Raw genomic sequence first — 115,343 nt, forward strand, 5'->3', positions numbered from 1 at the left:
CATCCCGCAGATCGCCGCGGTGCTCGGGTCGTCGACCGCCGGCGGGGCCTACGTCCCGGCGATGAGCGACGAGACGGTGATCGTGCGCAATCAGGGCACCATCTTCCTCGCGGGCCCGCCACTGGTGAAGGCGGCGACCGGAGAAGATGTCTCCGCCGAGGACCTGGGCGGTGGTGCGATGCACTCATCGGTCTCCGGTGTCACCGACCACCTCGTCGACAACGACCAGCAGGCGCTCGCCAAGGTCCGCGAGATCGTCGCGACCCTCGGGCCCCGCGAGGCGCCACAGTGGGAGACGATCCCGGTCCGCGAGCCGGTGCGGCCGCAGACCGACATCTACGACGTGGTGCCCACCGACCCGCGAACTCCGTACGACGTCCGGTCGGTCATCGAAATACTGTGCGACGGAGGGGAATACAACGAGTTCAAGGCGAACTACGGCACCAGTCTGGTGACGGCGTTCGCGCACCTGCACGGTCACCCGGTGGGGATCGTCGCCAACAACGGTGTCCTGTTCAGCGAATCCGCGCTGAAGGGAGCCCATTTCATCGAACTGTGCGACCAGCGTCGCATCCCGTTGCTGTTCCTGCAGAACATCACGGGCTTCATGGTCGGCAAGGCCTACGAGCAGGGCGGCATCGCCAAGAACGGGGCCAAGATGGTCAACGCCGTGGCGTGCGCACGCGTGCCAAAGTTCACCGTCATGGTCGGCGGCTCCTTCGGCGCGGGCAACTACTCGATGTGCGGACGCGCCTACTCGCCCAGATTCCTCTGGATGTGGCCCAACGCCCGCATCTCGGTCATGGGCGGACCGCAGGCCGCCGACACCCTCGGAACGGTGCGACGCAACCAGATCGAGCGATCCGGCGCGGAATGGTCCACCGAGGACGAGGAAGCGTTCAAGGCCCCGATCCGCGAACAGTTCGAACAACAGTCGGATGCCTACTACTCGACGGCCCGGCTGTGGGACGACGGGATCGTCGACCCCGCGCAGACCCGGACACTGCTCGGCCTCGCTCTCGAGACCGCCCGCTACGCACCGCTCGCCGATCCGCGCTACGGCGTCTTCCGGATGTGACCGCCGATGCCGACGTCGCCGAGTCCGAACCCGATCTCCACCGCCCCGTCCCGCCGAGCCCGAGGACCCCGACCGTGAGTACCAGACCCATCCGCAGCGTCCTGGTGGCCAACCGTGGTGAGATCGCCTGCCGGGTGATAGACACCCTGCGCCACATGGGAATCCGCAGTATCGCCGTCTATTCCGACGCCGACGCGCAAGCGCGCCACGTCCGGGAGGCCGACGTCGCCGTGCACATCGGCCCGGCCGCCGCCACCCAGAGCTACCTCGACATCGCAAAAGTGGTCGACGCGGCACGCAAGACCGGTGCCGACGCCGTCCACCCGGGCTACGGATTCCTCTCGGAGAACCAGAAATTCGCGGCCGCTCTGGCGGAGGCGGGCATCGTCTTCATCGGGCCGCCCGCGGAGGCGATCGCGACGATGGGAGACAAGATCACGGCCCGGCGCCGTCACCGCTCGCGACGTGCCGGTGGTGCCGGGTCTGTCGCGCCCCGGCCTGACCGACGACGACCTCATCGCCGCGGCCCCCGACATCGGGTTCCCGGTTCTCATCAAGCCCAGTGCGGGTGGCGGTGGGAAGGGGATGCACCGCGTGGCCGAGGCGTCGGAGCTGCCGGCCGCGCTGGAGCGGGCCCGCCGCGAGGCCGCCGCCGCGTTCGGCGACGACGCGCTGTTCCTCGAGCATTTCGTCGACACCCCGCGCCACATCGAGGTGCAGGTCCTCGCGGATCAGCACGGGAACGTCATCCACCTCGGCGAGCGCGAGTGCTCATTGCAGCGGCGGCACCAGAAGGTGATCGAGGAGGCGCCGTCGGCGCTGCTCGACGCCGAGACCCGTGCTCGCATCGGTGAGGCCGCGTGCGATGCCGCGCGCAGTGTCGGCTACACCGGGGCGGGCACGGTCGAGTTCATCGTGTCGGCGCACCGGCCCGACGAGTTCTTCTTCATGGAGATGAACACCCGCCTGCAGGTCGAGCACCCGGTGACCGAGCTCGTCACCGGAGTCGACCTCGTGGAACAACAGATCCGCGTCGCCCGCGGAGAAGTCCTGGGTCTGACGCAGTACACGATCACCCTCAGCGGCCACGCGATCGAGGCACGCGTGTACGCCGAGGACCCGGCCCGCGGTTTCCTGCCGACCGGCGGCACGATCGAGCATCTCGTCCATCCCGACACCTCGGCCGGCGGCGGCATCCGCGTCGACTCGGCCATGCTCGACGGATTGCGCGTCGGCAGTGACTACGACCCGATGCTCGCGAAGATCATCGCCTACGGTGCCGACCGGGAGGAGGCGCTCGAACGTCTCGATCAGGCACTGGCCCACACACGCGTGCTGGGCGTGGTCACCAACATCGACTTCTGCCGCTTCGTCCTGCGTCAGCAGGCGGTCGTGGACGCCGACCTCGACACCGAGCTGTTGGACCGCCTCGTCACCGATTACGCTGCGCCGGAGCCCATTCCCGAGGCACAGGTGCTCGTGGGTCTGGCGCGGATCGGCGCTCGCGATGCCGACGACGTCTGGTCCTCGGCGGTCGGATGGCGGGTCGGCCGATCCGCTCCGGTCCGCACCCGCCTCGTCGCGGGCGGACGGCATTCGACGGTGGCCATCCAGGTCGACGCCGCCGACGAATGGTCCGTCTCGGGAACCGCCACCGTCACCTTCGACGACGACGCCGAGGCGTCGTGGACCGGGCACGTGGTCTACCGGCCGGCGCAACCCGGCGACGGTCGCGGCCCGGACCGCCTGGTCGTCGACGGGGTGACGCAGTCGTGGTCGAGTGTTCGCGTCGGGGAGAGCTGGTGGGTGGGAGGGCCGTCGGGCACCTGGGTCCTCGAACTCGCGAAGCCCCTGCTCGACGAGGCCGCCGACGAGCACGCCGGCGAGATCACCAGCCCGATGCCGGGCACCGTGGTCGCCGTCGCCGCCGAGATCGGGGACGACGTCTCCGCCGGCCAGTCGATCGTCGTCGTCGAGGCGATGAAGATGGAACATGCACTCACCGCGCCGGTGGACGGCACCGTCGACATCTCCGTGAAGGTGGGGGACAAGGTCGACGCGGGACAGATCCTCGCCGTCGTCACCGCCGGCGATCCCCTTGATCTCTGAGGTGCGAGGAGCGAAAGCGACGAGCCTTTACTGATCCCTGAGGTGCGAGGAGCGAAAGCGACGAGCCACGAAGGGCCCTGAACCACCCGTCGACAACCTTCCCAGGAGAACACTCACATGGAACTCACCCAGGAGTACACCGACCTCATCGCGACGGTCCGCGACTTCGCGCAGACCGTGGTGGCGCCGGTGGCCGCGAAACACGATGCCGAGCAGAGCTTTCCATACGACGTCGTCGCCCAGATGGGCAAGATGGGACTGTTCGGTCTCCCCTTCGACGAGAAATACGGCGGCATGGGCGGCGACTACTTCGCCCTGTCGCTCGCGCTGGAAGAACTCGGCAAGGTGGACCAGTCCGTCGCCATCACCCTCGAAGCCGGGGTGAGTCTGGGCGCCATGCCGATCTACCGCTTCGGCAGCGAGGAGCAGAAAGAGCAGTACCTCCCCGAACTCACCGCGGGCACGGCGCTCGCGGGCTTCGGGTTGACCGAACCCGGGGCTGGATCGGATGCCGGGGCCACCGCGACCACGGCCCGCGACGACGGTGACTCCTGGATCATCAACGGCGGCAAGCAGTTCATCACCAACTCGGGAACCGACATCACCTCACTGGTCACCGTGACCGCGGTGACCGGGGTGAAGGAGAACGGCAAGAAGGAGATCTCCACCATCATCGTGCCGTCCGGCACGCCGGGTTTCACCGCCGAGCCGGCGTACAACAAGGTCGGGTGGAACGCCTCGGACACCCATCCGCTGACCTTCACCGACGTACGCGTTCCCAAGGAGAACCTGCTCGGTGTCCGCGGGCGCGGATACGCCAACTTCCTGTCCATCCTCGACGAGGGGCGGATCGCCATCGCAGCCCTCGCGACCGGCGTCGCCCAGGGCTGCGTCGACGAGAGCGTGAAGTACGCCAAGGAGCGACAGTCCTTCGGCAAGGCGATCGGTGAGTACCAGTCGGTGTCCTTCGCGATCGCCCGGATGGAGGCGCGCGCGCACGTCGCGCGGACCGCCTACTACGACGCGGCGGCGAAGATGTTGGCGGGCAAGCCCTTCAAGAAGGAGGCATCGATCGCCAAGATGATCGCCAGTGAGGCGGCGATGGACAATGCCCGGATGGCCACCCAGATCCACGGCGGGTACGGCTTCATGAACGAATATCCCGTCGCCCGGCACTACCGCGATTCGAAGATCCTCGAGATCGGTGAGGGCACGACCGAGGTGCAGCTCATGCTCATCGCGCGCGAGCTGGGGTTCGCATGAGCGACACCACCGGCGGGCGTCGAATCGTACAGCGCGGGTTGTGGTTCGAGGAGTTCGAGGCGGGCACGATCTACGAACACCGGCCCGGACGCACTGTCACCGAGGCCGACAACGTGCTGTTCACGACGCTGACCATGAACACGCAGGCGCTCCACCTCGACGCCGCCTGGTCGGCCGAACAGCCGGGTTTCGGCGGGCAACGCCTGATCAACTCCATGTTCACCCTGTCGACGATCGTGGGATTGTCGGTCTCCCAACTCACCCAGGGCACCCTCGTGGCGAACCTGGGCTTCAGCGAGGTCGCCTTCCCGGCGCCCTTGTTCGCCGGCGACACCCTGTACGCGGAGACCGAGTGCACCGGTAAACGCGAATCGCGGTCGCGTCCGGGTGAGGGCGTGGTGAACTTGACCCACATCGGACGCAACCAGCACGGCGAGGTCGTCGCCCGCGCCGCACGAGCAACGCTGGTGCGCCGGCAACGGACGGAGTGACGACGATGTTCTTCGAGGACCCACCCGGCGGCCCGGTTGCGGGTTCCGGACTGTCGGGGCAGCTCACCAACGCGTGGCTGCCGCCCGGGCCGGCGATGTTGTTTTGCCCGGCGGACCGTCCCGAGCGATACCAGAAGGCCCTCGACCGGGCCGACGTCGTCATCCTCGACCTCGAGGACGCGGTGTCGTCGACGAACCGCGCCGCAGCCCGGGAAGCCCTCGTCGCCAATCCGGTCGATCCGGACCGCACCATCGTGCGGATCAACCCGGCCGGTACCGGCGACTACCGGCGCGACCTCGCCGCCGTCTCGGAGACGAACTACCGGGTGGTGATGCAGGCCAAGGCCGAGGACGTGTCCTCGATCCTGGACACCGCGTTCCAGACGATCGCACTGATCGAGACGCCGCTCGGCGCGACCCGCGCCCGCGACATCGCCGCCACCTCCAACTGCATCGGACTGATGTGGGGGGCAGAGGATCTCGTCGCGGGCCTCGGCGGCACGTCGAGCCGGTTCGGTCCGGGTGAACCCCGTCCGGGTGAGTACCGGGACGTCGCGAGCTGGGTCCGGTCGATGGTCCGCATCGCGGCCGCCGCGTACGGGAAGTTCGCCGTCGACTCGGTGCACCTCGACATCGAGGACGTCGACGGACTCGTCGCCGAGGTCCGCGACGCGGTGGCCCTGGGTTACACCGCGACCGCATGCATCCATCCGTCCCAGGTCGATCACATCCGGAACGGTTACCGGCCGTCGGACGAGGCGGTCGAATGGGCGCGCAAGGTCCTCGACGGTGCGGCCGAACACGCGGGCGGGGTGTTCAGCCTCGACGGCCAGATGATCGACGGGCCGGTCCTGCGCCAGGCCGAGGTCGTCCTGTCCCGTGTGAGCGGTACGCGTACCGATCCCGCCCCCGAGAACTGACGAGCCCCCCGACCATCCGGGCATCCACCCCCCGAGAACAGACCGGAGCAGAACATGAGCACCGAGGCTCACCCGAAGCCTGCACACACGCGCGGTGAGGAGACACCGGCACTGCTCACCGAGACCATCGGCGCCACCCTGGCCCGCACCGTCGCGGACCACGGCGAGCAAACCGCGTTGATCGACGCCGCCGCACGGCGGGAATGGCGATACACCGAGTTCCACCGTGACGTGCGCGCGCTCGCGGCCGGACTGCTACGACTCGGCGTGTCGGTCGGCGACCGCGTCGGGCTGTGGTCGCCGAACCGGTTCGAATGGGTGTTGACCCAGTACGCCGCGGCCGAGATCGGCGCCGTGCTGGTCAATCTCAATCCCGCGTACCGGCAGAACGAGATCGAATACGCGCTGCAGCAGTCCGGGACGAGCGTCGTCCTGGCCGCCGAGAGCTTCAAGGACTCGGCGTATTCGGCGATGCTCGAACAGGCCCGGCCGCAGTGCCCGGAGCTGCGCGAAGTGGTCCTGTTCGAATCCCCCGGCTGGGATGCGCTGTGCGTCGAGCCGAGTGCCGACGAGCTCGCACGCGTCGACGAGATCGCTGTGTCGCTCTCACCCGACGACCCGATCAACATCCAGTACACCTCGGGCACAACAGGTTTCCCGAAGGGTGCGACGCTGTCGCACCGGAACATCGGTAACAACGGGTATCTCGTCGGCGAACTGCTGAACTACACCGCCGACGACCGGATCTGCCTACCCGTGCCCTTTTACCACTGCTTCGGCATGGTGATGGGTAACCTCGCGGCGACGAGTCACGGTGCGGCGATGGTGATCCCGGCGCCGGCCTTCGACCCGCGGGCCACCCTCGAGGCGGTCGCGGAGTACCGCTGCACCAGCCTCTACGGCGTGCCCACCATGTTCATCGCCGAACTCGGCCTGCTCGACGACGGGCTCGACATCGACCTGTCGAGCCTGCGCACCGGGATCATGGCGGGGTCGCCGTGCCCCGAGTACGTCATGCGGCAGGTCGTCGACCGCATGCACATGCGTGAGGTGTCGATCTGTTACGGCATGACCGAGACGTCGCCGGTGTCGACGCAGACGCGGGTCGACGATCCCCTCGAGTTGCGTGTGACCACCGTCGGGCGGGTCGGCCCGCACCTGGAGATCAAGGTCGTCGATCCCGGAACCGGGGAGACCTCGGCGCGCGGCGAGACGGGCGAATTGTGTACGCGCGGTTATTCGGTGATGACCGGGTACTGGAACGACCCGGAGAAGACGGCCGAGGCCATCGACGCCGACGGCTGGATGCACACCGGCGACCTCGCCGACATGGACGAGAACGGTTATGTCCGGATCACCGGGCGCATCAAGGACATGGTGATCCGCGGCGGGGAGAACATCTACCCGCGCGAGATCGAGGAGTTCCTCTACACCCATCCCGACATCCTCGACGCCCAGGTGATCGGGGTGCCCGACGTGAAATACGGCGAGGAGCTGATGGCCTGGGTCCGGTTGCGCGACACCGCAACCGAGTTCACCGCCGACGACCTGCGCGAGTTCGCGACCGGCAAGATCGCGCGACACAAGATCCCGCGGTACGTCCATGTGGTCGAAGAGTTCCCGATGACCGTCACCGGGAAGGTCCGCAAGGTGGCGATGCGCGACGAGGCGGTCTCGATCCTCGAGCAGTTGCGATGAGCACGTCGAGGACTGCGGAGCGGGTCACGAGCACCCAGATGGACCGGTTCGGTCGCTTAGTCGCCGAGCGATTCTGGTCCGGCACAGGCGATTACGACGATCTGTGGTCGTGGTCGGTGGAACATCCGGCCCGGTTCTGGCGTGCCGTCTGGGAATTCTTTGACCTCGACGCCCTCGCCGCGGAGCCGCTCGGGCCCGGGGACGAGGCGGTGCTCGCCGACGACCGGATGCCCGGTGCGGTCTGGTTCCCCGGGATGCGGTTGAACTACGTCGATCAGATCCTCCGGCACGCCGCCCTGCCCGGTGCCGCGATCGTGGGCATCGACGAGGCCGGTGACCGTTCCGAGATCGCGTGGGCGGAACTGCCGGCGCAGGTCGCGGGCCTGGCCGCGGCCCTGCGTGCGCGCGGAGTGGGGTCGGGGGACGTGGTGGCCGCCTACCTCCCCGACATCCCGGAGGCCGTCATCGGCTTCCTGGCCACCGCATCCCTGGGCGCGATCTGGTCCGGATGTGGACAGGACTATGCCCCGCAGGGGGCAGCCGGCCGACTCGGCCAACTCGCACCCAAGGTCCTGTTCACCGCCGCCGGATATCGCTACAACGGTAAGATCGTCGACAAGCGCGCCGACAGCGCCGAACTCGCCGGGCTACTGCCGGAACTGGTTGCGCACATCACGATCGGCGCGACCGAGGAGTCCTCGTCGGCCCTCGACTATGCCGACGCCGTCAACAGCGACCCCGGCGACTTCCACCCGGTCAAGGTGCCCTTCGACCATCCGCTCTGGGTGCTGTTCAGTTCCGGCACCACCGGACGCCCCAAGGGCATCGTGCACGGACACGGGGGAGTCCTGCTCGAGCACCTGAAAGCCGGTGCCCTGCACGGCGATCTGTCCGCAGACGACGTGTTCTTCTGGCAGACGGCCCTCAGCTGGATGATGTGGAACTATCAGGTCGCCGGGCTGCTGTGCGGTTCGCGGATCGTCTGTTACAGCGGTTCGCCCCTGTACCCGGACGCCGACCGCCTGTGGCAGGTCGTCGACGACGAGCACGTCACCTACTTCGGCACGAGTCCCGGTCAGCTGCAGGCCTCGCGGAAGGCGGGTCTGGACCCTGGTCGCCGGCACGACCTCGGTCGGTTGCGCACTCTCGGAAGTACCGGGTCATCGCTCGCCGCAGATCTTTTCACCTGGGTCGACGACCACGTCGGGTCCGGACTGCCCATCTCCTCGATCAGTGGCGGCACCGATATCGTGTCCGCATTCGCCGGCGGCTCCACCGGTGTACCGGTCGTCCCGGGGGAGCTGTCGGTGCGCTACCTCGGTGTGGCACTGGAGAGTTGGTCGCCCGACGCCCGCCCGCTTGTGGGGGAGGTGGGTGAACTCGTCGTCACCGCGCCGATGCCGTCGATGCCCGTGAGCTTCTGGGACGATCCCGACGGTGCGCGCTACCGCGCGGCATATTTCGCCCACGAATGGGAGGGCGGTGCGTCGAGTCCGGAGAAGCCGGTCTGGCGGCACGGTGACTGGGTGACCGTGACCGAACGCGGGTCGCTCGTGATCCACGGCCGCAGCGACGCAACGTTGAACCGCCACGGGATCCGGATGGGATCGGCCGACATCTACGAGGTCGTCGAAGCGCTCGACGAGATCGCCGAGGCCTTCGTGCTCGGTGTCGACGGACCGGACGGCGCCTATTGGATGCCGCTGTTCGTCACCCTGGTCCCCGGCGCGACGCTCGACGACGCGCTGATCGGCCGGATCGCGGGCGCGGTCCGCGACCGCCTCTCCAAACGCCATGTGCCCGACGAGGTCATCGAGGCCCCCGGGATTCCGCACACCCGGACCGGAAAGAAGCTCGAGGTTCCGGTCACCGCGATTCTGGCGGGCCGTTCCGAGGTCAACATCGACCCCAAGGCGGTCGACGATTACGCGCTGATCAACTGGTACGCCGAGCAAGGGCGCGCGCATCGCTGGTGAGCGGGATTCGTGGCCCGGCGGGGCGACCCTGATGTGCAAGGGTCATGGGACCCGGCGGGTATGTGTACTAGCGTGGTCGATAGTTCTGCGCTCGTGGGGGGCGACGGCCGGACGCCGTCACCTCGACGCGACCCGCTGATCCTGACCGACCGACCCGACCAGGAGATCGTCATGACCTACCCACCCGGCGGCTACGGGCAGCAGCAGCCCGAGTCCGGCCAGTCCTACGGCCAGTACGGCAATCAATCCGGATTCCCCAGTCCGGCGCGCACAACACGGGTCCGCAGGCGAGCCCCGCTCCCGGTTCCGATCAGTACGGACAGGCCCCGCAGTACGGGGGTCAGCAGTACGGGGGCCAGCAGTACGGGCAGAGCGGACAGTCCTACGGCCAGGGGCAGCCGGGCTACGGCCAGAGCCCCGCGCAGGGGTACGGCCAGCAGGGATATGGCCAGCAGGGATACGGCCAACCCGGGTACGGCCAGGACCAGCAGGGCCAGCAGGGCTACGGCCAGTACGGATATTCCCCGCAGCCGACCAAGGCGCCGAGTCAGGGACTGCCGGCCATCACCCCGGTTCTTCTCGCCGCCGCGATCGGCGCCTTCGGCCTCATCGCCCTGTTCAGTGGGTTCCTGTCCGCCGCCGAGACCTATGACTTCGCGCTCAAGCTGTTCCAGACCCAGTACAACGCGCCGTACACGCTGATCAGCGTTGCCGGCATCCTGGCGCTCATCTCGCTGATCCCGGGCATCAAGGTGCCTGCGGCGCCGATCGTGGCGTCGCTGGCGATCACCTCGTTCCTGATCACGCTGTTCCAGTTCCTCAACATCGACGACAACGGTGCCGGGGCGATCGTGCTGCTGATCTTCACCCTTCTGTCCGCGGTCCTCGCAGTCGTGTGGTTGCTCGTCGACGCCGGCGTCATCAAGGTGGCGCCCGCGGTGGGCTCGGCGACCGCAGCGGTGGCCCCCGGCTCGTCGGCCGCGCAGTCCGACACCGGCGCTCACCAGCAGACCGGTGGCTACGGCGACGCGCAGACCACCGCCTACGGCACCGGCAGCGCGCAGGCTCAGTACGGCCAGCAGTCGTCGGCGAACTACGACCCGTCGGCCTACTCGCAGTCGTCGGGCGCGTCGACCGCCGGTCAGAGCGGTTACTCCGGCGGTGCGAGCGAATCGTCGGCATCGGCCTCCGGTCACGGCGAGTCGGGCTACGGGGACTACCGTCCCGGCCAGTACGCGGCCGGCGCCTCGGGCGCATCCCCGGCCGCGCCCGGTGGATCCGCTAGCCCCTCGGGCACCGACACCCCGGCCGGAGACCACTCGACCACGGTCTTCCAGAAGCCGGAGCCGCCCACCGGCAGCGGCAACTGACAGAACCCCCACAGTGCCCCGTCGACCATCGGTCGACGGGGCACTGTCGTCGTGCGGACGGTCCAGCGGTGAGCTGACTCCCTTTCGCAGGCCGCTCGGCGCGTCTACGACGGCGTCGGCCGGGACCGTGTCAGGCTCATGACGATGCCCTCCCTCAAGTCGGACCCGACCACGGACAATCTGGCGTCGCAGCTGCGTAACCTGCGGCGATCACGTCGTGCGCAGCGCACGGCGGCCGAGGGCTCGGCCCGGCAGCTCGCGGTTGTCGCGTTCACCGTTCCAGCGATAGCGCTGGTGACGCTGATCGTCGTGATGCTCTCGGTGCTGCTGCTGGCCGGCAGCGGCCTGACCGGACTGCCGAGTGCGATCGCCTCGGGCTGGCTGGCCGTCCACCAGGTGCCGGTCACGATCAGCGGGGTCACCGTAGGCGTGCTGCCGCTGCTGCCGACGCTGGCGGTCGCCGCCGGCACTGCCTGGCTGACGGCCCGGGCCGTCGCCGGTGGCACGAACTCGAACGAACGCGATAGGCACGAGCTGTTCGACCTCGGCGCCGTCGTGTTCTCGGCGGTGATTGGTCCCGTTCTCATCACCGCGATGTCCCTGGCGGTCGTCATGGACGGCGGGTCGGTCCTGCCGTTGCAGACGCCCAACGCGCTGCTCGCGTTCCTCTGCACCCTCGGCGTACACGGCGGTGCGGCGGTCGCCGGTGTCGTGTGGAGCCGACGACGCGACTTCGCCGTCCGCGGGGGCGTGACCCACGCCGATCGTCGCGGTTTCCGGTACGGGCTGGTGGCGGCCCTGCTGCTACTGGTGGCCGGAGCCGTGCTGGTGTGTCTGCGCATGTTGATGAGGCACGGGCAGATCGGTGAACTGATCGAGACCGGTTACGACTTCGACGGGTTCCTGGGACTCACCCTGCTGTCGATGCTCTACCTCCCGAACGTGATGGTCGCCGCGATGGCGGTGCTCGTGGGTTCCGACGTCCAGATCGGTGCGACGACCGTCGACCTGTTCACGGTCCGCGGTGACGCCGTCCCGCCCGTCCCGGTTCTCGCGGTCCTTCCCGACGGGCCGGGTGCCGGGGCGTGGGGGTTCGTCGGACTGCTCGTGCCGGCCGGTGTCGCCGCGTTCGTCGGCTGGCGATGCCGCGACCTCGATCCCATGGCCCACGTGCGTTCGGTGGGTGTGGCCGCGGCGGTCGCGGCCTCGGTGGTCGCCGTTCTCACCGTCTCGGCGGGTGGAACGCTGGGGGAGTTCGGCGAGGTCGTCGTGACTGTGTCGGCGGCCGGGGTCTTCACGCTGGGTTGGATCGCGGTCGTCGGCCTGCTCATCGTGCTCGTCTACGCCTTCCTGCCGTCGACCCGAGCGGCACGTCTCGCTGTCGGCGATGAGTATTTCGAGGATCCATTCGACCTCGGTTACGAGGACGAATACGTCATCGTCACCGATCTGGACGAGGACGACGAGTACGCCGAGTACTCCGAGGTCGAGGACGGCGAATTCGAGGATTCGGAGTACGAGGGTTCGGACTACGACGACGGCGAGTTCGACGACGGTGAATTCGGGGACGCTGACCTCGCGGACGACGACGCGGAGTACGTCGCCGAGTCGGACCCGGGCGACTCTGATCTCGACACCGCATCCGGGCGCGCGCCGGTGAAGAACCGCGTGTACGACGACGATCTCGACGTGGCGGATCTCGCCGTCGACGTGGATCACGACCTCCATCCCGGTTCACACGGGGCCTCACGTCAACGCTGACAGCGCGCTTCCCGGGCGTGCCCCGGCGGCGCCACCCGGCGCGGGCGGCCCATTGTGCGGCGATTAGTCTCGACGACGTGACATCCCCGACGGCACCTGGTCGCACCCCGCTGGTGGTGATGGCGTCGGGCACCGGTTCGCTGCTGGAATCGCTGATCGCGCGCGCCGGTGACGAGGATGCCCCGTTTCGTGTCGCGGCGATCGTGGTCGACCGCTCGTGCCGGGCGCAAGAGGTCGCGCAGCGCCACGACATCCCGCTCATCACCTGCCGTGTCGCCGACCACGCCGACCGCGCGACGTGGGATCGTGAGCTGACCGACGAGGTCGCCGCGATCGAGCCGGAGTGGGTGGTGACCGCCGGTTTCATGAAGATCCTCGGCCCGGCTTTTCTCGGCCGGTTCGGCGGTCGCGTCGTCAACAGTCATCCAGCGCTGCTGCCCGCGTTCCCGGGCGCCCACGGGGTCGCCGAGGCGCTCGACTACGGCGTCAAGGTCACCGGCGCGACGGTCCATCTTGTCGACGAGGGCGTGGACACCGGCCCGATTCTGGCGCAACAGGTGGTCAGCGTCGTCGACGACGACACCGCCGACACCCTGCACGAGCGAATCAAGACGGTCGAGCGCGTGTTGCTCGCCGACGTGGTGACCGCACTGGTCACCAGAGGAGTAGTCATCGATGGACGAAAGGCCCGCATCCCGTGAACGCACCCAGCTCTGACAGCTCTCGCCGACCGATTCGGCGCGCGCTGGTGAGTGTCTACGACAAGAGCGGTCTCGCCGACCTCGCGACGGCACTGCACGCGGCCGGAGTGGAGATCGTGTCCACCGGGTCCACCGCGAAGACCATCGCTGGCGCGGGCGTGCCGGTCGTGGAGGTGTCCACGCTGACGGGCTTCCCCGAGTGCCTCGACGGCCGCGTCAAGACCCTGCACCCCAAGGTGCACGCGGGCATCCTCGCCGATACCCGCAAGTCCGATCATGTGGCTCAGCTCGACGAACTGGGCGTCGCCGCATTCGATCTCGTCGTCGTCAATCTCTATCCGTTCACCGAAACGGTGGCGTCCGGTGCGACTCCGGACGAGTGCATCGAGCAGATCGACATCGGCGGCCCGTCGATGGTGCGTGGGGCCGCGAAGAACCACCCGTCGGTCGCTGTCGTGGTCGATCCTGATGACTACTCGCTGGTGACCGAGGCCCTCGCGGCCGACGGGTTCTCGCTCGTCGACCGGAAGAAGCTCGCGGCCAAGGCTTTCCGGCACACCGCTGACTACGACGTCGCGGTCGCGTCGTGGATGTCGAGTGTGGTTGCGCCCGAGGACGAGTCGCAGTTCCCGGCGTGGGCCGGTGCGACGTGGACCCGCTCCGCGGTGCTGCGTTACGGCGAGAACCCGCACCAGCCGGCCGCACTGTATGTCGGCAACGCCGGGGCCGGCGGGGTTGCGACCGCCGAGCAGCTCCACGGCAAGGAGATGAGCTACAACAACTACACCGACGCCGACGCCGCGTGGCGCGCCGCCTACGACTTCGATGCCCCGGCGGTCGCGATCATCAAGCACGCCAACCCGTGTGGCATCGCCATCGGCGCCGACATCGCGGAGGCGCATCGCAAGGCGCACGCGTGCGATCCCGTCAGCGCCTACGGCGGCGTCATCGCCGCCAATCGTGAGATCACCGTGGCGATGGCCGAGCAGGTCGCCGAGATCTTCACCGAGGTCATCGTCGCGCCCGGCTTCGCCGACGGTGCGCTCTCGGTGCTGACCCGCAAGAAGAACATCCGCGTCCTGGTGGCCACCCCGCCGGCGGCGACCGGGATCGAGACGAAGCCGGTGTCGGGTGGACTGCTGATGCAGCAGCGCGACGTCCTCGACGCCGACGGCGACAATCCGGCCAACTGGAGCCTCGTGGCGGGTCCGCCGGCCGACAACCAGACCCTTGCCGACCTCGAGTTCGCCTGGCGTGCGTGCCGTTCGGTCAAGTCCAACGCCATTCTGCTGGCGTCCGACGGTGCGTCGGTCGGCGTCGGCATGGGCCAGGTCAATCGCGTCGACTCGGCGCACCTGGCCGTGCAACGCGCCGGCGACCGGGCAGCGGGGAGCGTCGGGGCGTCGGACGCGTTCTTCCCCTTCCCGGACGGACTGCAGGTGCTGCTGTCGGCCGGGGTCAAAGCCGTTGCGCAGCCGGGCGGTTCGATCCGCGACAACGAGGTGATCGAGGCGGCCGACGAGGCGGGCGTGACGCTCTACCTCACCGGGGCACGTCATTTCGCTCACTGAGCTGGCTCTACTGGTCGTCGCCGGGTTCGGCGCCGGCCTGATCGGTTACATCACCGGGCTGGCGTCGATCGTCAGCTATCCCGCACTGCTCGCCGTCGGACTCAGTCCGATCGCGGCCAATGTCACGAACACGGTCGCGCTGGTCGCCGTCGGGGTGGGCAGTACCGCACAGTCGGGACGCTCCCTCCTCAACGGTGACCGCAGGCGGCTGATGATCGGCGCGATCGCCTCGCTCGTCGGCGGAACGGCCGGGGCGGTGCTGTTGTTGTCGACCCCGGCCGAGGCCTTCGAGGCCGTCGTGCCGTTCCTGGTGGCGATCGCCGCGATCGCCCTGCTGGCGCAACCGGTTCTGCGGCGGTGGGCCACCTCGCACGTCGAGCGTCCCTGGGTGTTCATCCTCGGCCTGACGCTGATCTCGGTGTACGGCGGGTACTTCGGGGCGGGCGCCGGCATCATGATCCTTGCGCTGATGCTCGTGGTGACCAGCGAACCACTGTGGCGCGCAGCGTTGTCCAAGTCGTTGTTCCTCGGCATCGCCAACACGATCGCCGCCATCGGCTTCATGATCTGGGGTCCCGTCGACTGGTGGGCGGCGCTCGCCATGGCCGTCGGCTGCCTTGCCGGCGGATGGTGCGGTCCGCCGGTCGTGAAACGGCTGCCGCCCGGGCCGCTCCGGATCGTGGTCGGGGTCTGCGGGCTCGGCCTCGCGGCGTGGCTCGCGGTCAGCTGACGTCGGCGTGATGAGCAGGCGGTTGTCGTCGGTGTGCCCGCGTCAGCCCCTGCTCCCTGAGGTGCGTCCGGAGCTTGCGGAGGGCGCGTCAGCCCCTGCTCCTTGAGGAGCGTCCGGAGCTTGCGGAGGGCGCGTCACGAAGGGTCCGGCGACCGGCAGACTTCAACTCGACCGGCAGACTTCGATCGAGGTCTGGGAGTCGAGATGAAGTCTGCCGGTCACAAATCCGGGGCAGGTATGCGAGACAGTCCCGCCGGCCGAGGTCGAGTGCGCTCCTCGGTAGGGCCTTGCGGCCGGGGGTGAGGCAGTCGCGCTTCCTCGGATCGGTTGCGCATGTAGTCAGTAGCGCACGTTCGGCCGAAGGAGCGCTTCAATGTGGGGGGCACGGGCATACAGCGATGCCGGTCTTTGTTGGCCCATTGGGCGCAGTTGTCTGAGAGGAACTTCGGCCTGGAGGTGAAGCTGCCCAACAGGGTGCGCTACCTGAGATCGATTTGCCGCAGTCGGAAGTATCGCGGCCCACTGACGGGGCGGCAGCCCATGTGGCAGTTCACGGCGGGCGTCAGCCCGCAGGTGGTCCAGGTGCAAGGGTGGAGTAGCGGCAAGGGTTTCGCAGTACGGCCCCGTTCCCGGTCCACGATCCGACCGGGAACGGAGCCGACTGCTGTGTCTCTGTGGAGTTGTCAAGGGACGGATGCGATCCCGGGTGATGGCCGGGTGCGAAAAGGTGCTACGCGAAAGTGTGTGTCGGAGGGTCGGTCAGGCGGCGTCGTCGAGTCGCATGGTGCGGCGGTTGTAGGCGGGTAGTGGTCGGCGTTGCGGGTCAATACTGGCGGGTGGGACGAGCCAGGGATGGCGGTCGAAACCCATCACGATGTCCCAGCCGTGGTGGTGGACCTGCGTATGGCAGCGCTGACACAGCAAACAGCCGTTGTCGAGGTCGGTGGGTCCACCGTCGGCCCACGACTTGATGTGGTGGACCTGGGTATGTGACGGTGGTGCACCGCATTTGATGCAGCAGGCGTCGCGCACGATGATTGCTTTGCGGAGGTGTGCCGGATACAACCGACGGGTGTGACCCATCTGCAGCGGTACGCCCTCACTGTCGAGGACGATCTCGGTCAGGGATCCGTCGCAGGAGACCTGTTTCGCGGTGGCATGGCTGACCGTCCCGGTCCACGGCAGCGTTGCGAGTTCTCCGGTGGCGGGGATGGTCAGCATCAGTTGCGTGCGTGGGCTTCCGACGGTGTCGATGGTCGCGCCGATCGCTGCTTGGTCGAGGATCAACTCGAAGGCGTCGGCACGGCGCTGCTCGGCGGTTCGTCGATCTTCGGCTCCGTCGGGTTCGGGCCGTGGACACGATCGTTCGTCGATCATGGCCTGGAACTTCTCGCCGACGATCTGGGTGAGGTCGGCCCGGATTTCGACGCGGCCGTCGTCGGTGGTGTGGGCGTTGACCGCGTTCAGCGATGGGTCGTCGGCGGCCGGTACGCTGGTGTCGGAGGCGTCCGCCAGAGTGTTGACGATGGCTCGGGCATGCTTGAGTACTTGCGGCGGCGTCGCACCGGACAGTGCTTGGGCGATGAGTTCGAGCTCATACCGTGAGCGCTTGTCGTCGGAAAGCGCCTCACCACAACGCTTGTCGATCTGGTGCATGCCTCGGACGATGGCGTCGACGATCTCGCTGGACAGCCGCCCGTCGGCCGCGTGACGCGCCAAAGCGGGCAGGTTGGGCAGGGCGTCGACACTGCGCATGGTGCGAAAAGCGGCGGCAGGTGCGTGGCCTGACTCGATCAGCAGTTTCTTGGTGGTGCTGCCCGATTTCTGGGCGACACGGAGGTCGTCGAGTTGCGCTGTGTGGGTGACGATCTGGTGGTCGACGGTGTTGCGGATCAAGCGCAGTGTCTCGAGGGCGTCGAATGTTGCTCTGCTGGTTGGGTCGTCGGCGGGTGGGGTGGTTTCGATGAGCTGATCGAGGAGGGTGGCGAGCTCGGGCATGACTCCAAGGTACCGGAACATTCGTTCGATTTCGAGGGAATTCCACAGGCCGAGAACCACGAATTCATCGACTGTGCAGCATATTTCGTCGTCTGTGCGTCGATTCGCGTTGGGTGGGCGTGGATTGTTGACAAGGTGTACTCCAGTCACACTCGTCCCGCATTTCGGTTCACGTTCGATCGGCCTGATTGCGAGCGGTTTTGAGTTCGGCCTGGGGTGTAGACCCCTTCGAGGCTCGTCGCTTGCGCTCGTCGCGCCTCGGGGGACGGAGGGGGTCGGTGCTTGCGCTTCTCCCGTCTCGGGGAGCGGGGGAGGGTTCGTTTCTTGCACCTCAGTAAGTACGGCCTGGCGGCCGTTGTGGACTACGAAAAACACTCGTGAGCGTCCAGACTTCTGCTTGCTGAGGTGCGAGCGAAGCGAGCCACGAAGGGCTCGCAAGGTGCCTCATCAGGGCCCTTCGTGGCTCGTCGACCTCGACGCGCTCCTTCGTCGCTTGCTCGGCCCGGCGGCTTGCGCTCCTCGCACCTCAGGGACCAGGGGTTTGCGGTTCTTTCGGATCAGGAAGCATGCGTACGCTTCCCGCACCTCGGACGCGCAGGCGTCTTGTCGTGCACCTCGGTCGCAAGGGTTTGTCGCTTAGGGCGGCTGGATGTGTGTGAGATCCTGACCGATCGGGGGTTTGAAGAGATGACGAACAGCAACACGGTGCGGTCGGGTGGCGATGACGCCGGTGGCGAGACACGTTCGAGACTCTTCGGTTTCGAGTACGACGGGGCCGGTTACCGCGCGGAGGTCCTCGACTACTCCGGATGTGATGTGACGACGGTGATCTCGGACGCGGATTACTTCTTCACCGATCAGGGCAAGTTGTGGTCGCTCGCTGTCGTCGTCGACGATGGAGCCGACCATGAGCGACTGATGTGGCTGTCGGGGTACGACTATCGGGAGCCCGCTCGTACACGGGTCGAGCGGGCAGGGCGAGCCGAGATGCAGCTGCGATATCTCGCCTCCCGCTCCGCACAATCCCGACCTGTGGTGCTTCCCGACGGCCTGCGGCTCATCCGCATGTTCCCCGAGTGGAGCGCCGGACCACTCTGGGAGAGCTTCACCGAGAACTACCCCGCCGACCCATTGCGCCTGGGCCTCGACCCCGAGCTGGCAGCGGAGCTCACCGAGTGGAACGACGTGTGGAACGCGCGTCCACACGACGCCGACCTCGACGACGAACCCGGATGGACAGCCGCCGGAGTCGCGCTACACGCTCGCGTCCAGTCCGCGCTGGCCGGTGTCGCCGAGGTGGCCGCGCAGTTCGTGTTCTAGGCAACTTCCCACGGACGCGACCAGCGAAACCCCACGCCACAAGCACATCGCGCCGGATCCGTATGCATCCGGCGGGAGTTTTCCTCTCGGAGAGGAAAACTCTGGTCGCCGGGGTTCGCGATGTCTAGACATGCACGGTGACCTTGTTTGTGGACATCACCCCGGACGAAGCGGGTGGTGGGGCGGAGCGCACGTCGCCCGGCGGTTCGTCTCGCGCGCGATCGCTGTTGACCCGGGTGGGACTCCCGTTGCTCTCGGTGGTGCTGTTCGCCGCCGTGTGGCAGGTCGTCGCCGTCAGCGGGATCTGGAGTGAGACCTTCGTGCCGCGCCTGGGCACCGTGTGGCAGGCCTTTGTCGACATGTCCACGACGCACGACGGAGTCCGCGGCTATGCCGACTATTACTGGTGGGAACACCTGTACATGACGCTGCGCCGGGTCTTCGCAGGTGTGGCGATCGGCGTGATCCTCGGCGTGCTGCTCGGTCTGGCGATGGGAACGGTGGGGTGGTTCCGACGCCTGCTGGAACCGTGGCTCACGTTCCTGCGCGCTCTACCGCCGCTGGCCTACTTCTTCCTGTTGGTCATCTGGCTCGGCATCGACGAGGCGCCGAAGATCACGCTGCTGGCATTGGCCGCGCTACCGCCCGCGGCGGTGGCGACCACCGCCGCCGTCAGTGCCGCGCCGGTGAGTCTCATCGAGGCGGCGCGCGCGCTCGGGGCCTCGCGGTCCGAGGTGATCCGCGACGTCGTCGTACCGTCGGCGCTGCCCGAGACCTTCACCGGCGTGCGGCTTTCGGTCGGCATCGCGTATTCCTCCGTGGTCGCTGCCGAGCTCTTCAACGGCATTCCCGGAATCGGTGGCGTGGTCAAGGACGCCAGCAACTACAACAACACCCCCGTCGTCCTGGTCGGCATCATCGCCATCGGTCTGTCCGGACTGATCATCGACGGGCTCCTACGAACAATCGAGCACCGAGTGGTGCCGTGGCGCGGAAAGGCCTGAAAGACATGACAATCACACGCAAGAGGGCCGGTTCGTACCGGCTGCGCCGGTCGCGCTTCGGTGCGGTGCTCGGGATGATCGCCGCAGTGGCGCTGGTGCTCGCCGGTTGCTCGGTCGACAACTCCGGGGACGACAGCAAGCCGACGATCCGGCTCGCCTACCAGTCGTTCCCGAGCGGCGACCTGATCGTCAAGAACAACGGGTGGCTCGAAGAAGCGCTGCCGGACTACAACATCAAGTGGACCAAGTTCGACTCCGGTGCCGACATCAACACCGCGTTCGTCGCCAAAGAGGTCGACTTCGCCGCCATCGGCTCCAGCCCCGTGGCCCGTGGACTGTCCGCGCCGCTGAACATCCCGTACCAGGTGGCTTTCGTGCTCGACGTCGCCGGCGACAACGAGGCCCTTGTCGCGCGCAACGGAACCGGCATCGAGACCGTCGCCGATCTCAAGGGCAAGCGGGTGGCGACAGCGTTCGCCTCGACCGCCCACTACAGCCTGCTGGCCGCGCTGAACCAGGCCGGCGTGAACCCGAAGGACGTGAACCTGATCGATCTGCAGCCGCAGGCCTCGCTGGCGGCCTGGCAGCGCGGCGACGTCGACGCGGTCTACACCTGGCTGCCCACGCTCGACGAATTGCGCCAGGACGGAACGACTCTCATCGCCAGCCGGCAATTGGCCACCGCTGGCAAGCCCACGCTCGACCTCGGTGTGGTCTCCAGTGAATTCGCGACGGCGAACCCTGAGGTCGTGAACACCTGGCGGCAGGTCCAGGCCCGCGCGCTCACCCTCATCAAGGACGACCCGCAGGCCGCTGCCGACGCCGTCGCCGCACAGCTGGGCACGACCCCGGAGGATGCGGCCAACCAGTTGAAGCAGGGCACCTTCCTCACCGTCGCGGAGCTGACCAGTCCGACGTGGCTCGGTACCCAGGGCAACCCGGGCAATCTCTCCGAGAACCTACACAGCGCGGCGGTGTTCCTCGCCGAGCAGCAGCAGATCCCGGCCGCACCGCCGATCGAGACCTTCCGCGAGGCCATCTACACAGAGGGATTGCCGGGTGTCCTCGAACAGCAGTAGTCCGCCGGACCGACCCGAGGGGCGACGCGTCTCGATCCGTCTGCACAACGTGTCCCAGAGGTACGGGACAGGTGCGGACGCCGTGACCGCGGTCGGCCCGGTCGACCTGGACGTCCCGCCGGGCGAGTTCCTGGTGCTGGTGGGTGCGTCCGGATGCGGCAAGTCCACCCTCCTGCGACTCATCGCCGGGTTCGAACCCGCGACGGTGGGGAGGGTGGAGGTGTCGGGAGGCGCCCCGGTACCCGGGGTGACCTCCGGAGTCGTCTTCCAGCAACCGCGCCTGTTCCCGTGGAAGACGGTGGGCGGCAACGTCGATCTCGCGCTCAAGTACGCGAAGGTCCCCAAATCCGAACGGGTGGCACGCCGCGCCGAACTCCTCGAACGCGTCGGTCTGGACGACACCGCCGGCCGGCGCATCTGGGAGATCTCCGGCGGGCAACAGCAGCGGGTGGCCATCGCCCGTGCGCTGGCGGCCGATACGCCGTTGCTGCTGCTCGACGAGCCGTTCGCGGCGCTGGACGCCCTCACGCGGGAACGGTTGCAGGAGGATGTGCGGGCGGTGAGCGCGGACAGCGGACGCACCAACGTCTTCGTCACCCACAGCGCCGACGAGGCAGCGTTCCTGGGAAGTCGGATCATCGTGCTCACCAAACGACCGGGACAGGTCGCACTGGACCTCACCTCGACGTTGCCGCGCACCGGCGTCGAACCCGACGAACTACGCGGTTCACCCGAATACGCCGCCCTGCGCGCCGAGATCGGTGCCGCGGTGAAGGAGGCCGCCGTGAAAGATGCTGAGGTGAAGGATGCCGCGGTCGCATGAGCGGCCGGGCCTTTTCCTCAGCGTGGGCTCAACCCTGTGCGGTGGCGCGGCGTCCGGTTAGGAAGTGGGGGTGTCCTCCGTTCCAGCGTCGTCCGCCACCGCAGTGGCTTCGACTCGGCTCGTCGACCTCGACGCGCTCCTTCGTCGCTTGCTCGGCCCGGCGGCTCCGCTCCTCGCCGGCTCAACCAGCGGAAATACGCGAGGCGCGTTCGGCTCGATCAGCGCACACCAGGGCACCCTCCACTCGATGAACTGGGCGGACGGATCGCACCACGGTTCGCCGCCGGCGCACCCCGCTCCGACCCCCGCCTTCATCGACCTGGAGAACAATCCTCATGACCACCACCTCTCACCCCGTCGCCACCACGCACCGTCCTGACGCCGGAACCATCTCCGGCGGAGTCGAATTCGACATCGACGAGTTCGGCCCGAGTTTCGGTGCCGAGATCCGCGGCGTCGATGTCGCATCCGCCACCGACGCACAGGTGTCCGCGTTGCGCCGGGCGCTGATCGACTACAAGGTCATCGTCCTGCGCGATCAGCACCTCGACGACGAGGCGCACATCCGGTTCGGAAACCGGCTGGGAGACCTGACCTTCGGGCATCCGGTGTGGAACAGCGGCGACGTACCCGGCGAGGTCTACTCGCTCGACAGCGCCGACAACGGCTTCGCCGACGTGTGGCACACCGATGTCACCTTCATGCCGCGTCCGCCGATGGGCTCGATCCTGCGTCCGGTTGTGTTGCCGCGCAACGGCGGTGACACCAACTGGGCGGACGCCGAGCTCGCGTACCAGTCGCTGTCGGAACCGGTTCGGCGGATGATCGACGGACTCAGCGCGGTACACGACGGCAACCGCGAATTCGGTTACTACCTCAAGCAACGACGCAACGGCCGCGGCAACACCTGGGACGGTGAGGAGGTCACCGAGCTGGTGCCGGTCACCCATCCGGTGGTGCGCATCCATCCCGAGACGGGCCGGAAGTCGTTGTTCGTCAATCCCGGTTTCACGTCGCACATCGACGGCGTCTCCGAGTCGGAGAGCCGCGGCATCCTGGACCTGCTCTACGCACACCTCACCAAGCCCGAACACATCGTCCGGCACCGTTGGCGTCTCGGCGATCTCGTCCTCTGGGACAACCGGAACACGCTGCACTACGCGAACCGCGACTACGGTGACGCCCGCCGGGTGATGCACCGGATCACCCTGCGCGGCGAGGCGCCCATCGGACCTGCCTGACCGCGACGTCCCGACGATCCCGAACTCCCACCATCGGCCACCCGGCCGGCGGTGGGAGTTCTCGTATGCCGCTCAGTGCGTCGTACACGAGCCGGGACCAGCTTATTCAACCGAGGGGTTGACAAGGTCGACGATCCGGCGCACCATCGTATTCAACCAAACGGTTGAGGAGGTCGGATGGCAGACGAGTTGTCCAAGGTGTTTGCCGCACTCGCGGACCCGACGCGGCGCGACATGGTTGCGCGGCTGGCGGTCTCGGATGCGACGGTCAGCCAACTCGCCGAACCGTACGACGTCAGCATCCAGGCCGTCTCGAAGCACCTGAAGGTGCTGCAGGACGCCGGCCTGGTGACCCGAACCCGGGAGGCCCAAACCCGTCCGGTTCATCTGGAAGCAGAGGTGTTCGACCTCATGACCAAATGGATCGAGCGGTACCGGAAGCGGGCGGAGGAGCGCTACCAGCGCCTCGACGCGTTGCTCGCCGAGATGAACGACGGCCCCGAGGCCCAGCATCCGACGGTGTCGGACCCCGAGGTCGAACAACCACTCCACAAGGAAGGAAAGGTGTCATGACCGCAACGCAGACCCGCTATTCCGAGGCCGCCATCGAGGCCGACAAAGAGGTCCCCCTCATCCGGATCACCCGCGACTTCCGCGGAACTCCCGCCCAGCTGATGAAGGCCCACACCGACCCCGAACTCTTCGTCCGGTGGGTCGGGCCGGAGGCGATCAGCAGCCGGGTCATCGAGTGGGACGTCCGCGACGGCGGCAGCTGGAGCTATGTCTCCACCCACGAGGGGCAGGAGTTCGGATTCCGCGGGTGCTTCCACACCGTGGGCGAAGACAAGATCGTGCAGACGTTCACCTTCCTCGGCATGCCCGATGCGGTGTCGCTGGAGACCCTGTGGTTCGAGGATCTGGGCGACGGCACGACGCGGCTCCACGCCCAATCGCTGTGCGACAGCTTCGAAGCGCGCGACGGTTGGCTCGCCTCGGGCATGGAGGTCGGCGTGAACGAGGGATACGCCGCACTCGACCGCATGCTCACCGAGGGCGAGATCTGATCGTGTCCGGCGTGACCCTGCCGGAACTGGATGCATCGTCGCGTCACCGAGAGGTGGCCTCCGACTTCGCGGAGGCCATCGCCGACGTCCGCGACTGGGAGGTGCCGACGCCGGTCGACGGGTGGGTGGCACGCGACGTCGTGGCCCACCTCGTCGACTGGTTCACCGGCTTCCTCGCCGCCGGTGGGGTGGCCCTGCCCGCGGGACCCGCTGTCGCCGACGACCCGGCCGGGGCGTGGTCACAGCACGCCGCCTCGGTGCAGGCACTCCTCGACGGACCGACCGCCGAGGACACGTTCACCCACCCGATGGCGGGCGAGCATCGACTCGTCGAGGCAATCGACCGGTTCTACACCGCCGACGTGTACATGCACACGTGGGATCTCGCCCGATCCCAGGGCGTCACCCCCGACCTCGACCCCGGATTCGCCGGACAACTGCTCGAGGGCATGGCGTCCATCGACGACATCCTCCGCAGTTCGGGTCAGTACGGTCCGAAGGTCGAGGTGGACGCCGATGCCGACCCGGTGAGTCGCCTCATGGGATTCATCGGCCGGGACCCGCGGTGGACGCCGGCGACGAGGAGTGATGACGAGCACGCGCTCGACAACGCGGAGTAGCCTCGATGAGGTGCCAGACGACAACTTCACCACGCATGGCTCCCAGTCGACCGAAACCCGGCATCCGTCACCCCGAACCCTGGGTGAACTGCGTGCCAGTGGTCACGTGCAGCGCAGTGTGCGCGACGAGATCCGCAACAACCTCCTGTCCGCACTCCGCGAGGGGCGCGACCCCTGGCCGGGCATCGTGGGCTTCGAGGCGACGGTCATCCCGCAGTTGGAACGGGCGCTGATCGCCGGCCACGACGTCGTCATGCTCGGCGAGCGCGGCCAGGGCAAGACCCGCATCCTGCGCACCCTCGTCGGGCTCCTCGACGAGTGGACGCCGGTCATCGCGGGTTCCGAGCTGGCCGAGCATCCCTACGAACCCATCACCCCCGGGTCGATCCGGAAGGCCGCCAACCTGCTCGACGATCTGCCGATCGAGTGGCGTCACCGATCGCAGCGCTACAGCGAGAAGCTGGCCACGCCGGACACCTCCGTGGCCGACCTCGTCGGTGACATCGACCCGATGAAGGTCGCCGAGGGACGCAGCCTCGGCGACCCGGAGACGATCCACTTCGGGCTCATCCCGCGCTCGCACCGCGGCATCGTGGCCATCAACGAGCTGCCCGACCTCGCCGAGCGCATCCAGGTGTCGATGCTGAACGTGATGGAGGAGCGCGACATCCAGGTCCGCGGGTACACCCTGCGACTGCCGCTCGACGTCCTGGTGATGGCCAGTGCCAACCCGGAGGACTACACCAACCGCGGCCGGATCATCACCCCGCTCAAGGATCGCTTCGGAGCCGAGATCCGGACGCACTACCCGCTCGAGCTCGACGACGAGGTGTCGGTGATCGAGCAGGAGGCGGATCTGACCGCCAGTGTCCCGACCTTCATCACCGAGATCCTGGCGCGGTTCGCCCGCTACGCCCGTGACCACCCGTCGATCGACCAGCGATCGGGAGTCTCCGCCCGCTTCTCCATCGCCGGTGCCGAAACCGTTGCGGCCGCGGCGCTTCACCGGGCGACGGTGACGGGCGAGGACCAGGCGGTGGCACGCGTGGTCGATCTCGAGTCGGTGATCGAGGTGCTGCGCGGCAAGATCGAGTTCGAGTCCGGCGAAGAGGGCCGGGAACTCGAGATCCTCGAGCACCTGATGCGCAAGTCCATCGCCGACGCGGTGCGTGCCCACCTCGGCGGCGTCGACATGGCGCCGCTCGTCGCCGCCCTCGAGAACGGCGAGCCGGTGGTCACCGGCGACCGGGTGCGTGCCGACGACCTGCTGGGTTCCATCCCGTCGCCGGACACCACGTCCGGCGTTCTCGACCAGATCGCCGAGCGCCTCGAAGCGGACTCGGACGGGGAGCGTGCCAGTGCGGTCGAGCTCGCGCTCGAGGGACTCTTCCTCGCCCGTCGGATCGGCAAGGAGGCCGACGAGACCGGGCAGACCATCTACGGCTAAGCCCTCCGTGGCTCGCTCCGCTTGCACCTCAGGGGGCAGGGGCTCGCTGCGAGAGCGAGAGTGCAGGAACCGCCTTTGCTCCCTGAGGTGCGAGGAGCGTTAGCGACGAGCCACGAAGGGTTCGCGACAAACGAGGAGAACACATGGCGCGCAAGAGCTTCCACCGTTCGCGCTACCAGCGGTACAGCGGCGGACCCGATCCGCTCGCGCCGCCGGTCGATCTGCGCGAGGCGTTGGAGACGATCGGCGACGATGTCATGGCCGGCGCGTCGCCGCAGCGGGCGCTCCGAGAACTGTTGCGTCGCGGGACACCGAACATGCGCGGACTCGACAAGTTGCGCGAGCAGATCAACCGTCGCCGGCAGGAACTGCTGAAGAAGCGCAACCTCGACGGCACCTTCGCCGAGATCCGCGAACTCCTCGACCGTGCGGTACTCGAGGAGCGCAAGCAACTCGCGCGTGATCTCGACGACGACGCCCGCTTCGCCGAGATGCAGATCGGGAGTCTGCCGCCGTCGACCGCCCAGGCCGTCGAAGAACTGTCGGAGTACAACTGGCGCAGTCCGCAGGCGCGTGAGGACTACGACAAGATCAAGGACCTGCTCGGCCGGGAATTGCTCGACCAGCGCTTCGCCGGCATGAAGGAAGCGCTCGAGGGGGCGAACGAGCAGGACCGGCAACGAATCTCGGAGATGCTCGGCGACCTCAACGAGCTCCTCGCCGCGCACAACCGGGGCGAGGACACCACCGAGGCATTCGACGAGTTCATGGCCAAGCACGGTGAGTTCTTCCCGGAGAACCCGCGCAACACCGAGGAACTCATCGATTCCCTCGCCCAGCGCGCGGCCGCGGCCCAACAGTTCTACAACTCGCTGACCCCCGAGCAGCGCGCCGAGCTCGACCAGCTGGCGCAGCAGGCGTTCGGGTCGCCGGACCTCATGAACCAACTGGCGCAGATGGATTCGCAGCTCCGGGCGGCTCGACCGGGTCTGGACTGGGACGACGCGCAGTCGTTCTCCGGCGACCAGCCGATGGGACTGGGCGAGGGGGCCGCGGCACTACGCGACATCTCCGAACTCGAGGCGCTCTCCGAGCAGCTGTCACAGCAGTATGCCGGCGCGCAGATGGACGACATCGATCTCGACGCGCTCGCCCGGCAGCTCGGCGACGACGCGGCGGTCGACGCGAGAATGCTGGCCGAGCTCGAGAAGGCGCTGTCCGAGCAGGGCTTTTTCGACCGCACCGCAGACGGTCAGCTCCGGCTGAGTCCGAAGGCGATGCGCCAGCTGGGTCAGTCGATCTTCCGCGACATCGCCGAGCAGCTGTCGGGCCGCCGGGGCGATCGCCAGACCCGCCAGACCGGACTGCTCGGCGAGCCGACCGGCGCTTCCCGGGAGTGGGAATTCGGCGACACCGACCCCTGGGACGTCACCCGGACCGTGTCGAATGCGGTGCTGCGCACCGTGTCCGAGACCCACGAACCGTCGCTCGCGACGTCGGAGATGGCGCGATCGGGAGTGCGTATCGACGTCCGCGACGTCGAGGTCTCGGAGACCGAGAGCCGTACGCAGGCTGCGGTGGTCCTGCTCGTGGACACGTCCTTCTCGATGGAGATGGAGGGCCGGTGGACGCCGATGAAGCGCACCGCGATCGCCCTGAATCATCTGATCTCCACGCGCTTCCGCAGCGACGAACTCCACCTCATCGCATTCGGAAGGTATGCGCGGTCGATCGACATCGCCGAGCTCACCGGTCTGCAACCGCGGATGGAGCAGGGGACCAACCTGCACCACGCACTGTTGCTCGCCCAGCGGCACCTCCGGCGGTTCCCGAATGCGCAGCCGGTGGTCCTGGTGGTCACGGACGGGGAGCCGACCGCGCATCTCGATCCGAGCGGGGAACCGTTCTTCTTCTATCCGCCGCACCCGCAGACCATCGCGCTGACGGTTCGGGAACTCGACCATGTCGCGCGAATCGGCGCCCAGGTCACGTTCTTCCGTCTCGGCGAGGATCCCGGGCTGGCCCACTTCATGGATCAGATCGCCCGCCGGATCGGCGGACGCGTGGTGGCGCCGGACGTCGACGGTCTCGGTGCCGCGGTGGTCGGCGACTATCTGCGGGCCCGGAAGGGACGTCGGCGCGGCTGATCGAGGCCCCGTCGATGAGCGCCGCGGCGACGTCCGTGCGAATGTGTCGGCGCGAGAATGTCAGACGGTCTTCGGCTTTCGGCCGGCGATGATCCAGAGCACGATGCCCACCAGTGCGAGCAGGCCGCCGAATCCACCGCCGACGACTGCGAGCAGCACGCCGCCGACACCGCTGAGGATGCCGGACGCGTCGATGGATGCGACGACGGCCGGCGAATCGCACTGGAACGAGTAGGTGCCGGATTCCACGACCTCGAACGAATCGAACGATTCGACCCCGGAACCGTCGAAGGTGAACTCGGTCGTCGAGTTCGTACCCGACGCCAGCGCAGCGGGACCGGTGATCTCGCAGGCGGGTACGCCGTTCGTGCTGCTGCTGAACAACTGGAACTCGTCACCGACGTCGTAGTACTGCTCGGCGGTGGGGTTGACCTCGAACGCCTTGTCGGCCACGTTCCCGATGCCGGCGATCGCCATGACCACCCCGACGGTGACCGACAGGACCAGGATCAGCACACCGAGCAGGGTCAGGATCTTGCCCCACCGTCGCATCCCGGCCCGGTCCTTGCGCGGGGCGGGCGGCGGCGGGTACCCCGGGTACGCGGGTTGTCCATAGCCGCCCGATAGCGGGTGACCGCTGCCGGGGAAGGGCGACTGCGGATGGTTCGGCTGGCCGTACGGGGACTGGCCCGAATCGTAGGGCTGACTCATGTTCGCCTCCGATGTACGCCGGTCGGCCGTCCCGCCCGGACGTGTTGGATTATGCCGCTCGGCCGGGTCTTTCGTCGGGCAGTTGTCCAGAGGGGTCGTCGATGCGAGGTACCGGCCCGACGACTCCTCGGGGTCGTCTCCGGGGAAAGATCAGGGTGGTCGTGCCGGACTCGGGCCACTAGGGTTTCCAGACGTGACCCAACCCGGCGATTCACCGATGCCCGACGACCGGCGTGCCCGACTCCGCGCCGCGGATGCGGACCGCGAACTGGTCCACGAGATCCTCTCCGCCGCCATGGCGCACGGCAGCCTGTCTCCGGTCGAGTACGAGGAGCGAGCCGGAAAAGCGGTCCTCGCGAAGACCTTTGGTGACCTCGACGCCCTGACCGACGACCTCCCGGTGGCACAACTCGGCGTCGCGATGCCTGCGGCCAGCCTGTCTCCGGGCCCGCGGGTGACGGGCGGCAGCGCGGACACGGCCGTCCGCCACCGGTTGGCCATCATGTCCGGGAGCGAGCTGTCCGGGACGGCGGTGGTCGCTGATCAACTCACCGCCACCGCCATCATGGGCGGCGTCGAACTGGACCTTCGCGAGGTGGAGTTCACCGCGCCGGTGCTGACGGTCCAGTGCGTGGCGATCATGGGCGGGGTCGAGATCAAGATGCCCGACGGAGTGACCGTCGAGATCGGGGGACTGGGCATCATGGGCGGATTCAGCGGGCGGTCGCAGAAGGCGTCCCGGCCCGGCGCGCCGGTGGTACGGGTGACCGGACTGGCGCTGATGGGCGGCGTCGACGTCAAGTACGTGCCCCGGGAGGAGCCCGACGCCTGAGGAAGTTCAGGCGAGCAGCAGGGCGATGATCATGATGATGGGTATCGACGTGAGCGTCGTGATCAGTGCCGTGTCCCGGGCGAGGATCTGGCCGCGCCGGTAACGGGTCGCGTACACCAGGACATTCTGTGCGGTCGGCAACGCCGCGATGACCACCTGCGCGAACAACGCCTCGCCGGTCTGCCCGAATCCCCAACGGGCGATGGCATAGACGGCCAGCGGCATGACGATCATCTTCAACACGCTTGCCAGTGCGATGTCGCGGCGGGGGCTCGCACCCTTCTTGAACACCGCGACGCCGGTGAGCGACAAGCCGAATGCCAGCAGCGCCGCCGGCACGGAGGCGTCACCGAGCATCTTCAGCGGGGACATCACGGCCGCGGGCGGGCTCCAGCCGATCAGCGAGACCGACAGACCCGCGAGTCCGCCGACGACGATCGGATTGGTGATCGGCGCGACGAGCGAGTCCCGCAGCAGCGATCGCCCCGAATCCCGGTCCAACGCAGTGAGATCCAGCGCGAGCAACGCGATCGGTGAGTAGATCAGGATCTGGAACAGCAGCAGCGGCGCGATGAACGACGCATCGTCGAGAACAAAGATCGCAATCGGAAGACCCAGATTGACGCTGTTGACATACGACGACGACAGGCCGCCGATCACGAGTTCGGGAACCGCGCGTCGAAACCACAGTTTGGCGACGACGACGTACACCGCTCCGATCAGAAAGGCGCTGCCGCCCGCGATCACCAGCGTCGAGGAGAAGACGACCGACAGATCGGAGGTGACCATGGAATGGAACAGCAGCGCCGGTGTGAAGACGAAGAACACCAGGCGGGAAAGGACTTCGTGGGCGTGGTCGCCGATGACACGCGTGCGCCCGAGGAGATATCCCACCCCGACTACAATGAAGATCACCGTGAAGCCGGAGATGACGCCAGACACCGGTTGAGTCTAATCGTTAGGCTGGTGAACACATCGTGTCGGATCTACATGGGGGTTGTGCGTGAGTTATCCACCGGGACAGGGCTCGGGCCAGGGCCAGGACGACTGGGGTACGGTTCCGAGCTCGGGGTCCTCGGGCAACTCGGGTCCCAACCTCTCCAAGGGTGACCAGGGCCAGGGTGCCGCACCCGAGTACGCGCCGACCGAATACGGCCAGACCTACCAGCCGGGTCCGTCGTCGGACCCCTACGGGCAAAACGCCTACGGTCAGAACCCTTACGGTCAGGAGCAGTACGGGCAGAGTCCGTACGGATCGCCGGCCGGCAACCAGGGCTACGGGACGCCGAGCCAGGATCCCTACGCACAGCCGCCGGGTGGGTCCTACGGTCAGGTCAACGATCCCTACCAGGCGCCGGCGTACGGCGGCGCGTACGGGTCGCAGAACCCCTACGGCGCGGCACCTTACGGCGGCGGTTACGGATACGCGCCGCCGCAGAAGACCAACGGCAAGGCGATCGCGGCCCTCATCTGTGGCATCGTCGGCGTCGTCTCGCTGATCGCCTGCTTGTTCTTCTCGTTCTTCCTGTCGATACCGGTCGGCATCGCGGCCGTCGTGCTGGGGTTCATGGCGCGACGGGACATCGAACAGTCCGGTGGCACGCAGAGTGGTTCGGGGATGGGCCTGGCCGGGATCATCACCGGCGCGCTCGCCATCGTCGGTGGCGTGGTGTGGACCGTTCTGTTCATCGTCCTGATCGTCGCCGGCGACACGAGCTCCTCCACCTACTACTACTGAACGAATTTCGGGCCGATCGAGGGTCGTGTTCATCGACTCCGGCCCAGTTCGGAGCCCTTTCTCACTAAGCTGTGCGTGATGCACGGCCAGTTGGTCGTGCACGCATCTCCCCGCGTTGTCCCGCTGCGGCACAGCTTGTGAAAGGCATCCGATGACCACTCCGACCGGGGGTAGCGATCCGACGGATCCGGCCCAGGCACCGCAATCCCCACCGTCCGGCCCACCTTCGGACACCTCGGCAACCGACCCGTCGCCGTGGGAACCGACCCAGAAGGCAGCGGTCCCCGACGAGGTGCCGGACTCGGTGCCGGTGACCTCGACCCCCGGGGCCGGACCGGATGACACGGAGATTCCCGAGTCGCACAGTCCGGCCGACGGTGTCACCCGGGTCATCCGCACCGGTGGACCGTCGGATCCGTCCGCTGCACAGCCGGTTCCGCCGCCACCCGCGCCCAGTGGCCCCGGGGGCCCGGGTTCGGGTGGCCCGGCCCCGTCCGGTTACGACGCCACGCGCGTGATCTCGACGCGGTCCCCGGCGGGACCGCCACCGGGACAAGCCCCACCACCTCCCCGGCCGGGATTCGGTCAGCAGCAGGGATACGGACAGCAGGGCTACGGCCAGCCGCAGGGTTACGGACCGCCGGGTCAGGGGCAACCCGGCCCCGGCCGGCCGGGATACGGCCCCCCGCCGGGGTACGGTCAGCCCCCGCAGGGTCCGCCCCCGGGTCGGTCCGGGCAACCGTTCGCCGCGCCCGGTGATGCCCGATCCGCGGAATCGGCCTCCGCCGACTCCCGCCCCGAAGGCGGCCGGCCCGTCGACGCCGACGGCCCGTCGACCAACAAGCTGGCCGTGGCCGCCCTGGTGGCCTCCCTGCTGGGTCTCCTGTGCGTCGGGGTCGGCGGCCTCGTCGGGCTGGTGCTCGGCATCGTCGCGCGGAGACAGATCGCGGCGTCGGGTGGCAGGCAGACCGGTGATGGGGTGGCGCTCACCGCGGTCATCATCGGGGCGTTCATCATCGTCGTGTGGGTTGCATACTGGGTGGCCATCGCGTTGACCGACCTCCGATCGCCGTGGGGCTACCTCTGAAGTAGGCGACCCCGGGCGCGTGCGGATCGGCCATTTTGGAATCGGGCGTCCTCGCCAGGTAGTCTGGTCGGGTTGTGTGCCGCGGCCGCGCCGGGTCGAGGGGTGCACTGATGGGGCCGATCCAGTGATGCCAGGCGTCACCACCGGCCACGCAGACCACAGTAGGAGAAGGGCTCAACCATGGCTGTACCGAAGCGCCGGATGTCGCGGGCGAACACCCGTAGCCGTCGTTCGCAGTGGAAGGCGGAAAACCCCGCACTGCAAGAAGAGAAGGTGAACGGCGTCCCCGTGCGGATTCCGCGTCGCCTGGTCAAGGCGGCTCGCGCCGGTCTCATCGACCTGGATCGTCGCTAGCCTCGTTCGGTCGCCGTACCGGCGCCGCACTGTCATACCGATGACCGCCCCTGGTTCGCCCGGGGCGGTCATTCGCGTGCTGACCGACCGGCCTTTCCCTGGATAGCGAGGTGATCTCGTGGTGCTCGACGTGCTCAACTTCGCGGGTATCGCGGTGTTCGCTGCGTCGGGGGCGATGCTCGGGGTCCGCAAGGACTTCGACATGTGGGGGATCATCACCGTCGGCGTGCTCACCGGGGTCGGCGGCGGCGTACTACGCGACGTCCTGCTGGGGATCACCCCGCCCGCGTCGATCAGCGGGTGGGGTCCCATCGTCACCGCGACGGTCGCCGGCCTCGTCGTCTTCTTCTTCCATCCCGCCTTCACGGCACTGCACCGGTCGATACTCGTGCTCGACGCATTCGGGATGGGGCTCTTCGCGGCCACGGGTGCGAGCATCGCCCTCGACGTCGGGGCGAGCCCGTTCGCCGCGACGACCGTCGGGCTCCTCACCGCGGTGGGTGGCGGCGTGCTCCGCGACATGATCTCGAACGAGATCCCGCTCCTCCTTACACCCGCCGACCTCTACGCCGTACCCGCGGTACTCGGTGCCGCCATCGTCGCGGTCGGCGCGACATACACCTCGGCGGCGCACTGGATCTGGCTCGTCGTCGGATCTGTCCTCGCGACCGCGCTGCGCCTGGTGAGCCTCCGGTTCGCGCTGCGGCTCCCGACCGCACGACGCTGACCTTGCCGCAAACCCACCCTTTCTCCGTGAACCCACCCGGTCCGAGCGCGGTGGATCTACGGAAAAGGGGTGGGTTTGCGAGTCACTCGACGCCGCCGAGTCGAAGCGCCTTCTTGATCTGCGCGTAGAAGCGCGCCTTGTCGGCGAGGTCCGGCCATGTCCACCGCACGACGGTGTACCCCTGCGCGCGCAGCCTGTCCTCACGCGCCTTCTCTTCGACCACCGTCTGCCACGCGGGCTCGTCGCCGAGGCCGCCGCTGTACTTGATCATGCCGTCGAATTCGCCTATCACCCTGTTCGCCAGCAGGAAGTCGACGCGAGCGATGAACACGCCGTGGTCGTCGGAGATCTTGACCTGCTGTCGTGGTATCGGCAGGTCGGGGAACTCGAGCATGACTGCGCGACTGAGGGATTCGCCGATGCTCTCCGACGATGCGTTCGCGTGTGCCAGCGCGCGGCGGAGCATCTCGACACCCTTGAATCCTCGGCACGAGTCGAGGATCTGTCTCATCCGGTCCGGATCGGCGTCACGTCGAAGCGCGGCGTCGAGCACCGCAAGGGCCTGCCGGTTGGTTCCCAGTCGGGCGACATCACATGCCGTGCGCTCGATGGATGTCACCGTGACCCCGTCGATGACGTCGATGTCCTGCGGCTTGACGGTGGCCTGATGTCTGACGATGTGCTTGGCCCGTTTTCCAACTTTCGGCGACGTCACATGGACCTGCGACAGGTCGGGCCACAGCATCGGCAACCTGTGCATGGCAGCTGACGAAGTGTGACTGAAGATCCGACCGGGTCGTCCGGCCCTTGCCGCAGCGATGACGGTCAAGCGGTGCTTCTCGACTGCCTGGAGTTCGCTGACCGCGGTGAAGTCAGCCAACGCGCCTGGCCAGAGCCGCACGAGGGTCTTGTTGCCGACCATGTGCTGCAACTGTTCATCACTGATGTGGGTGCCGGCGGTTTCTTTGCGGAGAATCAGGCCATGCGGGTCGGTGGGTAGGTCCATACGAATCAGACGCATGAATGCGCCGTCCGGACCCACGTTCCGACAAACCCACCCCTTTTCCGTAAACCCACCCGGTTAGAGCGTGGTGGGTTTATGGAAAAGAGGTGGGTTTGCGAGGGGGTGGGGTTGGGGGGGGGGGGGGGGGGGGGTTACTGCGCGATGTACTTGTTGACCGCGCGGTTCAGGAAGTTCGGGATGAACTTGGCGGCGTTCTGCAGGAACAGGGTCTGCGCACCGACGGAGTAGCTGGTGCGGTGCAGCAGTTTGTCCTGCCGGGTCGGGTGCACCGACTCCCAGATCTTGTCGGCGACCTGTTCGGGGGTGATCCGGATGCCCAGGGTCTTCGTCGACTTGGCGCCGCCGGTGGCGAGGGCGGTCTTCGCCCACAGGGGCCAGATGCTGACGACGCGGATGTCGTCGTGCTCCCACTCCAGTTCGAGCGCCTCGGTCAGGCCCGCGACGAAGAACTTGGTGGCCGAGTAGACCGCGATGCCGGGCTGGCCGTAGATCGCCGACGCCGATCCGATGTTCACCAGGTGCGCGCCCGGCGTCTTCTTCAGGTACGGGTATGCGGCCTGGGCACCGAGCGCGACGCCGAGGGCGTCGATGTCGATCTGCCGCTTGATCTGGTCCGGCGTGATGTGGTCGATCTGGCCCTCGTGGAGGATGCCGGCATTGTTGTCGAGGACGTCGAGTGTGCCGCCGGTGTGCGAGGTGAACTCGGCGAGAGCATCGGCCCACTGCTCCGGCTCGCGGACGTCGAGGGTGCCGGTGATGAAGTCGGGATGGTCGGCCTTCACCTTCGCCAGCGCGTCCGCATCGACGTCGTAGACGCCGACTGTCCACCCGTCGCGGCCGAAACGCTCCGCGGTGGCGAGACCGATTCCGGCAGCGCCGCCGGTGATGAAGATGGAGGGCATGGAGAACTCCTTGCAACTGAACGGACGGCTTCAACGCCGCTGACCTGCGAGGACGATCCTCGGCGCTGAACTTACCGGTGAGTATATTCGTCGATTCGTTTACTCGGTCGCACGGCGGTGCTATCTTGACAACACGCATTGTCATTACATCGATCATTGTCACGATCGACGACGACCGGGAAGCGAGTTCTTAATGACCGCCGCGATGGAACGATCCGAGAATGTCATCAGTCTCCGGGACCAGGGCACCGAAGAGGTCTCGGCACGGCTGTTGGCGTCGGCCGCCCGGCTGTCGCGCAACGCGATGACCGAGATCGACTGGTCGAAGCCGATGGACCCCACCAAGTACGGGTGCAGTCCGGAATGGTCGTCGCTGTACGGGACAGCGTACTGGGACGAGCTCACCGAGGAACAGCGGATCTCGGTGACGCGCCACGAGTTCGCCTCGATCATGAACATCGGGATCTGGTTCGAGATGATCCTGCAGGAGATGGTCATCCGCGACCAGTACCTCGGCGACTACCACGGTTCGGAATTCCAGTTCGCGCTCACCGAGGTCGCCGACGAGTGCCGACACTCGCTGATGTTCGCCAAGGCGTCGGAGAAGATGGTCGGCACTTCCTACCACCCGTCGAAGAAGGTCTCGCGCCTCGGCAAGATCTTCATGCAGACCGCGAAGAACGAGGTCGCCTACGCCGGCATCCTGGTCGCCGAAGAGGTCCTGGACGTCTTCCAGCGCGGCTGCATGCGCGACGACCGCGTGCTCGACTTCATCCGCACGGTCAACGAGATCCATGTGCTCGAGGAATCGCGCCACATGAAGTTCGCGCGCGAAGAGGTGCGTGACTCGCTGGAGGGCGTCAGCTGGGCGCGCCGACAGTTCAGTGCGTTCGCGGTCGCCGTCGGCGCCTACTTCATCGTGACGAGTCTGGTGCAGCCCAAGGCCTTTGCCGACGCCGGGCTCGACGTCGACCGCGCGGTCCGGGAGATGCGCAGCAACTCGCACTTCCACTCGATGATCCGCAGCAGCTGCACGCACCTCATGGAGTTCCTCGACGAGGTCGGACTCCTGACCAAGCCCGCCATGCGGTACTACCGGAAAGCGCACATGCTCTGATGTTCGTCATCACCCAATCGTGTTGCAGTGACGCAGCATGCGTGGCCGTGTGCCCGGTCAACTGCATCCACCCGACACCGGAGGAGCGCGGCTTCGGCAGCTCCGACATCCTGCACATCGACCCCGAGGCGTGTATCGACTGCGGCGCATGCGCCGACGCCTGCCCCGTCGACGCCATCTACCCGGCGGACAAACTCGGCACCCGGGACAAGGTCTTCATCGACATCAACGCGGACTACTACAAGACCAACCCGGAGGTCCGCTCGGGATGGGCGCCCATCGGTGACGACTCCGCGTCGTCGATCACTTATCCGGACGTGCCGAAACTGCCTGCGGGACTTCGGGTCGCGCTGGTCGGAACGGGTCCCTCCGGTGGGTACGCCCTGCGCACGCTGCTCGACCGCACCGAGGCGCAGGTTACCGTCATCGACAAACTCCCCACTCCCGGTGGGCTCGTGCGCGCCGGTGTCGCCCCGGATCATCCGGGCACCAAGGGCGTGCTGCGCGGATTCGACCTGCTCTACCGCGATCCGCGCGTCACGATGCTGACCAACGTGACCATCGGCGACGGTCCCGACCAGATCACGCCGGCCGAACTGGCCGAGCACTTCGACGCGGTGTTCTACGCGGTCGGAGCGAGTGAGTCGCGGCGCCTGGGTATTCCGGGTGAGGACCTCCCGGGGTCGACGTCGGCCACCGATCTCGTCGCCTGGTACAACGGCGTGCCCGGTGTCGATGCCGGGCCACCGCTGCGCCGCGGAACCGCCGACGACCCGGCGACGGGTCGTGCGGTCGTGGTCGGTACGGGCAACGTCGCCCTCGATGTCGCGCGAATCCTCGTGTCCCCGCCGGATTTGTTGGCCACCACCGACATCGCCGACCGTGCGCTCGAACTGCTCGCCGAGCAGAATGTCCACGAAGTGGTGCTGCTGGGCCGTCGCGACCAAGCGTCCGCGGCCTACACCGCGGCCGAATACCGCGCGCTGTCGGAGATCCCGGGTGTCGAGGTCGAGGTGATCGAGGACGCCGAATGTGCCGATCTCGCCCGGTTCCGTCATCCCGCCGACCCGAAGCGCCGGCGGATCGTGTTCCTGTTCCACAGCAGTCCCGAAGAGATCACCGGTGATTCGCAGGTCGAGTCGATCACGGTGCGCACGGGGGAGGGGCGTCACCACGTCGCCACCGATCTCGTGGTGCGCTCGATCGGCTATCGCTCCACCCCGATCCCGGGTCTCACCTTCGACGACGCGCGCGGCGTCTTCAGCAACGTCGACGGCCGCCTCGTCGACGAGACAGGTGCGATCGTGCCGGGCGGATATGTGCTCGGCTGGGCCAAGCGCGGACCCAGCGGCGGCATCGGCGCCAACAAGATGTGCGCGACGCGGACCGTCGAGGACTTCATCGCCGACGCCGCGGCGGGCCGGCTGCCGCGGACCGAACGCGAGCCCGGAGCCTTCGGTGCGTTGGTGCGCACACGCGTCCGGACGGTGATCGGCTACCGCGGGATGCGGGCCATCGACCGTCGCGAACGGCGTCGCGGCCTCGAACAGGGCCGGCCCCGTGTGAAGTTCACCCAGGTCGCCGAGATGGTGGGCGCCGCGGGATGGCGTCGGACCTGACGGCCACCGCTCCGGTTTCGGGCCGGGGTGCCGCTCTGCCGTGCCACCATCGAGGTTCCGACGCGTCGAGGAGGGCCTGATGACGACCGATTCCGACCAGAAGTGGCGAGAGCGATCATTGTTCCTCGTCTTCCTGTCCGCGCTGGTCACGCAGAACGCCATCGCGATCCCCTACGTACGACAGAACGGGCCGGGGTCGGTCAAGGACTTCTTCGTGGGGGACATCCTGAAGACGACGCCCGGACGGTTCGCGATGGTCGACCTGACGTTCGTCGTCATCGGCTTCCACGTGTGGGCGCTCGCGGAGGCCCGCCGCCTGCGCATCCTGCCGTGGTGGCTGGCGTCGGTCGTGCTGACCTTCGGCGTCGGCATCGCCACCGCGATCCCGTTCTTCTTCCTCGCCCGGGAGCGTGCGCTGGGGTCGCGGTAGCGGCGTCGCGCGCGCCCGCTGGCGCTCTCGCGGGCGGGCCGGGCCGGTGAGAACCAGACAACGTCGCCGTAACACCGAGGCAAGTCGCATTTCATGCGCCTCGCGGATAGTGGCGGCATGTCGAGCACTCCACAATTCCTGCAGGGTGTCTACGCGTTCTCCGGGTCGGGCCTGTCGAAGCCGGGACCGATCGATGCGTCGCTGACCTTCGTCGTCCCGCCCGGGATGACGGCTCAGCCGTTGTACTTTCGCGGCGGCAACAGCTGCGACGAACTCATCTGTGTGACCCTGGTTCGCGACGGCACGCCGATGCGGATGTTCCCGATGGGCGCGAGGTCGTCGGTCAACGTGCCGTTGCGGGTCGTCGAAGACGTGGAACCCGACACCACGCTGGAGCTCCTCCTCGCCGCGCCGGAGGGCGCGAGCGGTGAGGTCGTCGTCGACTTCGGGATGGTCATCTTCTGATGGGGGACGAGCACGTGACGCCGCCGGTTCCCACGCGTCGGTTGGTCGTGGTCGGCAACGGCATGGCCGGCGCGCGCACCGTGGAGGAGATCATCTCCCGCGGCGGCCGGGAACAGTTCGCCATCACCATGATCGGCGACGAGCCGTACGGGAACTACAACCGGATCATGCTCAGCCACGTGCTGGCCGGGGAGACCGCGGTCGACGACGACGACCTCATGCTCAACCCGATGGCGTGGTACCGTGAGAACGACGTCACGCTCCACTCCGGTGATCGCGCCGAGTCGATCGATCGGTTCGCCAAGACGGTGACCTGCGCGAGCGGACGGGTCATCGAATTCGACGTGCTGATCATCGCGACCGGGTCCCACACGTTCTTCCCCAACATGGACGGACTCCGCGAGTCCGACGGCCGGCTCGCACGCGGCGTGTTCGGCTTCCGCACCATCGAGGACACGAACGGCATGCTGCAGATGGCCGAGTCTCGCGACAACGTGCGCGCGGTGGTGATCGGCGGCGGGTTGCTCGGACTCGAAGCCGCCTACGGACTGCAAACCCAGGGTGTGGCCGTCGACGTCGTGCACTCGCCCGGGCACCTGATGAACCAGCAACTCGACGAGCGCGGCGGCAAGGTGCTGCGCAACCAGATCGAGGCGCTGGGGGTCGGTGTCCACACCGGCAAGCGGACGACGGCGGTGTTGCGCAACGACGACGGGACCGTCGCGGGAGTCGGTTTCACCGACGGCGATTCGCTGCCCGCCGACATGATCGTGGTGACGGCCGGCATTCGTCCCAACGTCGAGATCGCCCGCGGCGCAGGTCTGGTCGTCGAGCGCGGCATCGTCGTCGACGACCAGATGCGTTGCGAGGACGAGGCCTTCATCTACGCGGTCGGGGAGTGCGCGCAGCACCGCAGTGAGGTGTACGGTCTCGTCGCACCGCTGTGGGAGCAGGCAGTCGTGCTCGCCGACGTCCTCACCGGCGCGAATCCGGCTGCCGAATACCATGGTTCGCGACTGACCACCAAGTTGAAGGTCGCCGGTGTCGACGTCGCGGCCATGGGGGTCAAGGGACCGGAACGCGAGGACGACGAATTCGTCCAGTTCTACGAACCACGCAACGGCGTCTACAAGAGCGTCGTGGTCCGTGACAACAAGCTAATCGGAGCGATGCTGCTGGGCGACATCTCGAAGGTCAACTTCCTCACGCAGGCCTTCGACGACAAGGTACCGCTTCCCGACGAACGAATCTCGATGCTGTTCGACCTGGGCACCCCCAGCGCCGAGACCGGGGCGGCCGAGCTCGCCGACGACGTGCAGGTGTGCAACTGCAACGGGGTCACCAAGGGCGACATCGTGGCCTGCGTGGCATCGGGATGCACGAGCGTCGGCGAGGTGTGCGCGAAGACCCGCGCCGGCAAGGGATGTGGTTCCTGCAAGGGGCTTGTCGCCGACATCGTCGAACTCGCAGCGGGGGACCAGCTCACCGCCGACGCGTCCGCCGATTGGTACGTCCCGGCCATCCCGCTGACGAAACCCGAACTGATAGATGCCATCCGACGGCAGGACCTGCGGTCGGTCAGCGAGGTGTTCGACAAACTCGCACCCGGCGGCGAGGACGCGACGGCGAAGATGCCGCTCGCCTCGCTGTTGCGGATCATCTGGGGCTCGGAGTGGAAACGCGAACCCGGTGCATTGTTCGTCAACGACCGGGTGCACGCGAACATCCAGCGTGACGGCACCTTCTCGGTGGTGCCCCAGATGAAGGGCGGGGTGACGTCACCCGAGCAGTTGCGCAAGATCGCCGACGTCGCGGAGAAGTACTCGATCCCGATGATCAAGGCGACCGGTGGGCAGCGACTCGATCTGCTCGGCGTGAAGAAGGAAGACCTGCCGAAGGTCTGGGAAGATCTCGGCATGCCGTCGGGGTACGCGTACGGCAAGAGCTTCCGGACGGTCAAAACCTGTGTCGGCACCGACTATTGCCGATTCGGTCTCGGCGACTCGACGCAGCTCGGCATCGACATCGAGACGCGCTACCAGGGTCTGGAGTCGCCGGCGAAGCTCAAGCTCGCGGTGACCGGGTGTCCGCGCAACTGCGCCGAGGCGCTGTGCAAGGACTTCGGCGTGGTCGCGATCGGTGACGGCAAGTGGGAGATCTACGTCGGTGGCGCCGCCGGCGCGCACATCCGCAAGGGCGACCTACTGGCCACCGTGGATTCGGCCGACGAGGTGATCCGGTTGTGCGGCATCTTCATCCAGTACTACCGGGAGCAGGGCAAGTGGCTCGAGCGGACGTACGCATTCGTACCGCGCATCGGCATCGAGGAACTCCGCGCGATCATCGTCGACGACCGTGACGGACTGGTCGCCGGGTTGCAGGAGGGGATCGACGCCGCGGTCGAGGCCTACGTCGATCCCTGGCTGGACCGCGCCGAACCCAAATCGCCCGCGCAGTTCACCTCGGCGCTTCCGCTGCTGCCGCTGCCCCGGGTGCCGGTCCGATGACCAGCGTGTCGGCGGACGCCGGCGTCGTCGTGGGACAAATGGACGACCTGCAGATCGGCGAGAGCCGAGCATATGCGTTGCAAGACAGGCAGATCGCGGTGTTCCGCCTGACCGACGGGACCCTGCGCGCCACCGACGCCGTCTGCCCGCATCGCGGGGGACCGCTCGCCGACGGCCAGTTCGATCTGGGCAAGGTCGTGTGTCCGTTGCACCAGTACGCCTTCGAACTGGCCGATGGCCGATGCACCTCGGACGGTATCGACTCCATCGGCGTCTACCGCGTCGAGGACCGGGACGGGGACATCGTCGTCTGGTTGGGTGCTCCTGCGGGCGTTGGTGACAAACGAATGCTCCCTGAGGTGTGAGGAGCGATAGCGACGAGCCACGAAGGGCCTGGTGAGACACGTTGCGGAGCCCTTCGTGGCTCGCTTCGCTCGCACCTCAGGGAGCATGAGTTCAGTCGCCCAGGAGTGGTCTTTCGTGGCCCACGACGGCCGTCAGGCCGGAGACCCTGATCTGTGAGGAGCGATAGCTACGAGCCACGGGGGGCTGGTGACGGCACTGAAAGTCCTCCTGCACGTTTGTTCACAAAGCCTCGTGTCAATGTCAGCGTGGGCGACCGCCCCTGCGCCCTGCCCGGGCGCGAAGTAGATCGATATCCCCGTCGATCAGTGCCTTCTTCTTCGCACGAGACCAGCCGTGAATTCGTCGCTCGATCGCGTAGGCGTCGTCCAGTGACAGTTCAACCGACCACGCCAGCCTCACCGGCTGGCGGTGAGCAGTGAAACCAACCTGCGCCGAGCTGTGTTGGCGTAACCGATTGTCGAGGTCTCGCGTGCTTCCGACGTAGTACTTCCCGTCCGCGCACTCGAGGATGTATACCCATGCCATCGCAGTATCGTGGAAGATTCTGGCAGCCCGTGGAACGTATGTACCCCTGCCTGTGGAGAGTTCGCGGCAGCTCGCGTCGCCTGGGTACTCCGACTTGCGTTGCCCTTCGTGGCTCGTCGCTTGCGCTCCTCGCACCTCAGGGAGCATGGGGAATCAGTACACGTCCCGCACATAGCGTTTGTCGGCTGCGAGTGCCTTGACGTACGACTCCGCGCTCGCGGGGGAGCGGCGACCGTACTGCGCGACAATGCCTTTCAGTGTCGCGTCGACGTCCTTGGCCATCCGTGTCGCGTCGCCGCAGACGTAGACGTGAGCGCCGTCGTGCAGCCACTGGTAGAGCTCTTCACCGTGTTCGCGCATCCGGTCCTGGACGTAGATCTTGTGATCCTGATCGCGCGAGAACGCGACGTCGAGGCGGGTGAGCAGTCCGTCGCCGAGCATGGTCGTCAACTCGTCGCGATAGTAGAAATCGGTCGCCGAGTACTGCTCGCCGAAGAACAGCCAGTTCTTCCCGGTGTGCCCCAGGGCCTCGCGTTCGCGAAGGAAACCGCGGAACGGGGCGATGCCGGTGCCGGGGCCGATCATGATCATCGGGGTGTCGGGATCGGCCGGCGGCCGGAAGTGGCTCGTGGAGGTGACGAACACGCCGATCTCGTCGTCGGCGCGGTCGGCCAGGAAGGTCGAGCAGACACCACCGCGCGGCGTGCCGAACAGGTTGTAGCGCACGGCCGACACCGTCAGTTGGATCTCGTCAGGACTCTCCAGGGGACTCGATGAGATCGAATACGACCGGGGGACCATCGGTTTGAGGACCTGCATCCACTCCGAGGCGTCGGCGGTGACGGGATGATCGGCCAGGAGATCGACCGACTGTCGCCCCCACGCCCAGTCGTTGAACTGCTGTCTGTTCCCGGATGCGATGAGCGTCTTGAGATCGGCGGAACCGGTACGGTCGGCGACGAAACGGACGAGATCCGGTGTCACACGGGCGAATTCGATGCGGTCGCGCAGGGCGATGTGCAACGCGACCTCATCGCCGCCCACGGTCACCGACGCGTCGGCGTCGAGGCCGGTGCGGTCGAGGAACTCCTCGACGAGCGTCGGGTCGTTGCGCGGCCAGACCCCCAGCGCGTCCCCGGCCTGGTACGACATCGTGCCGGCGGGCAGGTGGAACCCGAAGTTGCGCACGTCCTTACCGGACCCCTCGGAGTTGAGCTTGACGTTCCGCACGAGCGAGGTGAGCAGCGGCTTCTTCCGCGAATAGGCCGGCGCGGAACGTACCGAGGGTGCCGCCGCGGAGTCGGCCGGTTCACTGACCACGGTCACCCGGTCCCCGGTCACCCCCGAGGTGGGTGCCCGGTTCGACATGCTGATCGCCCGGATGACCTCGGTCAGCCAGCCGCCCGCCGTCTCCTCGAAGTCGGGTTCGCAGTCGACGCGCTCGAGCAGGCGACGGCCACCCAGTTCACCGATGCGGGTGTCGAGTTTGCGTCCGTGGCCGCAGAAGTCGTCGTAGTTGGAGTCGCCGAGCGCCAGCACCGCGTAGTCGACACCGGACAGGTCGGGTGCGTCCTCGGAGTTCAGCGCGTCCCAGAACGACGTGCCGTTGTCCGGCGGATCGCCATCCCCGGTGGTCGAGGTGACGAACAGGGCCGTGCCCTTCAATTCGCCGACCTCGACATCGTCCATCGACCGGGCGTCGACCCGGAGGCCGCTGGCCTTGACGCGCTCGGCGGCCTCTGCGGCGAGCTCCTCGGCGTTGCCCATCTGCGAGGCCCAGAGCACCGTCACCGTGTCGGTGTCCGGTTCCGACGACGATGAGTCGGACCGGGGGACAGCGGGATCGGGTGCGGCGGCCGCGCGGGAGTACAGACCGGCGAGAACACCCGACACCCAGACGCGGAGCTCGGCACCCAGCGGCGCATCGGCCGGGAGCACCGGACTGCCCGCGGGCGAGTCGCCCACGCCGGCCACCAGACCGGCCAGGTAGAGGCGCTCGGCGGGGGTCATCGCAGGCGCCTCGACACCCGAGACCCCCAGTGCGACCCCGAGTTCCGTCGAACCCGCGGCGACGACCGGCGCATCGTCGACGTCACCGCGCGAACCGGGCACCCGGATCAGGGTCACCGCACACACTTTCAGCTCCGGTTGCTGCGACAACGGATCCACCGCGTCGGAGGTGACGGCATTGATCGCCAGGTGTTCGCCGAAGACGTCGTTCCAGTGGAACGGCACGAAGCAGTTGCCGGGTCGCACGCGGTCGGAGATCCGCGCCGGCAACACCGCCCGGCCGCGACGGGACGCCACCTCGACCTTGTCCGCGGCGGTGATGCCCAGCCGGTCGGCATCGTCGGGATGTATCTCGACGAAGGGCTCCGGGTTGAGTTTGTTGAGCTTGGCCACCCGGCCGGTCTTGGTCATGGTGTGCCACTGATGGGGCAACCGGCCCGTGTTCAGCAGGAAGGGGTAGTCGTCGTCGGGCATCTCGGCCGGGTCGAGGTGGGGACGGGCGAAGAACTGGGCGCGGCGGCTGGGGGTGGCGAACGCGAGGCGCGGCGTCGACCCGTCGTCGAGGCGGTGGAGCGTCTGACTGCGACCGTCGTTGAGATACCGGATCGGGTTGCGGGCACCGGTGTCCACCGGATCGGGCTCGCCGTCTTCGGCCGGCGGGCACGGCCATTGCATCGGCGTGCGGCGGAGCCGGTCGTAGGTCACCCCGCGCAAGTCGTAGCCGGTGTTCGGGTTCGCGAACCGTTTGATCTCCTCGAACACCTCCTCGGCGCTCGCATAGTCGAAGGCGTCGGCGTACCCCATCTCGGCGGCGATGCGCGCGATGAGCTGCCAGTCCGGGATCGCCTGTCCGGGGGCATCGAGCGCGGGTTCGAACAGGGTGAGGTTGCGTTCGGAGTTGACCATCACACCGGTCGACTCCGACCACAGCGTCGCGGGCAGCACCACGTCGGCGTACTGGTTGGTCTCGGTGTCGACGAAGGTGTCCTGGGTGATCACGAGCTCGGCGCGTTCGAGTCCCTCGATGACGGTCTTGCGATTCGCCACCGAGGCAACGGGATTGGTGCAGATGATCCAGCATGCCTTGATCTCGCCATCGGCCATCCGACGGAACATGTCGATGGTGCCGCCGCCCACGTCGGTGCGCAGGGTCCCGGCCGGAACACCCCAGACGCCCTCCACGTACTCACGGTCCGCCGCGGACACGACCGCGCGCTGGCCGGGCAGGCCCGGGCCCATGTAACCCATCTCGCGTCCGCCCATGGCGTTCGGCTGCCCGGTCAGTGAGAACGGTCCGCTGCCGAGCCGGCAGATCGCGCCGGTGGCGAGGTGGAGGTTGACGAGCGCGTTGGTGTTCCAGGTCCCGTGGGTGGACTGGTTGAGGCCCATCGTCCAGCAACTCATCCAGTTGTTTGCGTTCCCGATGAGTTCGGCCGCGGCCCGCAGGTCCGACGCCGCGATCCCGGTGATCGATTCGACGACGTCCGGCGGGTACTGGGCGGCGAAGTCGGGGATCTGGTCGAAGCCGTCGGTGAACGACTCGATGAACTCGGTGTCGGTGTGGCCGTTCTCGATGAGCAGGTGCAGCAGGCCGTTGAGGAAGGCGAGGTCGGTCCCCGATCGGATCTGCAGGAACAAGTCCGCTTTCTCGGCCGTCGCCGTGCGTCGAGGATCGACGACGATCAGCTTCGCCCCGGCCTTGACCCGATCCATCATGCGCAGGAACAGGATCGGGTGACAGTCGGCCATGTTGGCGCCGATCACCAGGAAGACGTCGGCGTGGTCGAAGTCCTGATACGACCCGGGCGGCCCGTCGGAGCCGAGCGACAGTTTGTATCCGGTCCCGGCGCTCGCCATGCACAGTCGCGAGTTCGACTCGATCTGATTGGTGCGCAGGAATCCCTTGGCCAGTTTGTTCGCCAGGTACTGCGCCTCCAGCGACATCTGGCCCGACACATACAGGGCCACCGCGTCGGGCCCGTGCTCGTCGACGATGTCGCGCAGGCGTCGCGCGGTGTCGGTGACGACGGCGTCGAGTTCGGCGGGCCGGAGCTGGCCGCCCCGGTCGTCTCGGACCAGCGCGGTGGACAGGCGCCCGCCGGCGGCGAGCATGTCCGCGGTGGTGGACCCCTTGGTGCACAGTCGCCCGAAGTTCGTCGGATGATCGGGCCGGCCGATCGTCTTGGTGACGCGGTCGGAATCGTCGTCGAGCTTCATCTCCATGCCGCAACCGACACCGCAATAGGCGCACAGCGACATCACCGATCGGGACATGACAGATCGAGTCGGGGCAGACAGGGTCACGGGTTCCAGCGTCGGAGGTCGATGTTTCGCGACCCGAAGCCTGGCGTTACGCATCCATCAACTTGACCTCACAGAACTCGGCCCCAGATGTGAAAGGCCGCCGGAACCGCAGGTGAACGCCGATTCCGTCACTTGAACGGGTGGGTTTCGGCGTTGCTCAGCCGGATCTCAGCCGGGGCGGATAAGACTGTAGCCATGCGCATCCTCGTGGTCGATGACGATCGGGCCGTCCGGGAGTCGTTGCGACGGTCGCTCACCTTCAACGGCTACAGCGTCGAGACCGCGGGCGACGGCATCGAGGCACTCGAGAAGATCCTGGCCGACCGGCCCGACGTGGCGATCCTCGACGTGATGATGCCCAGGCTCGACGGCCTCGAGGTGTGCCGCCGGCTCCGCTCTGCCGGTGACGACCTCCCCATCCTGGTGCTGACCGCTCGCGACTCGGTGTCCGAGCGGGTGTCGGGCCTCGACGCCGGAGCCGACGACTACCTGCCCAAGCCGTTCGCCCTCGAGGAACTCCTCGCCCGGTTGCGGGCGCTGTTGCGCCGTGCCTCGCCGGACGAGGACGCGGATTCGGAGACCCTGACGTTCGCGGATCTGTCGCTCGATCCCGTCACCCGCGACGTCACCCGCGGCGAGCGCTCGATCAGTCTGACGCGCACCGAGTTCGCCCTGCTCGAGATGCTCATGGCCAATCCGCGCCGGGTGTTGTCGCGCAGCCGCATCCTCGAAGAGGTCTGGGGCTACGACTTCCCGACGTCGGGTAATGCGCTCGAGGTGTACGTCGGCTATCTCCGGCGCAAGACCGAGGCCGACGGCGAACCCCGACTGATCCACACCGTGCGCGGGGTCGGGTACGTCCTGCGGGAGACGCCGCCCTAGTGATCGGCAAGTCGTCGAACTCGACGTCGCGACACCCGAAGACCCGGGATCTCCTCCGCGACCGCCTCACCCGGGCGATCACGGGGCACACCACCGGTGTCGGGTCGGACGAGAAGGAGATGCGGGCGCCGATGCCGCTGATGCGCGCCGTGTCGCTGCGTACCCGCGTGACGATCCTGTCGGCGACCGTCGTGCTGGTCTCGGTGAGTCTGATGGCCGCGGCCGCGTATTTCGTCGTGTATCGCGCGATGTACAACGATGTCGACCAGCAGCTCGAGAGTCGCGCCGACGGGATGGCCGCGCTCGCCCGCGCGGGGGTCCTGCGTACGCAGCCCGAGCAGCTGGTGGCCGGAACGGTGTTCTCCACCAACATCTCCATCGCGCTGGTGACCCCCAGCGGCGAGACGTATCTCATCGGTCAGGTGCCGTTCGACGACGTCGAACGCGGCATCGTCCGGTCGCCGTCCGTACCCGGTTCCACGCAGCAGAGCCTGCGCACCACGCGCAATCAGCGTGTCCTGACCCGCAAACTCGACGACGGCAACACCCTCGTGCTCGCACAGAGCCTCATCCAGACCGACCGGGTGCTCAAGCGTCTGGCCTGGGTGCTCTTCGTCGTCGGTTGCGGCGGGGTCGCCCTCGCCGCCCTGGCCGGGACGACGGTGGCGCGAGCCGGGTTGCGGCCGGTCTCGCGTCTCAACCGCGCCGTGGAGCGGGTCGCGCGGACCAACGACCTGACGCCCATCCCGGTGACCGGCAACGACGAACTCGCCAAGCTCACGGTCAGTTTCAACGCCATGCTGCGCGCCCTCGACGAGTCCCGGGATCGGCAGGCACGTCTGGTCGCCGACGCCGGACACGAACTGCGGACCCCGTTGACCTCGTTGCGGACCAATCTGGAGTTGCTGATCGCCGCGAGTCGTCCCGGGGCGCGGGCGGTACCGGAGGAGGACATGGTCGATCTCCGTGCCGACGTGATGGCGCAGATCGAGGAATTGTCCACGCTCGTGGGCGATCTCGTCGACCTCGCCCGCGAGGACGCGCCGGAGGTGGTCTACGAGGAGGTCGATCTCGCCGAGATCGTGGAGCAGGCCCTCGAACGAGTTCGACGCCGCCGCAACGACGTCGAGTTCGAGGTGGACGTCGCCCCGTGGTTCGTGTTCGGCGAGGCACATGGACTGTCGCGGGCGGTGCTGAACGTGCTCGACAACGCGGCGAAGTGGAGTCCCCCGGGCCGTACGGTGCGCGTCGGCCTGACCCAGGTCGGGATGTCGACCGCGGAGCTCACCGTCGCCGATGCCGGTCCCGGAATCCCCGAGGAGGACCGAGGTCTCGTCTTCGAGCGGTTCTATCGGTCGACGCAGTCGCGGTCGATGCCGGGATCGGGTCTGGGACTGGCGATCGTACGTCAGGTGGTCGAACGACACGGCGGCACCGTGGTCGCCGACACGTCGCCGCTCGGGGGAGCGCTGATCCGGATGACCCTGCCGGGCCGGGCAACTGCGGCGGAACCATCCCCGCAGGTGATTCGTCAGTAGAGGAGAAGCGGGTGGCGCCGGGCCGACGACTCGGTTGTCGACGACTGCGAACAGCCTTGAACTCGCCCGGTGTGACCTGGTCTCGGATCACCTAGGGTTGACCGAAGGCGCAGTTCGGGTACGACGATGCCGAGGTGTTGCGGTCCCGGCCCGGCCACTGACAGAAAGCACCGGCGCATGGCCGGGCCGACGAGGAAGAGACGAAGATGACGACTGGCGGTTCGCACGGTGACAGCTCCTACGGGGGCGGTCAGCACGGCGGTGGTCAACACGGTGGGGGCCAGCCGGGCGGGGGCCACCACGCGGCGTCCGGCAACGAGGCGCCGCGACAGGGCGGTCCGTTCGGTCCGCCGTCGGGCTCCTTCCCCGCACCGGGCGGCCAGGGCTACCCGGGTGCCAACGCACCGACATCGTCGTACGGCAGGCCCGGGACGAGTCCGTTCCCGCCCCAGGGCAACTTCGGTCCGGGTCCCTCGTACGGACAGTCGGGACAGCCGCCGTTCGGCTCCCAGCCCGGCTTCGGGAACCAGGGCCCGGACGGCCCCTCGGCCGCACCCGCCAAGAAGAAGAGTGGCGGACGCCTCGTGGCGCTGGGGGTGGCCGGACTCGTCCTGGCGTTGGTCGCGGGCGGTGTGGGTGGCGTGGCCGGATACAACCTCGCCGAGTCCGACGGTGGTTCCAGTTCCAGCAACGGTCCGCTGGGCGGCGATCCCGGCAACGACAACACGACGCCGGTCGCCGCGCCGGCCGGTTCCGTGCAGGAGGTCGCGGCCCGGGTCACCCCGTCGGTGGTCTCCATCGAGGTCGCGTCCGGCGGGGCCATGGGTTCCGGCTCGGGCGTCGTCCTCAGCGAGGACGGCGTCATCATGACGAACAACCACGTCGTCAGCGCCGGCGGCGACGGCCCGGCGTCGAGGGTCGCGGTCAACTTCGCCGACGGTTCGCGGGCCGAGGCCCGTGTCCTGGGCGCTGACCCGATCTCCGACATCGCGGTCATCAAGGTCGACCGCGACGACGTCACACCGATCACCGTCGGCAACTCGAACAACCTGGCCGTCGGGCAGGACGTGATAGCGATCGGTTCACCGCTGGGGCTCGCGGGCACCGTCACCACCGGCATCATCAGCGCGCTCAACCGTCCCGTGCTGACCTCGCGTGACCCCGGGACCAACACCACCTCGGTCATCGACGCCATCCAGACGGACGCGGCGATCAACCCGGGCAACTCCGGCGGTGCCCTGGTGAACGCCCGGGGCGCGCTGATCGGGATCAACACCGCGATCGCCACCCTCGGTGGGGGTGAACAACAGGCCGGTGGCAGCATCGGACTCGGGTTCGCGATCCCGATCGATCAGGCCATCCGGGTGGCCCGGGAGCTCGAGGCCACCGGCAAGGCCAGCCACGCCAACATCGGTGTGTCGGTACGGCCGAGCGGCGCGTCCGACGCACCCGGGGCCGTCGTCACCGCGGTGACGCCCGGCGGTCCGGCCGCGAACGCGGGCATCCCCGAGGACGCGGTCATCACGAAGGTCGACGACCGCGTCATCGCCTCCGGGGACGCCCTCGTCGCCGCGGTCCGATCGCACGCCCCGGGCGACACGGTCACCGTGACGTACCTGGACAACGGCGCCACCAAGACCGCCCAGGTGAAGCTCGGCACGCTCGAGGCCGGCTGACCGCCCACCACAACTGCATCGAGGAGGCTGTTCCGGCGCCCACCGCGGGCGCCGGCACAGCGCAGCACGAACGACCGTTTCGACGGTTCCACCCATCAAGAAAGGGCCTGTCATGTCCGACGCTGCTCCGCGCAACCCGGGTACCACCGCCGTCTCCGCCGAGACCGATCTCGACGAGAATTCATTGGACGTCCGCCTCGCGGGCGGGCCGGGTCCGGTCGACCCCGCCGACGTGGTCGCGGCCGACGCCGCGGCACGGGAGTTCGTCGCGCGCCACGAACAGGCCGCTCACCGCCCGCAGGGCGAGGAGATCGGTCGTGCGCTGGTCGTCGTCGTCGACGACGAGGCGGCCCACGGCGAGGACCAGCGCCTGCTCGGGCCGCTCGTGAGTGAACTGCTGGCCGAGGCGGGGTTCCACGTCGACGCCGCCGTGGTCGTCTCCGGGGACGAGGTGGAGATCCGCAATGCGCTCAACACCGCGGTGATCGGCGGAGTGGACCTCGTGGTCTCGGTGGGCGGCGTCGGCGTCGGCGCCCGGGATGTGACGCCCGAGGCCACCGAACCCCTTCTGGATCGGCGTCTGCGGGGTATAGAAGAGGCCGTCCGCAGCTCCGGGCTGGCGGCGGGAGCCACCGACGGCGGACTTTCGCGCGGGCTGGCTGGAATCTCCGGACAGACACTCGTGGTGAACCTGGCCAACTCGCGGGCCGCGGTGCGCGACGGCATGGCGACTGCCGCTCCCCTCGCCAAGTACGTGATCGAGTCGATCAGCGAGTTCTGAGCCGACCGATCCGCAAGCTCCTCCGCAGCCTGCAAATATGTTCAGCAATCCAAAGAAAACTCCTGGTTAACAGGGTTTCAGACCGCTTTCGATTGGACGTCCAGACCGGTGGCAACAGAGTCCCCAGGACCCCAAAAATCCTCGATGAGCAGCGATGATGACGCCGCGCAGCACCGAGCTGCGCGGCGTCGTCGTCTCGATGCGGTGTTCGGAAACACCCTTCCTGAACTGACTTCAGACGAGAGTGACGAACATCACACAGGCCGCTCTAAGGATTGGTACGAGGCGCAGCGGCCACCGCATCACGGGTGATTTCGCTCTTTACGCACGTAGTCACATCAGCGTGTTTTCCTGTCGTTAACTTTCGCCGTTCTATCGTTGGCGAATCCGAGATTCACGCTGGTGCGTGTCCTGTTCGTGACACGGCCGAGTCCTCCTGTTGCTCGACTTGAGACCGCTCCGATAACGTTCGGCTCGACGACACACCGGTCCCCAGAGTTGGGGACCGGGGGGAGTCCTGCGATCTGTCGCGAGTGACGACGCAGCAGTGACCAGGAATTCGATGGATTCTTAACGACGGCTAAGACATGCGTAAGAGCAGGCTTAGTGGTAACTGTGTGGGAGCCCATCGAACGTCGTGGGTCATGACTTGCGGGTGTGAGTGCATTCCGCGGGGTAACAGCCGAATCCTGTGAGAGGGAACGAATGAGCAAGTTCAGCAAGCTTGGGCTGCGCCGCGCCGCGGGCGCGGTCGCGATCGCCTCGGCCGCGGTCGTGGGCCTGGCGGGTGCGGGTGCCGGTGAGGCGGCCGCTGGAAAGCTGGCCGATGGTTACAAGAAGGCCGTCGGCATCGATGGTGAGTCGATCCAGACGTGGCGCACCGGCGAGTTCGCGCTGCCTGCCCCCTCGGTAGCCAACAACGGTGCGGGTCGCTCCGGCGTTGTTTCCGGTGTCTACCAGGCCCAGGCGAGTGAAGGCGTCGAAGGCAACCTCGCGGTCAAGCTGCTGGTGGGTTGCCAGGTCGATATCGGTGACGTCGAGCTGGGTGCCGCGATCGCGTTCGATCTCGAGTCCGTGTCTGTCGACGGCGCCTTCTCGATCGGACTGAAGCCGGGCCAGGTCGCGGTCGTCAACGTGACTGACAAAGATTTCTCGGACGCGGGTAAGGCGGCTGTCCAGCTTTCCCGGTTCGAGGTCAGTGTGCAAAAGTGCGGCGGTTTCGCCTCGGCACGCACCGCAGTCAAGGTCATCGGCGCCAAGGGCTTCAGCACCGACGACGGCACGGTCAGCGGTGAGGGTACCCTCATTCAGTCCACCCTGTACGGCCAGCCCTTCAGTCTCAACTGACCGGCGCAGATAAATAAGCAGTTCCTGACTTATCTGCCCTGAGCAGATGATATTCCACGAAGGGGAATCATGAAGAAGAACATCACGCGTCGCGTGGTTGCGGCGGCCGGTCTCACCGGTGCCGTCGCGATGGGCCTGACCAGCCTGGCGGCCGGCGGGGCCACCGCCGGTCCGCTGCCCGGCGGCACGGTCACCCGTACCCTGGTTGACGGGACCCCCGTCACCGTTCAACTGTTCGACGAATTCGTCAATGTTCAGCGTGCGATCAGCAACGTGCAGACCAGCCGAGAAGTTTGGCTGTCGGGCAAGGTTCGGGTGACTGTTGGAGGCAAGGCTGAGGGCGGTTCGATCGCAGCTGGTTACCTCGTTGGTTGCCAGGTGAACTTCGGTGGAGTCGATCCCGAGGCTGGCGCTGGGGTCGAGGTAACAGAGGATGGGCCGAGTCCGAGTGCTGAGCTCGGAACAACCTTCTCGCTCGGACCCGGCGAAGCGAACTATGTGCCGATCATCTCGGAAACCTCCGGCGACGACACTTCCTACAAGGACTACGAAGTCAGTGACTACTCCTTCAAGGGACAGAAGGGCGGCGTCGCCTACAGTCAGGAGAAGTTCGGACTCGACGGTTGCGCTGGCTACGCTTCGGCCAAGGCCAAGATCAAGGTGACCGTCAGCACCGACGCGGTCAAGGGCGTCATCACCCTGTACGGCAAGCCGTTCAGCATCGGCTGATCGACTCCACTACCACGCCGCGGGGCGGGAATCCGAATGGATTCCCGCCCCGCGGTCGTTGTTGTGGGGTCGGTTCGGTGTCGCTGTGAGTCTCCTGTAACCGGCTGTCTCGCAGTGAAATCCATCAGTACTCGGTCGTAGTCTCGGTGCCGGCGGTGCCCATCCCGCCGGTGAGGAGCCATCGACATGTCCACCGCCACCGAACCGAGACCGGTTGACGATCCGAGCGCGGGCGACGTGGGGCCATGCGTCCCGACGCGGGAGTCCCGTCCGGCGACTCTCACCGTGTCGGCTACCATCCGCCGCTTTGCGCCCTTGGCCGCCGGACTGCGATGGCGTCTCGCGGTCGCTGTCATCTGCCACCTCGTGCAGGTCGGCACCACGGTGGTCACCGTCGCGCTCTTCGCGCACATCGTCGACGACGTGCTGGTGACCGGCGATCTGAGCGCGCTGTCCAGCCCGATGATGATCTGGGTGGGTGTCTCCCTTCTCGGCGCCGTGTCGTCGTATGCGGGCGGGATCCTGACCGCAGGAGTGACCGAGACGGTACTGCTGCGTCTCCGGGGTCAGCTGTACGCGCACATCCAGCGACTCGCGCCGCACACGCGGGACCGGTTCGGTGACGGAGACCTGGTGTCGCGCACCACCGCCGACGTCGAGGCGGTCGACAGTCTCGTGTCGTCGGGTGTGGTCTCCGGCGTCGTAGCCACCGTGAGCCTCCTCGTCTACGGTGGCGCCGCCTTCGCGACCAACTGGCAGTTGGCCCTTGTCGCCGCCGTTCTCGCGCCGCTGCTCTGGGTGACGGCCCGCCGATTCGGCGCTGTGGTCAAACGTGCGTCGCGTCGCGAGCGGCAAGCTGCCGGCCGAATCGCTGCACTGGTCGCCGAGGGGATCGGCAACATGGTGGCGTTGCAGGCCGACAACCAGACCTCGCACCACCGAGCCCGGGTCCTGGAGCAGAACCGCCGATGGCGGGAGGCCCGGATGTCGGAGTCCCGCGCCGGGGCGGCGTTCGCCGAGGCGGTCACGGTCGCCGAAGTGCTCTGCATGATCGTCGTCATCGCGTTCGGGGCGTGGCTCATCGCCGGCGGTGATGCGCAACTGGGCACGCTCATCGCCCTGACCGGATATCTCGGGTACCTCTATCCGCAGATCCAGACGCTCGGCGGTCTGCTCGTCGAGGTCACGTCCGCGACCGCGAGCGCCGAACGGGTGGCCGAGGTCCTCGACGCGCCGGCGGGTGTCGCCGAACCGATTGCGCCCGAATCGATTGCGCCCGAACCAGCGGCCATCGACCCGATTCCCGGGCATCGTTCGGTCGTGCCCGCCTCGGTGAGTCTGTCGTTGACCGGGGTCTCCTTCGCATACCCGGACCACGGGTCCCGAGTCCTCGAGGACGCCCACCTGGAGATCCGTGCGGGCGAGACAGTGGCGGTCACGGGTCCCAGTGGGGCCGGCAAGAGCACCCTGACCCGTCTGCTGCTGCGTCTGTACGACCCCGACGCGGGGTCGATCCGGCTGAACGGCACCGACATTCGCCACCTCGACGTGAGCGATCTGAGAGAGCACCTGTCGGTGCTTCATCAACGGCCGGCGTTGATGCGTGGCACGATCGCGGACAACATCCGTTTCGGCTGCACCGCGGCGACCAGAGCGGACATCGTAGCTGCCGCGCGGGCCGCAGGTGCCGCCGAATTCATCTCGCGGATGAACGGCGGCCTCGACGCCGAGGTCGTCGAACGTGGGGAGAACCTGTCCGGTGGTCAGCAGCAGCGAATCGCGCTGGCGCGCACGGTCCTTCGGAACCGCCCGGTACTCGTCCTCGACGAACCGACAACAGGTCTCGACGACGAGACCGTCAGCGGGATCCTCGAACCACTCGCCAGGGTCGCGTCACTGCGGACCACTATCCTCATCACCCATGATCCGCGTGTGCTCGAGCTCGCCGACCGGACAGTCGAATTGCGCGACGGACGGTTCGCCGATGCGGCTCCGGTGGCGCCGCGGTCAGGCGAGGGCGCGCTCGTAGAACGACCACGAACGGTGCAGCTGGTCCTGCCAGTACAGCCATGAATGGGTTCCCGCCGGCGGGAGGTCCACCGTCGCCGGGATGTTCAACTGCCCGAGACGATTCAGGAGCTGGACGGTGCAGCCCAGGGTGGCGCCCTCGATGACTCCGCCCACGGCGATCTGGTCGGCCAGGGTGTCCAGGTCCTTCACGTAGCGAGGATTGTCGTACTGCCCGGGCAGACCGCCGGCGTTCGAGATGTAGAGCTTCTGGCCACGCAGCTTGGCGGCGTTGACCACGGGATCGTGGGCGCGCCAACCGGAGCCGCCGTACGGACCCCACATGTTGGTGGCGTCGCCGTCCCCGCGAATCTCCACGACGAGTCGGATGTACTCCTGACCGAACGGGTCGGACGTCGTCGGACAGCCGCTGTAGGAGCCGACGGCCTGGTAGAGATCGGGATGCTCGATGGCGAGATTCAGCACCGACGTCGCCGACGAGGAGATCCCGCCGATGGCGTTGCGCCCGGAGGTGTTGTAGGTGGCATCGACGACCGCGGGGAGTTCCTTGCCCAGGAAGGTCGACCACTTGTGCACGCCGAGAACCGGATCGGGCTTCTGCCAGTCGGTGTAGTAGCTGTACTGGCCGGCGTTGGGGATGACCACGTAGAGGTTCTTGTTGCGCGTGAAGTCGACGATGTCGGTCTTCTCCAGCCAGTTGGCGCGATCCTCGCCGCCGCCGGCACCGTTGAGGAGGTAGAGCACCCCGCGCGGCTTGGACTCGTCGGCCGGCTTGATCACGGTCAGCGGTACATCACGGTTCATCGCGTCGGAATGCACGACGATGTCGGTCACGCGCCCGGGCGATCCGGCGTCGACGAGTCGTGGTGCGGCGCTCGCCCCGCCGGTCATCGGAGCGACGAGCGAGATGCTGAGCGCGACCGCCGCTGCCATCCCGAGCTTGCGCAAACCTCTGTACACGTTTCCTCCTGATCGGGAGACGACGAGCCGATGATCCGACTCGCGCTGGCTCCTGTCATCTGTCACGGGTCCGACCTCGCGTCCGGACCGCTGGGACTGCTGCCGCTCACGCTCTCGTCGTCGCCGGCCGCGGCGTCTGCCGGCGCCAGTCCGCACCGTCGGGCATAGATCCCGCCCGCGGCGAGCAGCTCATGGTGGGTCCCTGCTTCGGCAATCACCCTATCGTCGAGGACGACGATCTGGTCGGCCAACGCCGCGGTCGCCATGCGGTGGGTGATCAGCAGGGTGGTGGTCCCCGCACGCAGACGGTGCAGGGCACGTTGAACGAGCAACTCCGTGCGGGGGTCGGCGGCGCTCGTCGCCTCGTCGAGAATGAGGATCCCGGGCGACGCGGCAATCGCGCGCGCGACGGTGACCAGCTGTTTCTCGCCGGCGCTGAGGTTCTCGGATTCCTGGCCGATCACGGTGTCGATGCCATCGGGGAGCGCTGCGACGATCTGCGCGACGTGGCTGTCCGTGAGAGCCGCGTCGACGGCGCGGCCGTCCTCGATGCCGAAGGCGATGTTCTCCCGGACTGTCCCGGTGAACAGCCACGGCTCCTGGGTGACGACGGCCATGGCCGCCCGTACCCGGTGCGGTCCGAGTTCGACGAGATCGACCCCGTCGATGGTGATCGAGCCCCGACTGGGTGCGTAGAACGCCTGCAGGAGATTGGTCAGCGTGGTCTTGCCCGACCCGGTGGTCCCCACCACGGCGGTGGTCGTGCCGGGCGCCATCCGGAAACTCACCGAGTCGAGAACGGGGTTGTCCTCCTCGTAGGCGAAGCCCACGTCGTCGAAGACGATCTCGGGTGGGAGCTGGTGCCGACCGGACGAGACCGGTACCGGCTGGCCGTTGTCGGCGGCGGCGTCTTCGGGAGCTTCGAGCACCTCACGGACCTTGCTCGCCGACACGGTGCCGGACTGCACCTTGGTGACGAACCCGGCGAGTTCGCGAACCGCGCTCGTCAGCTGCTGTGCGAACACCACCACAACCTGAGCCGCCCCGAGACTGAGGTGCCCGTCGACCACCATGATCCCGCCGAGGACCGCCAGGATCAGGAACACCAGGGCGTTGACCGCGGTGAGGACCGAGGGCAGCGAACCGCCGATCCACTGGGCAGAGCGGACCGACGAGAAGAGTTTGTCGTTGAGGTCGTCGAAGCGGCGCGCGGCGGTCGGCTCGGCGTTGTACGCCTGCAACATCCGGCGCGCGCTGAGTTCCTCTTCGATATGCCCCGTGAGCGCGGCCGTGGTCGTCCAGCGGGACTCCAGGTGCGGTCGTGCCCGGCGGGCGAGCAGGACCGCGGCCAGCGCCGACACGGGTGCCGCGACCAGGGCGACACAAGCCAGCATCGGGGAGATGACGAACAGCACGGCGGTGACGACGAGAAGCGTCAAGGCATTCGTCGGAACGGTCACCAGCACCGGTGCGATCACCGTCGCGGCGTTGTCGGTGTGGGCGGTCAGCTTGCTCACCAACACACCACGTGTGGTGTTCTCGAAGTAGCGCAACGGAAGACGGTGGATCTTGTCCTCGATGCGTGCGCGCAACCCGGCCACCGACCGCTGCACGGCGACGGTCAGCAACCGGCCCTGGGCGAGGTTGCAGACCGCGGCCGCCACGAACACCCCGACCTGGATCGCCAGCAGCGTCCAGAGCAGTCCCCAGTTCATCGTCGCGTCGCCGACCGTGCCGTCGACGATCACGTTGGTGACCGCACCGAACAGGATCGGCGCTACGACGCCGCCGACCGCGGCGAGGATCGCGAAGAGGGAGATGGACGCCCCACGTCCTCTGCTCAGGTCGAGTTGCCGGACGATCCAGCGCAGCGATTTATCGCGCCGTCGAGCCGTCGGTCGGTCTGCCGACGCCTGCTTCCCCCTCGGCCCGACCGCCGGCGCCTGCGATCTCTGGTCAAGCATTGGTCACCGACTGCGCGTAGGCGATCTCCCGATAGATGTCGCTGCGTGACCGCAACTCCGAATCTGTTCCGAGGCCGACGATCCGTCCCGCGTCGAGCACCGCGATGAGGTCCGCATGCTGGACCGACGACACACGCTGCGCGGCGATCAGGACCGTCGCATCCGGATCGGTCCGGCGCAACCGTCCGATGATCTGGGCCTCGGTGTCGACGTCGAGAGCGCTGAACGGGTCGTCGAGGACGTACAGCGCGGGCCGGCGGAGCACGGCACGCGCGAGTGCGAGCCGTTGGCGCTGACCACCGGAGAAGTTGCGTCCCTCCTGCGCCACCGTGGCGTCGAGAGCGCCGGGTCGAGCCGAGACGAAGTCGGCCGCGGCGGCGACCTCCAGGGCGTCCCACAGCTCGTCGTCGGTGGCGGTCGGTCGGGCGATCCGGAGATTGTCGGCGACCGTCCCGGTGATGAGCTCCGCACCCTGACCCACGAAGGCGCTGCGTGCGCGAACCCAGGCGGGCGCCAGGGCGGTCACGTCGGCGGCATCCCATCGGAGCACGCCCGACGTGGGGTCGGCGAACCGCAGGGGTAGGGACAGCAGCGTCGACTTGCCGCTTCCGGTTCCGCCGAGGACGCCGGTCACCGTGCCGGGTGCGCAGAACAGGGAGACCTGGTCGACGGTGGGGGACTCGGCGCCCGGATAGGCGACAGACACCGCGTCGAAGACGATCGCGGGCGGTGAGGGCGCCCGGCCGTCACCGGGGTCGCCGGGGTCGAGCGGCTCCGTGTCGAGTACCTCGGTGATTCGTCCGGCGCTGGTCACCGCACGCGGGATGACCCCGGCGATCATGGTCAGCAGCGACACCGCCAGCAGGATCTGGGCGAGATAGCCGACCGTCGCGGTGATCTGGCCGATCTGCATCTCACCGCGGTCGACGAAGATCGCACCCAGCGCGGTCACCGCGACCACGGCGAGGTTCGAGACCACGGTGACCAACGGCAGCATCAGGACCTGCAGTCGGCCGAGGCGCAGGGCCACGTGGGTGAGTTCGTCGTTCTCCACCGCGAACCGGGCGCGTTCCCGGTCCTCTCGCCGAAAGGTGCGGATGATCGCGATCCCACGCAGCTGCTCGCGCAGCACCCGGTTCACGACGTCGAGACGACGCTGCAGCTGCGCAGCCCACGGCACCAGGCGCCGGACGAGGACGGCGACGAGGATGACCAGCACCGCCCCGGCGACCACCAGCACGGGCGTTATCCGCCAGCCCTGCGCCAGCGACAACACCAGCGCGCCGAACAGCATCAACGGCGCGGTCACCACGACGGTCAGGCTGATGAAGAGGAATCCCTGGATCTGGCCCACATCTCCGGTGGAGCGCGTCAGCAGGCTCGAGAGGCCGATGGAGTGGACCTGCGGATCGCTGAAGGCGCTGATCCGACCGTGCACACGCGTGCGGAGGTCGCGCGCCGCGGTTGCCGAGATATGGGAGGCCAGGAATGTGGCACCGATCGACACCACCAGGTTGACCACGGCCACCACGACCATGAGAACCCCGACGCGCTTGATGGTCGCCACGTCACCGCGCAGGATTCCGTCGTCGATGATCGCGGCGTTGAGAGCGGGCTGGGCGAGCGTGGTGAACACCGACGCGAGCTGGAAGACGACGAAACCGGCGCAGGCCCAACGGGTTGTCCGGAGCGCGTCGAACAGGAGCGCGAGCAGCGCGGCGCGTACCTCATCCTTGCTCATCGAGCGGGTGACGGGCATCTGGTGAGGCTACTCCGGGTCGTCGTGACGCTGGCGCGGTGGTTTGCTCGGTGACGGAAGCCGCTCACGCCGGTTCCAGCGCAGTCTATGCAATTGATCCATGTGGCAAGCTCTTACCAGGAATGCTGATCAACAATGTGTCTCAAACGATTGTTAAATGGAGTGGTCAGCGATCAATTCGAGGAGCTCCAGAGACGAAGAAAGCCGCTCCGCAGTTGACCACGGAGCGGCTCAGTATTCGGGTCGTTCAGGCGGGTGCGTCTTCAGAACCCGATTCGATCGAGCCGGTGACGAGTTCGACGATAGCGTCGGAAATTGCGCCCTGAATCACTTCTGCCATGAGATCTCCTTCGTCGGTGGTGGTGCATACGTGCTCGCACGCACTTCGATTGGCGAGCACGTCGCAGACAGTACGTTATTCGATTACAGGAGAGCTAGCATTTCGTGCGGGGTCGATAAATAGGGTTGACCGCAAGAGTTCGGCGTTCGGTCATCTCTCGGTCATCGTCGTGATGGTGAGGGGACAATCACTAGAAGAGTTCTCGCAACCCCGTATGGTTCAGCTTTCCGAATGCCAAGACCGGGGTTGTTGCTGACCGGTGGCGCGTACAGGCAATCGATGTGCTGATATGAACCGATGACGCATCGCGTACAAGTGGGCGGCACGACGACCCGACATTTGGTCGAATCGGATCAAGATGCCGCCCTCGATCTGCTCGAACACGGCCTGCGCGAGGTCCCGGTGTACCGATGGCTGATCGGGCGGGACTCGCCAGTCGAGGCGTACCGCTGGTACGGAGAAATCTTGTTCGTCGAGTACCTGCGAGGCCTACACGGAGTCTTCGACGAGTGGGGTGACCTCATTGCGCTGATCGCGGTCTCGGCCCCCGGTGACGAGGCCGGGCGGATCGACGAGGACATGAAGGCGCGCACCAAGCATCAGGTGCATGTCATAGACGGCTTCATCCACCGCTTCACCGAGTTGCAGCGGAAATCGGAGGAAGCGCAGGTCGCGGAGAATCCGATCCGGGTGATCTTCGCGCTCGTCCATCCGGATCATCGGCGAGGCGGGACCCTCGCCGGGCTGGTCGACCCGGTCATCGAGCGCGGCCGTCGCGAAGGCCTGCCGGTCACGTGCAGCACGAGTGACGAACGACTGTCGGCCCTCTACGCGCGCCGGTGGGACGCGCAGGTCCGGGCTCAGTTCACCCTGACCGACGGGCCGACCGTCTGGGTGCAGCGCGTCGATCCGCCGGCGTGAACTGGCACTGCCCCTGAGGTGCCCTCCCCATGCTCCCTGAGGTGTGAGCGAAGCGCCCTCCCCATGCTCCCTGAGGTGCGAGCGAAGCGTCCTCCCCATGCTCCCTGAGGTGTGAGCGAAGCGAGCCACGAAGGGCTGACGAGGTAAGTCGCCAAACCCTTCGTGGCTCGTCGCTTGCGCTCCTCGCACCTCAGGGAGCAGAGGGGGCGTAGCATGCGCTCCTCGCACCTCAGGGAGCAGAGGGGGCGTAGCTTGCGCTCCTCGCACCTCAGGGAGCAGAGGGCAGTGGCCTACGCTTCTCGCACCTCAAGGAGCAGAGGGAGCGTAGATTGCGCTCCTCGCACCTCAGGGAGCAGAGGGCAGTGGCCTGCGCTCCTCGCACCTCAGGGAGCAGGAATTGTGCAGACTTTTGGATTGGGAGCGGGGTTACTCAGCTACCGAAGAACCACGGGAACGTCCTGGGGCGGGCCTGCGCACGCGGTTGGGTGCGCTGCTGCGGACGCGCCGGACGCCGGTTCTGGGTCTGCGACTGACGGTTCGGTGCGGGCTTGTTCGGCATTCGTTCATCCTGTTCTCGTTCGGTCGCACCGGTCTTTCAGGTCCGGTGCGGTCGCACGTTCCGGCGACGAATCCCAAAGTAGGGGGCCGACCTTCGGGTTTGGATGGCTCCGGCTGTCAGCTTCCTGGGAGACGGAGCCCGCGTGTCAGCGGGAGTGACGCCCCGGCGCGTCCGGGCCCTCACCCGGGAAGTCGCCCGGGTATTGCTCACCGGGATAACCGCTTCCGGGGCCGGGAGGCGGGTAGTTGCCGGGGCCCGGGTAGTTCCCGGGCGGCGGGTAGCTACCGGGTGCCGGCTGCGGCGTCGGATACGGCTGGCCCGAAGGGCTTCCGGGCGGCGGGCCCTGCGGCGGACGATTCTGCGGGACGGACTGGGACGGAACGTTCTGCGGCGGAACCGATTGCGGGGGAGTGGGTTGCGACGGCGGGCCCTGTGGTGTCGGCGGAGTCGAGATGCGTTGCGTCGTACCGGCTCCGGCGGGTGCTTCGTACGGGGCGAAGGAGCCCGACGGCGGACCGTAGGAGTCGCCGACCGGACCGGACGGATCGGAGAGATGCGCCGGCAGATCACTCTCGGCCTCCGCCTTGGCCTTCGAGGCGCCGTCGGGGTCCAGCAGATCACGGATCTCGGACAGCAGCGCGATCTCGGTGACCTCCGCCTTCTTGCCGAAACCGCCCAGCTCGGCCAGCTTGTTGTACGGCAGGATGATGATGAAGTACACCACTGCGGCGATGATCAGGAAGTTGATCACCGCGGTGATGACACTGCCGAGGTCGACGAATGTCGATGGGTTGTCGGTGATCTGGAAGCCGAGTCCCTGCGCCGCGTCGGAGCCGACGGGGATCGAGTTGATGATCGGCTGGACGATGCCATCCGTGAACGCGGTGACGATCGCGGTGAACGCGGCGCCGATGATGACCGCTGTCGCCAACTCGACGACATTGCCCTTGAGTATGAAGTCCCTGAATCCCTTGAGCACGGTGTGCGGCCTCTTTTCGGTGATGTCCTGCTCTTGTCCGGCGATTCTGTGCACGATCGGAGCAAATCCGACATGCAGCTTGGCGAGCTCGTACTACCCTATCCACGATCGCGAACGAACCGATCCATTTGACTTGATTTCCCCGGCTGTGTCGTGATGCCGTGACCCGCCCGTTCGTCAGTGCAGGACCACCGCGAGCGCCGTATCGAGCCCCGCCGCCGCGACCCGATGGGCGGATGCGGCGTCCATCGCGAGCAGCACCGGGGTGGCCGCGGTCCCGCCGGGAGCGATACCACCCGACTGTGATTCGGCAGCGTGAAGTGCGACGACGGCGCGGCGGGCCAGCACTTCCGCCTCTTCGGTCAACACGTCGACAACGTCGCCGGGTCGCAGCAGCGCGGTCACGGCCTCGTCCGACAGTCGTATCGGTACGAGCCGGGCATCGTCGTCCCCGGTCAGGTCGGCGGGTAGACGTGACGACAGCAGGCGGGCATCGGTGAGGATTTCTCCTCCGCGGACACGCCCGGTCACGGTTCGCCCGAGTGCGGGTGCCGCCTCGGTGAGGACACCGTCGGGAACCGTGGCTTCCGCGACGCTCCGCGGCGCCAGATCGTCTATCTCGACCACCTGTCCCGGCAGCAGGTCATGCGCGGCAACCATGACCTCGACGTCGCCGTCGGCGCGTGTTCCGGCAACCCCCACCACCACGGCCGCGACGACCAGTCCTGTCGCGGCGACACGTCGGATCAGGACGCTGCGCGTCCACCCCGGTCGCAGCGCCGAACTCACCCGGTCACGAATTCGAGGCCCGAGTGAGGCTTTCGACGGAAGCTTCGACGGGGGAGACATGTGACGAAGGCTAGGTCCGTCTGCCCGGGTGATCGGCCCGTGGAACTCGTCTGTGGACAACATCAATCGGGCCGTCGACCGGTGTGGACAGCGGTCCGGCCGTGGGCCCGGAATGGCCCGCGGCATTGCGGTGGGGGAGAATCGATGTTCTGTGCCGGGAAGTCTGGTCGGCCGCTCGTCGCGCGGGCGGCGTCCGGCGCACCGCGTGCGATCGAGCAGAGGAGAGCCTATGGCCGACGAGCAACCGACAGCAGACAGCGCACGCAAGGCCGATCGCATCCGGCGCTGGGCGGCGCTAGACACGACCAGTGGGGCGCTGCTTCTGGTGGCCGCCGCTGTTGCAGTGTTCTGGGCGAACTCGCCGTGGCGGGAGGCCTACGATTCTCTGCTCCATGTCGAGGTGGGGCCTGAGGCGCTGCACCTACATCTGTCGCTGGCGCACTGGGCGTCCGACGGGCTGTTGGCGATCTTCTTCTTCGTCGTCGGAGTCGAACTGAAACACGAGTTCGTGGCCGGAAGCCTCCGGGATCTCAAACTCGCCGGTGTTCCCATTGCGGCCGCGGTGGGTGGCATGGTCACGCCCGCGCTCTGTTACGTCGTCGTGGTGGCGATCGGCGACCCGGACGGGCTGCACGGCTGGGCGATCCCCACCGCCACCGACATCGCCTTCGCTCTCGCAGTTCTCGCGATCTTCGGCCGCGGTCTCCCGCTCGCCCTGCGGACGTTCCTGCTGACGCTCGCAGTGGTCGACGACCTGCTCGGGATCATCGTCATCGCGACGTTCTACACCGAGAAGATCGACTTCGTCATGCTGGTGGCCGCCCTTGCCGCGGTGGCGCTCTTCGCCGTGCTGGTGCGGCAGGCGTGGCGGTGGTGGCCGGTCCTCATCCCGGTCGCCGTCGTCGCGTGGGGTCTGATGCACGCGTCCGGGGTGCACGCGACCGTTGCGGGCGTACTCCTCGGGTTCGTGGTGCCGGCCGTTGCGATCCGTGGTGAGGAGGAGCCGCGCACCGAGCGACTCGACGAGGCGGTCCGCCCGTACTCCTCGGCGCTCGCCCTGCCGGTGTTCGCCTTCGCGGCCGCGGGCGTCACCGTCGTGGGTGGTGATGGTTCGATCGTCCAACCGGTGTCGATCGGAATCGTCGTCGGTCTCGTCGTCGGCAAGGTCGTGGGTGTGATGGGTTCGACGTGGCTGATGACCCGGTTCACGCCGTTGCGCCTACCAGACGCGATCGGCATCCGCGATCTGCTGCCCGTCGGATTCCTCACCGGAGTCGGTTTCACCGTGGCGCTGCTCATCGCGGAACTGAGCTTCGAGGCCGGCTCCGACGACCATGCCGCCGCGGCCAAGGCGGCCATCCTCGTCGGATCTGTCGTCTCGGCAGTGCTCGCCGCGTTCCTGCTGCGGTGGGACGCTCGACAGGCCCGCGATCCGGACATGAACCGCGACAACATCCCCGACATCGACAAGGACGTCATCGGGGGGTAGACACGCCCCGCCGCCGCCGCCCGCGGTTCCCGGTGACGGGAACCGCGGGCGGTCGGCTCACTTCTTGGACAGGGTGACTTCTTCGGGGCGGTCGTCGGCCCGGCCGTAGGACTCCCAGAACGTCGCCCCGACGATTCCGAGAGCGATCGGGTCGAAGATCGGATCCTTGCCTTCCTTCTTCTGCTTCTCGTAGTCGCGCAGCGCTTTGAACGCGGGTTGCTGCAGGATGATGATGCCGACGATGTTCAGCCACGCCATCAGCCCGACTCCGATGTCGCCGAGGGTCCACGCCTCGCTGGCGGTCGAGACGCATCCGATGGCCACCGATACGAGGATCAGTGCCTGCAGGAGCATCGTGAGGTTCGAGCCCAGCGTGCTGCGCAGCGGACCGATGTAGATGGTCGCCGCCTTCCCCATCAGGAACCGCAGGTTGGTCTCGGCCATGTAGTAGTAGGCGATGATCGTGGTCAGGCAGAAGAACATCAGAGACACCGCGACGAAGGTCGAACCGGCGCCGCTCCACATGCTGTCGAAGCCGATCTGGACGAAGGTGGGTCCGACGTCGGTGGCCGTCGGCAGCAGTCCGCCGTCGGCGATCACCGCGCCGTCGGCACTCTCGCCCTCGAACACCCGGTACGCACCGGTCGAGATGATGAGGAAGCCGGTGGCCGAGCACACGAAGAGGGTGTCGATGTAGACGGCGAAGGCCTGCACGAAGCCCTGCTTCGCCGGATGCGAGACCTCGGCGGCCGCGGCTGCGTGCGGTCCGGTGCCCTGGCCGGCTTCATTGGAGTAGATGCCGCGCTTGACGCCCCACATGACCGCAGCGCCGACCACCGAACCGAAGACGGAGTCGATCCCGAAGGCGCTGGCGAAGATCATCCGGAGGACTTCGGGAATCTCGGACGCGTTGAGGAACACCACCACCAGCGCGAAGAGGATGTAGAGGACCGCCATGAACGGCACGACAACGGTGGCGAAGGTAGCGATGCGCTTGACCCCGCCGATGATGACGAAGGCGAGCACGATGACGACGCCGATCGCGACGGCCCAGTCCGCGATACCCCACGCCTGGTTCATCGCCAGGGCCATGGAGTTGGACTGCACGCTCGGGAGCAGCAGCCCGCAGGCGAGGACGGTCACGGCGGCGAAGATGAGCCCGTAGACCTTGAAGAACGGGGCCGCCTTGGTGTGGGCCAGCGCCTTGCTGAAGTAGTAGGCCGGGCCGCCGCGATACTCGTTCGTCAGCGGATCGCGGGTCTTGTAGATCTGGCCGAGCGTGCACTCGACGAACGAGGTCGAGGCCCCGAGGAACGCCATCGCCCACATCCAGAACAGTGCACCCGGACCGCCGAACGCGATCGCCGTCGCCACACCGGCGATGTTCCCGGTGCCGACGCGACCGGCCAGCGAGATCATCAACGCCTGGAAGGACGAGACGCCATCGGGCGAACTCTGACCGTGGCGCATCACCCGGATCATCTCCGGTATGTGCCGGATCTGCAGGAACCGCGAGCGGATGGAGAAGTACACCCCCACTCCGAGGCATAGGTACACCAACGGATTGCTCCAGATGATGCTGTTCAGGTCGTTGAGGAAGTCGGTCATGGCGGCTCCAGCGATGGTGGGATCGGCCGCTCGTGGCGGTCCGACCCGGTGATCGAGCGGTGAACTGGTTGCTTCAGCTAGGGGAACACTTTGCACGACGGCACGCGGCGGTGCGCGACAAGGTGCGAAATCCGCCGGTCGGAACTCGCGCTTAGCACTCGGAATGAGGGAGTGCCAAAGTCGGTTACACTGGTCATCGTTTACTGACATTCGGAGGTTTCGCGGTGCCCACCTACTCGTATGCCTGCACGGAGTGCGACAACAAGTTCGACATCGTCCAGTCCTTCTCCGACGACTCGCTGACCGAGTGCCCGCAGTGCGCAGGCCGCCTGCGCAAGCTGTTCAACTCGGTCGGCATCGTGTTCAAGGGCAGCGGTTTCTACCGCACGGACTCGCGTCCCGGCTCGTCCTCGGACACCTCGACGCCCTCGTCGGACAGCTCGTCGTCGTCGAGCTCCTCGTCGTCGGACAGCTCGTCGAGCAGCTCCAAGTCGGACTCCGCGAGCTCGTCGTCGTCGACCAAGAGCGAGGCCAAGGCCGCGACTCCCGCCTGACCGGCGTCCCGCCACGACGACGTCATAGGCCGAACCCGGGCCGGTGTCCCCCGACACCGCCCGGGTTTCGCTGTACCCCGGGTCAGCCGAGTCGGCGGAACCCGTCTCCGGGAGTGAGAGTCCAACCGACCGGGACATCGTGGTCACCGGACGGCAGTGAGTCGACGACCTCGTCGTCATAGACCACGCCGACGAGGTCGGCCGACAGACCGTGCAGGGTCCGGTCGTAGTATCCGGCGCCGCGTCCGAGCCGCACACCGCTCTTGTCGATCGCGAGCGCCGGAACCAGGATCACCGACGCCGCGCGGATCGCGGTCACCCCGACGCGGTCGGTGGTCGGTTCGAGAAGTCCCCAGCGTCCGGGAGCCAGCGAGTCCCGCCCCGTGTACGGCGCCCAGTCCATCGGTGCGGGATCGCCGTCGGGGACCACCGGGACCAGAACCGACACGCCTCGGTCGACAAGCGCGTCGAGCATCGAATTCGAGCCGGGTTCGGTGCCGACGGGGACATGCGCGGCGACCGTGACGTCGTATTCGAGCCGGAACGGGCATGAGTACATCCATTCGGCGAGGGCCGCGGCAGACCGGTCCCGCTCGTCGGCGGACCGACGCGATCGTCGATCCTCGATCTCTTGTCGCAGTTGCTGTTTCAGCGTTGTCAAGACCCGACCGTCCTTCGCGTCGTCTCGAGACCGGTGGCATGTGCACCCCGGCCGGGACAGCCGGGACGCCCGCACTGTATCCGACCGTCGGAACGAGCGTGGTGAGGTCCCGGTCACCGCCGTCTGTCCGGCCGAGAACCGGCACCTGTCCTAGGGTGGATTCATGAGTGCGACGGATAAAGCTGGTTTCAGTGAGTACGAAGGTGTACCCAACACTCCGCCGATCCCGCGTACCGCGGTCGTCCCGGCAGCCGGGTTGGGAACGAGGTTCCTGCCGGCGACCAAGACGGTGCCCAAGGAGTTGCTGCCGGTGGTCGACACCCCCGGCATCGAGCTGGTCGCCGAAGAGGCCAAGGCGGCCGGCGCCGAGCGTCTGCTCATCGTGACCTCGCCGGGCAAGGACGGCGTGGTCGCCCACTTCGTCGAGGACCTCGTCCTGGAGAACACGCTCGCCACGCGCGGCAAGGAGTCCATGCTGGCGAAGGTGCGCAAGGCGCCCAACCTGCTCGAGGTCGCGTCGGTCGTGCAGGAGAAGCCGTTGGGCCTGGGGCATGCGGTCGGGTGCGTCGAAAGCTATCTCGACGACGACGAGGACGCCGTCGCGGTGCTGCTGCCCGACGATCTTGTCCTGCCCGGGGGCGTCCTGGAGGTCATGGCCCGCACGCGTGCACGCCGGGGCGGGTCCGTGCTGTGTGCCATCGAGGTGCCCGAGGACCGGATCAGCGCGTACGGCGTCTTCGACGTCGAGCCGCTGCCCGATGCCAACAACCCCAACGTGATGCGGCTCAAGGGCATGGTCGAGAAGCCCGAACCGCAGGATGCGCCGTCGAATCTGGCCGCAGCGGGTCGCTACATCCTCGACCGCAAGATCTTCGACGCGCTGCGCCGCATCGAACCCGGCGCCGGTGGCGAACTGCAGCTCACCGACGCCATCGCGCTTCTCATCGAGGAGGGCGAGCCGGTCCACGTCGTCGTCCACCACGGCACCCGACACGATCTCGGTAACCCCGGCGGCTATCTCAAGGCCGCTGTCGACTTCGCGCTCGACCGCGACGACTACGGTCCCGATCTGCGCGAATGGCTCGAGAAGCGTCTCGCCGACGGCTGATTCCGCACGGGTGATCACCGGTCGCATCCGCGCGCCTCGCACGCTGTCGTGGGCGCGCTCGATAACGTTCTCCTGTGTTGTATCGAGTGCACGACGTGCCGAGCGCTGTCGGCCGCACGTCCCGGTGCACTGACCGGTTGAGACGGGGAGAGCGGTGAGATGCGGTCTGTCGAAGATCATCTGACGCTGGTGACCGCGGCGGCAGTGGCGCCGCGTCCGGTGCGCGTCGCGATCTCCGAGGCGCAGGGCCTGATGTGCGCCGAGGAGGTCGTCACCGAGCACCCGATGCCCGGCTTCGACCAGGCGGCCATCGACGGCTACGCGGTGCGTGCGGTCGACGTCGGTCTGGCCGGGGTGCTCGCACCCGAAGACCTGGAGGACTTCGACGCCAACGGCGCCGAGCTCGTCGACCTCGAACCGGGCGAACCGATGATCGTGTCCCTGCCGGTGGTCGGCGAGGTCGGGCCGGGCTCGCGGACACCGACGCGGCTGCAACCGCGTCAGGCGGTGCGCGTCGAGACCGGGGCCCCGATGCCGACGCTCGCCGACGCCGTGGTCCCGTTGCGCTGGACCGACGGTGGCGACCAGAAGGTCAAGATCGGACACGGCGTCGAGAGCGGCAACTACGTCCGGCGGGTCGGCGACGACGTGCAGCCGGGCGATGTCGCGGTCCGCGCGGGCTCGATCATCGGCCCGGCCCAGGTCGGGCTGCTCGCCGCGGTCGGTCAGGCACGCGTGATGGTGCACCCGCGCCCGCGCCTGTCGGTCATCTCGGTGGGCAGTGAGCTCGTCGACATCGACCGCACACCCGGTCCCGGTCAGATCTACGACGTCAACAGCTACGCGCTGGCCGCTGCCGCCCGCGACGCCGGCGCCGACGTGAACCGCGTCGGCATCGCCGAGCGCGAGGCGTCGCGGATGCGGGAGGTCGTCGAGGCGCAGCTCATCCGCTCCGAGATCGTGGTCATCTGCGGTGCGGTGGGGGGAAGTGCGTCGACCGCTGTCGCCGACGCGCTCGCCGACCTCGGCGACCTGGAGATCGTGCGGGTGGCGATGCACCCCGGGTCGGTGCAGGGCTTCGGGCGCCTCGGACGCGACGAGGTGCCGACGTTCCTGCTCCCCGCCAACCCGGTGAGCGCTCTGGTGACCTTCGAGGTGATGGTCCGGCCGCTCATCCGGATCGCGCTGGGCAAACGGCAACCGATGCGGCGGATCATCAAGGCGCGCACCATCGGACCGATCGCGTCGGTGCGCGGCCGCAAGGGTTACCTGCGTGGGCAGCTGATGCGGGACGAACGGTCGGGGGACTACCTGGTGCAGGTGCTCGGCGCCTCACCGACTGGGTCGTCGCACCTGCTCGCCGAACTCGCCGAGGCGAACTGCCTGATCATGGTCGACCCCGATGTCGAGGAGATGGGCACGGGTGACGAGGTCGAAGTGGCCTTCCTCGCGCAGCGCGGGTGACCCCTGCTGAGCAAGCAACGAACAAGCGCGTCGAGGTCGAGGCGCCCACCTCCGCTGGTTGAGCCGGCACCGAGCGGAGCGAGGAGCCGAGTCGAAGCCACCCTCGTTCGAGATACAGGTCTCATGCCGACTCGGGTGTGACAGCGCATAAACTTCTTCTCGTGTTCAGGTGGTTGAGCGGCAGTCAGGGAAGTCCGGGATGGCCGGCCACCCTCGGGCCGCTGCGCACCCGGACCGGCACGGTCACCCTGCGGCCCGTGAAGGTGCGGGATGCCAGGACGTGGAGCGAGTTGCGGATCCGCAACCAGAACGCCCTGTTGCCCTGGGAACCGACGGGTGTCGGAAGCTGGGCTGAACGCCATCAGCCCGGGTCGTGGCCGCCGCTGTTCGCGGTGCTGAAGTCGGAGGCCAAACGAGGTGCGCTGCTCCCGTTCGTGATCGAACTCGACGGCCGCTACGTCGGGCAGCTGACGGTCGGCAACATCCAACGCGGCGCGGTGCGGACCGCGTGGATCGGCTACTGGGTCGACTCGGCCGTCGCCGGCAACGGCATCGCGACCGCCGCGGTGGCACTCGGGGTCGACCACTGCTTCGGGGCCGTCGGCCTGCACCGGCTCGACGCGACGGTCCAGCCCGCCAACGAGGCATCGCAGAAGGTGTTGACCAACATCGGATTCCGGCAAGAAGGACTGCTGCAACGGTACATGGACGTCAACAAACGCTGGCGTGACCACATGCTGTTCGCGCTCACGGCCGAGGAGGTCGTCGGCAGTGCGGCCGAGGCGCTCGTCCGGGCGGGTCGTGCGTCGTTCCACTGACCCTCCGCTGGCGATACGGCGGTCGCCCTGAGTTCGCGGCGGCGTCACCGCCCGGTTTCGACCGGGAAATCCCGTGCGCGCATTTCGGTTTCGATCGCGGCGCGCGTCCGGAGGTACGAACTCGTCCGAATCGAGTCGTCGGCGGTGTACAGCGACGGCATGAAGGTCGCACCTCGCTGATCACGATGTGCACCATCGGCTCCCGCCTGTAGCAGGGCGAGGCAGTGGTCGATGTTGAGTACGTCGGCCGCGGTGAACAGTGGTGTCCGGCCGGCCAGGGGCTGCACGGAGTCGAGGTCGGCGCCGCGGTCGATCAGCAGGCGCAACGCATCGTCGCGACGATGGCGCATCGCGGTGTGGACCACGTTGCCGCCGATCCGGTCGGATGCCTCGACCAGTCCCGCGTCGAACTCGATCAGGGTGCGGAAGGCGGCGAAACGGTCGAGCAACACGCCGTAGGCAACTGCGTTGTATCGGCCGGCGCCGGGGAGATGCGGGTCGGCACCCGCCTGCAGCAGTGCCGACACCGCCGCCGGCGGTTCGAACTCCACTGCCCACTGCAGCGGCGTGATGTCCACGCGGCGCGGGTCGGTGTCCGGATCGCCGCCGTGTTCGTGGAGGTCAGCGCCCTGTGCGAGAAGGGATTCGATCTGCGCCCGGTCGTCCCGCCGGGCGGCGTCGAGTAATCGAACGGTGGGGGCGGTGAAGTAGTCGGCCGCGTCCACGCGCGTCGAGACGACCTCGGCGATCCACCCGCACCCGGCGACCGCGCACGCCGACATCGCTGTCGCGAACAACGCAATCAGTCTTCTCATCCGCACCGCGATCGTCCCTTCACGGCACTTGAACGATGTCCGATTTGTACGATAGTCCGCGCCGGCTCGCCGACGCATAGGCTCTTCGCATGACCGAGCACACCGACCATCTCGAGATCGTCGTCCGTGGCTCCGCCCGCGGGCGCTACCGGCCCGAACGCGGGATCATCCACCTCGCCGTGCGAGTGGAGGGTGCGGACAAGTCGGCCGTCTACACGCGGGCGGTCGAGGTCCACGCAGACCTGACGCGCGCGCTGACCGATCACGAGACGGCCGGCGCGGTGGCCGGCTGGTCCGCCGATTCGGTCCGAGTGTACTCGTACCGCCCGCACTCGGAGACCGGTGATCTACGAGACCCGGTCTACAACACGCGTATCCGCGTCGAAGCGGAGTTCGTCGACTTCGAGCGGCTGTCGGAGTTCATCGACGTCTGGGCGTCGGTCGACGCCGTCGAGATCGGTGACGTCGACTGGGACCTCCGCGCGGAGACCCGGCGGGACCGCGAACGGGAGCTGCGTCGTGCCGCGGTCGACGACGCGATCGTCAAGGCGCAGGCCTACTCCGACGCCGTGGGTCGAGGGCCGGTGGTTCCCGTCCTCCTGTCCGATCCGGACATGGCGCCGCGGGTGCCGCAGGCATCTCGTCGGGCCATGCCGATGGCGGTCGCGGCCGGCCCGCCCCCGCCGTCACTGGAACTGCGGACCGACGACATCGAGATCGGCGTCGCGGTCGACGCGCGCTTCCGCACGGCCTGACCCGCTTCTGCTGCCGGTGTTGCTGAGAGGCGCGTGTGAAACCACGCCGATTCGGTTGTCCCACGGCGCGTCTACCCGGGCGTGACTGCTCGCAGCCCTAGATTGTGGAGTGGCCTCGTGTGACCAGAGTGAATGAAGGGAGAGTCGCATGCCCAACTCCGTACTGTGGGTCTGTCTCGTCGCGGTCTGGCTCTTCGTGCTGGTCCCGATGGTCATCAAGGGACGCCCGCAGATCCTGAAGTCCACCGACGCGGCACGGAAGACGCGACTGCTGCATCGCGGAGGATCGCGTGCCACGACCGCGACGAAGAACCGCCGCCGGTCGTCGGCGCGTCACCCGCACGATCCGTCCTGGAAGTCCTCGCGCCGCAGCGCCACCGCGACGCTCGAGGCCGACGCCGACGCCGAGAACGATGTCGACGCCGAGAAGGCCAAGCCTTCGACCCGACGTGCCGGCAGCGCGAAGGTCGAGAAGCCGACGGTGGAATCCGTGGATGGCGACACCGACTTCGAGACGGTGGACGCGGCTTCAGACGACGACTCGGTGAACGGTGACATCTCCGCCGACGCCGACGCGGACACCGACCGGGACCTCGATGCGGAGTCCGACGACGAGGCGACCGCGGACGCGGACAGCACCCCTGCCGCCGAGGTCGATGACACCGACGAGCTCGACAACGAGTACGAGGACGACTTCGCCGACGTCGACGGAGAAGTCGAGAACGGCGAGCTCGAGGACGCCGAATACGACGACGCCGAATACGAGGACGACTCCGAATACGAGGACGACTCCGAATACGAGGACGCGACAGACGAACTCGACGAGGACGAGTACGACGACTACGCCCGCGGGTCGCGTCGCACCGAATCGTCGTCGGCTCCCGTCGCGGAGTCCGAGGAGGATGACGCCGACGACACCGCCGACACCGACTTCGACGAGGTGGCCGACAGCCGCCCGGCGGCGCGGACGGCGAGCAGCCGGCGGACGGGGCGCAGCGTCTATTCGTCGGAGAAGGAACGCGAGCTCAAATACCGCGAACGCCAACGGGTCACGGTGGGTCTGTTCGTGCTGGTGCTGTTGTCGGTCGTGGCCGGCGTCGTCGTCGGGACGCCCGGCTGGGTGGCCACCGGCGTCCTCGGCCTGCTACTGGTCGGCTACCTCGCGTACCTGCGGCGCGCGGTGAAGACGGAGCAGCAGATCCGGGCACAGCGACTCGCCCGTGCCAAGCGGTCGGCGCGCGCCGAGGAGGAGCGTCGTCGACGCGCCGCCGCGGTTCCGGAGTTCGCCGCCGCCCCGCCCCCTCCGCGACTTCGGCGACCAGGTGGCGCAACGGTTCTCGAGATCGACGACGAAGATCCCGTGTTCGATCACATCCCGCCGTTCCAGCGTCGACGGATGGACCGCGAGGACCTGCAGTACCGCCGCGTCGGCTGACTCGTCGAGAGCACTTCGGCAGCAGATCCGTTCAGCAGTGGGTGTCGCCCGGCGACACCCACTACTGACGCGTTGGGGGCCTACTTGGTGAGTGCCGGCTTGCCATGCGCATCGAGCCACGCCTGACCGGCTTTCGCGGCCCGCGACAGTGCGAAACGTTCGCCGAGGTACGTCGCCGGGGCCCCGATCACGGGGATGTAGGCCAGCATGCGGAAAAAGGCCATCGGTTGCGGACGCTTCTCGAACTCGTCGTCGACGGCGCGAAGCAACTTCGCCGCATCCCAGATCGCGGCGAACAGCGACTTCTCCCGCTCCTTGGGTTCGGACGGTAGGGATTTGCCGGACTCGGCGGTGACATCGGGGTTCGTGAGGTCCCGTTTGCACAGCACCGACGCCAGCAACTGCACCTGTCGCTTGCGATCGGTGACGTCGTACTCCCGGGCGATCGCGACCAGCACCATGGCCTGATTGGCGAACCCGAGATAGGGCGTGATCGGCAGACGCTTCGCCCACACCCCGAAGACGCCCGGGAACGCCACGGCGCCGGTGTTCAGGGTGCCGATCCGGGTCACCCACCAGCTCGCGCGCTTGTGCATCGACCGCTCGGACCAGCCCTTCGTGCCGGGCCACTCCGCGACGTCGAGCAGCTTCGACGCAGCGTGCTGAGCCTGCTGCAGGCGCGAGTCGGAATGGTCGTCATCGTGGAAGGTGTGGCCCTTCAAACCGAGCGGATCGCGCTCGGCGAGGGCATCGAGCACCGGGTTGATCACCCCCACGACATTGTCGAGAACACCGGCCAACTGCTGATCAGACATCTGAGGCACCCGACCAGCCTAGCCGTTTGGGAGTCGGCGGCCCCGGGCTGATAAAGTGGCTCGCGGTTGGTCGCAAGGCCTCCCGGGGCTATGGCGCAGTTGGTAGCGCGACTCGTTCGCATCGAGTAGGTCTGGGGTTCGATTCCCCATAGCTCCACCGCACGAGAGGCCCCGTACACCCGAGTAGGTGTACGGGGCCTCTCGTTCTGACGCGCTGGTCGTCGAGCCATGGCCAACAATCTGAGAGACTGGTGAACATGATCACCGCGATCCCGCTCGACGTCGATGCGATCGGTGCGGTGTGTGCGCGTTTCGGCGTTGCCAGGTTACGAGTCTTTGGTTCGGTACTCACCGAGAGTTTCGATCCCAGCAGCGACGTCGACTTTCTCGTGGAGTTCAGGGGGGATCGTGACAACGTCTTCCATGACTACTTCGACCTTGAGGCGGCGCTCGCACAGATCGTGGGGCGCGACGTCGACCTGGTGATGGCCAACGCGGTGAAGAATCCGTTCGTGGCGAAGTCGATACTCGACAATGCCGAAGATGTCTATGCGGCCTGAGAAGAATCGGGCTGCCTACATCTGGGAGGCACTCGCCGCGGCACGAAATGTACGGCTAATTGTGTCCGACGTGTCTTTGGACCATTACATCGGTGACCTCCTGGTCGAGTCAGCGACGGAACGTCAGATCGAGATCGTCGGTGAAGCGCTTCGCGGTCTCAGACATCGGGATCACGTTCTTGCTGAGCGAATACCGCATGTACACAAGATCATCGGGATGCGAAACATCCTCGTTCACGGCTACGCGCAGGTTGACAGCTCGATCGTGTGGACGGCGGCAACCAAAGACGTATGCGCGCTCATACCGGTGCTGGAGCGCCTTCTCGCCGAGTTCGACCGTGAAGCCGGCGACGTTCGAGGTGAGAGCCACGCGTAGGGTCCGCACTCTTGCCCGCAGTCGGTAGCGCGACACGTTCGCATCGAGTAGGTCTGGGGTTCGATTCCCCATAGCTCCACCGACAACCCGTTCCGGCGCTCGCCGGGGCGTATTTTCTCGTATCCGATCCGCCGGCTAACGACCGCATCACCGCGGTCGTCGTTGTAGATTTTCGCGCATGACCGCCGCGATGCTGACGTTCGCCGGAACGCTGCTCGTCGCGATGATCGGCGCGGTCATCGCGCGGCTCGACGCCAATGACCGGCACCAGAAGCTGTCGCAGAAGGTCGACATCCTGGCGAAGCTGCCGCACGACTCAGCGGCACATACGCGGATGAGCGGAATCGTCCTCGACGCCATCAACGAACTCGCGGAGTACGAACACCGGCGGCGGAGCGCGGTCTTCCAGCGTCGGGCACTCACCATGGCGTTGCTGGCCTGGCTCGTGGTGGTCGGCCTGCGCATCGCGGCCGAGCAATTCGACGTCGGACACTACGAGCAGATCATGCACTACGTCGCGGTCACGCTTCTCGTGCTGGGATTCGTGCTCGTCTTCGCCTCGGTGGTGGCCACCATCCGCGACATCCGGCACCGTCACGACGAGGAACCCGCGTCCGACTGACGACGTTCCGCTCCCGGAAGCCGAGGTCTGTCGCGCTGGGATCCGCCATTTCACAGTGGGTCCTGTGAAACCCGCATCGTGCCGTGAGACGGTTTGTTAGTTTCCGTCCATGAAATCGCCGAGGATCGTGTGGGGCCTGGTCGTCGCCGTGATCGGGGTGCTGGTCGTGACCGTGGCACCGGCGCGCGCCGACCCGCTGCCCGTCACCTACAACTTCCTGGCCGGGATACCGAACGAGCTCGCGAAACCCGGGGGCTCGCTTCCCGGGTCGAACGACTGGAACTGCAAGCCGTCGGCGCGCCATCCCAACCCGGTCATCCTCGTGCACGGGACCGGCGGATCGCAGCAGACCAACTGGGGCACCTACGTCCCTCTGCTGAAGAACGAGGGGTACTGCGTGTTCGCGCTGACCTATGGCGCGGTGAAGGGAACCCCGTGGCCGATCAGCGCGATCGGCGGCATGGGTGAGATGTCCGCCAGCGCCGCCCAGTTCGGCGCATTCGTGGACAGGGTCCGTCGGACGACCGGCGCGTCCAAGGTCGACATCGTGGGCCACTCCCAGGGGACGGTGGTGCCCGCGTACTACGCGAAGTACCTCGGCGGACGGGATGCCATCGGCAACTATGTGTCGTTGGCTCCGGCGTGGCGGGGCTCTGGGGTCGGTGGGAACGACGTCATCATGCCGATCGTCCGGTCCCTCGGATTGCGGCCCGAGCAGGTGCCGTTCTGTCAGGCCTGTGCCCAGCTCGATCCCGGCGCGGCGGTGCTGCGCAAGATCGCCGCCGGGGGCTACTACCTGCCGTCGATCCGGTACACCAACATCGCCACCCGCTACGACGAGCTCGTGGTGCCGTACACGCTGGGATTGCCGCCGGGCGGATCGAACGTACGCAACATCGTTGTGCAGGAAGGGTGTTCGGTCGACTACACCGAGCATGCCGGGATCGCCGGGTCGCGTCGCGCGGCGTTCTTCGTGCTCAACGCGCTCGACCCGGCGAATCCACGACCGGTTCCGTGCGATCGCGCCGCACCCATCACCGGGAGTCCGTTCTGAACGTGAGCAGGCGACGTCTCGGTGGTGGCCGTCGGCGGGTGCGGGCCGGCGTCGTGGCCATGTCGTGCGCCGCGATACTGCTCGCGATCTGCGGTCTCGGCGATGTCGGGACCGCCTCGGCATCCGTTCCGCCGCTTGGCCCCGCCTTCGAATTCGGCGTCGCCCAGTCCGGTTTCCAGTCCGAGGGATACAACCGTGACTCCAACTGGGTCCGTTACGGAAACCAGGGCCGGGTCGCCCACCGTGTCGGCAACGCCGTCGACTTCTACCATCGCTACGCCGAGGACATCGCCCGCGCGAAGAGTCTGGGCGTCGGCATCTATCGGACCTCGGTCGAGTGGTCGCGGGTGGAACCGTCACGCGGCCGGGATGATCCGGCGGGGTGGGCGTTCTACGATCGGGTGATCCGCACGGTCGTCGACGCCGGGATGCGACCCATGATCACCCTCAACCACTGGGTGCACCCGGGCTGGGCGGTCGACCTCGGCGGTTGGAACCGTCCGCAGATGTCCGCGGACCTCGTGCGTTTCGCCGAGCGTGTGGTCGACCGGTACTCCTGGGCCGACCCGCTGTGGATCACCTTCAACGAACCCACCGAATACGTTCGGCGCGAACTGATGTACGGGGGAGTGGCACCGCAGAACGTGGGGCTCATGGCCGACGGGATCGTCGCCGCGCACCGGGCGATCCACCGATACATCCACCGCGTGCAGCCGGGCGCCCAGGTGTCGTCGAACATGGCGTACTACCCGATCGCCGGCCTGCAGACATGGCTGGAATCGGTCTTCCCGCAGCGAATGCGCGACACGCTCGATTTCGTGGGCGTCGACCACTACTACTCGTTCTCGGTCACCGACGCCTCCGTCGCCAACGGTGCCTCCGGTGAGTTCTGGAAGAGCTCGCAGGCACCGGAGAGCATCTACTACGTGCTACGTCATGTCGCGCAACAGTTCCCGGGTAAGCAGATCCGGGTGATCGAGAACGGACTGGCCACCGACCCGCAGGGCCGGCGGCCCGACGGTTACCGCCGGGCCGATCACCTTCGCGACACCGTCTACTGGTTGCAGCGCGCCCGACAGGACGGCATCGACGTGGCGTCCTACAACTACTGGAGTCTCACCGACAACTACGAATGGGGCGACTTCGATTCGCGCTTCGGTCTGTACACCGTCGATGCGGAGCGTGACCCGACCCTGACCCGTCACCCGACCGATGCAGTCGCCGCCTACCGTGAGATCACTCGCGACAACGCCGTTCGCCCGGGGTACCGCCCGACGCGGATGCCGGTGACGTGTTCGCTCGTGGCGGTGCCGGACAGTTGCGCGAATCCGGCTGTCGTGCGGTGACTTTCTCGCCGTCACTCACGCGACGCCGAGGGCCCGCAGGCTGGCGGCGGTGGCCGCGGCGAGGATGACCACGACCGCGAGGGGCGCCCTCAACAGCGCTGCGATCACCCCGACCGTCACGCCGGCGGGCCGCGCCCAGCCGGCGAAGTCGTGGTCGACGAAGAACGAGCCGGTCAGCGCGACGGCGACGAGCAGGACCACGGTCGCCCGATCCATCAGCTTCTCGACCCCGTCCGAGACCGAGATGCGTTTTCGCAGAACGGGTCCGGCGGCGCGCATCGCATAGGTGCCGACCGCGAGGACCGTGATGCCGATGGCGAGGGAGATGCCGGTGCTCATCGACAGCCCGGAGCGCTGTTGTGCTGGAGCACCTCTCGCGACGATGCGGTCTCGTTCACGGTGTCCGTCCTCGTGCCGGGTAGGGCCGGTGCGCTCGGTGGGGTCCGCCGAAGCCGGCGGAGTGACTCCACGGCGGCGAAGCCCACGAGCGCTCCCATGATGGGCAACCCGGCCGGTAGGAACGGCGTCGAGGCCACGGCCACCGCCGCGCCGACGGTCACGGCCGCCCAGGTGGCGCCGTCGCGCAGGGCCGGGATGGCCAGCGCGGCGAGCAGAGCGGGGAAGGCGGCGTCGAGCCCGAGGCTCGCGGGATCGGCGACCACACCGCCGAGCGTGGCACCCAGTGCTGCGCCGATGGGCCACGAGACCAGAACGCCGAGTCCGCACAACAGGAAAGCGGCCCGTGCCCGACGCGGGTCGGATTCGGCGGTCGCCAACGCAGCCGTCTCGTCGTTGATGAGGTGGGCGCCGAGGACGATCTCGGGGGTGCCGCGCAGGTGCTTGCCGACGGCGAGGCCGTACCCGAAGTTGCGGGTGTTGACCAACAGGCCCGCCAGCGCGGCGAGGATCGGCGCCCCGCCGGCGGCCAGGATGCCGACGAAGACGAACTCCGACGATCCGGCGAGGACGACCGTGGCGATCACAACGATCTGCCAGAGGGCGAGACCCGCGCCGTGCGCGGCCACCCCGTACGACGTCCCGATGACGAGAACGGACAGGGACATCACCACGACGGCGCGCAGGGTCGCCGTGTCGAGTGTTCTCCAAGCCGAACGCATGACTATCATAGTGAACAAGAGAAGTGTGTTCGTCAAGATGGACGATCGGACGGTTTGATGAACGATGCTCGGTCGGTGAACCCCAAAGAGCTGGTCGCCGCGTCGTTGAAGAGGGAACGCACACGAGCGGGTCTGTCGCTGACCGAGCTCGCGCGTCGTGCCGGGATCGGGAAGTCGACGCTGTCCCAGCTCGAATCGGGGGAGGGGAATCCCAGTGTCGAGACGCTGTGGGCGCTCTCCACGGCGCTCGGTGTGCAGTTCTCGGCGTTGCTGGACTCACCCACACCGACCGTCGAGGTCATCCGGTTCGGTGAGGGGCCGGTGATCCCCGCCGCGGACGCCGACTACTCGGCAACCCTGTTGTCCACCGCGTCGCCGGGGTCGCGGCGCGACATGTATGTCATCCGCGCCGAACCGGGCAAGCCCAGGGTGTCGGCACCACATGCGCGCGGGATCATCGAGCACGTCGTGATCAGTTGCGGCCGAGCACGTCTCGGTCCCACCGATGCCACCGAGGTGCTGTCGGCCGGTGACTACATCTCGTACCCCGGCGATGTCGAGCACGTCTTCGACGCACTCGAGCCCGGCACTGTCGCCGTGATGCTCAGCGAGGCGTTCTGAGGTTGCGGGACACAACCTTTCAAGTTCGTGTAGGCCTGGAAAGCGCCGGTGAAAACCGCCCTCGGGCGGCGCAGCGTCGACCGCATGCCGTCGTGAGCACCGTCCTGGGCGGTCTTCGGTCGGATTTTCGACGACCCTGCCGGTGTGGGCGAAACGCGACGTGCATCACAGCGATTCGCGGTATCGATCACCGACGCGTACTGTTGCCAGAAGTGATGCGCCCGTACAGGCCGCGTCTAGCGTCGTAGAACGCCTCTCTCGCAGGTCCGGACATCCGACACCGGTCGGCCACCTGCCATTGACTTCATACGGCGAACGAGCTCGCGCACCCGCGTGTTCGCCACCGGCACCGCCCTTGCACGTCAGTCGTGCTGTTCGCGTGCCAAGCACAGGAAGAAACCTGCACACCACATGACTGCTGTCCTCGAAAACCCGGCCACCTCCACCGATGCTGCTGCGTCGGCGCCTGGTGTGTCGTTCGAATCCCTCGGTGTCCCAACCGAACTCGTCAAGGTTCTCGCCTCTCAGGGCAAGACCGACGCCTTCCCGATCCAGAAGGACACCCTCCCCGACACCCTCGACGGCAAGGATGTCCTGGGCCGCGGCAAGACCGGCTCGGGCAAGACCCTCGCCTTCTCCATCCCGCTCGTCGCCGGCCTGGCCGAGATGCAGGTCAAGCGCTACGTGGGGGCACCCACGGGGCTGATCCTGGCGCCGACCCGCGAACTCGCGACCCAGATCGCCGCGGTCGTCGAGCCGCTCGCCGCCTCCGTGGGACTCACCGTCACCACCGTGTTCGGCGGCGTCAAGCAGACCCGCCAGGAGCAGGCGTTCCGGCGCGGTGTCGACATCGTCGTCGCGTGCCCCGGACGTCTCGAGGACCTGATGCGTCAGGGCATCGTCCGGCTCGACGAGGTCGAGATCACCGTGATCGACGAGGCCGACCACATGGCCGACCTCGGCTTCCTGCCGGTCGTGACCAAGATCCTCGCCGCGACCCCCGCCGACGGTCAGCGGATGCTGTTCTCGGCGACGCTGGACAACGGCGTCGACAAGCTCGCCAAGCGGTTCCTCGACAACCCGGTGCTCCACTCGGTGGATTCGGCGGAGTCGCCGGTGGCCGCGATGACCCACCACGTCTTCGAGGTCTCCTCGGCAGACAAGCAGGATCTCGTCGCCGAGCTCGCCTCCGGCACCGGTCGACGCATCCTGTTCATGCGCACCAAGCACCAGGCCAAGAAGCTCGCCAAGAAGTTGACCGAGGCCGGGATCCCGGCCGTCGACCTGCACGGCAATCTCAGCCAGGCGCAGCGCGACCGCAACCTGGCCGCATTCGGCGAGGGTGACGTCCGCGTCCTCGTCGCCACCGACGTCGCCGCCCGTGGCGTGCACGTCGACGGCATCGAACTCGTCGTGCATGTCGATCCGCCGGCCGAGCACAAGGCGTACCTGCACCGCTCGGGCCGCACCGCCCGTGCCGGGTCGGCCGGCGACGTCGTGACCGTCTGCCTGCACGAGCAGCGTCGTGAGGTCGCACAGCTACTGCGCAAGGCCAAGATCAAGGTGACACCCATCGCTGTCGACGCATCGTCGGCAGCCGTCGACGAACTCGTCGGCGAGCGCGCCCCCCGCGTGTCCGCGGCGGCACGCGCAGCCGCCGAGGCCGCTCGTGGTGGCGGTGCACAGGGCGGCCGGTCCCAAGGAGGTCGTTCCCAGGGCGGCCGTGCGCAGGGGAGTCGACGCGGCGGTCGTGGTCGAGGCCAGGGCGGCAACGGCGGCGCTCGCGGCGAGAGCCGGAGCGCCGGAACCGGCGGCGGCCGGAACGCCACCGGCGGTGACTCGCGCGGTACTCGCGGCGAGGGCCGCGGCCGTCCGGCTCGGAGCGACTCGCGCGCGGGCGGTTCGCGCTCGTCGGACGCACGAACCGGAGGCCAGGGACGCGGCGCAGGGCAGTCGCGCGGCGGCGACCAGCAGCGGGCGGGCGCCCGCGGGCAGGGACGCCGGGCGAGCCGTCCGGCGGGTTCGCCGACCGGTCGCTGACCGGGCCTCACCCGCGAAAGACAACTGAAGAACGATGTCGAGCCTCGAGGGGCCGGTGACCACGGTTGCCGCCCTTCGAGGCTCGTCGCTTTCGCTCCTCGCACCTCAGGGGGCAGGGGCGCTCGACGTTATTGCGCGCCCGGAGTATCTGAGGCCTGGCGGCGCCGTTGTGGACTACGAAAGAACACCCGTGAGCGTCCAGATTCATTCTCCCTGAGGTGCGAGCGAAGCGAGCCACGAAGGGCGAGGTGCAACGCTCGCCAGCCCTTGGTGGCTCGTCGCTATCGCTCCTCACACCTCAGGGAGCAAGGGTTATGTGCTTCTTTCGGAACAGGGAGCGGGGGTTGGTCGCGCGCTCTGCAGCGGCGATCAGGCAGGCAGGAACCGCTGGGCGAGTCGCGGTGCGAGCCAGGGCCGGGCACCCCAGGCGATGCCCTTCCCGGTGAGTCCGACCCACCCCGGGGACAGGCGACCGTAACCGGCGAGGAGAGCGGTCGCGGGGTCCACGCTGATGTGGACGTCGGGCCGGCGTGGCTCCGGCGGATCGATCTGCAGCTCGCCGTCGGTGAACTCGTAGACGTGCCGTTCGCCGCACCCGCGGAGCCGGATGTCGTAGGTGCCGGAGTGCCCGGCGGCGTGCACCGGATCGACCCAACTGGGCAGGATGTGTTGGCGTGCCCGGATGATCATCAGCACCACGTCCGGTTCGACCCACCAGCGGGCCCCGACAGCGCGTGCGATGTCGCGGGCGTGCACCACGAACTCGCCGATCAGCAGGCCGAGAGCGGCGTCGGCCCGGATGACGCGGTCGCCGTCGAAGTGCATCTTCGGGACCTGCGCGTGGAAATGCGACACCTCGTCGACGAGTTCGCGGAGGTCGTCGGTCAATCGTCGGCAGAGCACTGTCACGTCGCGCGTCGGCAGGTTGGCGATCTGCTTGGCATTGAAGTCGGGTACGTCGACCGCCGAACAGCACCACTCACCTTCGCCGCGCGCGAGTTCGAGAAAGCGCGACGGCGCCATCGCGACATGGCCGACACAATCGGTCAACGTCCAGGCGGGGGTGTCGAGGAGCCGGGTGTCGGGGTCGCCGACGCCGAGCACGAGATCGGTGAACCGATCCGCAGTCGTGAGCGCGGCGTCGATGTAGTCAAACCTCGAGAACATCCCCGTCGCGCGTGGTTCCTCCCCCCACATGGGGCACGAGATTACCCCGGCCCGTTGCGACGTGCGACACATTCCGTGCCGACACGTCGAACCTGTGGACAGATGTGCAAGGTGCGCAACATTATTCACAAACGCGCACGATGATTCTCAGTCACGCGACACCGCCGGGGCGGCTTCGCCGAGCCGTACGCAGACGACGCCGAGCACGATGAGCAGGCCGCCGGCGAGTTGAATCGGTGCCGGCAGTTCGTCGAGCACGAGCCAGGCGAAGACCACCGCGAACAGCACCTCGGACAACGCCACGAACGACATCACCCGGGCCCCGAGCAGCCGGCCGCCCGCGATGCCGAAGCCGTAGGCCATGGCGGCCGAGACCACACCCAGCAGCACGAGCGGGATCCACCAGGCCACCTCGAGCGCACCGACCTCGACCGGGTCCGTGGTCATGGTCATCGGCAGGATCCCGGTCAGCCCCGCGACGACGAGGGCCAGTGCGCCGATGAGCAGGCCACCCGCGGCCAGGCTCAGGGGCGGCCAGCCCGTGCGGTCGTCGGCGGAGATCACGAAGTAGGCGGCGGCCCCGACCATCGCGGCGAGCGCCCACAGCACCCCGATCGCGCTGATCGGGACGTCGCCGGTGAGGTCGAGGACGAGCGCGAGTCCGCCGATCGCGAGTGCCGCGCCGAGCACGGTGACGCGACCCGGACGCTGACCGTGGCGCAGCCACATCCACACCAGCACGGCGACCGGGGCGGTGTATTCGATGAGCAGCGCGACGCCGACCTGCAGGTAGGTCACGGCATAGAAGTAGGCCAGCTGACAGCCGGCCACCGCGAGGAGTCCGTAGGCGACGAGCACCGTCCAGGACCGTCGGCCCGGCTGCTCGGGCAGCGGCTGCCGACGGTCGCGAAAGGCGAGGAAGCCGGGAATGGCCAGGACCAGACCGCCTAGTGCGATGCGGACGGTGACGGTCGCACCGGCTGTCCATCCCGCCTCGATCATGGCCCGGGCGAGCACCCCCGAGATGCCGAAACAGGCCGACGAGATCAGCGCGAGTGTGAGACCCAGCGCGGGTCGCGAGAGCGGCGCAGTGCGGTCCGCGGTCCTCACGGATTCTTGGCGGCGACGATGGCCGAGCGAACGGCCTCCCGGCATTCCGTGCCCGCCGGCTCACCCGTTCCGAGGTAGAAGCTGCCCGGACGTCCTTCGTGACCGGCGAAGCCGGTCACCGAGAATCCGTCCGACTCCGGGACATACGGGGTCGACGACATCGACGCGACGGCGAGCGGACACGACAGCGCCGAAACCCCACGTTCGGCCCCGGACACCACGACGATCAGGTGGGTCGGATGCAGCACGATGAGCGTCTGGTGCTCGGAATCGGGGTCGACGGGGTTGCTGCGTCGTCCGAAGAGCTTGCCGAAGAACGTGGTCGACGGTGGGTTGATGCTCCGGGTGATCCACGCCGGCAGGTCGTCGGTGACGGTGAGCTGTGTCGAGTCGGCATGGTCGCGCAGCGTGGCGGCGACGTCGGCGGGTAGATCGGACAGATCGGCGCGCACGGTGGTGCGCTGGTACGCGGGGAGCCCCATGGCTGAAATCTAGCGCAGCAGTCCGTCAATCGAGGCCGGCGACGGACGACGCGACGCCGAGGCGTCGGCCGAGCAACCGACGGCGACGCGGTGCCGAGGCCTCGGTCGCGTTCGACTCGAGGTCGTCGAGCAACGAGGCGACGGTCTGCGCCGAGTCGGTCTTGTTGGTGCCGATGAAGCCCGACGGACCGCGCTTGATCCAGCCGGTCACATACATCCCGGGTACGGGCTCGGTCCCGTCGAGCACGCGGCCGTCGAGGTGCGGGATGATCCCGGCCGCGTCGTCGAACGGGAGACCCGGGACCGCGACACCGCGGTAACCGACCGAGGTGAGGACGAGCCCGGTCTCGAGCCCCACCGTCTCGCCGGTGGGTTCGATGCCGACCGCGGCTCCGGAGTCGTCGGTGATCGGGCGGTTGCGGCCCGCGGTCAACGCGCTCGCGCGGCCGTCCGCACCGGCGGTCACCTCCATCGGAGAGGCGAAGAACGCCAATCGGATTCGACGGCCCTCGGGTTCGGGGCGGGCGGCGCACTCGGCCAGGAGATCGAGCTTGGCACGAGTCGTGGTGTCCAGGTCGGCGGGTGCGGGCAGCGCTTCGAGGTCGGCGGCGTCGACGGTGACCGGGACCCCCGAGTCGACCAGTCCGATGAGTTCGGGCAGGGTGAAGGCCGCGTGCGCGGGTCCGCGGCGGCCCATCACCACCACCTCGCGGACCGACGAGGACCGCAGCTTCGCCAGTGCCGGACCGGAGATGTCGGTGGCGGCGAGGGTGCCCGGGTCGGCGACGAGGATGCGTGCGACGTCGAGGGCGACGTTGCCGTTGCCCACGACCACGACGCGCTCGGCGTCGAGATCGACGTCGAGGTCGGCGAAGTCGGGATGGCCGTTGTACCAACCCACGAAGGATGTCGCGCTGGACACTCCGGGGAGATCGAAACCCGGCAGCGCGAGTTGCCGGTCGGTGGGTGCCCCGCCCGCCCAGATCACGCCCTGGTGACGGTCGCGCAGGTCGGCCAGGGTGAGGTCCCGCCCGACCTCGGTGTTCAGCAGGATCTCCAGTCGGGGGTTGCGCGCGATGTCGTCGAACAGCTCCATCACCTTGCGGGTGTGCAGGTGATCGGGCGCGACGCCGAACCGTGCCAGCCCGAACGGCCGGTCGAGACGTTCGTACATGGTGACCGAGACCTGTGGCTGCCGCAGCAGCTCGTCGGCCGCGTACATCGCCGACGGGCCCGAACCCACGATGCCGATCGAGAGCGAGGTGTCGACGGCCAGCTGCCGCGGACGATCGATGGGCGCGAGGGGCAGCCGACGGGCCGGGTCGACGGGGAAGCGCGCGGCTCCGTCGGCCGGATCGTGGTACTGGGTCGCGTTGACCTCGACGAACCGTTCCTGCCCAGCCGGCATGCGATGTCCCGGAACGATGGCGCCGACCGGGCACGCACTGACACATGCGCCGCAGTCGACGCAGGTCGCGGGATCGATGTACAGCATCTCGGCGATGCCGAAATCGGGCTCTTCAGGCGTGGGGTGGATGCAGTTGACGGGACATGCGTACACGCACGACGCGTCGCCGCAGCACGCCTGGGTGACGACATGGGGCATGGTCTCGGGTTCTACCTGCGTTCGGGGTTCGGGTTCAGGCCGCGGTGTAGGTGGGCTCGCTGCGGAACCGCGACGGGCGGCCGCTGATGCCGAGCGCGCGCCACAGCAGGCGCGAGACCGGGTTCATCAGTCCGCTCTGCTCGCCGAGCATGCGGACGTCACCGAAGACGTTGCGCAGGAACCGCTTCGACTCCGGCGACCGCCAGAAGATGTCCTTCATGACCGCGTCGGGCACGTCGAACCGCTTGGCGAAGCTTCGCGGCGGCACCACGATGGCGCCACAGAGGATGCGCATGGTCAGCGGGAGCATCAGCGACAACAGGAAACGCTGGACGCGTCCGCGCTGCGGCACCTGCTCGCGGATCAGGTGATGGGCGAACGAGATGTGCCGTGCCTCCTCGGCGACATGGAGCTGCATGACTGCGGCCATCGTCGGGTGCAGGCTGGCGCGGGTGCGCAGGAAGTCCTTCTGGATGTGGTCGATCGGTTCCTCGCCACCGAGCACACCGAAGAAGAAGACGGTGGGGAAGATCGTCGAGAAGAGCGGAACGAGAGGGGAGATGAGCCGGTAGCCGAGTTTGGCCCCGGGGACGTCCATGCCGGTCCGGTTGACGAACTCCTGGAACATCAGGGTGTGGTTGCACTCCTCCTTGGATTCGTGCGTGGTGTAGCGGAACTCGCGCGCACCGTTGGGGAGTTTGAAGCTGTACTGCATCAGTCCGCGGATCAGGACCGACTCGAACTGCAGGCCGACCTTTGCGACATTGGCCTGGCGCCACATGCCGATCTCGATCTGCTTCTCCTGCGGAAGCTGCTGGTACCACGGATGGCGGCCGATCGGATCGACCTCGTAGGACAGGATCCACCGGGGATCGTTCTCGACGATCGCCATGTCCGGCGCGTCCCAGTCGATGTCGACGTAGGGATCGAAGTTGCGGTGGACGGACGCGGCGGACAGGTCGTCGAGGACCTGGGCGAAGTCGTGGTCGCCGCCGGTCTTGTCGTGCTGCGGCACGTAGCGGGCGGGCGCCTCGTGCTCCTGGTCGGTCCGGGTCAGTGCTTTCGTCATCGTCGCATCCCTTCGGCGTGGGCGGCTCGGTCGGTGAAACAGACCACAGCGGATGACTCGAACGTATTTCGACGGGCCGCTATTTGTCAACACTCGATGTCACGTTCGATACCGGCACAATGCACCGGTGCGTTCACCGGCAGGCCTGCCCGACTCCGTGCAGTTCAGGGGCTGACCTGGTGCGACGGGTGTAATTCGTTCGGGTTATATAACCCCGTCGCGAGCATCGCCGCGGGTTAGAGTTACCGCACCATCCGTGCCCGCGTCTGCTCACCTGGAGGAGCGATGTCCCGTCGTGTTCCGCACGCGTCCCGGCGTTCTAGGGACGCGACGCATGCCGCCCGCGTCGGTCGACGCGGCCTGCCGGCGGTACCACGCACCCGGGTCCGGTCGTGACCCAGCCGCCGCACGGTCCGACGCGTGTCGTCCCCAACCCCGGCGGGCCCCTGCCGGGCGCGCCGGGTCCGCGGCCACCGGGGCCCGCCCCGCGTCGCCCGGGACCCCCACCGCCCGTTCCGCCTCGTCCCGGACCGATGCCCGGCCAGGCGCCCCCCGCGCCGCGGCCGGGCCCTGGGCCTGTTCCGGCGCCCGGACGAGGCGCTCCCGGGCCCGCGGGCGCCGTCGGCGATCTGACACCGGGGCTGGTCGACACCGACATCTGGACCGATGCGATGGTCGAGGCCGCGGGCATCCCGATCGTCGACGTCCCGTTCGTCACGGTCGGCTCGGGCATCGGGTCATTCGTGACCGTCGACTACCTGCGCATCTGCGGGGTGCCGCTGGACCGGATCGCGGTGCTCGGCCCCCAGGACGTGCCCTGGCACAGCTACGAGTACCTGACCCGGGTGTCGCAGATCCCGCGCACGGAGCGCCTGCGTTCGGATTCGGCGTCGACCCCGGACAACATCTGGGGTTTCCCGTCGTACGCGGTGCGGGAGGCCTGGGCGGACAAGAAGCTCAAGCCGCTGTGGAATGTGCTGGTGGAGCCCGTCTTCGCGAACTTCTACACGCCGAGGGCCGGGCAGGCGTTCGAGTCGATGCAGAAGGAATGCGAACGGATCGGCTACCTGAAGTGCCTGCACCGTGGTCAGGTCCGGATGATCCGACGCCGCGCCGCCGGTGGCTACTTCACGATTCTCACACCGCCGCAGGGGACTTCGCCCACCAAGCGGGTGGCCTTCCGCAGCCAGTGGGTCCATGTCGCGATCGGATACCCGGGCATCAAGCTCCTGCCCGATCTCCAGGCGTTCCGCGAGACCTACCGCGACGCCAGCAAGGTCGTCAACGCCTACGAGTCGCACGAGCACATCTACCAGTCGCTGCAACGCAAACCCGGCACCGTGGTGATCCGCGGTGCGGGGATCGTCGCGTCGCGGGTCCTGCAGCGGCTCATCGACGATCGCGACGCGTACGGGCTCCAGACGCAGATCGTGCACCTCTTCCGCACGTACTACGACAAACCCCACGGCCCGCACATCTTCATGCGGCGCAAGGGCAAAGACGGTTGGGCCTACCAGGGCTTCAACTATCCGAAGTCGGTCTGGGGCGGGCAGCTCAAGGCCCGCATGCGCAAGCTCGAGGGGCACGAGCGGGCGGAGGCGTACAAGCAGATGGGCGGGACCAACACTCCGGTCCGCGACGACTGGCAGGAGCAGTTGGCCCGCGGGCGGCGCGAGGGCTGGTACCGCGTCGCCGTCGGCAAGGCGGAGAGTCTGTTGCCGGCTGCGGGCGGGCAGGGGGTGGTGACCACCGTGCGGTCGACCGCACGCACCGATCCGGCAGGACCACCGGCCCGACGGCACCTTCGAGATCTATGCCGACTACGTGATCGACTGCACCGGACTCGAAGCCGACGTCCGCGAGCACCGCCTGCTGCGTGACCTCTTGGACCACACCGGCGCCGGCATCAACCCGGTCGGTCGCATGGACGTCGAACGCGACTTCGAGCTGAAGGGGACACGCAGCGGGAACGGCAAGCTGTACGCCTCGGGCAGCGCGACGCTCGGCGGTTACTTTCCCGGCGTCGACACCTTCCTCGGTCTGCAGATCGCCGCCCTCGAGATCGTCGACGACCTTGCCCGCCAGGGGTTCTGTCGACGACTGACGCCCTGGCGATCGACCGCCCAGTGGTGGCGCTGGATGAACAACAAGGGAGTCGACTGACATGTTGCCCACCCTGTGGGGGCGAATCCAGACCCGCGTGCTGGTGCTCGGCATCCTCGGCGGCCTGTGGACCATCGTGCTCGTCCCGTTCCTGTGGCTCATCTCCTCGGGGGACCCGTCGATCCTCGACGTCTACCGGGTCGCCTTCACCGTGCTCGTCACCGTCATCGTCCTCGGGGTGCTCTGGGAATTCCTGTACCACTTCCTGCAGCAGTTCCGTTGGGAAAAGGACTGGCCGACGCTCTTCGGGCTCCTCACGGCGATCAACGAGGGCATCCTGGTGTGGATCGTGATCGATGGCACCGGACTGATCCCGGAGCCGCTGCAACCGTCGCCCGTCGTGTTCACCGTCCAGTTCGTCACCACCTGGTTGCTGGTGTGGGTGGCGGTCAACGGTCCACTACGCGCCGTCTTCCCCCACTGGCGATTCCAGGGAGGACGATTCCTGTGACCGGTCCGGGCGACATCCCGAGCGTCACGCCGACGGTGACGCTGATCCCCGGGGCGGGGATCGTGATCCGCACCCCGGCGTTTCTGTGCCTGACGAACGACGCGGTGCCCGCGTCCTTCCTCACCGATCTGCTCGACATCGAATCTGCGGTGGCCGTGCCGGATTCGGCACCGCGGCGGGGCCGGCACCTGGTACGGGCGCTGGCTCAGCTGGTGGCCACCGCCGAGGACCCGGTCGACATCGCCTTCGCGGCTCCCGACAATGCCGGCATCGCGATCTTCCTCTCGGGTCGGGTGTACGGGGAGACCGACGGCAAGCGGATCGAGCCGCCCGCGGGCGACTCCTATGACCGCGCCGTGCCGTGGCCGTTCGAGGGTCTCGGGCTCTACCTCGCCGGCACGATGCCCGCGGAGGTCGGTGACGAGCGCTTCGACCTGGTCCAGGGCACGGTGCCTGCCGCAGGCGCGCTGCTGCACACCCCATTGGGGTTGCGCGGCACCGAATTCCACTCCCTGGCCGAGCGCCCGCCGCAGCCGCGGCCGGAGCCGGCGGCGGCGCGGCCGGAACCGGCCGTCGAACCGTCCCGACCCGACCCGGACGCGGGTCCACCGACCGAGGCCCTGGACGGTCTCGACAAGCCGGCACCCGGGGCGCCGGAACCCCCGGCGCCCGAGCCCATCCGGAAGCGGTCACCCTTCGACGACTTGCCGCCGGAGCCGGACCCGATGGGCACGACCGAGCGGATGGCGCCCGGCGCCGATGGTGGTGCCGACCTGCCGGCGCCCGATCCGTTGCCGTTCACCTCGACTCCGCTGGGCGGTCCGTTCGGGTCGGAACCGTTGTCTCCGAACGCTTCCCACCCACTCGAGCGGCCGCCGCGGGACGCCACCCCGCCGAGCGGCCGGCCCCGCGTCGAGCCGGCTCCCGCGCCGAATCCGTTCGCCGAACCGCTCGAACCGCGCGCGCCGCTGCCCAAGGAGGAGCATCAGAAGCCCGCGACCGAGGTCGTCAAGATCGAGGCGTCGCGGGCCATGGTGCACGGCATCCGTTGTTCACGAGGCCATCTGAACCATCCGCAGTCGTGGCTGTGCGGGGTCTGCGGAATCCGGATGGACCAGTTGACGACATTCCTCGTCGAGGGGGAGCGGCCGCCGCTGGGCTGGTTGCTGCTCGACAACGGGTTCACCTTCCTCCTCGACGAGGACCTGGTGATCGGCCGGGAACCGGGCTCGGCCGGCGGTGGACCGGCGGGTTCACCGAAACCGATTCGCGTGCAGGACGAGACAGGTCAGCTCTCGCGCCGCCATGTGGAGATCCGGCTGGTGGAGTGGACGGTGCAGCTGGTCGACCTCGGGTCGGCGAACGGCACCTTCGTCGCCGATCCGAGCAGCGGCAACCGGGAGACCCGGCTGCTCCCGCATCGTGCCCACGTGCTGGTGCCGGGGTCGCATGTCCGGATCGGCGGGCGCCACTTCATCTTCGAGTCACACCACGCCCGTATCTGAGAACGGACCCGAGGTCATGGACAAACACACGGTCGCCTTCCTGCTGCTCGACGTCGCGATCGTCATCGCCGCCGCCCGGGTGGGTGGGATGATCGCGCGTGCCTGCCGTCAGCCGGCCGTGGTGGGCGAGATCGCCGCCGGGATCGCGTTGGGTCCCAGCCTGCTCGGGCTCCTGCCCGGCAATCCCGACCAGTGGCTCTTCCCGGACGACGTCCGGCCGCTGCTGGGAGCACTGGCCCAGATCGGCCTCGTGCTGTTCATGTTCATCGTCGGCCTCGAACTGGACATGCGGCTGACCAAAGGGCGTGAACGCGCGGCGGCCAGCATCTCGGCATTCTCGATCGCGCTGCCGTTCGCCCTCGGCGCAGCCCTCGGCCTGCTGCTCTATCCCTCGCACAACATGGTCGGTGGAATGGAGATCGAGCGGCTGGGGATGGTGCTGTTCATGGGTGTCGCGATGTCCATCACCGCCTTCCCGGTGCTGGCGCGGATCCTCACCGACCGCGGGATGATGAGAACGATTCCCGGGGTGTTCAGCCTGGCCGCCGCCGCCATCGACGACATCCTCGCGTGGACACTGCTGGCGTTCATCATTGCCATCATCCAGGGCGGCAGTCCCCTCGAGGTCGCCAAGATCGTCGGACTCACGCTCGTCTACGCCGCGGTGATGTTCGGTGTCGTCCGTCCGCTGCTGGCGAAGCTGATCGCTTGGCGCGACAGCGCCGGCCGGCTCACGCCGGACATCCTGGCGGTCATCCTGATCGGACTCTTCCTCTCGGCGACGGCCACCGACGTCATCGGCATCCATCAGATCTTCGGCGCCTTCGTGTTCGGCGCGGTGATGCCGAAGGTGGGAGCCGAAAAGCTGCACCGGGAGATCCTCGAACGGCTCGAGCAGGCGAGCGTGCTGCTCCTGCTGCCGATGTTCTTCGTCGTCACCGGCCTCAACGTCGACCTCACCCAGATCGGCGTCGCGGGCATGGGGCAGCTGCTGCTGGTCCTGCTCGTCGCGATCGCGGGCAAGTTCCTCGGCGCTTATGCGGGCGCGCGGGCGAGCGCCATCCCCACCAGACAGAGCGCGGCCATCGCGGTGCTCATGAACACGCGGGGACTCACCGAGCTGGTGATCCTGGCCGCGGGGCGCGAACTCGGTGTGCTGAGTGACGAACTGTTCGCGATGCTCGTGGTGATGGCGCTCGTGACCACGATCCTGACCGAACCCCTGCTGCGCGTGGTGTATCCGGACAAGGTGGTGGCCAATGACATCGCCGCCGCCGAACGTCGCGCCCTGGCCACCGCCACTGCCCCGCGGGTTCTGGTGCTGATGCGTGATCCCGTCGGCACGACCGCCGACCTGCGGGCGCGGCATCGGCGAATGCTGGACTGCACCACGGGATTCGACGTCGTCCTGGCCGGGTTGCTCACCGCCCCGGACCGGTCCGTGCGTCCGCTCGAGGTCGGGATTCCGGTCGTACCGGACTTCGCGGCGATCGCATCGGCCGTCGAGCGCCTCAACGAGCTGGGCTCGTCGCTGACCGGCGCGGGTGCCGTGTCGGTGCTGTGCCGGTTCAGCGCCGATCCCGCAGCCGACCTCGAGGCCATGTCGGAGAACGCCAATGCCGACCTCGTCCTCGTGGACAGTGGCGACCGGCTTCTGGGGGAGTCGCTGCGATCGGCTCCGGTGGCCGTCGTCGACGAGACCGCCGATGACACTGTGGCACCGAGTCGTAGCACCATCACCTGTATCGCCGCGGACGATCGCAGCGGGCGGACCGCTGCGTTGATGGCCGCGGGTCTGGCGCTCTTCGGGTCGCGGTCGCTGACCGTCGTCGCATCCGGCTCTCGGCGTCGGTGGCTGGCCGACCTCAACGCTGTTGCCGAACAGGGGGTTTCGGTGTCGGTGCAGGATCCCCGCCGACACCGCGACAACGCCGTGTCGTTCACCGTCGCCGGATCGGACGAAGGCGATTCGGCCGTACCCGTTCCGGTCACCGTCGTCGACAACACCGAGACGAGCGAGGAATCGCTGGGCGACCGCGTCGCGATGCTCTACCCGTCTCCGGCCGCACCATCCGCACCCACGAGGGCGGCCGACGATCCGTCCGGTCCGAACATCGGCTCATCATCGGAGAGGCACTGACATGCCAGAAGTCGAGATCCCGCAGCAGCTGGCGGATTTCACGGTGCTCGAGAAGCTCGGCATGGGGGGCAACGGCACGTTCTATCTCGCCGTACCCCCCGCGCGACTGGGCCTGGCCACCGACCGCGTCGTGGTGAAGGTCTTCGGCGGCGTCTGCAGCGACGACGCCTACCGCCGCGGGGTACGCGAATTGCGGGCGTTCGCCGCGGTCGTGTCGCCCTACCTCGCCGGGCTCTACGACGCCGTGCTGCAGGGCCAGTTCATGTATGCGATGGAGTATTTCCCGCTCGGCTCGCTGGGTAGTCCGGCGCGCGAGCTCAGTCGAGACGAGAAGCTGGCGGCGATCGCCGACGCGGCGCGCGGCGTGGACGCCTTGCACGAGGCCGGTATCGCGCACGCCAACATCACGCCGTCGAGCATCATGGTCACCGAGACCGGCGGCAAGATCTCCGATCTCGGTCTGGCCCGGGTGCTGGCGGCCGACGAGCCCATCACGAGCTTCGCCCAGCCCGGGGCGGTGCAGTACATGGACCCCGCGCTGCTGGCCGGCGATGTGCCGTCGCGGGCGACCGACATCTGGTCGCTCGGGGCGTGTCTGCACCGTGCCCTCACCGGCGACGGGGTGTACGGGGAGGTGCCGGACACCCAGCCGCTGCTGGCGATCCGGGCGGCGCTGTCGACGCCGCCGGCGCTCTCGGAGAACCTGGACCGCGACGAGCGCACCCTCATCGCCAACTGTCTCGCCCTCGCCGGCTCCCGTCCGTCGACCGCGATGGAGGTCGCCGGCCGGATCGACGGGCTGCGCGGACGCTGACGACAGGCGGCACGGGCCGCCTCATCGGGGTCAGCCGAGCGGCGCCGTGCGCCACCAGTCGTCGAGGATCTCGCGGCCGGTGTGTCCGGGCCACGTCGTCACCAGGGTGTACTGCGCATGCGGTGGCCCGCTGAAATTGGTGACGACCCAACCGTCGACGACGCTGTCCCGGCTCGCCGACGCCGGACCGTCGCGCCAGCTGATCTCATCCCCGGGGTAGCCCTTGAGGCGGGTGGTGACGGCAGCGCGTGATGGTGACGTCGGCGTGTGCCACACCACGAATCCGACGTTCGCGGCGTCGGTGCACGAGATCCCGTCGATGCCGTCTCCGACGACGGGCTCACAGTCGGCATCTCCCCATCCCGACGCCTCGGGCGTCTCCGGCAGGAGTTGCGGGAAGGCGGCAGCGATAGGAGCGACGCCCGCCGGCCACGGCGGCGGTGTGGTGCGGGCGCCGAGCAGCATCACCGTTCCGACGACGACCGCGACGATCGCCGTGGCGACGAAGAACGGCGCGATCAGCCGTCGTCGACGCATCGACGGGGAGGCCGTCGGCGGGGGCGCCAACGGTGGCGGTGTCGACGGCCGGTTCACCGGCCCGGCCCCCCGCGGCCGGTCGGTGACGACCTCGGTCGGCCGATCCGGGTGACCGGCGGGCTGGAACACGCGCGGGACGCCGGCGGCCGGCCCCGCGTCCACGACCTCCGTCGTGTCGGAATCGGTTGCGGCGAACTCATACTCGGATTCAGGGTGGCTGGCGGGGATGACCTCGGTCGGCGGTTCGCCGTCGGAGTGGGTGAGGTGCAGGGCGAGCTCGGCCGCTCGGACGAATTCCGCGCAGGTGCGGTATCGGTGTTCTGAATCGGCGTCGAGCGCCCGTGCCAGCACGGCGTAGAACGCCGGCGACATTGCACCCGACACCCGGTGCCGAGCGACCGAGCTTGTGCCGGTCACATTCGGCCCGCTCGCTTCGCTCCCGGCGCCGGTGAGCATTTCGACGAGGGTACGTCCCAACGAGGCGACATCGGCTGCCGGGTGCGGCATCTCGTCGCCCGCCGTCGGCGCGGTCAGGCCGAAACCGGTGAGCGTGACGGCGCCGGGCACCGACGCCCCGGCGACGGTCGGGTCTGCGGAGCCGGTGAGCAGGATGTCGGCGGGGGAGACGTTGCCGTGGACCAGGCGCCGGCGATGGGCCGCGTCGAGCGCCTCGCCGACGACGGTGACGATGCGCACCGCCAGATCGATGTCGATGCCGTCGGGGTGGCGCCGGATCAGCAGGGCGGCGTCGGAGGTGGGCACGGGGGCCACCGCCACCCAGACGCGGCCGTCGACGATGCCGTGTCCGGTGATGCGCGCGATCCCGGGATGCGCCATCGCGGAGGCCTTTTCGATCGCATCCCGGAACCAATTGCCGAACGCGGGGGTGATCGAGGCGGCCCGGTCCACGACGGTGAGCAGCACGCGCTCGGCGGGCGCCCCCGGATATGGGGCCGTCGCCAGGTAGTCGGCGCCGGCGACGCGTCTGCGCAGGAGGCGCTCGATGCGGTGACGCCCGACGAGAGCGCCCGGAGGAAGTGGTTCGTCGTGGGTCGGACCGACGGACACGGCGCCTCCCTCACCTCACGTGGAAGACCCGACTCTACCGGTCAGGGGGCGTCCACCGGGGCGAACAGGCGCCGGGCGACCCCGCCCGGGTCATTCGAAGAGGACCGGCGCGGAGTTGAACAGCATGACGATGAAGAAGAACAACAGGAACCACGCCGCCCCCTGCCACACCTGCCAGCGACCGTTGCGTTTCCAGACCCGGTACGTGCGGTACAGCATGGTGCTCGCGCCCAGGAGAACCACGACGGGAGAGGCGACGACCAACACGGTCTGCAGGGGATCCGACGACGCATGCGCGAAGAACAGCAGGCCGAGTCCGAGTGCGACGGTGATCCCGATGTGGATCATGATTGCGCGAAAGTCGTTGGTGCCGTTCTGCGGAAGGGGTGACGTCATGGTGTCCGCCAGGTTACACGGCGCCCGAATCGTGGAGAAAGCGACGGTGGTCGGGACCTCGTACTCATTGCCGCGGCAACGGCGCCGGGGCAGGATGGGGGCCGGGGCCGATACCGGGCCGCCCGGGGCGAGCCCGGGCCGACCCGCGGCCGAACCGAAGACCCCGCCAGGGGCCGTCGCGATCAGAGGAGATGAGCCACAACATGAATGCGATACTCGTCGGCGTGGACGGGTCGGACGCGGCCACGGGCGCGGTGCGCTGGGCGGCGCGGGCGGCCGCTGCCGAAGGTCTCGACCTCAAGGTCGTCGGTGCGTACGACGCCAGCACGAGTGACTACGCCCCCGGCCTGATCATCCCGCAGGATGTCGTCGACGCCATCCGCCAGGACGCCTCCGACGCGGTCCATGCGGCCGCCGACGCCGCGAAAGAAGCGGCACCCGGCGTGACGGTCGCCACCTCGATCGTCGACGGCGACGCCGCGCGCGTGCTGCTCGAGCTGGGCAAGGACGCCGCGATGATCGTCGTCGGCACGCGCCGTCTCGGCAGCGTCAAGGGCCTGTTCCTGGGTTCGGTGAGCACCAGTGTCGCCGCTCACGCACACGGCCGGGTCACGGTCGTCGCCGCCGGGGGCAACCCCGACGGACCGGTGGTCGTGGGGGTCGACGGTTCACCTGTCAGCGATGCCGCGGTCGCCGAGGCGTTCCGGCAGGCCTCGCTGCGCAACGTGCCGCTCCGCGCGGTACACACCTGGACCCCGCTCGACGCGGACGCGCTCCACGGGTACGGCATCGGCGCCGACGAGGTGGCGCGGATGACCCAGGACGCGGTCGAGGTGCTCGCCGAGCGCCTCGCCGGATACGCCCAGGACTACCCGGACGTGACGATCGAACGGTCCGTCCTGCCCGAGGAGCCGGCGAAGGCGCTGCTCGACGAGGCGGGCGCGGACGCATCGCTGCTCGTGGTCGGCAGTCGCGGCCGGGGTGGCTTCCGCGGACTCCTGCTGGGCTCGACCAGCCAGAAGGTGATGCACCACGCCGACTGCCCGGTGATGGTCGTCCGCACCTGACCCCACGGTGAGCGCTGCCCGTCGTCCCCGGTCGCGCACCGGGGACGACGCCGTCGGTGGCGCTTACCATCGACCCATGACGCTGAAGAAGCTGGAGCTCTCGGTCGGCGAGCTGGCCCAGCGAGCCGGGATCGCCCCGTCGGCGGTCCGCTTCTACGAGGACCAGGGCCTGATCTTCAGCCGGCGCACCTCCGGGAACCAGCGCCGCTACCACCGGGCGATGCTGCGGCGCGTCGCATTCATCCGCGCGTCGCAGGTCGCCGGGATTCCGCTGTCGGTCATCGGCGAGGTGCTCGCCGAACTGGGCGACCACGAGTCGCCCCCGAAATCGATGTGGGAAGCGGCGTCGAAACGCTGGATGGACGACATCAACCAGCGCATCGCACTGCTCGAGAACATGCGGGACATGATCGGGTCCTGCGTGGGTTGCGGTTGCCTGTCGCTGGGGGAGTGCCATCTCCTCAACCCCGGCGACGAACTGAACAAACTCGGCCCGGGGCCGCGGCGACTCCTCACCGAGCAGTAGCCGTCTCCGCCAGTTGCGATGTCGGGGAGCAGAACAGGCGGCGGTACTGTTGGCCCATGGCTCGACCGTCGCGCGTGGCGCTGGCTCTGGGAAGTGGCGGCGCCCGCGGTTACGCGCACATCGGGGTGATCGCCGAACTCGAGGCGCGGGGGTTCGAGATCGTCACCGTCGCCGGCTCGTCGATGGGTGCTCTCGTCGGCGGGTTGTATTGCGCGGGGAAACTCGACGACTACGTGGACTGGATCTCGGGTCTGTCCCAGCTCGACGTCGTCCGGTTGCTCGACGTCTCGCTGACCAAGCCGGGCGTCATCGGGGCCGAGCGGATCCTGCTGCGGGTGCGGGAGATCCTCGGAGACACCGCGATCGAGGACCTGCCCGTCCCGTTCACCGCGGTCGCCACCGATCTGAACGCCGGCCGCGCGGTCTGGTTCCAGCGCGGTGTCCTCGCCGACGCCCTGCGTGCGTCGATCGCGATCCCGGGCGTCATCAGCCCGCACGAGCACGGTGGGCGGCTGCTGGCCGACGGCGGGATTCTCGACCCGCTGCCGGTGGCGCCCACCTCGACGGTGCCCAGCGATGTGACCATCGGCGTCATCATCGGTTCCGACGGTGGCCCGGAAGCGGGCGCCACGCGCGAACAGAAGGCCAGGGGACTGCTGCGGCGCAACGTGGCGCCGATCCTCGACAACGAGTTCATCCGCGCGGTCCGTGACCGGCTCGGCCACGAGATGCCCTCGGGGGAGGCCGAGGCGTCCGATGCGGCGGTGGCCGCCACCGGTGGCGGCGCCGTCGCGGTCGATGCCGCGGCCGAGTCCGGCTCCGTCCCGTCCGCCGAACGGGTGGCGCCCGCGTTCGGCGTCGACGAACCGGCCCGGATGGGACGCGTGGAGGTGCTGAGCCGGTCGCTCGACATCATGCAGGAGGCCCTGACCCGCTACCAGGTCGCCGGCTATCCGCCCGACGTGCTGATCCGGGTACCCCGCCGGACGGTCCGCACGCTCGACTTCCACAAGGCCTCGGAGATGATCGAGCTCGGCCGGACTCTCACCGCGCGGGCCCTCGACGACCTCCCCGAGCTGCCATGAGGCAGATCCCCCGCGGCATCTGGGTGCTGCTGTCGGCGAACGTCGTCATCGCACTCGGATACGGGTTCATCGCGCCCGCGCTGCCCACCTTCGCCCGCACCTTCAACGTCTCGTTCACCGCCGCGACCGCGGTCATCTCGGCGTTCGCGGTGATGCGCCTGGCGTTCGCACCGGCGACGGGACGGTTGGTCACCGTCTTCGGCGAGCGGCGCATCTACCTGACCGGTCTGCTGATTGTCGCGGCCAGCACTCTGGCGTGCGCGTTCGCCCAGTCCTACTGGCAGCTGCTGATCTTCCGCGGCCTCGGCGGCATCGGGTCGACGATGTTCAGCATCTCGGCGATGGCCTTGCTGATCCGTATGGCGCCGAGCGACATTCGCGGTCGCGTGTCGGGCTTCTTCTCGGCGGGGTTCCTCATCGGCAGCATCACCGGTCCGCTCATCGGGGCGGCGCTGGTCGGCTTCGGACTCCGGGTCCCGTTCGTGGTGTACGCGGTCGCGCTGCTCGTCGCATCGACAGTGGTGGCGACCCAGTTGCGGGAGGTGATCGCACCGGATCAGGTCGACGGCCCGACGGGCGGGCTGATCGGTTTCCGGACCGCCCTGCGCGACAGCGCCTACCGGGCGATCCTCGCGTCCAACTTCACCCAGGGCTGGGCGTCGATGGGGGTCCGGGTCGCGGTGGTGCCGCTGTTCATCACCGAGAGTCTCGGTGCCGGAGCGGGAATGGCGGGAATCGTGCTGGCGATCTACGCCGCGGGCAACGTGCTGGCGATCCTGATCGCGGGCCGGCTGTCGGACCGGTTCGGACGGCGGCCCATCATGCTGCCCGGACTCGTCATCACCGTCGTCGCCACCATCGCGCTCGGGTTCTCGCCGAATGTGGGCGTCGTACTGGCGTTGTCGGTGGTCGCCGGGGTGGGCTCGGGACTGTTCGCACCCACCCATCAAGCCGCTCTCGCCGACGTCCTCGGCAACCGCCAGCAAGGCGGGTCGGCGCTCGCCGCCTACGGCATGTCGTCGGACCTCGGTGCCGTCACCGGTCCGGTCATCGTGGGATTCGTCGCCGATCGGGTCGGTTTCGGGCCGGCGTTCGTGCTGACCGGGGTGGTGGCCGCGGTGGCACTGGTCCTCTGGATCTTCGCGCGGGAGACCGCGCCGGTGATCGTGGGCGACGGCCCGACGATGACTCCGACCGACACGAAGGCCCGCGCAGACGATGAGTGATGTGCGCGGGCGGACGACGAATTACGGTTGAGCGATGACCGCGCCCGCCTACGACTACGCCCTCGGCGCCGACTCGGAGGTCGGCACCCTGCGAGCGGTCATGCTGCACCGCCCGGGCGACGAGTTGCGTCGGCTCACCCCGCGCAACAGCGACCAGCTCCTGTTCGACGGGCTGCCGTGGGTCGGGCGTGCGCAGGAGGAGCACGACGCCTTCGCAGAGGTGCTGCGCGAGCGGGGAACCGACGTCTATCTCCTCGGTGACCTACTCGCCGAGACCATCGCGCACAGCGGTGCGGCCCGCATCCAGGGCATCGCCGCGGCGGTGAGCGCGCGGCGGCTGGGCACACACCTCGCGGAAGATCTCGCTACCCATCTGCGGGGGTTGTCGCCGACCGACCTCGCGTACGTACTGACGGCCGGCATGACGTTCGACGAGCTGCCGATCACACCCTCTGCCGAGCGGTCCTCGCTCGTGCGTCGGATGCACCACGGACCCGAGTTCGCGATCGAACCGCTGCCGAATCTGCTGTTCACCCGCGACAGTTCGTTCTGGATCGGCGGCCGGTTCGCGATCACCTCGCTCGCGCTTCCCGCCCGCGCGCGGGAGACGTCACTGACCGATCTCATCTACGCCCACCACCCGCGATTCACCGGGGCGCGGCGGGCCTACGAGTCGCAGGTCGCGCCCATCGAAGGCGGTGACGTGCTGTTGCTCGCCACCGGTGTGGTGGCCGTCGGGGTCGGCGAACGGACGACGCCCGCCGGGGCGGAAGCACTGGCGCGCAGTCTGTTCGACGACCACCTGGCGCACACCGTGCTGGCGGTGCCGATCGAGCAGTCGCGCGCCTTCATGCACCTCGACACCGTCTGCACGATGGTCGACACCGACGCCGTGGTGATGTATCCCAACATCCGCGACACCATGTCCGCGTTCACCCTCGTCCACGACGCCGCGACCGACGCGGTCCGGATCACCGGGGAGCGGCCCTTCGTCGACGCCGCCGCCGAGGCGATGGGCATCACCAAACTGCGTGTCATCGACACCGGGCTCGACCCGGTGACGGCCGAGCGGGAGCAGTGGGACGACGGCAACAACACCCTCGCCCTCGCGCCCGGGGTGGTGGTGTCCTACAACCGGAACGTCGAGACCAACCGGCGACTCCGGGACTCGGGCATCGAGGTCATCGAGATCGAGGGTCGGGAACTGGGATCGGGCCGCGGTGGGCCGCGGTGCATGTCGTGTCCGTTGGCCCGTGATCCCCGGTGAGGAGGAGCATCCGGTGACCCCCGACACCCCGGCCGCGCTCGACGCACTGCAGATCGACCCGGCCTCCGACCGGCCGCCCTTCGAACAAGTACGAGTCGGCATCATCGACCTCATCGAGTCCGGCGAGCTGCTCAGCGGCGAACGTCTGCCGACGGTCCGGGCGCTCGCCTCGCGACTCGGCGTGGCCGCCAACACCGTCGCGCGCAGCTACCGGGAACTCGAGGCGGCCGGCGTCATCGAGACCCGCGGGCGGCAGGGCTCGTTCATCAAGGCGGGTCGCCACGATGCGCTCGACGCGGGTTTCGCGGCTGCCAAGCAGTACGTCGAAACCGCTCGCGAGCTGGGCCTGGACGATCCCGTGATCGTTGAGATACTCAACCGTGCGCTCGGACGAACTTGAATACCTGAACCGAGATTGATTGGCTTGACGAATGACAAGTGAACAGGATGTGATCACCGGGCGTCCGAAGCAGACACTGGACCCGGTGGTCTTCACAGTCACCGCGGTACTGGTCATCGCGTTCGTGATCTGGGGGATCGGGGACAAGGAGAGTCTCAACACGACGACCACCGAGGTGCTGGGTTGGATCACCAAGAACCTCGGCTGGCTGTTCATCCTCTCCGCCACCGGCTTCGTGATCTTCGCGGTGTTCCTCGCCGTGTCCAAGTACGGCCGGATTCCGCTCGGCCGGACCGGGGAGAAGCCGCAGTTCCGCACCGTGAGCTGGATCGCGATGATGTTCAGTGCCGGCATGGGCATCGGCCTCATGTTCTTCGGTGCCTACGAGCCGCTCTACCACTTCGCCAGTCCGCCACCGGAGATCGGCTCCGACGACATCCGCGCGGCCATGGCGACGACGATGTTCCACTGGGGCTTCCACCCGTGGGCCATGTACGCGGTCGTCGGGCTGGCGCTGGCCTACAGCACGTACCGGCTGGGCCGGACCCAGTTGATGAGTGCGGTGTTCACCCGGCTCCTCGGACCGCGGGTGGCCAACGGCCCGGGCGGGAAGATCATCGACATCCTCGCGATCTTCGCGACGCTGTTCGGGACGGTGGCATCACTCGGCCTCGGCGCGCTGCAGATCGGATCGGGACTCGACACGCTCGGTTGGGTCAACGAGCCGACGAAGATGCTGCTGGTCGCGATCATCGCCATACTCACCGCCGCGTTCGTCGCGTCGGCCGTGTCGGGGATCGCGCGCGGCATCCAGTGGCTGTCCAACATCAATATGGTGCTCGCCATCGTGCTGGCTCTGTTCGTGTTCGTCGTCGGACCGACGATCTTCATCCTGAACCTGCTGCCGACGACCCTCGGCGCCTACTTCACCGATCTGGCGAGCTTCGCAGCCCGCTCGGACGCCACGATCATGACCGAGGAGGGTCATCAGTGGCTGGCGGACTGGACGATCTTCTACTGGGCGTGGTGGGTGTCCTGGACCCCGTTCGTGGGTCTGTTCCTCGCGAAGATCAGCCGCGGCCGCACCGTCCGCGAGTTCGTGATCGGTGTGATGGTGGTACCGACGACGGTCTCGCTGGTCTGGTTCTGCGTCTTCGGCGGTACCGCGATCCATCAGGACATCGAGGGCACCCTGGCGTTCGATCCGGCCACCGCGGCCAGTGAGAGCACGCTGTTCGACGTGCTCGCCCACCTGCCGTGGACCGGGGTGGCCTCGGCGCTGGTGATGATCCTGGTCGGCATCTTCTTCGTCTCCGGCGCCGACTCCGCGTCCCTCGTGATGGGCACTCTCTCGCAGCGCGGCGTCGAACACCCGTCGCGTCCCCTCACCGTGTTCTGGGGTGTGCTGACCGGTGTCGTGGCTGCGCTCCTGCTGGCCATCAGCGGCGACGACGCCCTCGACGGCATCAAGACGATGGCGATCATCGCCGCGTTGCCGTTCGTCGTGGTGATGATCGGCATGTGTCTGTCGCTCTATCTCGACCTCCGACACGATCCGCTGATCGTCTCCCGCCACGTGCTGACCGCTCAGGTCGACGAGCATGTCCGGGAACAGGCCAACGCCATCGCGACCGGGGAGCTCGAGGCGATCGATGCCGACGCGATACGACACCTCGAGAAGATCGACCCCGACTACGTCGACCAGGCAAACGGATCGGCGCCCGCCGAGCCGACGGTCGACCCGGGGCCGGACGACGAGCCTCGGGACAAGGGCACTCACGGCACCGACCGGTTGACCGGACCGGCGGTGTGACAACCCCCACCGGGGTCGGCAACCGATCCCGGTGGGTGAGTCGTCGTCGGGTCGGTGGGTCCTCAGCCCTGTCCGACCGCCCCGGCGAGCGCTGTGCCGAAGGTCTTCGCGGTCGCCCGGTCGAGCCGGGAGGTGGTGACGCGCAGACCATTTCGCTGCTCGGCCCCGTCGACGGCGAAGACCGTCCCGGGTTGCACGGCCCACCCCAGGCGCGCCAGTTCGACGCCGACCCGCTCCGCGGGCACCTCGGGCGGGAGGTCGACCCACACGTTGATCCCGTCGGGCGGTCCCATGGTCGACGCCACCCCCCGGGCATCGAGCACGTCGATGAGAAGTCGTGTGCGACGGGCGTATTCGAGGCGTGCGGTGGCGATGAGCGCGGTCGTCGCCGGATCGGTGAGCAGGTGCGCCGCAGTGGTCTGCAGCAGGTGGCTGACCCAGGGGCGGCCGGAACGCAGCCGGGCGTCGAGCGCGGCGGCCGTGGTCGGGTCGGCATCGACGAGCGCGACCCGCAGATCCGGACCCAGGAATTTCGCGACGGACCGGACGACCGCCCAGTGTCGGCTGTTGTCCGGGATCACCCGCTGATAGTCGCGAACCGACAGGAGTGAGAAGTGGTCGTCCTCGATGACGAGCACCTCCGGGTATTGCTCGAGAACCGTGCGAAGTTCATCGGCACGAGCCGCGGAGAGGGCGATCCCGCCGGGGTTGTGACCGCGGCAGGTGACGATGACCGCTCGGGCGCCCGCACCGAGCGCCCGCGCCAGATGATCGGGGCGCATGCCGTGCTCGTCGAGCTCCATGGGGAGCGCGCGGTACCCGTTGACGCGGATCGTGCCGACGCTGGCGAGGAAGCACGGATTCTCCACTGCGACGCAGTCGCCGCGGACGAGGTGGGTGTTCAGCAGCCGCTCCATCGCGTCGACGGCTCCGTGGGTCGCGATGAGTTCCCCCCCGTTGCGGGTGCTCACCGAACAGCACCGACGCCGCCTCCCGCAGTGCCGGCGCCACCGCGGCGGTTCCGTACATCGTCGGTCGGTAGGGGGCCGCGGCGATCGCGGCGCGCAGGTCGGGCAGGAGATCGGGGTCGGGATTGCCATCGGCGAGGTCGATGGTGTCCGCGGGAGCGGCGAGTTCACTGCCGGGGTGGAGCCGGTCGGCGACCACCGTTCCGCCACGGCCGCGGGTGTCGGCGGCGCCCACCGAGACGAGCTGCCGGTACGCAGCGGCCACGGTGTTGCGGTTGACTCCCAACTCGGCTGCGAGTTCACGGATCGGCGGCAATGAGTCGCCCGGTCGCAGACGACCGGAGACGATGGCGTCTCGCACGCTCTGGACGATGGCTTGCACCGTCTGCCCGGTGATCACGACGCTCACCACGACCTCCCTGCTGATCAAGATCACGTTCTTTTGTCCTAGGACAAATGCTACGGTGGTCGCACGGCACCGAGATCAGGAGTTGTGCGCCATGAACCGAAGTCCCGAATCCGCCCGTCCGGCCTGGGGTCGCCAGGTCGCCTACTGGTACGGCGGGCGACTGCCCGCGTCGATGACGGACTGGGTGCGCAACGACCTCGCCGGTCCCGGTGCGTCCGTGCGGATGGTCGCCCGGTGGTCGATACCGTGCATCCTGCTCCTGCTGCCGATGTTGTTCGTCCCCGCCCCGTGGGGAGTGCGCATCACCATGACGATGCCGATCCTGCTGTCGTACCTGTTCTTCTCCATCGCCCTGAACCGGGTCTACCGTCGCTACCGACTGGTCCAGCACGGACTGGACCCCGAGCTCGTCAACGCCGTCGATCGTGTGAAGAACGCCGACCTGTACGCCGAGTACCACCGGAAATACCGCGGCGAGAACGGCCGGCCGGTGTCCGTCTCCCGGTAGGGGACCAGGCCGCGTCACGGTTGCTCAGCCCCAGCTCGGCAGCCAGATCTGCTGCCGCCACAGGCCGGGCGAGATCGGGGAAGCGGTGAGGATCGGCCACAACCACACGAAGTTGGTGACGACCAGACCCACGTAGATCGCCACCACCATGATCGCGAGGGCCCGACGCTCGGGCCGGGCGCGGGCCGTCGCCGCGGCCGAACGCAGCAGGTCGCCGCAGCACAGCGCGAGGCCCATCACCAGGAACGGCGCCAGCACGGTCGCATAGAAGAAGTACATCTGCCGGTCCAGGGCGAGGAACCACGGCAGGATCCCGGCGAGGTAGCCGACCAGGACCGCCGCGTACCGCCAGTCACTCCGCACGATCCACGACCACAGTCCCCACAGCAGCATCGGCAAGGCCAGCCACCAGAGAGCCGGTGACCCGATCAGCATCTGCGCGCGCACGCACTCGCCCGCGCCGCACTGGTCGGGACCGTTCTCGAGCGCGTAGAGCATGGGGCGCAGGCTCATCGGCCACGTCCACGGCTTGGACTCCCACGGATGCTGGTTGCCCGCCGAATTGGTCAGCCCCGAATGGAATTCGAGGATTCCCGACTCGTAGTACCACAGCGATCGCCAGGCGCCCGGGACCCAGGCGAACGGTCCGTCGGTACCGATCGTGTTGCCCACCTGATAGCGGTAGACGGCCGTCTCGCTGTTGAACCAGGGCAGGTAGGTCAGGAAGTAGATGACGACCGGCATCACCGCGAGGCTCGCGCCGCTCGGTACGACGTCGCGCGCCAGGGTGCCCACCCAGGGGCGCTGCACGTGGTACGCCCGGCGGGCGGCGACGTCGAAGCCGATCGCCAGTGCGGTGAAGAAGATGACGTAGTAGATGCCCGACCACTTGGTGCCGCAGTTGAGCCCCAGCATCACGCCGGCGACGAACCGGTACCACCGGAAGCCGAGGCGCGGCCCGAAGGGACTGTCGGCGATGCGGCCCTCGCGGTACACGCGGTCCATACGCTCCCGGACCTGGTCGCGGTCGGCGACGAGTGCGGCGAAGCCGGCCACGATGAACAGCGTCTGGAAGATGTCGAGCATGCCCATCCGGGACTGCACGAACAGCACGCCGTCGCAGATCGCGAACACACCCGCGATCGCTCCGACGAGCGTCGAACGCGTGAGCCGCCGAACCGCACAGTAGATCAACACGACGATGAGGACGCCCGAGATGGCCGGTGCGACGCGCCATCCGAGCGGGCCGTAACCGAAGACCGCTTCCGAGGCGGCCAGCATCCACTTTCCACCGGTGGGTGCACGACGAGGCCGTACGCGGGGTTGTCTTCGATCCAGTTGCCGCCGGTCAGCACCTGCCAGCCCTGCGGGACGTAGTGCTTCTCGTCGAAGACCGGCGTGCCCTTGTCGGTGGGGTGGGTCAGGGCCCAGAAGCGGGTGATGGTGGCCAGCAATGCGATGACCACGCCGACGAGGAGTCCACGCCCGCGGTCGGGGGCACCGAAGAGCGGTGCGGGCACGTCCGGGCCCAGGCGAGGTGGCACCCGATCGATCCTAGTGGTCCCTCGTAAGCTGGCTGTCGATGAACGCCGCCCAGTCCGACTCGCCCCAGCTCGACGACGATACGACCGTGTCTCGTGACGCCACCGGGGACGCCGATCCCGGTCCCGGTCACTCGTCGGACGCGCGCGGCCGGCTGGTGTTGGCGGCCACCCCGATGGGACAGGTCGACGACGCCTCGCCGCGTCTGCGTGCGGCGCTGCGGACCGCGGACATCGTCGCCGCCGAGGACACCCGTCGCGCCCGTGCGCTGGCCGCGGCGCTCGATGTCGAGATCGGCGGACGGTTGGTCAGCTATTACGACCAGGTCGAGGCCGCTCGGACGCCGGGTCTCGTCAGCGCGATCGCCGAGGGGCAGACCGTACTGCTCATCACCGACGCCGGGATGCCGTCGGTCAGCGATCCCGGATACCGCGTCGTCGTGGCATGCGCGGACGCCGGACTACCGGTCACGGCACTGCCCGGGCCGTCGGCGGTGACGACGGCCCTCGCGGTGTCGGCCTTGCCCTCCGAGCGGTTCTGTTTCGAGGGGTTCGCTCCCCGCAAGCCCGGCGCACGGGCCGCGTGGCTGCGTGAACTGGTGTCTCAGCCCCGGACCGCGGTCTTCTTCGAATCACCGCACCGGCTCGCCGACACGCTGGCGGCCGCGGTCGAGATCCTCGGTCCGGACCGTCGCGCGGCGGTGTGTCGTGAGATGACCAAGACCTACGAGGAGGTCCGGCGCGGCGGACTCGCCGAACTCGCGGAATGGGCGAGTGGGGGCGTCCGCGGCGAGATCACCGTCGTGATCGCGGGTGCGGTCGCGGCCGAACCCGACATCGACGACCTCGCCGATCGAGCCGAGGAATTCGTGGCCGGCGGCATGCGCCTCAAAGACGCCTGCGCCGCGGTCACGCAGGGTTCCGCTGCCTCTCGACGCGACGTCTACCAGCAGGTGCTCGAAAGACGTCGAGTTGATCCGGGCTGACGCGCAACTCCACCCGCGGCGCGAGGCGGTAGGGGCGGCTCGAGACGAGCGCGCCGACCACCCGGCGCAGCCGCGACAGTTCGGCGCGCACGCTCACCGTGTGGCCGTCGTCGCCGAAGAGCAGCTGGCTCAAGCGCTGTGAGGTGAGGCCCTGCTCGCCGGCGTCGGCGAGCAACAGCAGGATCTGGGCGTGGCGACGGGTCAGGACGGTGCGCCACGGTTCACCGTCGCCGGTCACCGTGACCGTCGGCTCACCGTCGAGGGAGAGCTCGGCCAGGACCGGGCCGGACGGACCCGCCGGACGGACCAGCCATCCGCGGCCGAGACGTTCGACCACACAGATCCCCAGTCCCGGCACGAACTGACGCATGTCGTCCGTCGGCACCGCGACGCGCACGGGCGGGGTGCAGCCGCGTCCTTCGGCCACCCACCCGTCGTCGTCGATGAGCAGTCCCGGTCCGTGCAGGCCGGCCAACTGCGCCTGGCCGGAGAACCGGAGTTCGGCGAGCTCTCGCTGGTGGGCGAGGGTGATCTCGTGTTCGCCGAGTGCGGCTAGCGCCGAGGTGAACGCCGATGCCGCCGGCTGCATCTCCATGGCCGGGCCCGCCAGGCCGGCGATGGCGATCATGTCGCCGGTGCGGTGGTCGTGCACCGGCACCGCGGTGCAGAAGAGTCCGTGCAGCGAACTGTAGTAGTGCTCGGCGCCGAACAGCCGGGTCGGGCGCTGGAGATGAACCGCGAGGCCCACGGCCGTGGTCGCGGTGGAGTTCTCGTCCCAGCGGCTGCCCTCGACGAGGTCGAGTCGATCGGCCTCCGGGAGCACCGACGCCGAACCTCCCCGCCACAGCAGCACGCCGTCCGCGTCGAACACGCCCAGGGTCATCGACGCGTCGTCCGCGGACTGGGCGAACAGACGCTGCAGCGGCTGCACCGCGTCCCGCAGCGGGTGCGTGGCCCGGCGCGTCTCGAGTTCGTCGTCAGAGATGTGACCCGGATTGTGCGTGTCGACGGTGGACCGGTGTCGACCCGACCGGACACGACCCCATGATTCGACGACATCCCCCGGGACCTCGGCACGCGGGGTGCCGCCGGACATGAAGGCATCGTGGTCACGGCGCAGATCACGATCGAGCACCGCGAGATCGGTGGACGACCGGATGGGCACAGTCATGGCGGAATCGTACCCAAAGCGGCACTCGATCATGCCGATCCGCGCGACCCCACGATGCTCGCGGCCTTGTCGAGGCACTCCTGCCATTCCCGAGCCGGGTCGGAGTCGATGGTGATCCCACCGCCGACACCGAGCGCGAGGGCCCCGTCGGGTGCGATCTCCACGGTCCGGATGGCGACGTTGAGATCGAGGGCGCGGTCGGGTCCGGCCATGCCGATGGCCCCGCAGTACACGCCGCGGGCATCGGCCTCCCAGTCGTCGAGCAACTCCATCGCCCGCAGCTTCGGGGTGCCGGTGACCGACGCCGGCGGGAACGTCGCCGCGAGAACGGCGTCGTTGCCCGTGCCCGGTGCCACGATGGCCTCCACCCGCGAGACGAGGTGCCAGACGCCCGGGGCGGGCACGACCGACAGGAGCTCGGGTACCCGCACGCTGCCGGTCACCGCGATCCGTCCCAGATCATTGCGGACCAGGTCGACGATCATGATGTTCTCGGCGATGTCCTTGGCCGACGCTGCCAACGCGTCGGGGTCGGCGTGTGCGGGCAGGGTGCCCTTGATCGGCGACGACGTGATGATGTTGCCGGTCCGGCGCAGGAACGTCTCCGGCGACAGGCTCGCCACTGTTCCCCAGTCTCCTTGTAGGAAAGCGGCTTTCGCCGGTGCGGTGGCGCCCGCGAGTTCGGTGAAGAAGTCGACGGGGTCGCCGCTGAGCGTGCCGGTGAAACGGGTGCACACACAGGCCTGGTAGACCTCGCCGTCCCGGATCGCGTCGAGACACCTCTCGATGGCGGCGAGGTGCGGAACCCGCTCCGGGGCATGCCATTCCGTCGCCGACGATGGGGTGGTGGCGCTCGGCCGGGCCGAGGAACGGTCGCCGGCGGCACGGACGGTCGCCATCGCCCAGTCTGGGATGCCGGTCCCGACGCACTCCCATCGGCCGTCGCGGAGCACGAGCACGCCGTCGGTGTGCCCGCCGACGTTCGCCGGCAACGACGCCTCGTCCGGCCGCACCGGGAACCCGAGGTAGCCGAACCAGAACCGGTCGGGATCGTCGGGTGGGAGGCAGCCGGGCGTCAGTGCGACCGACGGTGCGATGACCGCGTCGGCGTCGTACCAGTCACCGATCAGCGCGGCCGGCTGCGGCAGGCGACGGGCGGCGGTCTCGGCGTGCAGGGCGCGGAGCACGTCGAGCGCAGGCGCTGCCGCGACCGGGCCGGGCAACGCAGATCCCACCCCGTTCGACGCGACCATACGGAGTGTGCGAGGTCAGTTCTCGTATCGCGGGAACACCGGAGTCGGCTTCGGCAGCACGGTTCCGGGTTCCAGCCGGCTCGCGACCGCGGTGAACTGACGATCGACGTCGGCGACGAGCAGATCGAGGATCTTGTTGGATGACTCCGGCATGACCGGCTGGCTCAGGAGTGCGACGATGCGCACGACCTCGGCGCAGACATAGAGAACCGTGCCGGTGCGCTCGAGATCGGTCTTGGCCAGCTTCCACGGTTCCTGTGCCGAGATGTACCGGTTGGTCTCGGCCAGCGTCGCCCACAGGGTCTCCAGCGCCAGGTGGATGGCCTGGTTGTCGATGTGGGCCCGCACGGCGTCGAGCAGGGAGTCGGCACGCGCGAGGAGCGCGGTGTCGACGTCGGTCAGTTCGCCCGGTGCCGGCAGGGTGCCGTCGAAGTACTTGCCGATCATCGACAAGGTGCGCTGGGTCAGGTTGCCGAACTCGTTGGCGAGGTCGGCGTTGATGCGCGACACGATCGCCTCGGCGGAGTACGAACCATCCTGTCCGTAGGACACCTCGCGGAGGAAGAAGAACCGCACCGGGTCGAGCCCGAACTCGTCGATGAGGTTCTCCGGGTCGACGACGTTGCCGACCGACTTGCTCATCTTCTCGCCCTTGTTGAACAGGAATCCGTGCGCGAACACCCGCTTCGGCAGTTCGACGCCGGCGCTCATCAGGAACGCGGGCCAGTAGACACAGTGGAACCGGATGATGTCCTTGCCGATGATGTGCAGGTCGGCCGGCCAGAAGCGTGCGAAGGCGTCCGGGTCGTCGACGAATCCGACGCCCGTGAGGTAGTTGGTCAGGGCGTCGACCCACACGTACATGACATGTTCGGGATGACCGGGCACCGGGACGCCCCAGTCGAAGGTCGTGCGCGACACCGACAGATCGGTGAGACCGCCCTTGACGAAACTGATGACCTCGTTGCGCCGGACGTCGGGGCCGACGAAGTCCGGCTGGGACTCGTAGAGCTCCAACAGTTTGTCCTGGTATGCCGAGAGTCGGAAGAAGTAGGTCTCCTCCTCGGTCCAGGTGAGCACGTGTCCGGTGTCGGTCGCGACACGGTCGCCGGACTCGTCGACCCGGGTGTCCGCCTCGGCGTAGAAGGTCTCGTCCCGGACGTCGTACCAGCCCGAGTACTTGTCCAGGTAGATGTCGCCGCGGTCGCTCATCCGCTTCCACAGTTCCTCCGACGCCCGCTTGTGGTCCTCGTCGGAGGTGCGGATGAAGCGCTCGAAGCTTGACCCGAGGCGTTCTTGCAGGGCCTGGAATCGGTCGGAGTTCCGCTTGGCCAGTTCCGCGGTGGGGATGCCCTCCGCAGCGGCGGTCTGCTGCATCTTCTGCCCGTGGACGTCGGTACCGGTCAAGAACCGGACGTCGAAGCCGTCGAGCCGCTTGAACCGCGCGAGCGCGTCGGCGGAGATGTACTCGTAGGCGTGCCCGATGTGCGGAGCGCCGTTGGGGTAGGCGATCGCGGTGGTGATGTAGTAGGGGCGTCCGCCGCCGTGGGACGCGCCGGACGGATCAGAGCTGGTCAGATCGGGTGCCATAGTGCCCAACAGACTACCGACCGCGCGCGACGGCACCCAATTCCGGTCCGGCCGATTCGGTCGGTTCACACCCACCCCTTTTCGGTGAACCCACCGCCCGGTGTGGAGGTGGGTTCACGGAAATGGAGTGGGTTTGCGGCTCATGAAACCTGGCGCTCAGTCCACCGGCCGCTGGTCCAGAATCACAACCGCTGTCCGGGCGACCATGTCGTCGGCATCATGGATGTACACCTGTAGCGCCGAAGTCGATGCGGTACCGGGGATTTCGGCGAGCGCCTGCACCAGCCTCGATCGGACGGCCGCGTCCGGGTCGGCGCCCAGGCGGTCGACGAGCAGGTCGACGATCCGTTCTCGATGTGCCTCGTGGCCGGCGAGGATCTCGGCGGCCTCGACGTCCCGGTCGCCGGCTGCGATGAGCTCGACCAGTGCATCGACCGCAGCGGCGACGCCGCGACGCCCGAGGGTCAGGGCGGCGATGCGTCGGACCACGGTGTCGGGGTCGTCGAGCAGGCCGCGCAACACCGTGGCGACCTCCGGGGTCTCGTCGATGGCGGCGAGGGCGGTGACCGCTCGGCGTCGGATCGACGGGTCGGGGTCCGACGCGCCGGTGGCGAGACGCTCGATGCCGCCCGGCCGCTGCGCGAGGGCCCAGCGCAGCGCGCCGGCGACGTTGGGATCGGTCTCGGCCAGCAGCGCGTCGGCCAGCGAATCCCCGGACACGCCCACCTCCCCGGCGAGCAGTGCGGCCTGCTGACGAAGGGCCGCATCCTCGGACTGGACGGCACGGAGCAGACCGATCACGCCCAGCACCGACGACCAGTCCGAGGGACCCGTCGCCCGGACATGTTGCAGGCGCTCGAGGAGCTGCGCGTCGGCGGCCATCCTCGCCTTCGTGTCGTCGACGAGCCGGTCCATGAGCGAGTCCGGCGCGAACTCCGGGTCGTCGAGCGCGAGTCCCACCTCCCGCAGCGACAGTCCGAGCGAGCGGAGACTCTCGACGTGCATCAGCCGTTCGAGGTCGGCGTCGGAGTATTCGCGATAACCGCCCGACGTCCGGCCCGTGGGCCGGACGAGTCCGAGCGAGTCATAGTGGCGCAGCATCCGGTTGCTCAGGCCGGTGTGCCGCGCCACCTCGCCGATCAGCACCGCTATGTACCGTCCTCTGACTCGATCGTCGACGAATCCTCCGCCGCGGCATCGCTGTTCACCAACCGTGTCGCGTACTCCAACGCGGCGGCGAAGTCGCTGTCCGGGTCGTCGATCAACCGCTCGGTGGCGGCCACGTGTGCCTGTACCGTCAGATCACCGCGCTTCTTCGCGGCCGT

101 protein-coding genes, 1 tRNA gene and 4 pseudogenes (2 of these 106 only partly in view) are annotated in these 115,343 nt (G+C 68.0%); 70 read left to right on the forward strand and 36 right to left on the reverse strand.

What is annotated here, in order from left to right; all coding sequences use genetic code 11:
* The 7 genes and pseudogenes from QAD21_RS06550 to QAD21_RS06580 all read left to right on the forward strand — a co-directional run.
* Positions 1 to 1,078, forward strand: the 3' portion of a protein-coding gene (locus tag QAD21_RS06550; RefSeq protein ID WP_277244471.1) for a carboxyl transferase domain-containing protein. It extends 500 nt beyond the left edge of the window; only the last 1,078 of its 1,578 coding nucleotides appear in the window; its start codon lies off the left edge, out of view; the stop codon is at positions 1,076 to 1,078.
* Positions 1,079 to 1,152: 74 nt separating this feature from the next.
* Positions 1,153 to 3,187: pseudogene (locus QAD21_RS06555) on the forward strand (biotin carboxylase N-terminal domain-containing protein).
* 117 nt (positions 3,188 to 3,304) lie between these two features.
* Entirely contained in the window at positions 3,305 to 4,450 is a 1,146-nt protein-coding gene (locus QAD21_RS06560; protein WP_280360898.1) for an acyl-CoA dehydrogenase family protein, read from the forward strand.
* On the forward strand, positions 4,447 to 4,941 hold the full coding sequence (locus tag QAD21_RS06565; RefSeq protein ID WP_277244468.1) for a MaoC family dehydratase: 495 nt from the start codon (positions 4,447 to 4,449) through the stop codon (positions 4,939 to 4,941). The genes QAD21_RS06560 and QAD21_RS06565 overlap by 4 nt, the downstream gene beginning before the upstream one ends.
* Positions 4,942 to 4,946: 5 nt before the next feature.
* Positions 4,947 to 5,861: a CoA ester lyase gene (locus QAD21_RS06570; RefSeq protein ID WP_280360900.1), complete on the forward strand. Its 915-nt coding sequence runs from the start codon at positions 4,947 to 4,949 to the stop codon at positions 5,859 to 5,861.
* 54 nt (positions 5,862 to 5,915) lie between these two features.
* Positions 5,916 to 7,559 (forward strand): AMP-binding protein, encoded by a 1,644-nt coding sequence (locus tag QAD21_RS06575; RefSeq protein WP_277244466.1) that lies wholly within the window; start codon positions 5,916 to 5,918, stop codon positions 7,557 to 7,559.
* Positions 7,556 to 9,535 (forward strand): acetoacetate--CoA ligase, encoded by a 1,980-nt coding sequence (locus QAD21_RS06580; RefSeq protein ID WP_280360902.1) that lies wholly within the window; start codon positions 7,556 to 7,558, stop codon positions 9,533 to 9,535. The genes QAD21_RS06575 and QAD21_RS06580 overlap by 4 nt, the downstream gene beginning before the upstream one ends.
* 242 nt (positions 9,536 to 9,777) lie before the next feature.
* On the opposite strand, the gene QAD21_RS25325 is transcribed toward QAD21_RS06580, so the two are convergent.
* Positions 9,778 to 10,002 (reverse strand): hypothetical protein, encoded by a 225-nt coding sequence (locus QAD21_RS25325; protein WP_348534495.1) that lies wholly within the window; start codon positions 10,000 to 10,002, stop codon positions 9,778 to 9,780.
* 162 nt (positions 10,003 to 10,164) lie between these two features.
* On the opposite strand from QAD21_RS25325, the gene QAD21_RS25330 reads away from it, so the two are divergent.
* The 5 genes from QAD21_RS25330 (at position 10,165) to QAD21_RS06605 (ending at position 15,668) form a co-directional block, all read left to right on the forward strand.
* Entirely contained in the window at positions 10,165 to 10,905 is a 741-nt protein-coding gene (locus QAD21_RS25330) for a DUF5336 domain-containing protein (RefSeq protein WP_348534517.1), read from the forward strand.
* A gap of 144 nt (positions 10,906 to 11,049) precedes the next feature.
* Positions 11,050 to 12,666: a DUF6350 family protein gene (locus QAD21_RS06590; RefSeq protein WP_280360904.1), complete on the forward strand. Its 1,617-nt coding sequence runs from the start codon at positions 11,050 to 11,052 to the stop codon at positions 12,664 to 12,666.
* A gap of 77 nt (positions 12,667 to 12,743) precedes the next feature.
* On the forward strand, positions 12,744 to 13,367 hold the full coding sequence (gene purN / locus QAD21_RS06595) for a phosphoribosylglycinamide formyltransferase (protein WP_277244463.1): 624 nt from the start codon (positions 12,744 to 12,746) through the stop codon (positions 13,365 to 13,367).
* Positions 13,364 to 14,938 carry a bifunctional phosphoribosylaminoimidazolecarboxamide formyltransferase/IMP cyclohydrolase gene (gene purH, locus QAD21_RS06600; protein ID WP_277244462.1) on the forward strand — a complete coding sequence of 525 codons (1,575 nt, stop codon included), beginning with the start codon at positions 13,364 to 13,366 and terminating at the stop codon, positions 14,936 to 14,938. Before purN ends, purH begins: the two co-directional genes overlap by 4 nt.
* Positions 14,925 to 15,668, forward strand: coding sequence for a sulfite exporter TauE/SafE family protein (locus tag QAD21_RS06605; protein ID WP_277244474.1), 744 nt, complete (start codon positions 14,925 to 14,927; stop codon positions 15,666 to 15,668). The genes purH and QAD21_RS06605 overlap by 14 nt, the downstream gene beginning before the upstream one ends.
* 759 nt (positions 15,669 to 16,427) lie before the next feature.
* On the opposite strand, the gene QAD21_RS06610 is transcribed toward QAD21_RS06605, so the two are convergent.
* Positions 16,428 to 17,687 (reverse strand): HNH endonuclease signature motif containing protein, encoded by a 1,260-nt coding sequence (locus QAD21_RS06610; protein WP_280360906.1) that lies wholly within the window; start codon positions 17,685 to 17,687, stop codon positions 16,428 to 16,430.
* A 666-nt stretch (positions 17,688 to 18,353) separates the two neighbouring features.
* On the opposite strand from QAD21_RS06610, the gene QAD21_RS06615 reads away from it, so the two are divergent.
* The 10 genes from QAD21_RS06615 (at position 18,354) to QAD21_RS06660 (ending at position 28,411) form a co-directional block, all read left to right on the forward strand.
* Positions 18,354 to 18,986, forward strand: a complete 633-nt coding sequence (locus QAD21_RS06615) for a hypothetical protein (RefSeq protein WP_280360908.1) — start codon at positions 18,354 to 18,356, stop codon at positions 18,984 to 18,986.
* A 137-nt stretch (positions 18,987 to 19,123) separates the two neighbouring features.
* Positions 19,124 to 19,990: an ABC transporter permease gene (locus QAD21_RS06620; RefSeq protein ID WP_078112196.1), complete on the forward strand. Its 867-nt coding sequence runs from the start codon at positions 19,124 to 19,126 to the stop codon at positions 19,988 to 19,990.
* A 5-nt stretch (positions 19,991 to 19,995) separates the two neighbouring features.
* Complete coding sequence (locus QAD21_RS06625; RefSeq protein WP_078112224.1) at positions 19,996 to 21,069, forward strand: ABC transporter substrate-binding protein; 1,074 nt, start codon at positions 19,996 to 19,998, stop codon at positions 21,067 to 21,069.
* Entirely contained in the window at positions 21,050 to 21,892 is an 843-nt protein-coding gene (locus QAD21_RS06630) for an ABC transporter ATP-binding protein (RefSeq protein ID WP_078112195.1), read from the forward strand. The genes QAD21_RS06625 and QAD21_RS06630 overlap by 20 nt, the downstream gene beginning before the upstream one ends.
* 335 nt (positions 21,893 to 22,227) lie before the next feature.
* Positions 22,228 to 23,133 carry a TauD/TfdA family dioxygenase gene (locus QAD21_RS06635; RefSeq protein ID WP_280360912.1) on the forward strand — a complete coding sequence of 302 codons (906 nt, stop codon included), beginning with the start codon at positions 22,228 to 22,230 and terminating at the stop codon, positions 23,131 to 23,133.
* Positions 23,134 to 23,310: 177 nt separating this feature from the next.
* Positions 23,311 to 23,706, forward strand: a complete 396-nt coding sequence (locus tag QAD21_RS06640; protein ID WP_058251517.1) for a metalloregulator ArsR/SmtB family transcription factor — start codon at positions 23,311 to 23,313, stop codon at positions 23,704 to 23,706.
* Positions 23,703 to 24,197, forward strand: a complete 495-nt coding sequence (locus tag QAD21_RS06645) for an SRPBCC domain-containing protein (RefSeq protein WP_280360915.1) — start codon at positions 23,703 to 23,705, stop codon at positions 24,195 to 24,197. The genes QAD21_RS06640 and QAD21_RS06645 overlap by 4 nt, the downstream gene beginning before the upstream one ends.
* An 11-nt stretch (positions 24,198 to 24,208) precedes the next feature.
* Complete coding sequence (locus QAD21_RS06650; protein WP_058251671.1) at positions 24,209 to 24,817, forward strand: hypothetical protein; 609 nt, start codon at positions 24,209 to 24,211, stop codon at positions 24,815 to 24,817.
* Entirely contained in the window at positions 24,786 to 26,264 is a 1,479-nt protein-coding gene (locus QAD21_RS06655) for a sigma 54-interacting transcriptional regulator (RefSeq protein WP_280360917.1), read from the forward strand. Before QAD21_RS06650 ends, QAD21_RS06655 begins: the two co-directional genes overlap by 32 nt.
* 143 nt (positions 26,265 to 26,407) lie before the next feature.
* Entirely contained in the window at positions 26,408 to 28,411 is a 2,004-nt protein-coding gene (locus tag QAD21_RS06660) for a VWA domain-containing protein (protein WP_068970428.1), read from the forward strand.
* 60 nt (positions 28,412 to 28,471) lie between these two features.
* Here the strand turns inward: QAD21_RS06660 and QAD21_RS06665 are convergent, their stop codons facing one another.
* Entirely contained in the window at positions 28,472 to 29,122 is a 651-nt protein-coding gene (locus QAD21_RS06665; RefSeq protein WP_280360919.1) for a hypothetical protein, read from the reverse strand.
* Positions 29,123 to 29,315: 193 nt separating this feature from the next.
* Here QAD21_RS06665 and QAD21_RS06670 point away from each other — a divergent pair, with 193 nt between their 5' ends.
* Positions 29,316 to 29,954 (forward strand): DUF1707 domain-containing protein, encoded by a 639-nt coding sequence (locus QAD21_RS06670; protein WP_175401102.1) that lies wholly within the window; start codon positions 29,316 to 29,318, stop codon positions 29,952 to 29,954.
* Between the two features lie 6 nt (positions 29,955 to 29,960).
* On the opposite strand, the gene QAD21_RS06675 is transcribed toward QAD21_RS06670, so the two are convergent.
* Positions 29,961 to 30,896, reverse strand: a complete 936-nt coding sequence (locus QAD21_RS06675; RefSeq protein WP_065630228.1) for an AEC family transporter — start codon at positions 30,894 to 30,896, stop codon at positions 29,961 to 29,963.
* A gap of 61 nt (positions 30,897 to 30,957) precedes the next feature.
* On the opposite strand from QAD21_RS06675, the gene QAD21_RS06680 reads away from it, so the two are divergent.
* The 4 genes from QAD21_RS06680 (at position 30,958) to QAD21_RS06695 (ending at position 33,860) form a co-directional block, all read left to right on the forward strand.
* Positions 30,958 to 31,692: a DUF4190 domain-containing protein gene (locus QAD21_RS06680; RefSeq protein ID WP_265969248.1), complete on the forward strand. Its 735-nt coding sequence runs from the start codon at positions 30,958 to 30,960 to the stop codon at positions 31,690 to 31,692.
* 151 nt (positions 31,693 to 31,843) lie between these two features.
* Positions 31,844 to 32,779, forward strand: a complete 936-nt coding sequence (locus tag QAD21_RS06685) for a DUF4190 domain-containing protein (RefSeq protein ID WP_280360924.1) — start codon at positions 31,844 to 31,846, stop codon at positions 32,777 to 32,779.
* A 180-nt stretch (positions 32,780 to 32,959) separates the two neighbouring features.
* On the forward strand, positions 32,960 to 33,133 hold the full coding sequence (rpmF, locus tag QAD21_RS06690; RefSeq protein ID WP_004020060.1) for a 50S ribosomal protein L32: 174 nt from the start codon (positions 32,960 to 32,962) through the stop codon (positions 33,131 to 33,133).
* A 118-nt stretch (positions 33,134 to 33,251) separates the two neighbouring features.
* On the forward strand, positions 33,252 to 33,860 hold the full coding sequence (locus QAD21_RS06695) for a TRIC cation channel family protein (protein ID WP_065630225.1): 609 nt from the start codon (positions 33,252 to 33,254) through the stop codon (positions 33,858 to 33,860).
* Positions 33,861 to 33,942: 82 nt separating this feature from the next.
* On the opposite strand, the gene QAD21_RS06700 is transcribed toward QAD21_RS06695, so the two are convergent.
* Together QAD21_RS06700 and QAD21_RS06705 are read right to left on the reverse strand one after the other, a co-directional pair.
* Positions 33,943 to 34,881, reverse strand: coding sequence for a hypothetical protein (locus tag QAD21_RS06700; RefSeq protein ID WP_280360928.1), 939 nt, complete (start codon positions 34,879 to 34,881; stop codon positions 33,943 to 33,945).
* Between the two features lie 134 nt (positions 34,882 to 35,015).
* Positions 35,016 to 35,786, reverse strand: a complete 771-nt coding sequence (locus QAD21_RS06705) for an SDR family oxidoreductase (RefSeq protein WP_280360930.1) — start codon at positions 35,784 to 35,786, stop codon at positions 35,016 to 35,018.
* Positions 35,787 to 35,979: 193 nt separating this feature from the next.
* Between QAD21_RS06705 and QAD21_RS06710 the strand changes: the two genes are divergently transcribed.
* From QAD21_RS06710 to QAD21_RS06735, 6 genes are all read left to right on the forward strand, one after another.
* Positions 35,980 to 36,903, forward strand: a complete 924-nt coding sequence (locus QAD21_RS06710) for a diiron oxygenase (RefSeq protein WP_280360931.1) — start codon at positions 35,980 to 35,982, stop codon at positions 36,901 to 36,903.
* On the forward strand, positions 36,903 to 38,522 hold the full coding sequence (locus QAD21_RS06715) for an FAD-dependent oxidoreductase (protein ID WP_159370347.1): 1,620 nt from the start codon (positions 36,903 to 36,905) through the stop codon (positions 38,520 to 38,522). The genes QAD21_RS06710 and QAD21_RS06715 overlap by 1 nt, the downstream gene beginning before the upstream one ends.
* Before the next feature lie 79 nt (positions 38,523 to 38,601).
* Complete coding sequence (locus QAD21_RS06720; RefSeq protein ID WP_065630220.1) at positions 38,602 to 38,952, forward strand: DUF2834 domain-containing protein; 351 nt, start codon at positions 38,602 to 38,604, stop codon at positions 38,950 to 38,952.
* A gap of 117 nt (positions 38,953 to 39,069) precedes the next feature.
* The gene (locus QAD21_RS06725; protein WP_065630247.1) at positions 39,070 to 39,417 is read left to right on the forward strand and encodes a molybdopterin oxidoreductase; all 348 of its coding nucleotides are present in this window, start codon (positions 39,070 to 39,072) and stop codon (positions 39,415 to 39,417) included.
* Complete coding sequence (nirB, locus tag QAD21_RS06730; protein WP_280360935.1) at positions 39,417 to 41,924, forward strand: nitrite reductase large subunit NirB; 2,508 nt, start codon at positions 39,417 to 39,419, stop codon at positions 41,922 to 41,924. The genes QAD21_RS06725 and nirB overlap by 1 nt, the downstream gene beginning before the upstream one ends.
* Positions 41,921 to 42,289, forward strand: coding sequence for a Rieske (2Fe-2S) protein (locus tag QAD21_RS06735; RefSeq protein ID WP_068970435.1), 369 nt, complete (start codon positions 41,921 to 41,923; stop codon positions 42,287 to 42,289). Before nirB ends, QAD21_RS06735 begins: the two co-directional genes overlap by 4 nt.
* A gap of 241 nt (positions 42,290 to 42,530) precedes the next feature.
* On the opposite strand, the gene QAD21_RS06740 is transcribed toward QAD21_RS06735, so the two are convergent.
* On the reverse strand, positions 42,531 to 42,815 hold the full coding sequence (locus tag QAD21_RS06740) for a GIY-YIG nuclease family protein (protein ID WP_065630217.1): 285 nt from the start codon (positions 42,813 to 42,815) through the stop codon (positions 42,531 to 42,533).
* A 153-nt stretch (positions 42,816 to 42,968) separates the two neighbouring features.
* Positions 42,969 to 47,084 carry a bifunctional nitrate reductase/sulfite reductase flavoprotein subunit alpha gene (locus QAD21_RS06745; protein ID WP_280361628.1) on the reverse strand — a complete coding sequence of 1,372 codons (4,116 nt, stop codon included), beginning with the start codon at positions 47,082 to 47,084 and terminating at the stop codon, positions 42,969 to 42,971.
* Between the two features lie 240 nt (positions 47,085 to 47,324).
* Between QAD21_RS06745 and QAD21_RS06750 the strand changes: the two genes are divergently transcribed.
* The 7 genes from QAD21_RS06750 (at position 47,325) to QAD21_RS06780 (ending at position 56,155) form a co-directional block, all read left to right on the forward strand.
* Positions 47,325 to 48,011, forward strand: coding sequence for a response regulator transcription factor (locus QAD21_RS06750; RefSeq protein ID WP_058251501.1), 687 nt, complete (start codon positions 47,325 to 47,327; stop codon positions 48,009 to 48,011).
* Positions 48,011 to 49,549 (forward strand): HAMP domain-containing sensor histidine kinase, encoded by a 1,539-nt coding sequence (locus tag QAD21_RS06755; protein ID WP_065630214.1) that lies wholly within the window; start codon positions 48,011 to 48,013, stop codon positions 49,547 to 49,549. Before QAD21_RS06750 ends, QAD21_RS06755 begins: the two co-directional genes overlap by 1 nt.
* A gap of 206 nt (positions 49,550 to 49,755) precedes the next feature.
* Positions 49,756 to 51,225: a trypsin-like peptidase domain-containing protein gene (locus QAD21_RS06760; protein WP_280360937.1), complete on the forward strand. Its 1,470-nt coding sequence runs from the start codon at positions 49,756 to 49,758 to the stop codon at positions 51,223 to 51,225.
* A gap of 112 nt (positions 51,226 to 51,337) precedes the next feature.
* On the forward strand, positions 51,338 to 52,006 hold the full coding sequence (locus QAD21_RS06765) for a molybdenum cofactor synthesis domain-containing protein (protein ID WP_058251498.1): 669 nt from the start codon (positions 51,338 to 51,340) through the stop codon (positions 52,004 to 52,006).
* 705 nt (positions 52,007 to 52,711) lie between these two features.
* Entirely contained in the window at positions 52,712 to 53,353 is a 642-nt protein-coding gene (locus QAD21_RS06770) for an MspA family porin (protein WP_280360939.1), read from the forward strand.
* A gap of 69 nt (positions 53,354 to 53,422) precedes the next feature.
* A complete protein-coding gene (locus QAD21_RS06775) occupies positions 53,423 to 54,082 on the forward strand; it encodes an MspA family porin (RefSeq protein WP_280360941.1) in 660 nt (219 codons plus the stop codon).
* Between the two features lie 186 nt (positions 54,083 to 54,268).
* Positions 54,269 to 56,155, forward strand: coding sequence for an ABC transporter ATP-binding protein (locus QAD21_RS06780; protein WP_280360943.1), 1,887 nt, complete (start codon positions 54,269 to 54,271; stop codon positions 56,153 to 56,155).
* Here QAD21_RS06780 and QAD21_RS06785 read toward each other — a convergent pair.
* The 3 genes from QAD21_RS06785 to QAD21_RS06795 all read right to left on the reverse strand — a co-directional run bounded on the left by QAD21_RS06785 (position 56,090) and on the right by QAD21_RS06795 (position 60,793).
* Positions 56,090 to 57,070 (reverse strand): alpha/beta hydrolase family protein, encoded by a 981-nt coding sequence (locus QAD21_RS06785; RefSeq protein WP_280360945.1) that lies wholly within the window; start codon positions 57,068 to 57,070, stop codon positions 56,090 to 56,092. The two genes, QAD21_RS06780 and QAD21_RS06785, sit on opposite strands and share 66 nt — an antisense overlap.
* Before the next feature lie 62 nt (positions 57,071 to 57,132).
* Positions 57,133 to 59,034 (reverse strand): ABC transporter ATP-binding protein, encoded by a 1,902-nt coding sequence (locus QAD21_RS06790; RefSeq protein ID WP_280360946.1) that lies wholly within the window; start codon positions 59,032 to 59,034, stop codon positions 57,133 to 57,135.
* Complete coding sequence (locus QAD21_RS06795; RefSeq protein ID WP_280360948.1) at positions 59,027 to 60,793, reverse strand: ABC transporter ATP-binding protein; 1,767 nt, start codon at positions 60,791 to 60,793, stop codon at positions 59,027 to 59,029. The genes QAD21_RS06790 and QAD21_RS06795 overlap by 8 nt, the downstream gene beginning before the upstream one ends.
* Positions 60,794 to 61,430: 637 nt before the next feature.
* Here QAD21_RS06795 and QAD21_RS06800 point away from each other — a divergent pair.
* Positions 61,431 to 62,054: a hypothetical protein gene (locus QAD21_RS06800; protein WP_065630205.1), complete on the forward strand. Its 624-nt coding sequence runs from the start codon at positions 61,431 to 61,433 to the stop codon at positions 62,052 to 62,054.
* A gap of 430 nt (positions 62,055 to 62,484) precedes the next feature.
* Here QAD21_RS06800 and QAD21_RS06805 read toward each other — a convergent pair whose 3' ends face one another.
* The 3 genes from QAD21_RS06805 to QAD21_RS06815 form a co-directional block, all read right to left on the reverse strand.
* A complete protein-coding gene (locus tag QAD21_RS06805) occupies positions 62,485 to 62,613 on the reverse strand; it encodes a hypothetical protein (protein WP_259937705.1) in 129 nt (42 codons plus the stop codon).
* Between the two features lie 145 nt (positions 62,614 to 62,758).
* The gene (mscL, locus tag QAD21_RS06810) at positions 62,759 to 63,592 is read right to left on the reverse strand and encodes a large conductance mechanosensitive channel protein MscL (protein WP_280361630.1); all 834 of its coding nucleotides are present in this window, start codon (positions 63,590 to 63,592) and stop codon (positions 62,759 to 62,761) included.
* A gap of 177 nt (positions 63,593 to 63,769) precedes the next feature.
* Complete coding sequence (locus QAD21_RS06815; protein WP_159370357.1) at positions 63,770 to 64,441, reverse strand: SAF domain-containing protein; 672 nt, start codon at positions 64,439 to 64,441, stop codon at positions 63,770 to 63,772.
* Between the two features lie 229 nt (positions 64,442 to 64,670).
* On the opposite strand from QAD21_RS06815, the gene nhaA reads away from it, so the two are divergent.
* Complete coding sequence (gene nhaA, locus QAD21_RS06820; RefSeq protein ID WP_280360951.1) at positions 64,671 to 65,930, forward strand: Na+/H+ antiporter NhaA; 1,260 nt, start codon at positions 64,671 to 64,673, stop codon at positions 65,928 to 65,930.
* A 57-nt stretch (positions 65,931 to 65,987) separates the two neighbouring features.
* On the opposite strand, the gene QAD21_RS06825 is transcribed toward nhaA, so the two are convergent.
* Positions 65,988 to 67,538, reverse strand: coding sequence for an alanine/glycine:cation symporter family protein (locus QAD21_RS06825; protein WP_165630333.1), 1,551 nt, complete (start codon positions 67,536 to 67,538; stop codon positions 65,988 to 65,990).
* Positions 67,539 to 67,762: 224 nt separating this feature from the next.
* On the opposite strand from QAD21_RS06825, the gene QAD21_RS06830 reads away from it, so the two are divergent.
* Positions 67,763 to 68,092 (forward strand): FmdB family zinc ribbon protein, encoded by a 330-nt coding sequence (locus tag QAD21_RS06830; RefSeq protein ID WP_259937512.1) that lies wholly within the window; start codon positions 67,763 to 67,765, stop codon positions 68,090 to 68,092.
* 82 nt (positions 68,093 to 68,174) lie between these two features.
* Here QAD21_RS06830 and QAD21_RS06835 read toward each other — a convergent pair whose 3' ends face one another.
* Positions 68,175 to 68,753 carry a 5-formyltetrahydrofolate cyclo-ligase gene (locus tag QAD21_RS06835; RefSeq protein WP_247451752.1) on the reverse strand — a complete coding sequence of 193 codons (579 nt, stop codon included), beginning with the start codon at positions 68,751 to 68,753 and terminating at the stop codon, positions 68,175 to 68,177.
* Positions 68,754 to 68,916: 163 nt separating this feature from the next.
* Here QAD21_RS06835 and QAD21_RS06840 point away from each other — a divergent pair, with 163 nt between their 5' ends.
* The 3 genes from QAD21_RS06840 (at position 68,917) to QAD21_RS06850 (ending at position 72,143) form a co-directional block, all read left to right on the forward strand.
* Entirely contained in the window at positions 68,917 to 69,861 is a 945-nt protein-coding gene (locus QAD21_RS06840; RefSeq protein WP_068970887.1) for a UTP--glucose-1-phosphate uridylyltransferase, read from the forward strand.
* A 159-nt stretch (positions 69,862 to 70,020) separates the two neighbouring features.
* Positions 70,021 to 71,325, forward strand: coding sequence for a gephyrin-like molybdotransferase Glp (gene glp, locus QAD21_RS06845; RefSeq protein WP_058251484.1), 1,305 nt, complete (start codon positions 70,021 to 70,023; stop codon positions 71,323 to 71,325).
* Positions 71,326 to 71,486: 161 nt separating this feature from the next.
* A complete protein-coding gene (locus QAD21_RS06850; RefSeq protein ID WP_065630199.1) occupies positions 71,487 to 72,143 on the forward strand; it encodes a GNAT family protein in 657 nt (218 codons plus the stop codon).
* 44 nt (positions 72,144 to 72,187) lie between these two features.
* Here the strand turns inward: QAD21_RS06850 and QAD21_RS06855 are convergent, their stop codons facing one another.
* Positions 72,188 to 72,958: an ankyrin repeat domain-containing protein gene (locus QAD21_RS06855; RefSeq protein ID WP_226512772.1), complete on the reverse strand. Its 771-nt coding sequence runs from the start codon at positions 72,956 to 72,958 to the stop codon at positions 72,188 to 72,190.
* Between the two features lie 89 nt (positions 72,959 to 73,047).
* Here QAD21_RS06855 and QAD21_RS06860 point away from each other — a divergent pair, with 89 nt between their 5' ends.
* Positions 73,048 to 73,713, forward strand: coding sequence for an SIMPL domain-containing protein (locus QAD21_RS06860; protein WP_280360961.1), 666 nt, complete (start codon positions 73,048 to 73,050; stop codon positions 73,711 to 73,713).
* A 148-nt stretch (positions 73,714 to 73,861) separates the two neighbouring features.
* A complete protein-coding gene (gene glpR, locus QAD21_RS06865) occupies positions 73,862 to 75,148 on the forward strand; it encodes a gephyrin-like molybdotransferase receptor GlpR (RefSeq protein WP_280360962.1) in 1,287 nt (428 codons plus the stop codon).
* A gap of 80 nt (positions 75,149 to 75,228) precedes the next feature.
* On the opposite strand, the gene QAD21_RS06870 is transcribed toward glpR, so the two are convergent.
* On the reverse strand, positions 75,229 to 75,972 hold the full coding sequence (locus tag QAD21_RS06870; protein WP_065630195.1) for a hypothetical protein: 744 nt from the start codon (positions 75,970 to 75,972) through the stop codon (positions 75,229 to 75,231).
* A gap of 75 nt (positions 75,973 to 76,047) precedes the next feature.
* On the opposite strand from QAD21_RS06870, the gene QAD21_RS06875 reads away from it, so the two are divergent.
* Positions 76,048 to 76,120: transfer RNA gene (locus tag QAD21_RS06875), tRNA-Ala, on the forward strand.
* Between the two features lie 100 nt (positions 76,121 to 76,220).
* The gene (locus tag QAD21_RS06880; protein WP_280360965.1) at positions 76,221 to 76,523 is read left to right on the forward strand and encodes a nucleotidyltransferase domain-containing protein; all 303 of its coding nucleotides are present in this window, start codon (positions 76,221 to 76,223) and stop codon (positions 76,521 to 76,523) included.
* A gap of 109 nt (positions 76,524 to 76,632) precedes the next feature.
* Here QAD21_RS06880 and QAD21_RS06885 read toward each other — a convergent pair whose 3' ends face one another.
* Complete coding sequence (locus tag QAD21_RS06885) at positions 76,633 to 76,893, reverse strand: hypothetical protein (RefSeq protein WP_280360967.1); 261 nt, start codon at positions 76,891 to 76,893, stop codon at positions 76,633 to 76,635.
* A 184-nt stretch (positions 76,894 to 77,077) separates the two neighbouring features.
* On the opposite strand from QAD21_RS06885, the gene QAD21_RS06890 reads away from it, so the two are divergent.
* The 3 genes from QAD21_RS06890 (at position 77,078) to QAD21_RS06900 (ending at position 79,921) form a co-directional block, all read left to right on the forward strand.
* On the forward strand, positions 77,078 to 77,521 hold the full coding sequence (locus QAD21_RS06890) for a hypothetical protein (RefSeq protein WP_280360969.1): 444 nt from the start codon (positions 77,078 to 77,080) through the stop codon (positions 77,519 to 77,521).
* 109 nt (positions 77,522 to 77,630) lie between these two features.
* A complete protein-coding gene (locus tag QAD21_RS06895) occupies positions 77,631 to 78,575 on the forward strand; it encodes an alpha/beta fold hydrolase (RefSeq protein WP_280360971.1) in 945 nt (314 codons plus the stop codon).
* A gap of 59 nt (positions 78,576 to 78,634) precedes the next feature.
* On the forward strand, positions 78,635 to 79,921 hold the full coding sequence (locus QAD21_RS06900) for a family 1 glycosylhydrolase (protein WP_280361631.1): 1,287 nt from the start codon (positions 78,635 to 78,637) through the stop codon (positions 79,919 to 79,921).
* Positions 79,922 to 79,936: 15 nt separating this feature from the next.
* Here QAD21_RS06900 and QAD21_RS06905 read toward each other — a convergent pair whose 3' ends face one another.
* Positions 79,937 to 80,260 (reverse strand): AzlD domain-containing protein, encoded by a 324-nt coding sequence (locus QAD21_RS06905; RefSeq protein ID WP_280360972.1) that lies wholly within the window; start codon positions 80,258 to 80,260, stop codon positions 79,937 to 79,939.
* Positions 80,257 to 81,039 carry an AzlC family ABC transporter permease gene (locus QAD21_RS06910; protein WP_269552619.1) on the reverse strand — a complete coding sequence of 261 codons (783 nt, stop codon included), beginning with the start codon at positions 81,037 to 81,039 and terminating at the stop codon, positions 80,257 to 80,259. The genes QAD21_RS06905 and QAD21_RS06910 overlap by 4 nt, the downstream gene beginning before the upstream one ends.
* A gap of 57 nt (positions 81,040 to 81,096) precedes the next feature.
* Here QAD21_RS06910 and QAD21_RS06915 point away from each other — a divergent pair, with 57 nt between their 5' ends.
* Both QAD21_RS06915 and QAD21_RS06920 read left to right on the forward strand, forming a co-directional pair.
* Positions 81,097 to 81,660 carry a helix-turn-helix domain-containing protein gene (locus QAD21_RS06915; protein ID WP_280360976.1) on the forward strand — a complete coding sequence of 188 codons (564 nt, stop codon included), beginning with the start codon at positions 81,097 to 81,099 and terminating at the stop codon, positions 81,658 to 81,660.
* Between the two features lie 411 nt (positions 81,661 to 82,071).
* A complete protein-coding gene (locus QAD21_RS06920) occupies positions 82,072 to 83,700 on the forward strand; it encodes a DEAD/DEAH box helicase (RefSeq protein ID WP_280360978.1) in 1,629 nt (542 codons plus the stop codon).
* A 369-nt stretch (positions 83,701 to 84,069) separates the two neighbouring features.
* On the opposite strand, the gene QAD21_RS06925 is transcribed toward QAD21_RS06920, so the two are convergent.
* From QAD21_RS06925 to QAD21_RS06945, 5 genes are all read right to left on the reverse strand, one after another.
* Positions 84,070 to 84,867, reverse strand: coding sequence for a maleylpyruvate isomerase N-terminal domain-containing protein (locus QAD21_RS06925; RefSeq protein ID WP_280360980.1), 798 nt, complete (start codon positions 84,865 to 84,867; stop codon positions 84,070 to 84,072).
* A 147-nt stretch (positions 84,868 to 85,014) separates the two neighbouring features.
* Entirely contained in the window at positions 85,015 to 85,977 is a 963-nt protein-coding gene (locus QAD21_RS06930) for an EamA family transporter (RefSeq protein WP_139104562.1), read from the reverse strand.
* Positions 85,974 to 86,459, reverse strand: a complete 486-nt coding sequence (locus QAD21_RS06935) for a hypothetical protein (protein WP_068971181.1) — start codon at positions 86,457 to 86,459, stop codon at positions 85,974 to 85,976. Before QAD21_RS06935 ends, QAD21_RS06930 begins: the two co-directional genes overlap by 4 nt.
* 25 nt (positions 86,460 to 86,484) lie before the next feature.
* Positions 86,485 to 88,065 (reverse strand): 4Fe-4S binding protein, encoded by a 1,581-nt coding sequence (locus QAD21_RS06940; protein ID WP_280360983.1) that lies wholly within the window; start codon positions 88,063 to 88,065, stop codon positions 86,485 to 86,487.
* Between the two features lie 34 nt (positions 88,066 to 88,099).
* The gene (locus QAD21_RS06945) at positions 88,100 to 89,134 is read right to left on the reverse strand and encodes a diiron oxygenase (protein ID WP_269554436.1); all 1,035 of its coding nucleotides are present in this window, start codon (positions 89,132 to 89,134) and stop codon (positions 88,100 to 88,102) included.
* Between the two features lie 671 nt (positions 89,135 to 89,805).
* On the opposite strand from QAD21_RS06945, the pseudogene QAD21_RS06950 reads away from it, so the two are divergent.
* From QAD21_RS06950 to QAD21_RS06970, 5 genes and pseudogenes are all read left to right on the forward strand, one after another.
* Positions 89,806 to 91,297, forward strand: a pseudogene (locus QAD21_RS06950) (hypothetical protein).
* Position 91,298: 1 nt separating this feature from the next.
* Positions 91,299 to 91,748: a hypothetical protein gene (locus QAD21_RS06955; RefSeq protein WP_065630183.1), complete on the forward strand. Its 450-nt coding sequence runs from the start codon at positions 91,299 to 91,301 to the stop codon at positions 91,746 to 91,748.
* Positions 91,745 to 93,253, forward strand: coding sequence for an FHA domain-containing protein (locus QAD21_RS06960; RefSeq protein WP_280360986.1), 1,509 nt, complete (start codon positions 91,745 to 91,747; stop codon positions 93,251 to 93,253). The genes QAD21_RS06955 and QAD21_RS06960 overlap by 4 nt, the downstream gene beginning before the upstream one ends.
* 16 nt (positions 93,254 to 93,269) lie before the next feature.
* Positions 93,270 to 95,393, forward strand: a complete 2,124-nt coding sequence (locus QAD21_RS06965) for a cation:proton antiporter (protein WP_280360988.1) — start codon at positions 93,270 to 93,272, stop codon at positions 95,391 to 95,393.
* A gap of 1 nt (position 95,394) precedes the next feature.
* Positions 95,395 to 96,207, forward strand: a complete 813-nt coding sequence (locus QAD21_RS06970) for a protein kinase (protein WP_280360990.1) — start codon at positions 95,395 to 95,397, stop codon at positions 96,205 to 96,207.
* Between the two features lie 30 nt (positions 96,208 to 96,237).
* Here the strand turns inward: QAD21_RS06970 and QAD21_RS06975 are convergent, their stop codons facing one another.
* Positions 96,238 to 97,812, reverse strand: a complete 1,575-nt coding sequence (locus tag QAD21_RS06975) for a serine/threonine protein kinase (RefSeq protein ID WP_280360991.1) — start codon at positions 97,810 to 97,812, stop codon at positions 96,238 to 96,240.
* Positions 97,813 to 97,902: 90 nt separating this feature from the next.
* Entirely contained in the window at positions 97,903 to 98,208 is a 306-nt protein-coding gene (locus tag QAD21_RS06980) for a hypothetical protein (RefSeq protein ID WP_058251465.1), read from the reverse strand.
* A 203-nt stretch (positions 98,209 to 98,411) separates the two neighbouring features.
* Here QAD21_RS06980 and QAD21_RS06985 point away from each other — a divergent pair, with 203 nt between their 5' ends.
* The 7 genes from QAD21_RS06985 (at position 98,412) to QAD21_RS07015 (ending at position 105,592) form a co-directional block, all read left to right on the forward strand.
* Positions 98,412 to 99,275 (forward strand): universal stress protein, encoded by an 864-nt coding sequence (locus QAD21_RS06985; RefSeq protein ID WP_065630241.1) that lies wholly within the window; start codon positions 98,412 to 98,414, stop codon positions 99,273 to 99,275.
* Between the two features lie 76 nt (positions 99,276 to 99,351).
* Positions 99,352 to 99,801: a redox-sensitive transcriptional activator SoxR gene (gene soxR / locus QAD21_RS06990; protein ID WP_065630178.1), complete on the forward strand. Its 450-nt coding sequence runs from the start codon at positions 99,352 to 99,354 to the stop codon at positions 99,799 to 99,801.
* 56 nt (positions 99,802 to 99,857) lie between these two features.
* Positions 99,858 to 100,886 (forward strand): patatin-like phospholipase family protein, encoded by a 1,029-nt coding sequence (locus QAD21_RS06995; protein WP_068972382.1) that lies wholly within the window; start codon positions 99,858 to 99,860, stop codon positions 100,884 to 100,886.
* Positions 100,883 to 102,112 (forward strand): MFS transporter, encoded by a 1,230-nt coding sequence (locus QAD21_RS07000; protein WP_137808878.1) that lies wholly within the window; start codon positions 100,883 to 100,885, stop codon positions 102,110 to 102,112. Before QAD21_RS06995 ends, QAD21_RS07000 begins: the two co-directional genes overlap by 4 nt.
* Positions 102,113 to 102,146: 34 nt before the next feature.
* Positions 102,147 to 103,379, forward strand: a complete 1,233-nt coding sequence (locus QAD21_RS07005; protein ID WP_280360997.1) for an arginine deiminase — start codon at positions 102,147 to 102,149, stop codon at positions 103,377 to 103,379.
* A gap of 13 nt (positions 103,380 to 103,392) precedes the next feature.
* On the forward strand, positions 103,393 to 103,779 hold the full coding sequence (locus QAD21_RS07010; RefSeq protein WP_205333081.1) for a GntR family transcriptional regulator: 387 nt from the start codon (positions 103,393 to 103,395) through the stop codon (positions 103,777 to 103,779).
* A gap of 31 nt (positions 103,780 to 103,810) precedes the next feature.
* Positions 103,811 to 105,592 (forward strand): BCCT family transporter, encoded by a 1,782-nt coding sequence (locus tag QAD21_RS07015; protein WP_280361000.1) that lies wholly within the window; start codon positions 103,811 to 103,813, stop codon positions 105,590 to 105,592.
* Between the two features lie 62 nt (positions 105,593 to 105,654).
* Here the strand turns inward: QAD21_RS07015 and QAD21_RS07020 are convergent, their stop codons facing one another.
* Positions 105,655 to 106,563: an aminotransferase class I/II-fold pyridoxal phosphate-dependent enzyme gene (locus tag QAD21_RS07020; RefSeq protein WP_280361001.1), complete on the reverse strand. Its 909-nt coding sequence runs from the start codon at positions 106,561 to 106,563 to the stop codon at positions 105,655 to 105,657.
* Here QAD21_RS07020 and QAD21_RS25335 point away from each other — a divergent pair.
* On the forward strand, positions 106,535 to 106,879 hold the full coding sequence (locus QAD21_RS25335) for a hypothetical protein (protein WP_348534524.1): 345 nt from the start codon (positions 106,535 to 106,537) through the stop codon (positions 106,877 to 106,879). The two genes, QAD21_RS07020 and QAD21_RS25335, sit on opposite strands and share 29 nt — an antisense overlap.
* Here the strand turns inward: QAD21_RS25335 and QAD21_RS25340 are convergent.
* Positions 106,814 to 106,996 (reverse strand): annotated as a pseudogene (locus tag QAD21_RS25340) (GntR family transcriptional regulator); the annotation flags it as partial. The gene QAD21_RS25335 and the pseudogene QAD21_RS25340 overlap by 66 nt on opposite strands.
* Positions 106,997 to 107,060: 64 nt before the next feature.
* On the opposite strand from QAD21_RS25340, the gene QAD21_RS07030 reads away from it, so the two are divergent.
* Positions 107,061 to 107,477, forward strand: coding sequence for a DUF5313 domain-containing protein (locus QAD21_RS07030; protein ID WP_280361003.1), 417 nt, complete (start codon positions 107,061 to 107,063; stop codon positions 107,475 to 107,477).
* A gap of 24 nt (positions 107,478 to 107,501) precedes the next feature.
* On the opposite strand, the pseudogene QAD21_RS07035 reads toward QAD21_RS07030, so the two are convergent.
* A pseudogene (locus QAD21_RS07035) lies at positions 107,502 to 109,030 on the reverse strand (phospholipid carrier-dependent glycosyltransferase).
* Positions 109,031 to 109,059: 29 nt separating this feature from the next.
* On the opposite strand from QAD21_RS07035, the gene rsmI reads away from it, so the two are divergent.
* A complete protein-coding gene (gene rsmI, locus QAD21_RS07040; RefSeq protein ID WP_159370379.1) occupies positions 109,060 to 110,004 on the forward strand; it encodes a 16S rRNA (cytidine(1402)-2'-O)-methyltransferase in 945 nt (314 codons plus the stop codon).
* On the opposite strand, the gene QAD21_RS07045 is transcribed toward rsmI, so the two are convergent.
* The 5 genes from QAD21_RS07045 to QAD21_RS07065 all read right to left on the reverse strand — a co-directional run.
* On the reverse strand, positions 109,928 to 111,175 hold the full coding sequence (locus tag QAD21_RS07045; RefSeq protein ID WP_159370380.1) for a helix-turn-helix domain-containing protein: 1,248 nt from the start codon (positions 111,173 to 111,175) through the stop codon (positions 109,928 to 109,930). The two genes, rsmI and QAD21_RS07045, sit on opposite strands and share 77 nt — an antisense overlap.
* 29 nt (positions 111,176 to 111,204) lie before the next feature.
* Complete coding sequence (locus QAD21_RS07050) at positions 111,205 to 112,428, reverse strand: aminodeoxychorismate synthase component I (protein ID WP_165630313.1); 1,224 nt, start codon at positions 112,426 to 112,428, stop codon at positions 111,205 to 111,207.
* A gap of 15 nt (positions 112,429 to 112,443) precedes the next feature.
* Positions 112,444 to 114,018, reverse strand: coding sequence for a methionine--tRNA ligase (gene metG / locus QAD21_RS07055; RefSeq protein ID WP_280361007.1), 1,575 nt, complete (start codon positions 114,016 to 114,018; stop codon positions 112,444 to 112,446).
* 156 nt (positions 114,019 to 114,174) lie between these two features.
* On the reverse strand, positions 114,175 to 115,164 hold the full coding sequence (locus tag QAD21_RS07060) for a HEAT repeat domain-containing protein (protein ID WP_280361009.1): 990 nt from the start codon (positions 115,162 to 115,164) through the stop codon (positions 114,175 to 114,177).
* A gap of 2 nt (positions 115,165 to 115,166) precedes the next feature.
* Positions 115,167 to 115,343, reverse strand: the 3' portion of a protein-coding gene (locus QAD21_RS07065; protein WP_280361011.1) for a HEAT repeat domain-containing protein. 519 nt of this gene lie beyond the right edge of the window; 177 of the gene's 696 nt are visible here — the last part of the coding sequence; its start codon lies beyond the right edge, outside the window; it ends in the stop codon at positions 115,167 to 115,169.

It is taken from the genome of Gordonia sp. SMJS1 (assembly GCF_029866425.1).
Taxonomy (GTDB): Bacteria; Actinomycetota; Actinomycetes; order Mycobacteriales; family Mycobacteriaceae; genus Gordonia; species Gordonia hongkongensis.

Bases quoted from the DNA above. Each gene is read 5' to 3' on its own strand.
- QAD21_RS06560 (WP_280360898.1), top strand. From the start codon at position 3,305: ATGGAACTCACCCAGGAGTACACCGACCTCATCGCGACGGTCCGCGAC.
- QAD21_RS06565 (WP_277244468.1), top strand. From the start codon at position 4,447: ATGAGCGACACCACCGGCGGGCGTCGAATCGTACAGCGCGGGTTGTGG.
- QAD21_RS06570 (WP_280360900.1), top strand. From the start codon at position 4,947: ATGTTCTTCGAGGACCCACCCGGCGGCCCGGTTGCGGGTTCCGGACTG.
- QAD21_RS06575 (WP_277244466.1), top strand. From the start codon at position 5,916: ATGAGCACCGAGGCTCACCCGAAGCCTGCACACACGCGCGGTGAGGAG.
- QAD21_RS06580 (WP_280360902.1), top strand. From the start codon at position 7,556: ATGAGCACGTCGAGGACTGCGGAGCGGGTCACGAGCACCCAGATGGAC.
- QAD21_RS06590 (WP_280360904.1), top strand. From the start codon at position 11,050: ATGCCCTCCCTCAAGTCGGACCCGACCACGGACAATCTGGCGTCGCAG.
- QAD21_RS06610 (WP_280360906.1), bottom strand. From the start codon at position 17,687: ATGTTCCGGTACCTTGGAGTCATGCCCGAGCTCGCCACCCTCCTCGAT.
- QAD21_RS06615 (WP_280360908.1), top strand. From the start codon at position 18,354: ATGACGAACAGCAACACGGTGCGGTCGGGTGGCGATGACGCCGGTGGC.
- QAD21_RS06625 (WP_078112224.1), top strand. From the start codon at position 19,996: ATGACAATCACACGCAAGAGGGCCGGTTCGTACCGGCTGCGCCGGTCG.
- QAD21_RS06635 (WP_280360912.1), top strand. From the start codon at position 22,228: ATGACCACCACCTCTCACCCCGTCGCCACCACGCACCGTCCTGACGCC.
- QAD21_RS06640 (WP_058251517.1), top strand. From the start codon at position 23,311: ATGGCAGACGAGTTGTCCAAGGTGTTTGCCGCACTCGCGGACCCGACG.
- QAD21_RS06645 (WP_280360915.1), top strand. From the start codon at position 23,703: ATGACCGCAACGCAGACCCGCTATTCCGAGGCCGCCATCGAGGCCGAC.
- QAD21_RS06655 (WP_280360917.1), top strand. From the start codon at position 24,786: ATGACGAGCACGCGCTCGACAACGCGGAGTAGCCTCGATGAGGTGCCA.
- QAD21_RS06660 (WP_068970428.1), top strand. From the start codon at position 26,408: ATGGCGCGCAAGAGCTTCCACCGTTCGCGCTACCAGCGGTACAGCGGC.
- QAD21_RS06665 (WP_280360919.1), bottom strand. From the start codon at position 29,122: ATGAGTCAGCCCTACGATTCGGGCCAGTCCCCGTACGGCCAGCCGAAC.
- QAD21_RS06685 (WP_280360924.1), top strand. From the start codon at position 31,844: ATGACCACTCCGACCGGGGGTAGCGATCCGACGGATCCGGCCCAGGCA.
- rpmF (WP_004020060.1), top strand. From the start codon at position 32,960: ATGGCTGTACCGAAGCGCCGGATGTCGCGGGCGAACACCCGTAGCCGT.
- QAD21_RS06700 (WP_280360928.1), bottom strand. From the start codon at position 34,881: ATGCGTCTGATTCGTATGGACCTACCCACCGACCCGCATGGCCTGATT.
- QAD21_RS06705 (WP_280360930.1), bottom strand. From the start codon at position 35,786: ATGCCCTCCATCTTCATCACCGGCGGCGCTGCCGGAATCGGTCTCGCC.
- QAD21_RS06710 (WP_280360931.1), top strand. From the start codon at position 35,980: ATGACCGCCGCGATGGAACGATCCGAGAATGTCATCAGTCTCCGGGAC.
- QAD21_RS06715 (WP_159370347.1), top strand. From the start codon at position 36,903: ATGTTCGTCATCACCCAATCGTGTTGCAGTGACGCAGCATGCGTGGCC.
- QAD21_RS06720 (WP_065630220.1), top strand. From the start codon at position 38,602: ATGACGACCGATTCCGACCAGAAGTGGCGAGAGCGATCATTGTTCCTC.
- QAD21_RS06725 (WP_065630247.1), top strand. From the start codon at position 39,070: ATGTCGAGCACTCCACAATTCCTGCAGGGTGTCTACGCGTTCTCCGGG.
- nirB (WP_280360935.1), top strand. From the start codon at position 39,417: ATGGGGGACGAGCACGTGACGCCGCCGGTTCCCACGCGTCGGTTGGTC.
- QAD21_RS06735 (WP_068970435.1), top strand. From the start codon at position 41,921: ATGACCAGCGTGTCGGCGGACGCCGGCGTCGTCGTGGGACAAATGGAC.
- QAD21_RS06740 (WP_065630217.1), bottom strand. From the start codon at position 42,815: ATGGCATGGGTATACATCCTCGAGTGCGCGGACGGGAAGTACTACGTC.
- QAD21_RS06745 (WP_280361628.1), bottom strand. From the start codon at position 47,084: ATGTCGCTGTGCGCCTATTGCGGTGTCGGTTGCGGCATGGAGATGAAG.
- QAD21_RS06750 (WP_058251501.1), top strand. From the start codon at position 47,325: ATGCGCATCCTCGTGGTCGATGACGATCGGGCCGTCCGGGAGTCGTTG.
- QAD21_RS06760 (WP_280360937.1), top strand. From the start codon at position 49,756: ATGACGACTGGCGGTTCGCACGGTGACAGCTCCTACGGGGGCGGTCAG.
- QAD21_RS06765 (WP_058251498.1), top strand. From the start codon at position 51,338: ATGTCCGACGCTGCTCCGCGCAACCCGGGTACCACCGCCGTCTCCGCC.
- QAD21_RS06770 (WP_280360939.1), top strand. From the start codon at position 52,712: ATGAGCAAGTTCAGCAAGCTTGGGCTGCGCCGCGCCGCGGGCGCGGTC.
- QAD21_RS06775 (WP_280360941.1), top strand. From the start codon at position 53,423: ATGAAGAAGAACATCACGCGTCGCGTGGTTGCGGCGGCCGGTCTCACC.
- QAD21_RS06780 (WP_280360943.1), top strand. From the start codon at position 54,269: ATGTCCACCGCCACCGAACCGAGACCGGTTGACGATCCGAGCGCGGGC.
- QAD21_RS06790 (WP_280360946.1), bottom strand. From the start codon at position 59,034: ATGCTTGACCAGAGATCGCAGGCGCCGGCGGTCGGGCCGAGGGGGAAG.
- QAD21_RS06795 (WP_280360948.1), bottom strand. From the start codon at position 60,793: ATGCCCGTCACCCGCTCGATGAGCAAGGATGAGGTACGCGCCGCGCTG.
- QAD21_RS06800 (WP_065630205.1), top strand. From the start codon at position 61,431: ATGACGCATCGCGTACAAGTGGGCGGCACGACGACCCGACATTTGGTC.
- QAD21_RS06805 (WP_259937705.1), bottom strand. From the start codon at position 62,613: ATGCCGAACAAGCCCGCACCGAACCGTCAGTCGCAGACCCAGAACCGG.
- QAD21_RS06815 (WP_159370357.1), bottom strand. From the start codon at position 64,441: ATGTCTCCCCCGTCGAAGCTTCCGTCGAAAGCCTCACTCGGGCCTCGA.
- nhaA (WP_280360951.1), top strand. From the start codon at position 64,671: ATGGCCGACGAGCAACCGACAGCAGACAGCGCACGCAAGGCCGATCGC.
- QAD21_RS06825 (WP_165630333.1), bottom strand. From the start codon at position 67,538: ATGACCGACTTCCTCAACGACCTGAACAGCATCATCTGGAGCAATCCG.
- QAD21_RS06840 (WP_068970887.1), top strand. From the start codon at position 68,917: ATGAGTGCGACGGATAAAGCTGGTTTCAGTGAGTACGAAGGTGTACCC.
- glp (WP_058251484.1), top strand. From the start codon at position 70,021: ATGCGGTCTGTCGAAGATCATCTGACGCTGGTGACCGCGGCGGCAGTG.
- QAD21_RS06855 (WP_226512772.1), bottom strand. From the start codon at position 72,958: ATGAGAAGACTGATTGCGTTGTTCGCGACAGCGATGTCGGCGTGCGCG.
- QAD21_RS06860 (WP_280360961.1), top strand. From the start codon at position 73,048: ATGACCGAGCACACCGACCATCTCGAGATCGTCGTCCGTGGCTCCGCC.
- glpR (WP_280360962.1), top strand. From the start codon at position 73,862: ATGCCCAACTCCGTACTGTGGGTCTGTCTCGTCGCGGTCTGGCTCTTC.
- QAD21_RS06880 (WP_280360965.1), top strand. From the start codon at position 76,221: ATGATCACCGCGATCCCGCTCGACGTCGATGCGATCGGTGCGGTGTGT.
- QAD21_RS06890 (WP_280360969.1), top strand. From the start codon at position 77,078: ATGACCGCCGCGATGCTGACGTTCGCCGGAACGCTGCTCGTCGCGATG.
- QAD21_RS06895 (WP_280360971.1), top strand. From the start codon at position 77,631: ATGAAATCGCCGAGGATCGTGTGGGGCCTGGTCGTCGCCGTGATCGGG.
- QAD21_RS06900 (WP_280361631.1), top strand. From the start codon at position 78,635: ATGTCGTGCGCCGCGATACTGCTCGCGATCTGCGGTCTCGGCGATGTC.
- QAD21_RS06905 (WP_280360972.1), bottom strand. From the start codon at position 80,260: ATGAGCACCGGCATCTCCCTCGCCATCGGCATCACGGTCCTCGCGGTC.
- QAD21_RS06910 (WP_269552619.1), bottom strand. From the start codon at position 81,039: ATGCGTTCGGCTTGGAGAACACTCGACACGGCGACCCTGCGCGCCGTC.
- QAD21_RS06915 (WP_280360976.1), top strand. From the start codon at position 81,097: ATGAACGATGCTCGGTCGGTGAACCCCAAAGAGCTGGTCGCCGCGTCG.
- QAD21_RS06920 (WP_280360978.1), top strand. From the start codon at position 82,072: ATGACTGCTGTCCTCGAAAACCCGGCCACCTCCACCGATGCTGCTGCG.
- QAD21_RS06925 (WP_280360980.1), bottom strand. From the start codon at position 84,867: ATGTTCTCGAGGTTTGACTACATCGACGCCGCGCTCACGACTGCGGAT.
- QAD21_RS06935 (WP_068971181.1), bottom strand. From the start codon at position 86,459: ATGGGGCTCCCCGCGTACCAGCGCACCACCGTGCGCGCCGATCTGTCC.
- QAD21_RS06940 (WP_280360983.1), bottom strand. From the start codon at position 88,065: ATGCCCCATGTCGTCACCCAGGCGTGCTGCGGCGACGCGTCGTGCGTG.
- QAD21_RS06945 (WP_269554436.1), bottom strand. From the start codon at position 89,134: ATGACGAAAGCACTGACCCGGACCGACCAGGAGCACGAGGCGCCCGCC.
- QAD21_RS06955 (WP_065630183.1), top strand. From the start codon at position 91,299: ATGTTGCCCACCCTGTGGGGGCGAATCCAGACCCGCGTGCTGGTGCTC.
- QAD21_RS06965 (WP_280360988.1), top strand. From the start codon at position 93,270: ATGGACAAACACACGGTCGCCTTCCTGCTGCTCGACGTCGCGATCGTC.
- QAD21_RS06970 (WP_280360990.1), top strand. From the start codon at position 95,395: ATGCCAGAAGTCGAGATCCCGCAGCAGCTGGCGGATTTCACGGTGCTC.
- QAD21_RS06980 (WP_058251465.1), bottom strand. From the start codon at position 98,208: ATGACGTCACCCCTTCCGCAGAACGGCACCAACGACTTTCGCGCAATC.
- QAD21_RS06985 (WP_065630241.1), top strand. From the start codon at position 98,412: ATGAATGCGATACTCGTCGGCGTGGACGGGTCGGACGCGGCCACGGGC.
- soxR (WP_065630178.1), top strand. From the start codon at position 99,352: ATGACGCTGAAGAAGCTGGAGCTCTCGGTCGGCGAGCTGGCCCAGCGA.
- QAD21_RS06995 (WP_068972382.1), top strand. From the start codon at position 99,858: ATGGCTCGACCGTCGCGCGTGGCGCTGGCTCTGGGAAGTGGCGGCGCC.
- QAD21_RS07000 (WP_137808878.1), top strand. From the start codon at position 100,883: ATGAGGCAGATCCCCCGCGGCATCTGGGTGCTGCTGTCGGCGAACGTC.
- QAD21_RS07005 (WP_280360997.1), top strand. From the start codon at position 102,147: ATGACCGCGCCCGCCTACGACTACGCCCTCGGCGCCGACTCGGAGGTC.
- QAD21_RS07015 (WP_280361000.1), top strand. From the start codon at position 103,811: ATGACAAGTGAACAGGATGTGATCACCGGGCGTCCGAAGCAGACACTG.
- QAD21_RS25335 (WP_348534524.1), top strand. From the start codon at position 106,535: ATGAGTTCCCCCCCGTTGCGGGTGCTCACCGAACAGCACCGACGCCGC.
- QAD21_RS07030 (WP_280361003.1), top strand. From the start codon at position 107,061: ATGAACCGAAGTCCCGAATCCGCCCGTCCGGCCTGGGGTCGCCAGGTC.
- rsmI (WP_159370379.1), top strand. From the start codon at position 109,060: ATGAACGCCGCCCAGTCCGACTCGCCCCAGCTCGACGACGATACGACC.
- QAD21_RS07045 (WP_159370380.1), bottom strand. From the start codon at position 111,175: ATGACTGTGCCCATCCGGTCGTCCACCGATCTCGCGGTGCTCGATCGT.
- QAD21_RS07050 (WP_165630313.1), bottom strand. From the start codon at position 112,428: ATGGTCGCGTCGAACGGGGTGGGATCTGCGTTGCCCGGCCCGGTCGCG.
- metG (WP_280361007.1), bottom strand. From the start codon at position 114,018: ATGGCACCCGATCTGACCAGCTCTGATCCGTCCGGCGCGTCCCACGGC.